The organism is Corynebacterium sp. HMSC059E07 (assembly GCF_001814395.1).
Classification (GTDB): Bacteria; Actinomycetota; Actinomycetes; order Mycobacteriales; family Mycobacteriaceae; genus Corynebacterium; species Corynebacterium hesseae.
Genome location: NZ_KV816287.1, coordinates 1 through 112459, shown reverse-complemented (window position 1 = coordinate 112459; position 112459 = coordinate 1). Strand labels below are relative to the sequence as shown.

The window sequence follows — 112459 nt, the reverse complement described above, 5'->3', positions numbered from 1 at the left end:
TACATGGGGCTGGTCACGCGTTTGAAGACGAACGTGTTGAGCAAACCCGTGGAGTCCCTGCAGAAGCACATGCGTGCCTTTGTCGAGCGCGCGGTGGTCTTCATCGACTGCCCGGAGTGCCACGGCACGCGCTTGGCGCAGCACGCGCGCGAGTCCTACCTCAACGGCGTCTCCATCGCGGATGTCTGCGCCATGGAGCTTGCCGACGCCTCCGCATGGCTCCGCACCATCAACTCACCGCTTGCCGTGGCCCCGCTGCGTGGGTTGGAGGCCGCCCTGGATTTGGGGCTGGGCTACCTGACGCTGGCGCGCCCGACGGGAACGCTGAGCGGTGGCGAGGCACAGCGCACGCGCATGGTGCGGCACATCGGCTCGGCGCTGACAGACGTCACCTACGTCTTTGATGAGCGGACCGCTGGCCTACACCCGCATGACGTCACGCGGATGAATGAGCTTCTCCTGCAGCTGCGCGATAAGGGCAACACGGTGCTCGTGGTGGAGCACAACCCGGCGACGATGGCGATTGCGGATTGCGTCGTCGAGCTTGGCCCCGGCGCCGGAGTGGCGGGCGGCGAAATCCTTTCCGTCGGTGCCGCACCGTCCGTCAGCGGGAAGGTGTCGTTGAAGGATGAGGTGCGCGAGCCCACCGGCGCGCTGGAGATCCGCGGGGCGCGCCATAACAATCTCAAGGACGTCGACGTGGATATTCCACTGGGCGTGCTCACGGTCATTTCGGGCGTTGCGGGATCCGGAAAGTCATCGCTGATGGAATGCCTGCCGGACGACGACCGCATCCTCGTTGTCGACCAGTCTTCGTTGTCTGGCTCGCGGCGCTCAAACCCGGCCACCTACACCGGTGCGATGGACGCGCTGCGCAAGGCCTTCGCCAAGGCCAACGATGGGGCCACGCCGGGAATGTTCTCTTTCAACTCGGAGGGCGCGTGCCCGGCCTGTTCCGGCGCTGGCGTGGTGACCGTGGAGTTTGGTGCGATGGACAGCGCGGATGTGCCCTGCGAGGTGTGCGAGGGCCGCCGCTTTGCTGCCGACGTTTTGGGCTACGAGCTGGCGGGCAAGAACATCGCGGAGGTACTCGCGCTTCCCGCGGTTGAAGCCGTGGAGTTTTGCCGCGAGGCCAAAGTTACTGCCGCCAAGCGCGTGTGTGAGCAGCTCGTTGCCGTGGGGCTGGGCTATCTGACGCTGGGGCAGCCGCTCTCGACGCTCTCCGGCGGCGAGCGCCAGCGGCTGAAGCTGGCGGTACGTCTGTGTGACCGGAAGGCCACTGCGGACATCATCGTGCTCGATGAGCCGACGGTGGGCCTGCATCAGAAAGATATTGACACTTTGCTGCGCCTCTTTGACGCGCTTGTCGACGACCACCTCACCCTCATCTGCGTCGAACACCACCGCGCCGTCCTAGCGCACGCCGATCACATCATTGATCTCGGTCCCGGCGCGGGCTCAGCCGGCGGCGAGGTTGTGGCGGCTTGCTCGCCGCGCGAGTTCCTCGACAAGGACACGCTGACCGCCCGCTACCTAGCGCAGGCGCTGTAAAGACTGGCGTCTTTCACCGGCTGCCCCTTGCCCGTGCTGGCTGCTGGATATCAGTGCAGGTGGGGGGAGGGGCGTGATGCTACTTAAAGAAACTTCGCAAAAGGCCCGCTGTGCGACGGCCCACGGCGGGCTCATCCAGTGGGGAGAGCAGCCTTGTCGCGTCCAGCCAATAGGGGTGGTGGTTTGCCGTCCTACCCCAAGGCTGGGAGCTGGCAGAAGCGGACTAGGCGCCGACGGTCGCGTGGGTGCGACGAGAACGCAGGGCAACGACGCGCTCCGACTCGCTCATGCCGCCCCACACGCCGTAGGGCTCGCCGGAGGCGAGAGCGTGTTCGCGGCACATCTCGATGACCGGGCAGGTGCTGCAAATAGCCTTGGCGCGGTTCTCGCGCTGGGCGCGGGCGCGTCCGCGCTCGCCGTCCGGGTGATAGAACACGTCAGAGTTTTCCCCACGGCATGCGCCATGAAGCTGCCAATCCCAAAAGTCCGTATTCGGCCCGGGGAGCAGGAAGGACTGAGACACGTTCGATTCTCCTTTGTCAAAGATAGAGTGCCCAGGCGCGGTGCGTGCTGTGGGCGCGCGGACCAACGCGGGATGAACTCCCGCGAGCGCCAGGGCGAGGTGAGACGAGATTGAAGTGTGTCCCCCTTGGGTAAACAGCGCGTTACGCAATGCTGACATGCAGGTATAACTGGCTAAGACTCCTCAACTGGAGCCCCTGTGACCTGCGCTTAAGGCTAAGATGAACGGTGTATGAATTTTTTTGAGTGGGGTCAAAGCTGGGGATGAGACCCGTCGTTTTGGGGTTTCGCCAAAAGGTTATGCCATGATGTTCATACAGAATATGAAGTAATGCATTAAGCAGAAGAGCAAAAGCAGAACGGCAAGGATGGCAGTGGCTACTCAGGCTACAGACGCGAGCGGATCCTCAACGGCGGCGAAGCGCGACAGCGATAAGGAATTAGCGGACCTCGTTCCGCTGGCCGTCGACGGTAGCCGCCGCGCCCTCCAGCGCATCATGCGGATCATTCACCCGCAGGTCCTGCGCTATTGCCGCGCGCGCATCGGCGGCCACCGCCAGCCCACGGCGGAGGACGTGGCGCAGGAGATCTGTTTGGCGGTGGCGACGTCTATTGGCACGTACAAAGATAAGGGCCGCCCGTTTATGGCCTACGTCTATGGCATTGCTGCTCACAAGGTGACCGATGCCCACCGCGCCCTGAGCCGCGACCACACTCACCCCACGGAAGACCTTCCGGAGGATGCTGCTCAGGACGCTACCCCCGAAGAATCCGCCCTTGCCGTGGACGGTAGTAACAGAGTGCGGGCCATGCTCGATACGTTAAGTGACAAGGCCCGGGACATTATCATCTTGCGTGTGTTCGTGGGGCTGTCGGCAGAGGAGACCGCGGAAATTGTGGAGTCCACCCCTGGCGCAGTCCGCGTGGCGCAGCATCGTGCACTCGCGCAATTGCGCAAATCCCTCGATTCGCACGAGACGCAGTGAACCAACAATGTGAACCAGCAGAGTGAACCAGTAATTGGGCTAGCCCAGAGCTAGCAGTGAGCCATCGGCACTTGGCACCGACAAACTAATAATTCTCTAATAAGGAAGGGAGGTCATCATGGCAAAGAAGGACGAGCCTCAGCAGGGTGTCGCTGAGCAGCTGCAGCCCTTGGTTGATGATGATGCATTCCTCACCACTCTCTCCGAAGGAACAGATCCCTCCGATGGCGGTGATGAACTGGCGGGGCTTCTGCTGGAGCTGCGCGGGGACGTCGAAAAGCAGATGCCTCCGGCCCCTCTCATTGAGGGCGCAGAGGAAGAGCCGGAGATCATTTCCCTCGGCGCGGCACGCCGCCGTCGAAGCAAGCCTTTCATGCACGGACTCATCGGGGCGGCCGCAGCTACGCTGCTCATCGCAGGTACCGGCGCTGTGGTCGTCAACGCCGGCCCGGGATCTCCGCTTTACGGCGTGAACCAGTCGCTCTTCGGCGCGGACGAGCACGATGTGTCCGTAGTGGAGCTTGCCGGAACGCTCGATGAGATGGAGAAGCGTTCCGCCCAAGGCGACATGGATGGCACCCGCCAGTTGCTTGAAGAAGCCCGGAAGATGGTGGACCAGGCTAAGCGGGAACGTGAGGCAGAGGCCCCTCGTACCACGAAGCAGCAGCCCAGCGCCACGGTGACGCAGACGCACACCGTGGAGAAGCCTGCCCCGGTGGAGGAGCAGCAGCCGCCGGAGCCGGAAACCGTAACGCAGACAGAGACTGCGGTTTCCACCGTCGTGGTGACCCGCACGGTTTCGGCGGGCAACCCGCTGAGCCCGCCGGAGCAGAACCAGCCGGAGCCAGGCCAGCAGGGCGGCGATCAGGCAACGCCTCCGCAAGGCGACAACTCCGACGGAGCTTCGGATGGCGCCACGGATAATGGCCAGCTCCCGCCGGCGCAATTCCAGCAATAAAACCACAAGGAACCTCTTCCCCCGCAACAGGAGGGAAGAGGTTCTTTCCGTTTAACGCGCGGTAGTTCTACCGCGCTGACCGCAGCTAGTAGCGCGAGTCCATGCCGTCGAGATAACCCACCGCATAATCCCAAGGGACGTAGCGCATCGGGTCCGGCTCCGCGCCCGGCTCGTGCACGGGGGCTAGCTGGCCTGCCAGCGTGGCCTGCATGTTGGAGGCCATGATGTCCCACTCGTAGAAGTGGTTCTCCTCGCAGTCCTCGCAGAAAAAGAAGATGCCATCGATGCCGCGCGGGCTTAAAACGCGCGCAAACTCTTGGACCATGGCCAGATCGTGGATGACGGCGAGACGGTCCTCCTCGGACAGCGGCTCGACGTGATCATCCTCCTCGAGGAAGGAAGCTGGGTCGTTCGGGTCGTCCGCGAAAGGATCGCGGGGCATGTTGGCGAAAAAGTTCACGCCTGCGAGCCTATTGACTCCGTGCGCGCATGGCAATTCCCTATAGATACCTATTCCTCTACCCACGGCTACCACTACGGGGCGTCCACGCACTACAGTGAGGGCTACCGCATAAAACTATCTGGTCAGTTTAGGAGAGCCCCACCCTCATGAGCCACGTCCACACCGGCGGAGACAACCCCGACAAGATTGCACTCTACGGCCTTACCTTTGATGATGTCCTGCTGCTTCCGGCAGAATCCAACGTCGTTCCCTCCGAGGTGGATACCTCGGCGCAGTTTACCCGCAACATTCGCCTCGGCGTGCCCCTGGCTTCCGCCGCGATGGACACCGTGACCGAGGCCCGCATGGCCATCGGCATGGCGCGCCAGGGCGGCATCGGCGTCCTGCACCGCAACCTGTCAGTTGAGGATCAGGCCCAGCAGGTAGAGATTGTCAAGCGCTCCGAGTCCGGCATGGTGACCGACCCGGTCACGGCTTCCCCGGACATGACCATCGATGAAGTCGATACGCTGTGCGCGCGGTTCCGGATTTCGGGCCTGCCGGTCGTCGATAAGCAGGGCACTCTCGTGGGTATCTGCACCAACCGTGACATGCGCTTCGAGCCGGATTTCTCCCGCAAGGTCTCCGAGATTATGACGCCGATGCCGCTCGTCGTGGCCAAGGAGGGCGTCAGCAAGGAGGAGGCGCTGGAGCTGCTGTCCGCCAACAAGGTGGAGAAGCTGCCCATCGTCAATGATGAGAACAAGCTCGTCGGCCTCATCACCGTCAAGGACTTTGTCAAGACTGAGCAGTTCCCCAACGCCTCCAAGGATGCTTCCGGGCGCCTGCTCGTGGCGGCGGGTATCGGTACCGGTGAGGAGTCCTACCAGCGCGCAGGCCAGCTTGTCGACGCCGGCGTGGACGTCCTCGTCGTCGACTCCGCCCACGCCCACAACAACCGCGTGCTGGAGATGGTCTCCCGCGTGCAGAAGGACTTCGGCGACCGCGTTGACGTCGTCGGCGGCAACCTGGCCACTCGTGCTGCGGCGCGCGACATGATTGAGGCTGGTGCCGACGCCATCAAGGTTGGCATTGGCCCGGGCTCCATCTGCACCACGCGTGTGGTGGCGGGCGTGGGTGCCCCGCAGATCACCGCCATCATGGAGGCCGCTGCGGTGGCCGGCCCGGCGGGCGTTCCGGTTATCGGTGACGGCGGTATGCAGTACTCCGGTGACATTGCCAAGGCGCTGGCTGCCGGCGCCGATACCGTCATGCTGGGCTCGATGCTGGCCGGCACCACGGAGGCGCCGGGCGATATCGTCGTGGTCCAGGGCAAGCAGTACAAGCGCTACCGCGGCATGGGCTCCATGGGCGCCATGCAGGGCCGCGGTCTGACGGGGGAGAAGCGCTCCTACTCCAAGGACCGCTACTTCCAAGCTGACGTTAAGAGCGAGGACAAGCTGGTGCCGGAAGGCGTGGAGGGCCGCGTGCCATTCCGCGGTGACATCGATGCCATCGTGCACCAGATTGTCGGCGGCTTGCGCGCCTCCATGGGCTACACCGGCTCCGCCACCCTGGCCGAGCTCAAGACCAAGCAGTTTGTCCAGATCACCGCTGCGGGCCTCAAGGAGTCTCACCCGCACCACCTTCAGCAGATCGTCGAAGCTCCGAACTACCGCTAAGGACTAATCATGCGCGATTACGTAGAAATCGGCGTGGGCCGCGAGGCTCGCCGCACCTATGACCTGAACCAGATCTCCCTGGTGCCGACTCGCCGCACCCGTTCCTCCAAGGACGTGGACACCTCGTGGCACATCGATGCCTATACCTTCGAGGTCCCGTTTGTCTCGGCGCCGACCGATGCGCTGGCCACCCCCGAGTTTGTTATCGAGATGGGCAAGCAGGGCGGCCTGGGCGTTATTAACGCGGAAGGCCTGTGGGGCCGCCACGAGGATTTGGAGGGCGCAATTGCCCGCGTGACGGAGAACTTCGGTGACCTGTCGACGCTGCAGGAGCTGCATGCAGCGCCCCTGAACGAGGAGCTGCTGGCCGAGCGCATCGCGCAGGTGCGCGATTCCGGCGTGACCGTGGCCGTGCGTGTCTCCCCGCAGCGTGCCCGTGAGCTGGCACCCGTGGTTATTAAGGCCGGCGCGGAGTTGCTGTTCATCCACGGCACCCTGATTTCCGCCGAGCACGTGCAGACTGGTGGCGAGCCGCTCAACTTGAAGGAGTTCATCGGTTCGCTGGATACCCCGGTGATTGCCGGCGGCGTGGCGGATTACACCACGGCCCTGCACCTCATGCGCGCGGGCGCGGCTGGCATCATCGTCGGCTCCGGTGTGAACACCAACCCGGAGACCGTCGGCATTGATATCCCCATGGCGACGACCATCGCGGATGTTGCGGCCGCACGCCGCGATTACCTGGATGAGACTGGGGGCCGCTACGTGCACGTGCTTGCCGACGGCGACATCTTCACCTCTGCAGACATCGCCAAGGCCATTGCTTGTGGTGCCGATGGTGTCGTTCTGGGTCCGGTCCTGGCCCGCGCGGCGGAGGCCGGCGGCAAGGGCTGGTACTGGCCGTCCACGGCCGGCCACCCGCGTTTCCCGCGCGGCATCATCGAGCCGGTTGGCGTGGCTGGCGCCCTCCTCGGTACCGACGCTTCCGGCGCTGACGCTTCTGGCACCGCCGAGGACGCTTCAGCGACCTCCCTTGAAGTCGTGCTCCACGGCCCGTCCAACGAGCCGCTGGGTGAGTTGAACTTGGTCGGTGGGCTCAAGCGCGCTATGGCCAAGTGCGGCTACACGGACCTGAAGTCCTTCCAGAAGGTGGGCTTGGCCGTTCGCTAGCCCGCCCGTTGTAACGCTGCTCCGCTCAACAAAGCTCGGGGCGGAGTTTATGTCACCGCTCCAGTGGCCGTGGCGCTGGCCTCAGTGGCCGTAGCGTTAGAGTCGCTGGCGCGCGATTTCGGGCGCCACGGCAGCTGGGGCTTCTTTAGGCGGCGTGGGCGCAGCGCTACCTTGCGGAAAACCACGCGCCCGCGCGCCGGCACCATGGTTTGCAACACCGAGGCCACCACGACCAGCCCGATGGCCGCGAGCTTGAGCTGAGATACGTTCTGGGAGAGCAAGAGCCAGCCAAAGAGCGCGGCGAAGACGGGCTCCAGGGCGATCAGGATGGAAAAGACGTTGGGGGCGAGCCTGCGCAGCGCAATGAACTCCAACGAATAGGGGATGAGCGAGGCCAGCACGCCCGTGCCTAGGGCGAGCATTAGGAGGTTTGGGTCGCTGGCCAAAGCCACCGCGCCGCGCCCGCCGACGGGCAGGAGCACGAGGCCACCGATGAGGAAAGCCACGGCCAAACCGTCTTGTCCGCTAAAGAGCGCACCGGCCTTCTTGCTAGCCAGGATATAGGCGGCCCACATCGCACCCGCGCACAGCAAGAAGAACACGCCTCGCAGGTCGAGAGGGTCTCCGTTGAAGGAGTCCAACCCCAGCAGGCCCATGCCGATGAGAGCGAGGACGACGCAGGTGGCGTCGCGAAGCGAGCGGGAGAGACACGCCGCCAGCAGCAGCGGGCCGAGGAACTCGATGGTGACCGCCGGGCCCAGCGCGACGAGCTCGATGCCGGCATAGAAAAAGCCATTCATGAGGCCCAGCGTGAGGCCGAAAATGGTGGCGGAGATCCACTTCCTCGCGGCTCCACTCGCGCACGCGCGGGCGCGCGATGAGGAGCAGAATCACAGCGGCGAAGAGCAAGCGTAGCGAGGCGGTGCCCCAGGGGCCTCCAATGGGGAAAATCTGGATGGCGAGGCTGGCTCCGAGCTGGAGGGAAATACACGAGCCGATGACGCACAGAACGGCAAACGGATTGGTCATGCAGTCCATTGTGGGGTGGGAAGAACTGTTAGTCTATCTACAGTTTTTAACACGTACCCGTTAGGGATTCTGTCATGTTGGACCTGCACCGCCTCCGCATTCTCTACGAGCTGCACCGCCTCGGCACCGTCACTGCGGTGGCGGAATCGCTGCGCTATACGCACTCGGCCATCTCCCAGCAGTTGGCGCAGTGTGAGAAGGACGTCGGCGTGGCGCTCTATGAAAAGGTCGGCCGGCGCGTGCGTTTGACGGAACAGGGAGAAATCCTGGCCTCCTACGCGGAGCGAATGCTCGCGTTGGCGGATGAGGCGGAGTCGCAGGTCATTGCGTCAACCAACGCGGTGCGGGGCACGATTAAGGTCACGACCTTTCAAACCATCATGTCCTCGCTGGTCCCGCGGGCGCTGACGGAGTTGGCCAGGGAGTACCCGGACCTGCGCGTGCAGATCATTCAGCGTGAAGCCGATGGCGCGATGGAGCTGCTGGCGCGCCGGGAGGTGGACCTCATCTTGGGTGAGGAGTACGAGTCGGACATGCCCGCCACGGATGAGCACACCCACCGGGAGCTGCTTCTCGACGACCCCCTCCGCCTCATCACCCCACTCACCGGGCCCTGGAGCGAGTTGCGCTTAGAGGATTTTGCAGCGCATGACGAGGAAATCCCCTTTGCCATGGACCCGGAGGAGTTTTTATTGGGGCGGTTCGTCCACCGGCTGTGCCGCCGGCATGGCTTTAACCCCAGCGTGCTCTATGAAACCCCGGACCCCTTTCTACATGCGCACCTGGTGCGCACCGGACACGCGGTGGCGGTGATCTCGGACCTTTTCCTCTACGAAATTGAGGGCATGCGCGTGGTTTCCTTGCCTGGTAATCCCACCCGCACGCTCTACACCGCGGTGCGCGCCGGGCGCGAGGGACACCCCGCCTTGCGGGCGTTTCGGGCGGCGTTGAGCAAGGCGGCTGCCACCGCTAAAGATTTTGGGCCACTCCCTGCGGTCTAGGGTGTGGGTTCTTGCGTTAAACTGATGACCGTGACTAACCCAAATACAACCCCGCGTCCTGTCCTCGTGGTGGATTTTGGCGCCCAGTACGCGCAGCTCATCGCCCGGCGCGTGCGTGAGGCCAACATCTACTCCGAGGTTGTCCCCAATTCCGCCTCCGTGGAGGACATCAAGGCCAAGAACCCGGCCGCGCTGATCCTCTCCGGTGGCCCGTCCTCCGTATACGCGGACGGCGCCCCCGCACTGAAGCCGGAGCTGCTCGAGCTCGGCATCCCGGTCTTTGGTATCTGCTACGGCTTCCAGTCCATGACCCAAGCCCTGGGCGGCACCGTGGCCTCCACGGGTGCCCGCGAGTACGGCCGCACGGACATGACCGTGTCCGGCGGTGTGCTCCACAAGGGCCTCGAGGACACGCACAAGGTGTGGATGTCCCACGGCGATTCGGTTTCTGAAGCCCCAGAGGGCTTTGAAGTCACCGCCTCTTCCGAGGGCGCTCCCGTGGCCGCCTTCGAGTGCCTGTCCAAGAAGATGGCTGGCGTGCAGTACCACCCGGAAGTTCTTCACTCGCCGCACGGCCAAGAGGTGCTCACGCGCTTCCTGACGGAGGTAGCAGGCCTGGAGCAGAACTGGACCGCGGAGAACATCGCGGAGCAGCTCATCAACGATGTGCGCGAGCAGATCGGCGAGGAAGGTCGTGCAATCTGTGGCCTGTCCGGTGGCGTGGATTCCGCCGTGGCAGCAGCGCTGGTGCAGCGCGCCATCGGTGACCGTTTGACCTGTGTCTTCGTCGACCACGGTCTGCTGCGCGCGGGTGAGCGTGAACAGGTGGAGAACGACTTCGTGGCGTCGACTGGCGCCAAGCTCATCACCGTCGACGAGCGCGAGGCCTTCCTCAACAAGCTGGCCGGTGTGACCGAGCCGGAGGCCAAGCGCAAGGCCATCGGTGCGGAGTTCATCCGCTCCTTCGAGCGAGCCGTCGACCAGGCGCTGGACGGCCAGGACGCCGCCTTCCTGGTGCAGGGCACGCTGTACCCGGACGTCGTGGAGTCCGGTGGCGGTGACGGTACCGCGAACATTAAGTCTCACCACAACGTGGGCGGCCTGCCTGACGACGTCGAGTTCGAGCTCGTCGAGCCGCTGCGCCTGCTCTTCAAGGATGAGGTGCGCGCGGTTGGCCGTGAGTTGGGCCTGCCGGAGGAGATCGTGGCGCGCCAGCCTTTCCCGGGTCCGGGCCTGGGCATCCGCATCATTGGTGAGGTCACCGAGGAGCGCCTCGAGACGCTGCGCCAGGCGGACCTCATCGCGCGTACCGAGCTGACCAACGCTGGCCTGGATGGCGAGATTTGGCAGTGCCCGGTGGTGCTGCTTGCCGACGTCCGCTCCGTCGGCGTCCAGGGCGACGGCCGTACCTACGGCCACCCGATTGTCCTGCGCCCGGTGTCCTCTGAGGACGCTATGACCGCGGACTGGACGCGCCTGCCCTATGACGTGCTGGAGAAGATTTCCACCCGCATCACCAACGAAGTCAAGGAAGTTAACCGAGTAGTGCTCGACGTGACGTCGAAGCCGCCGGGAACCATCGAGTGGGAGTAAAGCGAAGCAAACTCCCCGACGCTGCGTAGCACGGCCGTGCCTTGAATTAACAGGGCGCGGCCGCGCTCCCGTTTTCGGTCCCTGGTACCAAGCCCGCGTGGCTTGTCGTCGGCACCGTCTTTGTCGCCACGAGCTCCGACCGAGGCACGGAGTAGAGCGTTTGTGTTGCCTCGTTGCTGTACAGCTCCGCGAATCGGGCGAGAGCTCTCGCATACCTCTTTAACGCGCGCGCGAGTAGCCGCACGCCGAGCGAAAAATCTCAGCGGGCGGCTGGTGAAAGCGGCTGTTTGTTGCTAAGGCGTCGCAGGCCGGTGAGCCGGCGTCCTACGACCCATCGATCCGGTTGATCCGGCGACCGGTTGGACTTCGACCTGGGGACTTGGGCGACGATTCACGGGCTGGTTGAACTCATTAACTCGGTGGCGGGTCCGGAGGTTCGCCGGAGTTATGCGGCGGCGCCCCGGGTCCAGAGCCGTATGGCGGGCCGGATGTTGGCGGATCTGAGGATGCGCGAGCAGTGCCTGGTGCTCGCCCCGGAGCGGAGCGCGGCGGGTGGGCCGGGCTTTCGATGGGAATCGGTGGGCCGGCCCACGGCGGCAGGTAGTGCACGCGGCCATCGATGCGGTCGAGGCGCCCGCGGCCGGTGGGTTTTTCCGGATCATCGTCATTGACCGCGTTGTGATACGCACACAGTGGCACCATATTGGCCATGTTTGTCGGCCCGCCATCTTGGAAGCGGGTGAGGTGATGAATCTGGGAGTCGTCGGCAGGCGCGTTGCACCCGGGCCAGGCACATGTCGGGTGCTCCGCAGACAGTGCGAGGCGCTGCTTGGTGTTGGCGAAACGGCTCGCCATGTACAGGTTCGCGGGGCCGTGGTGGGGGTGGACGAGGGTGATGAGGCCGACGTCGGCAAGCTTTTCGCGCACGAACTCCGCACCGGTCATCGTCGCCCCATTCGTCAGCTGCAGTTCGATCTCCTCGCCATCGCCATCCACGATGCGGTCCAGCTCATCCAAGCGCACGATGACGTTGGACTGCAGCTTCTGGCCCGAGCCGCCCCCGCCGCGGAACACGGTATGCGCCGCAGTGAGCAAGTCCTTGTCAGTGGTCTTAAGCACGGCCAGCAACTTGGAAATATTGAGCGAGGAATCCGTAATGCTCAGCGTGTGGTTGCGGCCCGCACGCCGCGTTACTCGCACGCCCGGCGCTGGGTCCTTGGGCGGGCGCCACTCTTTGAGCTTCGCCTTCGCCACCATGGGGATTTTCTCCCGCGGGGTGGCAGCCAGCAGTTGGCGCAACTCCCACGCCTTGCGGGCCTTGAGCTTGGAACAGTAGCGCTCGATATCGAGGAGCGTGAACACGTCGTGGCCCGTGCGGCGCGCTTTGCGCTGCCGGGAGCGGAACATCGTGTCCCCGAAATACACCGCGTGCAGCCCCAGGAGCTTCTCCGCGAAATCCGGCCGCGCACCCATCTCAATTAGCTGCGCGCGCGTGACACCGGCGCATTGCTCGACCACGTCGAGCCCGCGCGCTAGTGCTTGAATGTAACCCCCCAGTTGCATAGCCCACAGCCTAAACCAGTGTGGGGAACCTCGCTACTTGAGCGCAGAAATCGCAGCGCAGAGCTTATCGACGTCCCCCTCTTCCGTCGACCACGCCGTACAAAAACGCACCACGCGCAGGCCTTCGTGTTCTTCGAAGAACTGGCACACGAAGTCCTGCGCGAGCTTCTCTTCCTGTTCGCGTGTCAACAGCGCAAATTGCTGGTTGGTGGGGGAGTCGAAGAGCATGTCGATGCCTGTGGTGCGGAATGCCTCGGCGATGCGCTGGGCTTGGGCATTGGCGCGGGCGCAGATCTGCTCGTAGAGGGTCGTTGCAGCCGTTCCGGCGACCGCATCGGCGGAGGCACGAGGGGTGCTGAAGAGGGAGGCAAATTGCGCGCCGAGCAGCCAGCCCTTGGCCAGGAGGCCGCCGTTTTGCTTCATCGCATTGCGAAAGCGCGGCGCACCCGCGGGGAAGACGATGGCTTCGCCGAAGAGGGCGCCGCATTTGGTGCCGCCGATGGTGAAGACGTCGACAAGCGCGGCAAGGTCCGGCAGGGTGATATCCGAAGCGGAGAGGCCATAGCCGAGGCGGGCGCCGTCGACAAACAGGCCCAACTCGTACTCGTCGCAGACCTCGCGCAGGGCCACGAGTTCGGCGCGGGAGTAGGCGGTGCCGAACTCGGTAGGCTGTGTGATGTAGACCAGTGCGGGCTCCGGCATGTGCTCTTCCACCCCGGAGGCGCGGTATTCCTCCATGCACGCGCGAACCTGCGCGGCGGTGATCTTTCCCAGCTGGTTCGGCAGCGTGATGACCTTGTGCCCGGTGTGCTCGATGGCGCCCGTCTCGTGGGTGGCGATGTGCCCGCTATCCGCCGCGATAACGCCCTCCCAGGGGCGCAGTTGGTGCGCGATGATGGTGGCGTTGGCCTGCGTGCCACCGACCATGAAATGCACCTCGGCGTTCGGCGCCTGGCAGGCAGTGCGGATGCGCTCAGCGGCCGTGGCGCACAGTTCGTCGGCGCCATAGCCGGCATAAGCCCCGCCCGCCCCCGCGATGGCATCAAGGACGCGGGGGTGGGCTAAGCGATGGTAGTCGTTGCCGAAGTGAATCATGGGTGGCCAGTTTAGCCGGTGACGGTGACTTCGCCGATGCCTGCGTCGATGTGAATGTTCAGCAGCGCGTCAGGGTCCTGGCGTTCGGTGCAGTTGCTCTCACCCAGGCCGTCATCACAGGTCAGCGCGACGGGGATGTCCTTCGGGAGAATGACCTCGACGGCGCCGATGCCGGCGTCGACGGTGACGTCGTGCTTGGTTGTGAGGTCGTGGAGCTGGCTGAAGTCCACCGTCGATTCGCCGATGCCCAGGTCGTAGTAGTCCTCGAGCTCATCTTCATGGGTGGGCGCGATGTCTTGCTCACCGACGTTGAAGCGGGCGCTGAAGCCGGACTCGTCGGCCTCGGAGACGAAGGTGACTCCAAGGAAGGTAACCGTCAAGGCGGCGCCCACGGCACCGAGAGCAATTGCGCCCTCAACCCACTGCGAGCCGCGCTTCTTTTTCGGTTCTTCCCGCGGGCCCGGCTCCGGCAGGTTCCAGGCATCGGGCACTACGCCGAGTGGATCCCAGGACGGTGGGGTCCTGCGGCCTGATGGGAAAGGGTGGCCGTCCGCCGGGGTATAAGAATTGAGGTTGACCGGCTCTTCGCGCACCGGCTGTTCGGCGGCCAGCAGCCCGCTAGGTGGTAGCGGCTCGCGTTGGTGAAGGGCGTACCACGCCAGCGCCAGCAGGCCGAAGGTCAGCGTAGCGGGCGGAAGGCCGGCGAGGAATTGCCCGCTGAGGAACAGTGGGCCGGAGCTAAACGTCAGAAGGACGCCGACAATCAGGATCCAGCCGAGCTCTTGCTCCTCCTTGACGCCATCCTTGCCCAAGGCCGCATCGAGCGGGCAGTAGGGCGATCCGTAGCGCGGCATGAGCGCCCACGCGGCGAGGTAGGCGGCGATGCCCCCGCCGAAAGCGAGTGCTGCGACCACGAAGGCCACGCGCACAATCGTAGGATCGAGCTGGTAGCGCACCGCGATGCCTTCGCAGACACCGGCGAGCTGGGCGTCGCCGCCCTGCTTCTTGGGAAGGCGGACGGGGCGGGTTGTCCACATCTGGTTGAAAGTGCTGTTCTTCGTCATACTTTTATGGTGCCGCGCGGGGCTTCGCGGCGGTATCGGTAATCGCCCTGATTTTTAGACCTCAGGGTTGTCCCCGATGTGCCGGAGGGGTGGTGCGTGGGACTATGTCTAGTATGACTTCGCCCTATGTCCCCGCCGAGAACGCGGCGCCTTATCCCGTGATGTCACGCCCCCAATCTGGCCGCGTGGTGGCCGGCGTGGCAGCGGGGTTGGCGCAGAATCTGGGGGTTTCGGCGCTCTCCGTGCGCATCGCCTTGACCGCGTTGACCCTGCTGGGCGGGGTGGGGGCGATGGCCTATGCCGGGCTGTGGATCTTCACGCCCGCGCTTGACGACGCCCCCTCCACCCGCCGCAGCCCCCTCTCCCTCATGCTGGTGTTCCTGGCGTTGGTGGGTAGTGCGGTGGGTGTGTTGGGGGTTTCGGGGGCGTCGCTAAGCGTGGCGGTGCCGTTGGCAGTGGTGGCCGTCGGCGCGGTGCTGGCGTGGTTGGCGTATGACCGCGGGCTGAACACGCCGGTGGGCCTGGTTGCCGTGGCGGCCGGTGCTGTTCTGGTCATCGGTGGCGTCGTGGTGGCGGCGGTGACGTGGGAGAGCGGATCGGGTTCGGCGATCCTGGCCACGGCGCTGACGCTGGTGGGCTTTGGTGCGCTGGTGGTGCCGCTGGTGCTGAAGCTCTGGCGTTCGCTATCGCAGGAGCAGGCGGCCAAGGCAGTGTCGGAGGAGCGCGCCGAGATTGCCGCCCGCCTGCACGATTCGGTGCTGCAGACGCTGGCGCTGATTCAGAAGCGGGCGGGGGATTCGCGCGAGGTGACGCGTTTGGCGCGCGCCCAAGAACGCGAGCTGCGCGCCTGGCTTTTCGACGCCCCCTCCGCCGCCCCCACCACCTGCTTCGGTGCCCTCGAAGCGGCGTGCGGGGAGGTGGAGGACCTCTTCGACATGCGGGTATCCGCTGTGACGGTGGGTGAGGACACGGAGCTGACGGAGCCCGCGAAGTTGCTTATTCAGGCGGCGCGCGAGGCTATGGTCAATGCCGGCAAGCACGCGGGCGTGGACGCGGTGGATGTCTACGCGGAGTTGTTGGCGGGCGAGCTGAGTATCTTCGTGCGCGACCGCGGGGTGGGTTTCGACGTGGATGCTATTCCCGCTGATAGGCACGGGATTCGTGACAGTATTCGCGCGCGCGTAGAGGGAACTGGTGGGCGCGTGCGGATTTCCTCGACCCCGGGGGAGGGCACCGAGGTAGAGCTGGCGGTAGCGTTATGAGCATGGTGAAGGTCTTTTTGGTTGATGATCATTCCGTCTTCCGCGCGGGCGTGCGCGCCGAGCTGGCGGCGGCCCCGGAGATTGAGATCGTGGGCGATGCGGGCACCGTCGCGGAGGCGTTGGAGGGCATTGCGCGTACCTCCCCGGACGTGGTGCTTCTCGATGTCCACATGCCCGACGGCGGTGGCCTCGCCGTTATTAACGCGACGGCTAACCAGCCGTCGAGACCGGTGTTTTTGGCGCTGAGCGTGTCGGATGCGGCGGAGGATGTGATTGCGCTGATTCGGGCGGGCGCGCGCGGCTACGTGACGAAGAATATTTCCGGCCCGGACCTGGCCGAGGCGGTGGTGCAGGTGCATAGCGGGGACGCATACTTTTCGCCGCGCCTGGCGGGCTTTGTCCTTGACGCTTTTGCCTCCGGATCGCCCGCACCGGAGCCGGAGGAGGGGCAAGACCCGGCGGTGGATGCGCTCACGCGCCGCGAGTTGGAGGTCTTGAGGCTGCTCGCGCGCGGCTATACGTACCGCGAGATTGGCAAGCAGCTGTTCATCTCGGTTAAGACGGTGGAAACGCACGCCTCCAATATTTTGCGCAAGACCCAGCAGTCCAACCGCCACCAGCTCACGCGCTGGGCCACCTCGCGCGACTTGGCTTAAGTCGCAGCCTAGGCAGGGGGAGCGTAGGCGAGCTTGCGGGAGCCGTCGACGTGGGGAAAGAGCAGGAAGGCCGCGCCCGCGACGAGCGCCCACACCAGCGCGCTGCCCCAGGCAGGTAGTGCGAGGAGCGGGGAGAGCATAACCATCAACCACAGCACCATGAGGGGAATAAGCTGCGCGGCGTTGGGCAGCATGGTGACGTTGTGGCGCTGGGCATAATCGCGCAGGTCCGCGCGGTAGGGGTGCAGGAATACGAGCGCGCAGGCGGCGATGAGGAGAAGCAGGCTGAGCCCCATGGCGAGCCCGAAGTGGATGCGGCTGGTGCCTGCCGCCACGGCGGCACCAGCCAGCAGCGAGGCGCCGAGGCGTACCCACGGCGGAGTGGGGATTGGGGTGGTGTGCGCGCGGAGGGGATTCATGGCGCCTAACGCTACCAGCGCAATTGCGCGTGTCCGGGGAGAGGTTCATAATAGGAGCCATGAATCAAACAGGTGTTCGCGTAGCGGGCGGCTCACGGGCCGACCAGATTGCGGTTCTACGCGCCCAGATTCAACGCCTGGAAACCCCGGATGATTCGGTGCAGGTGCAGCCGGACGCGGAACTTCTTGGCGTCCCTGAAAAGTTATCTGAGCTGCTCCCGGGTGGTGGTCTGCCGCGTAAACGGGCAACCGCCTGCGCGGAATGCGCCGCGCTCGTGGTGGAGCTGATAACTCATGTTAGCGCGGTGGGCGGACACATCGGGGTAGTGGGCTGGCCGGATCTATCACTCGCACAAGTGGCCGAGGATGGTGATGTCTCCCGGGTCATCACGGTGCCCGACCCGGGCGCGGAGCCCTGGGCGGTAACTAGCGTGCTGTGTGAGGGGCTGGACCTCGTCGTGCACAAGGGGACAGGTGCGCTGAGCCCCACCCGGGCGCGCCCCGTGCTGGCGAAGGTGCGGGCAGGGCAGGCGGCCCTGCTCACCGTGGGGACCCGGCTGCCGGGCACGGCCGTGGAGATCGGCGCGGAGGTCGTCGCAGTGCGTGGCTTGGGCCGGGGCAGCGGGCGGATTCGGGGGGTTGATATAGGGGTGCGGGTGGCGTCGGCAAGCATGCGCCCGCGGCGTGGAGTGCTCACGTGCGGGCAGCGACCAGACACGCGCCCGCACTTGGAGGCAGTGTGAGGGTCGCGGCGCTGTGGTTCCCGGATTGGCCCATCCAGGCGCTGCAGGATGCCGAGAGGGCGGCGTGTGTCATCGCCGCCCAGCACCGCGTGGCGGTGTGCAACGCGGCGGCGCGCCGGGCGGGGGTGCGCCGCGGGATGCGCGTGCGCCAAGCCCAAGCCGTCCTGCCGGAGCTGCGCGTGGAGGAGGCCAACCCGGACCGGGACGGGGTGGTGTTCGCGGAGATTGCCGCGGGCATGGACGCGGTGGCTTCGTCGGTGGAGGTGCTGCGCCCTGGGCTGGTCATCGTGGACGCGGGCGCGGCCGGGCGTTTCCACGGCAGTGAGGCGAAGGCGGTGGAGATGCTTGTCGACGCCACCTCCAGATCCCACCTCGACGCCACTGTCGGCGTCGCGGACGAGATTGCCACCGCGCTGATTGCCGCCCGCCACCGCAACCTGGGCGCGGTAGTCCCGGCAGGCGGCTCGCGCGACTTTCTGGCTCAGCAGCCGGTGGGGGTATTGGCCGCGGAGGTGGCGCTGGGGTGCGCGGCGGACGTGGTGCATTCCTTAGAGCAGTTGGGCGTGCGCACGTTAGGGGAGCTGGCGAGCCTGCCGCTGCGCCAAGTCACCACCCGTTTCGGCGAGGCCGGGCGGCGGTGCCACGCGGTGGCCGCGGCCGCACCGGATCGGCGCGTGGCGCCGGAATTCGCGCGCCCTGACCTGGGCGTGGAGCAGGGCTTCGAGGAGCCCTTGGAGCGCGTGGATGCCGCGGCCTTCGCCGCGCGTCAGCTGGCGGCTCGCCTCCACGCGGCTCTCGAGGAGGCCGGCATGGTGTGCCTGCGCCTGCGCGTTGCCGCGGAGTTTGAGGGCGGTGAGCGCCTGGAGCGGATCTGGCGTACCCAGGAAGCGCTCAGCGAGGCCGCCACGGCGGATCGTGTGCGCTGGCAGCTCGACGGCTGGCTGAGTACTGCGCGGGCTGGGAGTGCGCCGGGTGAGGGAGGGGGCATCGCCAAGCTGGCGTTGGAACCGGTGGAGGTCGCCCCGCCGGGGGACGGGCTTTTGTGGGGCGCGGATGAATCCACCGAGCAGGCCAAGCGTGTCATCGCGCGCGTGCAATCCCAGCTGGGGGTGGACCGCGTGCTGCAGCCCCGCCCGGCGGCCGGGCGCGGGGTGGCCGAGCGCATCGAGTACGTCCCTTATGGCGAGCAGCGCGACCCGCAGCCGGAGGGCACGTGGCCGGGGCGCATCCCGGCGCCGCTTCCGGCGAGCCTGGCGCACCCGGCTGCGAGGATTCGGCTTATCGACGTCTCCTCGAAGGACATCATCGTCACCGCCGAGGCCCTCCTTTCCGGGGAGCCAGCAGGCCTGGGGTGGGGCCAGCACCGCTACCGGGTGACTGGGTGGGCCGGCCCGTGGCCCGTGGATACCGGGTGGTGGGAGGCGGGTGCGGCGCAACGCTGCGCGCGCCTGCAAGTCGTCGGGGAAAACGACAAAGGCCAGCGCGCCTGGCTCCTCGTGTGGGCAGGCGGGCGCTGGTCGGTGGAGGCAACCTATGCCTGAACGGCTTAATTTAAGATGTCGATGACCAGGCGCGTCGGCCCCCTGAGCACCTGGACCGAGTATGGGTGGCGCTCATCAAGCCCGATAACGAACTGCGAGCGGGCTTCGAAGGTGCCGCCGTTGACCACCTGGGTCACCAGCCCGCCGGCGCCCTTTACAGTGCCGATGTTCGGGTCTTCCATGTCGAGCTGGAAGGGATAAGCGGTGCCGTCGATGCTGACGTCGAGCGCGGTGGAACCTTTGTAAGCAATCGGGTTGCCGGAGCCCTGCTGGGCGGGGGCATCGGTGTAATCGATGAACCAGCCCGGTGAACCGTCCCCGACAAACTCGAAGACCACGCGGTCAAAACCTTCGTGCTTGCCCACGCGGACATCGGTCACCACCAGCTCCGAGGGGGCCGGTGGGCGGAGGGTTTTCATCTCCATGTTGGCGTCGCCTAGCGGGGTCAGCCCAGCCGGTGCGGCGGGGGAGGGGGCAGTGGGAGTAACGGTAGCCGTGGAGGTGGAGGCGCCGGACAGGGTGGCGTCGAGAGTCTTCGTGGGGCCGTCGGGGCTGCCGTCCGGGGAGGAAGACGGAGCGCATCCCTGAAGCGCGAGCGCACCCGAGACAACGAGTGCGGCCACTGGGGCGGCTGTGCGCAAGAGACTGTGTTTCGGCATGGTTTCGAGCGTAGTGGCACTACGGGGAATTATATGCATCGAGCTAGGCATCGTAACCACATTGTTGTGAAGAAAGTGATGCCAGTTAAGATGGCGCCATGACCTTCTGCTCCGACGTCCAGGTCGAGCCCCTGGCCGGTACCGCAAAACAAGAATCTGTGTACGTCCTTTTTGAGTGGCCCACGGCGTGGTCTCGCGACGTGCTTGACGGACGTACCTTTGACCCCGGCTTGACTGCGAAGCTCAAGGCCAAGCTCAAAGGCGTGGCGGGCCTGCAACTCATTCGCCGCCCCGGGCGCGCCGGGCATGAACGGGGGGCGGGGCACTTCCGCTGTTTCGTCGTGTGGGCACGCGAGGGGTTGGTACAGGATTATGTCCTCAACGGCCCGGAGGACATCCTCGATTTGGATCTGGAGCACCCCACTGGCACGTGCCTGCCGCTGGTGCTCGTGTGCACCCACGCCAAGCGCGATGCCTGCTGTGCAATCAAGGGCCGCCCGCTTGCCGCCTCCCTGGCGTGCGAATTTGAGGAGACCGTGTGGGAAACCTCTCACACCAAGGGGCACCGTTTCGCGCCGTCAGTGCTGTTGATGCCCTGGGGATATTCCTTTGGCCGCCTCAACGTGGAGGCCGGCCGTGAACTCGTGGGCAAGGCGCTGCACGGCGAGTATTTCTACCCCGCCAACCGTGGTTCCGGCCTCACCACGCCCCGGGGCCAGGTAGCGGAGCTCGCGGTGGCACGCCAGCTTCTCGACGCCTCCGAGACCCTCCACTACGGCGATCTCACCGTCGACGCGACAGATACCGCAGCGGCAGGTACTGCCGCTGTGCGACACCGCGACGGCCGCGCATGGGACGTGGAGCTGGAAGAAAAAGAGGCCTCCGGTGTTGTCTCCTCCTGCGGAGACAAACCGAAGACCTCTCGAATCTACGTCGCGCGTCGCGTCGAAAAGCGCAGCGTATAGATAGGGGTTGGCGCGGTTAGCGGCGCATAATCTTGGCCGAAAGCCAGTTGCCGAAGAACTGCGCTGCCTGCACCAGCACGATGATGATGAGGGTAGCCACCACGGTGACCTCCCACTCGAAGGCGCGGTAACCGTAGACGATGGCGAAGTCACCCAGACCGCCGCCGCCGACGTAGCCGGCCATCGCGGACATATCGACGATGCCGATGAACAGGAAGGTGTAGCCCAGCACCAGCGGGCCCAGTGCCTCCGGAATGATGACCGTGGTGATGATCTTCCACGGCGAAGCGCCCATCGCGCGGGCCGCCTCAATCACGCCCGGATCCAGCGCTACGAGGTTCTGCTCCACGATGCGTGCCACCGCGAAGGTAGCCGCAATGACCATGACGAACGTGGCCGGTTCACGGCCGATGGAGCTTCCCAGCACCGCCACCGTCAGCGGCTGGACAAAGGCCAGCAGGATGATGAACGGGATCGGGCGAATGAAGTTCACCAGAATGTTGATGACGAAGTGAATGGGCTTGTTCTGCAGGATGCCGCCCGGGCGCGTGGTGTAGAGCAGGATGCCCAGCACGAGGCCGATGATGCCCGCAAGCACCAGGGTCGTGGCGACCATGATGAGGGTGTCCTTGATGGCGTCGACAAGCGTACTGCCCAGTCGGTCCCAATTGGCCTGCGCGAGGTAGGTGACGTTCATCGTTGGATCTCCTCAATCTCGGTGGTGCGTTGCATGTGTGCGTAGAAGTCTTCGATGGCTGCGTCCGGGCCGTTGAGGCGGACGGTTATCTTGCCAAAGGAGTGCTTTTGCAAGGTGGTGATACCGCCGTGGACCACGGCGATGGACACGCCCTCGTCCGCGAGTTTGCCCGCGGCATCGAAGAAGCCGGACTTCTCCGTCAGGTTGATGGTGAACAGGCGGCCCTCGTGGGCCAAGAGGTCATCGGCCTCGACGACGTCCGGGGTGTTGCGCAGCGAGGTGGCCACGAATTTCTCCGCCACCTTGGTTCGGGGATTGGAGAAGACCTCATAGACGCTGCCGGACTCAATAACGTGGCCGCCTTCCATGACGGCGACCTTGTCTGCGATGGAGCGCACGACGTCCATCTCGTGGGTAATGACCACGATGGTAATGCCGAGATCGCGGTTGACCTTGCGCAGCAGGTCAAGAACCTCATGGGTGGTGGTGGGGTCGAGCGCTGAGGTGGCTTCATCCGCCAGCAGCAGGGAAGGGTTATTCGCCAGGGCGCGGGCGATACCGACACGCTGCTTCTGGCCGCCGGAGAGCTGCTCCGGGTAGTTATCGCCCTTGTCCGCCAGGCCGACGAATTCCAGCAGTTCCTGGACGCGCTGCTTACGCTCTTGCTTCTCGACGCCCTGCAGCTTCAGCGGGTACTCAATGTTGCCCGCCGCGGTGCGGGAGGACATGAGGTTGAACTGCTGGAAGATCATGCCGATGTTGCGGCGGATGCCGCGTAGCTTGGACTCGGGCAGGGGGACGACATCGGTGCCGTCGAGAAGCAGCTGCCCTGAGGTCGGCTTATCGAGGCCGTTGATCATGCGCACCAGCGTGGACTTGCCCGCGCCGGAGAAGCCGATGATGCCGATGATCTCGCCGGGCTCGACGGTCAGGGAGACATTATCGAGTGCGGTGGTGGTGGTTTTCTTGTTTTTAAAGACTTTGGTGATGTTGCGGAATTCAATCCGGGTGCCCTGGCGGGCGCCAGTGTGTTCAGTCACGTGAATGTCCTTGTGGAAGTTTGCGGGAAGGTTGGGCGAGGGGCGGAGAAACTAAACGGCCAAATCCCCCGGCCACGCAATGTCGCGTGAACGCGGGGGACAAATGGAACCAGAATAGGTTCTAGACCTGCTCCTCGAGGCGGTCCAGAATCTCCTGGAGCTCCTCCTGGGAGCGGTCCACGGCCACGGCGGTGTCGCCGGAGGACTTCAGGACCGCGTCGGTGACCTTCTGGTCCTTCCACAGCTTGGCCAGCTCGTGGAGGGTTTCGTTATCGGCGTCGTCGGCACGCACGGCCCAGACGTTGATGTAAGGCTCGGCCTCGGTGGAGTCCGGGTCATCCTGAGCAACGGCGGACTGCGGGTCAATGCCGGCGCGCTCGAGGAAGGAGTTGTTGATAACGGCAGGCTTGCCCTCACCGTAGGCGGCCGGGGTCTGGGCGGCGTCCACCGGGGTGACCTTGACTTTGGACTTCTTCTCATCGATGTCCAGCGGGGTCGGGGTCAGCGGGCTGCCCTCCTTGAGGGTGACCAGGCCTTCCTGGACCAACAGGCCGATGGCGCGGCCCTGGTTGGTGGAGTCGTTCGGGATGGCGACTTCCTGGCCCTCGACGTCACCGAGGTCCTTGTGGTCCTTCCAGTAGATGGCCAGCGGGTAGATCTCGGTAGCTGCCAGCGGGACGAGGTCGGTGCCGTTGCCCTTGTTGTATTCAGCCAGGAACTTCAGGTGCTGGAACTTGTTGGTCGTCAGCTTGCCCTGGTCCAGAGCCTGGTTCGGGGTGTTGTAGTCGGCGAAGTTTTCCAGCTTGACATCGAAGCCGGCCTCCTTGGCCAGGTCCTGGAATACGGCCCACTCTTCCATGTTGGCGTCGGTGGTGCCGATGGTGATGGTGGAGTCCTTGGTAATGGCCTCACCGGAGTTCTCGGACTCGGCGGAGTCCGAGGAGCAAGCAACCAGGCCAGTTGCAGCGATGACGGCTGCCGAGGTGGCAGCAAGTACGCGACGGATGCTCATAGTGGGTTCCTAGTGTCCCTTCTTGGTTTGTGCGGCAAGTCGTATCACCGCAGGAGTATGCACTGCACGAAAAACTAGCAACGATTGAACCGCTTTGTCTATCCGAGTATTTGTTCAATGAAAACCTTGACTGGAATACATGTTCGAATATAGTGTGTGGGGCTATGAGATTCAATGGGGGTGAGGCACTGCCGTGGTCCCGGGTGGAGAGGATTCTCTCTGGCCGCCCAGGGCCCGTCCCGGTGCCGGTGGACCACCTTCCGGGGGCGGCAGAGGAGCCGAAGGCTGGGCATTCCGCCGTGCCCTTCGCGGAGCTGCATGCGGTGAGCTCATATAGCTTCCTTCATGGCGCCTCCGAGCCGGAGGAGCTCGTGGCGCGCGCCGTCGAGCTGGGCCTGCGGGGGATTGCGCTGGTAGATAGGGATGGATTCTATGGCCTCATGAAATTTGCGGAGGCTGCTGCCAAGGTGGGTCTGCCCGCCGTCTTTGGTGCGGAGCTTAGTCTCGCCCCGGCCCCGCTGACGGTCTTGGCGCGCACCCCGGAGGGCTATCGGCGCCTATCTCGGCTCATCGCCCGCGCCCACATGGAGGCGGGGGAGAAGGGGGCCGTGTCTTATCCTCCCCTGGTGGAGATTGCCGCGCAGCTACAGGATGAATGCCTGTTCTTGGTGGGCTGGGAGTGGGCGGAGCATTTCGATCTTCTGGTCGATGGAATAAAAATAGACAGCATGGTTCTGGAGTATGCCTGTACCCAGCTTCCGGAGGACGCGGACCACCACCTACTGCTGGATTCCTTGCCGGTTCCGCGCGCCATCGCTTCTACCCGCCCAGCTGCCGCCACGCGGCAACACGCGCGGCTGGCCGGCGCGAAAGAAGCCTTGTCTAGACGCCTCGCGCTTGTCGACGCCTCCCCCAACTCCCACCCCATGGGCTCGTCCTGGCTGCGCTCCGGGGAACAGATGGCGCGCTTGCTGCCTGAGCGCCCCGAGCTCATCGCGGAAACCGTCCGCGTCCTTGAGGAATGCAGCTTCACCTGGGAGGCGCTGGCCCCAAACCTGCCTGATTTCGACGTGCCGGAAGGCCATACCGAGATGTCTTGGCTAGAACACCTCACCTTCGAGCGCGCGGCAGCGCGCTATGCCACGCGCCCCGAGGAGCTTCGGGAGCGGGCGTGGGAGCAGATGCGGTATGAGCTGGGCGTCGTTAAGCAGCTAGGCTTTCCCGGTTACTTCCTCATCGTGTGTGATCTCGTGGACTTTTGTAAACGGGAGAACATCCTGTGCCAGGGGCGCGGCTCGGCGGCGAATTCGGCGGTGTGCTTCGCGCTGGGGATTACGAATGCGGAGCCGATTTCCGCGGGCCTGCTCTTTGAGCGCTTCCTCTCCCCGGACCGCGATGGCCCGCCGGATATCGACATCGATATTGAATCGGGGCGGCGCGAGGAGGTCATTCAGTACGTCTACGCCAAGCACGGCCGCGAGCGCGCCGCGCAGGTGGCGAACGTGATTACGTATCGGCGCAAAGGTGCGCTGCGGGATGCTGCCCGCGCGTTGGGCTACCCGCAGGGTTCGGCCGATGCCTGGTCGAAGGGGATCGCGCCCGCGCCTTCGGACGTCGAATCCTTGGCCGAGCAGTTTATAGGGCAGCCGCGCCACCTGGGCATTCACTCCGGCGGCATGGTGCTGTGCGACCGGCCAATTGCGGATGTCGTGCCCGTGGAATGGGCGCGCATGGAAAACCGCTCGGTGCTGCAGTGGGATAAGGATGATTGTGCCGCGGCCGGGCTGGTGAAGTTCGACCTGCTGGGCCTGGGCATGCTCGAAGCCCTGCACCACATGATGGACTTGGTGGAGGAAAGCACCGGCAGGGTGGTCAACCTGTGGGAGCTGGACCTGGCTGACCCGGAAGTCTATGACATGCTCTGCCGCGCGGATGCGGTGGGCGTGTTCCAGGTGGAATCGCGCGCGCAGCTGAGCACGCTGCCGAGGCTCAAGCCGCGGGTCTTCTTCGACCTCGTCGTGGAGGTGGCACTCATCCGGCCGGGTCCCATTCAGGGTGGGTCGGTGCACCCTTATCTGCGCCGCCGCGATGGCAAGGAGCCGGTGACCTATGACCACCCGGTGCTGGAGAAGTCCCTGGGCAAGACGCTGGGGATTCCGCTCTTTCAGGAGCAGCTCATGCAGATTGCGGTCGATGCCGCTGGGTTCAGCGGCGCGGAGGCTGATGACTTGCGGCGCGCGATGGGCTCGAAGCGCTCGCCAGCCAAGATGGCGGCGCTCAAGCAGCGCTTTTATGAGGGCTTGGAGGAGACCAACGGGATAGTCGGGGAAGTGGCGGACAAGCTGTGGGCCAAGATCGTGGCCTTCGCCGCCTACGGCTTCCCGGAGTCCCACTCGCAGTCTTTCGCCTCCTTGGTGTACTTTTCGGCGTGGTTCAAGCGCTATTATCCGGCGCAGTTTTGCGTGGGCTTGTTGCGCGCGCAGCCGATGGGTTTCTACTCGCCGCAGTCGCTCATCCAGGACGCCCGCCGCCACGGGGTGGAGGTGCTGCCGGTTAGCGTTAACGAGTCGGGCCGCGAGGCGCGCGTGGTGGTGGGTGCGGACGGCCAGGCGCGCATTCGCTTGGGGCTTAACCTCATCAAAGGTTTGGGCGATAAGGCCGCCGATCGCATTGAGGCGGCCGCGCCGTTTGCCGACGTCCCCGATCTCTCTCGCCGCGCCGACCTTACCGTCGATCACGTGGAGGCCCTCGCGGTGGCGGGGGCCTTGGATGTCTTTGGGGTGGACCGCCGCCAGGCACTGTGGCAGGCGGGCGTGGCCGCAACGGAACGGGCGGGGATGCTGCCGGGGCTGTCTGCGATTGAGGCGCCGTCCTTGCCGGGCATGAGCGCTTTCGAGCTCATGGCCGCAGACGTGGCGAGCACCGGCGTGACCCACGACCAGCAGCCGATGGAGCAGGTCCGCGGGGAGTTGCAGGCCCGCGGCATCCTATCGGCGGCGGATTTGCCGGGCGTGGAGGACGGCACTCGCGTGCGCATCGCCGGGGTGGTCACGCACCGCCAGCGTCCGCAGACTGCGGCCGGTGTGGTCTTCTTCGGCCTGGAGGATGAGACCGGGTTGATGAACGTGATGGTCTCGCCCGGCCTGTGGGCCCGGGATAAAGTCACCGCGCGGACAGCGTCCGCGCTCATCGTGCGTGGCATCGTGCAGAATGCCTCCGGGGCGGTCACGGTTGCTGCGGACCAGCTGGAGCCGCTGGCCTTCGGCGAGGCCCTTTCGCGCGGCTCGCGGGATTTCCGCTAAGAGGTTTATTCCTTTGAGATGAGCTCGTCGCGGTTCATCTTTCCCGCCAGGGAACGGGCCACCGAGAACGGCACCCACACCATGAGCAGCAGGATGATCTTGAGGTAGAGCTGGGACACGAACACGCCGTCCATGATGGGCATGGTTCGGGCACCCCAGGCGATAAGGCCAGTCACTGGCAGCAAGATGACGAGTGCTGCGAGGGAGAATTTGAGGCCGTCGTCGCGGGCTTCGACGTGCTGCTGCATCTGGTACTCATCAAGTTCCGTTCCGGGTAGGTCTGCCGCGTTGATGGTGGTGCGCAGGCGAGCGGTCATCAACGCGCACAGCAAAGTTCCAAGGGCGGCCACCATGAGTGAGGTAAAGGCGCTCCAGAACTGCAGGGGTATGGAAGCGATGATGAGGCAGGAGGAGAGATCGGCCAGGGTGATGTAGCGCTTGCGGGTCTTAACGGAATCGGGAATGGTGACGGCGGACATGAGCGAGTTAGTCCTTTCGGTAGATTTCGGAGGACATGGGAGTGAATTCGGTCCGGGAGAACACGGCTTCCACGGGCAAGTCAAAGACCTCGCAGATATTGAAGGCGAGATCCAGGCTGGGGGAGTGGTCGCCGCGCTCGAGGGCGCCGATGGTTTGGGGGTTGACCCCGATGGCGGCGGCAAGCTGTGCGCGCGTCATGTCCCGTTCAGCGCGGAGCACGCGGACCCGGTTAAATAGTGGGCGGGTTGGCTTTTTCTTTGGGGACATGCACCACAGTGTTGTATAAACCCAACAACTTGTCAAGGGTTCGTGTTAGTGTGTTGGCATGAACCCCGTATCCCCGTCACTCACGAAAGCCCGCTACATCACGAATTTGAGCTGGGACATTATCCTCGCCGCCCTGGCGGCCGCGGCGGCATATTTCTGGTGGGATTGGCTCTATTGGGTCGCCGGCGCGCTTCTCGTGTGGGCACTCTACGAACTGTGGCTCATCCCCGCGCAGGTCAAAAACTTAGGCTGGCAGGAAACCGCCGACGAACTACTGGTCACCCGCGGAAAAATCTGGCACACCTTCACCGTCGTGCCCTACGGCCGCATCCAGTTCGTCGACGTCACCGCCGGCCCCGTCGAGCGGGCGATGGGGCTGAAGAAGGTGAAGCTGCACACGGCGTCGCCCAGCAGCGACGCCACCATCCCCGGCCTCCTTGCTGCCGACGCCGACGCCCTGCGCGAGCGTCTCGCCGTCAAGGCCCGCGAGAGGATGAGTGGGCTGTGAAGGACCGCGCGCTTATCGACGCCGACGGCTACACCCGCGTCCACCGCTTTACCCCGCTGTTGCGTTTTTGGTCGCTGATTCTGGCCTTGGTGGCCGTTCTCGCGGTGAACGTCAACGCCTCCATGGTGTCGGATGTCCTGTCCTACGTGCAGGGTGGGCACTTGGGGGAGGTCGGCCGCGGCACCCTGCTGGGCATCGGTGCCTTCGTGCTGGTGTGCACGGTGATTTGGCTCGTCTCCGGAATTTGGTGGCGCAAGCTCGGCTACAAGCTCACCGAGGATGAAATCGCGCTGCGCCACGGCGTCATCTCAACGTCCTTCCGTTCCGCGCGCTACGAGCGCATCCAGGCGGTGGATGTCGTGGAATCCATCATCGCGCGCCTATTGGGCTTGGCCGCAGTCCGTGTGGAGACCGCGGGCGGCACCTCCTCCGTCATCAAAATCGAGTACCTGACCAAGGCGACAGCGGAGGAGCTGCGCGCGGAGCTGCTGCGGCGCACAAATAAGGGGCCTGCCAGTGAACCGGAGCCGGAAACTCCCGCCGCCTTGATCCCGGAGATTCCCATTCTGCGCACGATTGCCGCTGAGGCTTTGCGCCTGCCCACGTTGGTTACCGCACTCGTCATCGGCGGCCTGCTCTTCCTCCCCGGGATGTGGACCGCGCTGCTGCCCATCATCGTGGGCTTCATGGGGCGGGTGTGGAGTCTGGTGGATTCCTCGTGGACGTTCACCGCGCTTCACGACGCCCCCGCCAACGCCCTCAACGTCTCCTACGGTCTTGCCGACCGCCGCCGCCAAACCATCCGCATCAGCCGCATCCACGGCGTGCGGGTGAGCCAGCCTTTTCTGTGGAGGCGCTTCGGCTGGTACGAGGTGCACGTCTCGGTGGCCGGGTATGGCGCGAAGGGCGGCGGCAAGCAGTCTGGTTCCACGCGCATCCTGCCGGTGGGCACCCGGGAGCAGGCGCTGGAGTTGCTAGCCCTCATCTCCGATCTAGACCGCGCGCAGATTGAGGACTATGCGCGCCCTGAAGGGCACACCCAGCCCACTTATACCTCCCCGCGCCGGGCGACGTGGATCAGCCCCATCGACCGCAAGCAGCAGTCGGTGACGCTGGTGGAATCGCCTCAGCCCGTGACCATCGTGCACCGCGGCCGCATCAACCGCCGCGTCATGGTGATTGGCACCCCGCACATCCAGGAGCTCACTCTCAAGGTGGGGCCGTTGGGTCACCTCGCGGGTGTGCGCACCGTGCGCTTCGACCTTGTGGCGGGCCCAGTCAAGATGGCCGGCCAGGACCTCACGCCTGCCGACGCCTCCGAACTCCTCACCCGTTTGCGCTCCCGCCGCCTCCCCGCCCTCGAGTCTGCGCCTGCTCCTAGCGGCGGCGACGAAGCTTAAGCAGTACCGGTCCGCGGGTGCTGCTGGGGCCGGCACACGCCGAGGCCGCCGAACAAGACCCGCATCCGCCCGCGGGGCAGGAGCCGAGCGGCTCCATATCGAGCACTCCGCTGGCAGTGAGGTGATCCAGAATCACATCGACCGTGCCGGGCTCCAGCCCGGTCTGCGCCGCGATGGCTACGCGCGAGCGCACACCGGATTCGATGGCTTGCTGCACGGCGTGAATGGGCGAGGCGGGCACTAGATAAACGCCCTCAGTATCTGGAAGGCGCTCACTGCCAGCACCCACGCGGTGGCCAGCTGAATGCCGAAGCCAAAGAGCGTCCAGCGCCAGCCAATTTCGCGGCGCTGCGCGGCAATCGTGGCCACGCACGGAGTGTAGGTCAGCAGGAAGAGCATGTAGGCCCACACCGCGGCGAGGGGATGGCCACCGGAGGCGCGGTCGAAATCTTGACGCACGTGGTCACTGAGCGCGCTGTGGGATTGTTCCTCGGCGGAGGCGTCGGTGACGTCGTCGACGGCGTAGGTCTGCGCCCACGTCGAAATCAGCGCCTCCTTGGCCACGAAACCCGTGACCAGCGGGCCGGCCAGGGACCACGAGTCGAAACCAGCCGGAGCAAAGGCCGGGGCAATGGTGCGCGAGACCGCGCCGTAGGCGGAATCCTCCGGTGCTGGTGGCTCGCCCAAGGTAGTCTCGTGCACCGCGGCCCCAACGGGGATGGCCATGAGCAGCCACACCACGACCACGGTGGTCACGATGATGCCACCGGCGGTCTGCAGGAAGCCCTTCAACCGCGTCCACATCACGCTCAGCGCTAGGCGCGCGGTGGGCAGCTGGTACGTTGGCAAGTCAATAACCAGCGCTTCCTCAGGCACCGCGCGCCACAGCGTCTTGCGCAGCGCCAAGCCAACGAGCACGAGCAGCGCGATGGAAATGACGTACATGATGAACACCACGCTGCCGGCGTGCTCTGGGAAGAACGTGGCCGAGAGCATGACGAAGACCACCAAGCGCGCCGAGCACGAGGTAAACGGGATGAGCAGCGCGGTCATAATGCGATGCCGCGGGCTGCCCAGCACGCGCGTGGCCGAAATCGCCGGCACGTTGCAGCCAAAGCCCACGACAATCGGGATAAAAGCCTTACCTGGCAGGCCGATGGCCCGCATAAGACGATCTGTGACCACCGCCGCACGCGCCATGTAGCCGGAATCCTCCAACACCGCCAAACACAAAAACATCAGCGCCATGAGCGGGGCGAAGGTGAGGACCATGCCGACGCCGCCGATGAGGCCGTCGACAAGCAAGCCCGTAACGAGGGGGTGACCTAAGCCGATGGCTTCAAGCCCCGCCCGCGCCCAATCGCTCAAGGGGCCGGAGACCAACGCCTCCAGACCATCCTGGAGGGGAGCGGCCACCGTGGTGGTGATCTGGAAGACCAGCCACATCACGGCCAAGAACAGCAGTGGCCCCACGACTGGGTGGAGGGCCGCCGCATCGAGGCGGTGGGAGAGTGGCGTGGCATGCTCGACCTCGCTCACCGAGGCCTTCGCCGCCGCATCCAGCTCCGCGAAGCGGCCCTCCAGGCCGGTGTCCTCGCGCAGCTGCACCGGGTGGTGCGCCAAAGACTCCACGACGACCTCGCGCAGCTTCTCGACGCCCTCTCGCTTACGCCCATCAACCTCCACCACCGGGATGGAGGTGGCCTCGGTGAGTGCAGCAGCGTCAACCACTTGACCCTGGTTGAGCGCCACGTCGGTCTTCGTCAGCGCGATGATGAGGCGATAGGGCTGCTCCGCCAACTGGAGGGCCACGTTGAGGCCGCGCGCGACGGCGCTGGCATCGACGACCACGACGACGGCGTCGGGGCGCTCATCATCGGGGCAATCGATGAGCATGGCGCGGGTGAGCGCCTCATCGGGGCTGAGCGGATCGAGCGAGTAGGTGCCGGGGAAGTCGATGAGATCGGCGGTGGATTCACCCAGCTTCCACGCACCGCGGCTGACCTCAACGGTGGTTCCCGGCCAATTGCCGGTCTGCGCCTTCGCGCCGGTCAGGGCATTAAAGAGTGTGGACTTGCCGGAATTCGGGGAGCCGACGAGCGCGATGATGGGTGCTCCGGCAGGGGCTAGCGCGCCGCCCGGATCGCCGTGGCAGCTGGGTTTCGTGGTGGCCATGGTTTAGACCTCGATGGCTTGCAGTGTTGCCTTGTCGATGGCGTAGCGGCAGCTGCCCACCGAGACAACGCGGGCGCCGCCGGCCACGCGCGGGCCCATGGTCAGCGTGGCGCCGGGGCGGATGCCCAGCTCGCCGAGGCGCACCGCTAAAGCGGCGTCGCAGGTGCAGGAAATGCACTCGTTTCCCAAGGTGATGGTGCATCCCATGGGGATGGCGTCGGCGGTTTGCCGTGGGCACCCAGACAACTTCACGGTGAGCTCTCTTCCTCTAAAGCATTACCGTTATAGGTTAACCTAAGTAAATATAGGTCTGTCTAGTTTTCGCCGCTTTCGGTTAGGTGATCCTCACCACGCGGCGCTCGGGGCGCCGCGTTTCCTACATGTTGCCTGAATTAGTTGGTCCAGCTGCTCACCTGGCGCAGCTTTTGGCGGTTCTTCAGCCGCGACTGGCCCAGCTTGCGGGACATGCGGTCCAGAATCTGGATGGCCTCCGTGATGTGAGGGCCTTTGTTGAGCATGACGCACTCCGCGCGCAGCGCATAGCCCGCGTCCGTGATTTCCGCGCGGGAGGGAAGCCCCGTCTTGGCCAGGGTCTCCAGAACCTGCGTGGCCATGATGACTGGGATGTGGGCCGCCTCCGCGACCTTCATGATGCGCCCCGGCACCTGGACCATCTGCTCAAAACCCAACTCCACGGCCAAGTCGCCGCGCGCAATCATGATGCCGAACTTGGCATGCCGCATGCCTTCCAGCAGCACGCTTCCCAGCTGCTCATAGGCGGGAACCGTCTCAATCTTGAGCACGATGCCGAGGTCACGCACCCGCTGCGCCATCTCCTCGGACTCCTGCTTGGCGGCAATCGTCTCGAGAGTGTCGTAGAGGAAAGCCACATCAGCCGGCGTGCGGATGAAAGAGACCGCCGCGATATCGCAGTGCGTGGCCACAAAACGCAGCGCCTCGATGTCTTCCTCGGTGAGGCTGGGCAGCGGGACGTCGGTATCCGGAAGATTGATTCCCTTATAGGCGGCCAGGTTGGTGCCGGTAGGCCCGGCGTGCTCCACGGTGACGACGGCCTCGCGCGCCGCACCATTATCCCGCACCTCGCGGACGCGGCCGGCGATGGCGCCATCATCGAAAATCACCCGGTGCCCCACCTCCAGCGCACCGACCACCTCCGGCAGTGTGCACCCAATAGTGGTGACCTCACCCTCCACAATCCGCGCCGGCTCCGCAGACGTGCTGAGCACCAACTCCTCGCCGCGGTGCAGGCGAATCTTCTGCTCGAGAGCCGGCACCCCATGCACCCGAGTGATCTCCCCGCCGTGGTTGAGCACCGTCCCCTCGACTAGATAGCAGTTGCGCTCACCGTGCAGCACGGCCACGCCTGCCTCTACGCTCTCCACGGTGAACACACGCGAGCGCCCGCGCGCTTCCGTGAAGCGCACCTCGCTGCCGGGGTGCAGGCGCGCCAACCACTCGCCATCCACCTCCAGCGCTACCGCCGGGCGGGCCGCGCTTGGCGACGCCTCCCCCGCCACCCCGTGGGCGCGGGTAGAGGAGGGGGCGTCGTGAAGCACGAGCGTTGCCGGGCTCAGCAGCTCACCTGCCGCGGTGCGCTCGCCGCGCACGCGAATGACCTGCGGACCCGGCTCGATGCTGCCGGTGCGGACCTTGGGGCCAGCAATATCGCAGGAAATCAGGATCTCGCGCCTCACCTCCTCGGCGGCGCGGTGGACGTGTGCCACCATTTTCTGCCAGGCATCCTGGCCATCGTGGGCGCAGTTGATGCGGGCTAGTTCCATGCCCGCGCGGGCGAAACCGAGGACCAGCTCATAGTCATCTGCGGCCTCGGTGGGAAGGGTCACCATGATGCGCGCGTGGGTGTCCTCCTGAGTGGGGCCGAGGAGGGCTTCGGTGTTGGCGTCGAGGATATCGTCCGCGTCCGCATAGGCCGTGGCAATCGGCTGCACGGGGTAGGTCGGTGCGTGGCCATCGAAGGCGTCGAGCACGTTGCGCGCGGCGTGGAGGCGCTCGAGCACTGCGGGCTCCGGGTGGCTGAGGCTCGTGGCGCCCAACGCGGTGAGGCCTTCCTGGATTTCGACGGCGTCCTGGGAGCGCAATTCCATGTAGCGCACGAGGTTGACCGCGCCGGGGCGGTGGACGGGATCCACGCGCGCGATCTGCGCGGCGTGCGCGGCAGACGAAGCTTCGACGCGGGTAGTGAGGGAATCAAGAAGTGGGCGCAGGCTAGGCAAGGTGTCTCCTTTGTTGTGAAAGTCCACCCACATTGTGCCGCGAGTTGTTAGACCGCGCCACGGAAGCGTTAGAGCTATCCGTGGATGGTCAGCCCCCAGTGATTAATGGCGCTGCCGATCTCCATGGCGCCTACGCGGGTCTTGTTGTTATCGCTGACGTTCGAGTTGACCCCGAGTGCCCACATACCGGAATTGTTGGCAGCAAAGACGGCTCCACCCGAATCGCCACGATCGGTGATACTACGAAAATAGAAAAGTCCACCATTTCCGAAGTCTTCAAACTCTCCGCACGAGTACCCGGTCGTTGCGCCGAGCCGACAAATCATCATGTTTCTTTGCTGAGCTTCCTGTGGAGTGATCCACCCTTGCATTGGCAGATCAAGTGGGAGGGAGGAGGTATAGCGGGCGTCTCCGAGGAGTTCAATGAGGCCGATGTCAGTGCCGTAGATGCCTCCGTGGGCGTCCTCTTGGAGGTAAGACTCGACCATTTCTCCTACATACGCCCAATTATTCTGGGCATCCTGAACGTAAAACTGGTCACCCAGTTTGCCGCAGTGTCCCGCGGTGATAATGAATAAACGCTCTCCCCGGGAAGCGAGAAAACCTGTCGAGCACATGCTATTTCTCGTCTCGTTAAAAATCCTTCCGCCGGGGACGATTTCACCTGGCTGTTTTAACCATTCCCAGTCAACAGAGTTGTGATAATAAATGCCTCTGTTGTCATCGCGGCCGCGCTGTCCGGAAGAATCGTTGCCTGGGTCGATCGCGGCCCGCTGAACTGGTGGCTCTGCCAAGGTTTGTTGCTGGCTGGTCGTTACGGTGCTAGTAGAAATTGAGCCGCTGTTCGTCGCGGATGTCGAAACAGGAGCTGCAAGAATCTCAGATATTTCTGCGCCAGCGGAGTTTTCCTTGGTGCTTTCCGAGTTCGCTGTGGGCCCGGCATCTGTGTCAGAACAGCTGGAAATCAGCACGGCGGCACTGAGGACCGCGAGCAGACGGCACCGGCGGCTAAGAGAAGGGGCGGTGGTGAAGAGAGACATACAGAAACTTTCGGTAGCGAGGGCAGGAAACAAGCAGGCTGTTCACAGCTAATGGCAGTGTAGGTCAGGCCCAATGTTCCTCGCGACTGAATTTGTCTACACCGCGCCACGGAAGCCGAGCTGGCGCCAGGCCTCGTACACGGCCGTCGAGGCCGCGTTAGACAGGTTCATCGAGCGCCTAGCCGGCATCATGGGGATGCGCACGCGCTCCGTTACGCGCGGGTGGAAGGCGTGTTCCTCAGGCAGGCCGGTTGGCTCGGTGCCGAAGAGGAGGACGTCCCCCTCCTGGTAGTCGATGTCCGTGAACCACTTATCTGTGTGGGTGGTGAAGGCGAAGACCCGCGCACCGGGCAGGGCCTCCATGCAGGCGTCGAAGTCTTTGTGGATTTTGAGATCCGCCAGGTCGTGGTAGTCCAGGCCCGCGCGCTTGAGGTGTTTGTCCTCGAAGTTGAAGCCGAGGGGCTCGATGAGGTGCAGGCTCGCGCCCGTGACGGCGGCGGTACGGATGGCGTTGCCGGTGTTGGTGGGGATCACGGGGTTGTCGAAGACAATGTGCAAGCTGCTCATAGGCATCAGTCTAGGATGGTGGGCATGAGCGCTACCAAACTAGATGGCAACTTGTACCGCGACGAGATTTTTGAGGACCTGGCCCAGCGCGTGGCCGCCCTCAAGGAGAAGGGAATTACCCCGGGACTGGCCACGGTCCTGGTGGGCGATGATCCGGGTTCGCATTCCTACGTGAAGATGAAGCACCGCGATTGCGAGAAGCTCGGAATCAATTCGATTCGCAAGGACCTGCCTGGCGACGTTACCCAGGAAGAACTCGAGCGCGTCATCGAAGAGCTCAACAATGACGATGCTTGCACCGGCTACATCGTGCAGCTGCCGCTGCCGAAGCACCTGGATGAAAACCGCGTGCTCGAGCTCATCGACCCAGCCAAGGACGCCGATGGCCTGCACCCGATCAACCTGGGCAAGCTGGTGCTCAACGAGGACGCCCCGCTGCCGTGCACGCCGAACGGTTGCATCCACCTGCTGCGCCGCTTCGGCGTGGAGCTCGATGGTGCCAAGGTCGTGGTCATCGGCCGCGGCGTGACCGTGGGCCGCCCGATTGGTCTGATGCTGACCCGCCGCAGCGAGAATTCCACGGTGACGCTGTGCCACACCGGCACCAAGGACTTGGCCGCGGAGACCCGTGAGGCCGATGTCATCATCGCGGCCGCTGGCAAGGCACACATGCTCACCGCCGATATGATTAAGGAAGGTGCCGCGGTTCTCGACGTCGGCGTGTCCCGCGTCGACGGCAAACTCGCCGGCGACGTGGCTGAGGACGTCTGGGAGAAGGCCGGCTACGTTTCCCCGAACCCGGGCGGCGTGGGCCCGCTGACGCGCGCGTTCCTGGTGAGCAACATCGTCGAGCGTGCCGAAAAGCTCGCCGCTCAGTAGCGCGTGAAGTCGAGCGCTCGAGTAGTGAGTATGTCTGAGCAACCAGCACAGCCGCGCGGGAAAACTGCGCCGCCGGTGTCTTTATCGAACCCGCACGATGCGCACCTGAAGCCCTCGGCGCTGCCGCCGGCTCTTCAGTGGTTGGCCATCGGCTTGTTCGTGGCGGCGGTTGTGGTGTCGGGCTTCTATGCCGTGTTCGAGCACTGGCGCCGCGCCACGCTGCTGCTGGGCGGGGCGCTGGTGTGGCTGACGGTGGTTCGTCTGACCTGCGATTCCTCGCGGGTTGGCGTGCTCGCGGTGCGCTCCCGGCGCTTCGATGCCTGCTTTACAGGCATCTTGGGCGCGGCGATGGTGTTCATGGCCTTTTCCATCGACGCGCTTGGATCGTAACGCGTTTGGCTCCCGGAAAGAGCCAAACGGCTTCTTAAATGTAATACTCGTCGCCCACGTACGCAGGGCCCACGTCTAAGCCATTTGGCGCCGAGAGCAGCAGGAAGTTGCGCAGGATACGGTTCATCTGCCGGGTCTCCGTCAGAAAAGCATCGTGTCCCACGGGGGAGACAATCTTGGCCATCGCCAGCAGCTGGTTGACGTTGCGGGAGATGTGCTCCTGCTGGTGATAGGGGTAGAGGATATCCGTGTCCACGCCCACCACCATCGTCGGCACCTGGGAGGCCGCCAACGCCTTGATGAGCCCGCCGCGCCCGCGGCCGACGTCATGCCGGTTCAGCGCCTCCGTGAGCACCACGTAGGAACCCGCATCGAAGCGCTCGGTGAGTTTCGCCCCCTGGTAATCCAGGTAGGAGTTCACCGCGAAACGCTGGTTGAGCTGGCGGTGCGGGCCCAAGGGATTCTCGCCTTGCTGTGCGGTAGCGCCGAAGCGCTCGTCGATCTCCTGCTCGCCGCGATACGTTAAATGCGCAATGCGGCGCGCCGCCGCCAAACCATCCCGCGGAGTCTTGTCCGTGAGGTAGTAATTTCCGCCATGCCAAAACGGGTCGCGCTCGATCGCGGAAATCTGCGCGGATTGGATGCCAATCTGCCAGCCCGAAGCCCTGGCCGACACCGCAATCACGCACACCGCGGACACGCTTTCCGGGTGCAGCAAGCTCCACTCCAGAGTCCGCGCCCCGCCCATCGAGCCGCCGAGCACCGCGTGCACGCGGGAAATGCCCAGTTGCGTCAAGCAGTCGTATTCGGCCTCCACCAAGTCCCGAATCGACAGCGCAGGGAAGCGCCCGCCCCACGGCTTTCCATCCGGGTGCAGCGACTTCGGCCCCGTCGAGCCATTGCAGCCGCCCAGCGCATTAGTCGCGATAACGCACCAGCGCGTGGTGTCCAGGGCCTTGCCTGGGCCCACCAGGTCGGCCCACCAGTCCGCCACGTTGGAATCCCCGGTCAGCGCGTGCTCGACCACCAAGACATTGTTGACGCCGTCCGGGTCGCCGGCGAAAGCGCCCCAGCGTTGGTAGGCCACGTGGGCGTCGGCAAGCACGGCGCCTGCTTCGGTGGTGAAGTCACCGATGGGGACGACGGCGAGCTCGCCTTCGGGCGCGAGCTCCGGGATGGCGCTAACCAATGGCCGCGAACCCACGCTCGAGGTCGGCGATGATGTCGTTGACATCCTCGATGCCCACCGACAGGCGCACCGTGGCCTGCGTAATGCCCGCGGCCTTAAGCGCTGCCTCGTCGGACTGCGAGTGTGTCGTGGTCGCCGGGTGCACCACCAATGAGCGAGTATCGCCGATGTTGGCCAGGTTTGAGTGAAGCTTCAGCGCATCGATGAACGCCCAGGCCTCCTCGCGGCCGCCGTCGATGTCGAAGGAGAGCACGGAGCCGGTGTAGTCATAGCCCAGCTTCTCCTTGGTGGTCTTGTAAGGCGAGGACTCCAGGCCGGCGTAGTTGACCTTCGTGACCTTGGCATGGGACTCCAGGTACTCGGCCACGGCCTGGGCGTTGGCATTGTGCTTTACGACGCGCAACTGCAACGTCTCAATGCCATTCAGCGTCAGCCAGGCGTTGAAGGGGGAGATGGCGGCACCCGTATCGCGCAGCAGGCCTGCGCGCGCCTTGACGGCGAAGGCCGGCGCGCCCAGGTCGGCGTACTTGAGGCCGTGGTAGGCCTCGTCCGGGGTGACGAAGTAGGGGAAGACGGGCTCGCCGTCGCGCTCGACGGTCCAGTCGAAGGAGCCACCGTCGATGATGGCACCACCGATGGCGGAGCCGTTGCCGCTGTAGAACTTGGTGGTGGAGACCACGACGATGTCTGCGCCCAGCTCCAGCGGGCGGGCCAGCGCGCCGGTGGCGATGGTGTTGTCCACGATGAGCGGGACCTGGTTCTTGTGGGCTACCTCGGCGATGGCGGGGATGTCGAGGACATCGGCGACTGGGTTGCCGAAGGTCTCGCCGTAAAAAGCCTTCGTGTTCGGCTGGACGGCGTCCTGCCAGGATGCCGGGTCGTCGGGGTTCTCCACGAGGATGACATCGATGCCGAGGCGCTTCAAGGTCACGGTAAAGAGGGTGGAGGTGCCGCCGTAGAGGCGCGGGGAGGTAACAATGTGGTCGCCGGCGGAGGCCAGGTTCAAAATGGCCGCGGTTTCGGCGGCCTGGCCGGAGGCGAAAGCCACGGCGGCGACGCCGCCCTCGAGGGAAGCGAGGCGCTCCTCCAGCGCGTCCTGCGTGGGGTTGGTCAGGCGGGTATAAATCGGGCCGGCATCCGAGAGATTGAAGCGGTTGGCGGCGTGCTCGGCATCGTTGAAGACATACGAGGTGGTTTGGTAAATCGGCACGTTGCGTGCGTTGGTGGAGCCGTCCAGGTTCTGGCCGGCGTGGAGGGCGCGGGTGGCAAAGGACCACTCGTTTACTGCGGAATTATCGTATTTGGTGCTCATGTCAGGAAAGGCTAGACCAAGCGGTTCAGTGCCGTTAGTGGTTTTCTAGAAACCGCAGGCAAGCCCGAGAATAAAAATAGACCGAGCGGTTGGTTCGGCTTAAATTTCGATGCTTTCACCAACCCGCAGGCGCCGATAGCCGCTCACCCCGGCGCGTTGGAGCATGCCGTCGGTGATCTGCTTGCCGGCGTCGGAAAGCACGGCGTCATGGATGGGAACCGTAAGCCGCGCACCGATGCGCATGGCGTAATCCGCGGCATCCGCCCCGCGCACCCACGGGCCGGCGATGGGGAGCAGGAGCACGTCTACCGTGAGTCCTTCCGAGACAACCCACTGGTCGCCGGGGTGCAGCACGCCGCCGAAGAAATAACCCAGGTTCTCCGGGCGCGGGATATTGGGGTGGATCTCCTCGTGGAGGCCGCCCACCGCGTGAATCTCAAGGCCCAGAACTGTAAACGTCTCTCCAGCATGCACGATGGTGCCGGAGCCGAGGGCGTCGATAGCCTCCCGCGTTCCCCACACCGGCAGGCCGCTCCCGCGCACGGCATCGACGTCGAGGTGGTCACCGTGTGCGTGCGTGAGCAGCACCGCTTCGGCGCCTTCGAGGCAGCTCAGGTCAGAGAGGGGACCGGGGTCGATAACGATGCGACCCTGGGGAGCCTCGACGGCCACGGCGGATTGTCCATGCAGAGATAGCTTCATGATTCCCACGCTAGCCAAAAGTAAAGGAATACAGCGAGAGCCCTTCGCTTACTTCCAGCTCGATTGTTTCGGTGTGATTGTCAGGTTCCCGGACGAGATCCACCGTGCCGTCCTCGGTGATGTCAAAGGTGCGGACCGAACCATCGGCGCGATGCACGCGAACCGTTCCTTGCCCTGAAGCCACGAGCTGTACCCAGGCGGCGCGGTAGTTCAGTCGCAGGCGCGCGTGAGGTCCGGCGGTGATGGGCTGGGCGGCCAGCGTCCACGTCCCGCCCAGCGAATATTGACCTAACGGCGGCTCGTTCATGGTGAACTGGTGCGTGCCGACGCGGTAGTCGGCGTTGGCGAAATACTGTGCGCGTGCGGTGCCGAGGTACGTCTCCGGCGAGCGCGGCGCGCTGTTCGCATCGGCGGTCTCGATTGGTTCGGGTAGCTCTATGCTGGGGTCGCGCTCGAGGAGAAGCTCACGAATGAGGCGCTCGGTCTCGGCGTAGTCGCCCTCGCCATGGTGGGATTGGCGCAGCATGCCGTGCTTGTCGACGACATAGTGCGCCGGCCAGTACCGATTCCCAAAGTTCTTCCACGTGGCGAAGTCATTGTCTTGCGCCACCGGGTATTCGATTCCTTGCTCGCGGGCCGCGCGGCGCACGTTGGCAGCCTCGTGCTCGAAAGCGTATTCCGGCGCGTGGATGCCGACGATGTCGAGGCCGTAGTCCTTGTAGTGCGCATAGAGCTTGGTCAGGTGCGTGTTGTTGCGCTGGCAGTTGATGCAGGCATAGGCCCAGAAATCGATGAGGGTGACCTTGCCAGAGGTACGCGGATCGACCGGCGCATCCGTGTTGAACCAGCCGGTCAACCCCGCGAACGCGGGCACTGGGGTTCCTTCGGCTGTGCGGGCGGCCTGTTCAACTGGGGTGGCGTCGGCGTTGATGCTGGGGAGCTTCTGCTGCAGCCAGGCGGGCGCGCCGAGTGAAATCGCACCAGCCATGGCGATAACTACCACTCCCGCGGTGATACGCACCCCGCGCTGGTGAGAGCGGAAGGCATCGACGCGTTTTTCCATCTCGTTGCCACCCAAAGCGAAAGCCAGCAGGGGGATGGCCACGCCGAGGGCGAAGGAGAGGCAGAGGGCGAGGATGTGGGCGTCGACAGTCCCAGTGGCGCCCGCCACGGAGATGGCGGCGAGTACAGGGCCGGCGCAGGGGACGAAGACAACGCCCATGGCCAAGCCGACGACGAACCCGCCTTTGCCGCGGGCCTTGGATTGCAAGCTGCCAGCTTTCGGGAGTTTCTGGAAAGGCCACTCAAGGATTTCTTGCACGCGGGGAAACACCATTCCCAGGCCCACGAGAACGAGCAGCACGATTCCCACCTTCCACAGGATGTCGGCGGGCAGTCCTAGGGAATTGAGCAGCGTTGTCGCAAACAGCGTGACGAGGCTGAAACTTGTGACGAGTCCGCCTACGACCTGCCATGGCCGCCACCGTGAGCCGCCGCTAACGGCGAGGACCAGCGGCAAGACCGGCAAGATGCAGGGCGAGATGCCCGTGATAAGGCCACCGGTAAACCCGATGAACAGCGTTGATAGCATGCTGTACTCCTTCGCTTGGTGTGCGGTGTGGGTATGCAACTAGTTCGGAGCACGAGTGAAAAACGGATTGGTTTTAAATCCATCCAATCCGCATCGCGGGGCGGCTCCGAATAGTCAGATACAGGGCCCGGAAAAGCCGAGCCCCGATTGCTTGAAGAAGGAGCACCGAAATGAAGAAGCTTGTTACTGTCGCCGCTGCACTTGCTGTTGCCGCCAGCGGGTTGGTTGCCTGCAACGACAAGAAGGAAGACATGGACATGATGCCCAGCTCGGAGATGATGGCCCCGAGCGAGGAAATGACTAAGTAAAACTGCCATGTCCACCCCGCTGCTGGAGGTAAGCTCAACACCCGTGCCTGCGATGTCCCCCAATGAACACGAGCGGCTGAACCGCCTTTTGGTTCAGACCGCTTCCGCAGACAAGCATGCCTTCAGCGCGCTTTACGACGCCCTCGCGCCCACCGTGTACAGCGTTTGCCTGAGCGTTCTGCGCAATCCCGCCTTAGCAGAGGAAGTTGCTCAAGATGTCTTCGTTGAGGTCTGGACCTCCGCTGCGAAGTTTGACCCGCAGCGAGGAAACGCGCGGTCGTGGGTGGGCAGGTTGGCGCATGGGAGGGCCGTCGATAAGCTGCGCAGCCATGTGGCCGCAGTACAGCGCGATGACCGCGACTCGAAGCTTGAGCACGCCACTTTTGCTGAGCCGATCGAAGACGAAGCCCTGAACAATGTGGAGGCTCACCTCCTGCGCCGGGCAGTCGACGAGATTGGGGAGCCGCATTCCACCGCGGTGGCGCTCGCTTTTTTCGATGGTTTGACGCATGCTGAGCTGGCAGAATCAACGGGAGTACCGCTGGGTACGGCGAAGACGCGTGTGCGCGATGGCATAAAGAAGCTAAAAGCGGTTCTCGGAAAGGAGGGAAGATGAGCAACACGCATGAGTTTTCTGATGAGACTTTCGATGACTTCCTCGATTCCCTCCCCGAGGTCGAGCCACCGGCGCGAATGAAAGATGCCGTCTTTGCGGAAATTAACGGTGGCGAAGCTGCCGAGGTCATCGAGCTTCCGCGCCGCCGTTGGCGGACCTTCGTGGCGGTGCCGGCTGCCGCGGCGGTCCTCGTAGTAGGCATGGTTGCCGTGCCGCCCTTGTTGCAGTCCGATGACTCGCAGAATCAGACGAGCGATAGCGCGCGGGTAGAAGCTGAATCGCCCGGCGAGAAGTCGATGCACGCCATCATGGGGGCAGAGGATCTCATGCAGGGCAACGCCGATGCATCGGGCGCACAGCTGGATATCGTGTCTTCGGCGTCGATGGCGAAATCCGGCGCGATGGTGGATGGCCAGCCGCAGCTCGCCGATGGCATGGGCGCCCAGGTATGGGCAGTCAGCGCCGATGGCGGCATGGCTTCGGCGGGGGTCATCGGCCAGGACCCACACGATGGGGTATGGATGCCCTTCGACGGCGCGGCAGTCAAAGTCATGGTCACCGAGGAACCCGCAGGCGGCAGCGAGCAACCGACAGGCCGCACCCTCGCCACCGTTACTTTGGCCAGCGCTAGCTAGCCTTGTATGCGATAGGGCAGCTACGCGCCAGGCCAGCTACGTGTCAGCTAGTTAAAGCCTGCTTGACCAGCTCCAGCGCGGCGGCGAGTTCGACGTCGCTCAAATGCCCAAAGCCCAAGACCACGCCTTCCTCGGCGGGCGCGCCGCCCCAATAATCGCGCAGCGGGGTCAGCGTGAGGCCCAGATTGGCCGCGCGCTGGACGACGCCCTCTTCACACAACAACACCGCATGGAGCCCGCCGTGGATGGGCAGAAGAGTTGCGGGGGCGTCTTCCAGCGCGGCTTGGACGAGGTCGCGGCGGCGCTTGTAGGCACGGCGCATTCGGCCGGTATGCCGCCGCAGCGCCCCGCTGGCCAGGTAGTTCGCCAGCGCCGCCTGGGGGATAGCGCCGACGGGCTGGCCGAAGACCTCCCGTACCTGATCCACCGCCGAGCGCAAGCTCGGCGGCACGACCAGATAGCCGCAGGCAATCGACGGCGAAATCACCGAGGAAAACGTGCCCAGCAACACCGTGTGTTCCGGGGCGAGCGCGGTGAGCGCGGGCAAGGGCTGGCCGACGTAGCGCAGCTCGGAATCGAAATCATCCTCGATGATGAGCACGTCGTTGCCGCGCGCCCACTCGACGAGCTCCGCGCGCCGGGCAGCCGGCAGCGAACCGCCATAGGGGTGCTGGTGGGAGGGGGTGACGATGAGAACGTCGAGGTCAACGGTGGGGACGGTGACGCCGTGGGCGTCGGTGGGGACGTCGACAAGCGTGTGTCCCAAGGCCTGGGGGATGCGGCGCAGGCTGGGGTAGCCGGGGGATTCCACGCCCACGCGCAAATGGCCGCCCAGCGCGCGCAGCAGCACCGACAGCCCGTCGCGGGCGCCGGCGGTGATGACGACATAAGCCGGGTCGACGGTCAGCCCGCGCATGTGGCGCAGGTGCGCGGCCACCTCGCGGGGGAGATCTCCGGAAGGATCCACCGCGGCCTTGCGCCACGCCGCCCTCCATTCGGGGGTGATGATTCCGGCCGTATCGGGCAAACCGGGGGTCAACTCCACGCGCGGTGGGGCAGGGGAGGGCCGTGGCGCAGGATGAGGCTGCGGGGCGCGCCCGTGGGGCAGGTGCGGGTTGATGACGGTGCCCGATCCAACCGCCGCGGTCAGGTAGCCCTCGGCGGTCAATTGCTCATAGGCGGTAACCACGCTGCCTCGGGAAATGCCCAAATCGCGGGCTAGTGAGCGCGTCGACGGAACCTGCTCGCCGGGCAGCAGAATGCCCGCCGCGACTTGGGCGCGGAGGGCTTCGGCGATCTGCACCGGCAGCGCGCGCGTATCAGATGGGTCGAGGCGGAAAGACACGGCCCCATCATAAGTGGTCTAATTCAACACTCGGGAAATGGCTCTTGTCTTGGACCAATTTTCTGCGCCACTATGTGAGCCATGACTGAACAGAAGAATGAACAGGGACGCGCCACGACGCGCGTCAAGCGTGGACTGGCTGACATGCTCAAGGGCGGCGTCATCATGGACGTCGTTACCCCGGAGCAGGCACGAATTGCTGAAGACGCGGGCGCTTCCGCCGTCATGGCGCTCGAGCGCGTGCCGGCCGATATCCGCGCCCAGGGCGGCGTGGCCCGCATGTCCGATCCGGACCTCATCGAGGGCATCGTCAACGCCGTGTCCATCCCGGTGATGGCGAAGGCCCGCATCGGTCACTTCGTGGAGGCGCAGATCCTCGGCGAGCTGGGCGTGGACTTCATCGACGAGTCCGAGGTGCTCAGCCCAGCCGATTACGTCAACCACATCAACAAGTGGGATTTCGACGTGCCCTTCGTCTGCGGTGCTACCAACCTGGGCGAGGCCCTGCGCCGCATCACCGAGGGCGCGGCCATGATCCGCTCCAAGGGCGAGGCCGGCACTGGCGACGTCTCCGAGGCCGTCAAGCACCTGCGCACCATCAAGGGCGAAATCGCACGCCTCCAGAACCTCGACCGCGACGAGCTCTACGTCGCCGCCAAGGAGCTGCAGGCCCCGTATGACCTGGTTGCTGAGGTGGCGGAGACCGGCAAGCTGCCGGTCGTGCTGTTCGTTGCTGGTGGTGTGGCTACGCCTGCCGACGCCGCCCTCGTCCGCCAAATGGGCGCCGAAGGCGTCTTTGTCGGCTCCGGCATCTTCAAGTCCGGCGAGCCCGCGAAGCGCGCGGAGGCCATCGTGAAGGCGGCGACCCTCTACGATCAGCCGGCCGAGCTGGCTAAGATCAGCCGCGGCCTGGGCGAGGCCATGGTGGGCATCAACGTCAACGACATCCCCGCCCCGCACCGCCTGGCCGAGCGCGGTTGGTAAACGCGGTGCGCGCGATGAACACAGCGACGCGACCGCTCGTCGGAGTGCTCGCGCTGCAAGGTGGAGTGGAAGAGCACATCGCTGTGCTGGAGAGTCTCGGCGCTGCAACGCGCCGGGTGCGTCTGCCGCAGGATCTCGACGGGCTGGACGGAATCATTTTGCCGGGCGGCGAGTCGAGCACCATCGATAAACTGGCGCGCTCTTTTGGCGTCGCTGAGCCGCTGCGCCGCGCCGTCGAAAATGGGCTGCCGGTCTTGGCCACCTGCGCGGGGCTCATCTACAGCGCCCGCGAGCTGGAAAACCCCGCCCCGGGCCAGCAGGCGCTGGGGCTTATCGACGTCTCCGTGCGGCGCAACGCCTTCGGCAACCAGCGCTTCTCTGAGGAGCGCACCGTGCCGGTCGCGATGGAGGGCCAGAGATCCGGCGTAAATGCCTCAGAGGTCGGCGAGCCTCTAGCCATCGAGGCGAGCTTCATCCGCGCGCCCATCGTTACCCGCGCGGGCGAGGGCGTCGAGGTCATCGCCACCGTGCCCCTCCCTGCACCTGACATTGAGGTCAGCGGTGAGGGGAGTGGTACTGGGGCACGAACTCGTCCTGCCGCGGGGCGCGAGGTGATTGTGGGCGTGCGCCAAGGATGCGTCACGGCGTTGAGCTTCCATCCGGAAGAAAACGGCGACTCGCGCCTCCACGCCGCGTGGCTCGCTTGCTTCGTTCGCTAACTAATTCTGCCCGGAAGCTCTTTCCTTAAATAACTATCGCCCAATAGTGATCTGGGCTACATTGAGATGTGCCAGCTGAACACATCACGCCCAGAAAGGCACTTTGCCGTGAGCACACCCGCCCCTGAACAAGTCCGCGAAGATATCCGCTTCCTCGGCCGGGTGCTCGGGCGGGTCATCGCGCAGCAGGAAGGCGAGGACGTCTTCGAGCTCGTCGAATCGACCCGCCGCATGGCCTTCGACGTGGCGCACGGCGATGCAAAGCCCGAAGACCTCGTCGCCATCTTCCGCGATCTCGACATCACCAAGGTCAACCTCGTGGCACGCGCATTCAGCTATTTCGCGCTCATCGCCAACCTCGTAGAGGATCTGGATGACGAGTCCGTTGAAGCGCCCGTCTCCCTGCGCAAGACATTCGCCAAGCTCAAGGAAGAAGGCGTCACGCCAACCGACGCCTCTTCCGTCATCCGCGGCGCGCACGTCGCCCCCGTTCTCACCGCGCACCCCACCGAAACCCGCCGCCGCACCGTCTTTGATACGCAAACCCGCATCAAGACTCTCCTCAAGGAATCACACCGCGGTGGCGACATGGCGGCAATCGAGAAGGAAATGTATCTGCGCATGACGCTGCTGTGGCAGACCGCGCTGATTCGCATCGCCCGCCCCACCCTCGAAGACGAGATTGACGTCGGCCTGCGCTATTACAAGCTGTCGCTGCTCGACCAGGTCCCTGCACTCAACCGTGCCATCCGCCACGCCATGCGCGAGACTTTTGGCCAGCAGCTGCCCGATTCCCCCGTTGTCCGTCCCGGTTCCTGGATTGGCGGCGACCATGACGGCAACCCGTACGTCGACGAGCACACCCTGACCTATGCCACCCGCAAGGCCGCGGCGACGGTGCTCCAGTACTATGCCGACGAGCTCGGCGAGCTGGAGCGCGAGCTCTCCCTGTCAGACCGCTATTCCTCCAGCTCCAAAGAGCTGGGCGCGCTTGCCGACGCCTCCCACAACGACGAAGAATCCCGCGTCGACGAACCCTACCGCCGGGCGATCTTCGGCATCCGTAAGAAGGTGTTGGCGAGGTTGGAGGGGGAGACGTCGCCAAGCGCCTATGCGTCGCCGGAGGAACTCAAACGTGACCTGGACGTGATCGACCGCTCGCTGCGCCAGTTCAATGACGACATCATCGCCGATGACCGCTTGGCTCGGCTGCGCTCAGCGGTGACGACGTTCGGATTCCACCTTTCGACGCTGGACATGCGCCAGAATTCGGAGTCCTTCGAGAACGTCCTCACCGAGATCTTCGCCGCGGCCACCATCACCCCGGACTACCGCGCGCTGGGGGAGGAGGAGAAGGTCGCGCTGCTCGTGCGCGAGCTGCAGACCAATCGGCCGCTGCTTTTCCCCGGTGCTGAGAAGGAATTCACCGAGGATACCGCGAAGGAACTGGGCATCTTCCGTGCGGCGGCACGCGCTGTGCGGGACTTTGGGCCGGAGTCGGTGTCGCACTGCATCATCTCCATGACGGGAACGGTCTCCGACATTCTGGAGCCGATGGTCCTGCTCAAGGAGGTGGGCCTGAGCGAGGTCGATGTGGTGCCGCTGTTTGAGACCATCGAGGATCTGAAGGCCGGCGCCGGCATCCTGGAGAAGCTGTGGCAGGTGCCCGTCTACCGTGAACATCTGAGCTCGCGCGGGGATATCCAAGAAGTCATGTTGGGGTACTCGGATTCCAACAAGGACGGCGGGTATTTGCAGGCGAACTGGGCGCTATACGACGCCGAACTGGCCCTCGTTGAGCTCTGCGCGCGCCACGGCGTGGAGTTGCGGCTGGCGCATGGCCGCGGTGGTGCGGTAGGCCGCGGTGGTGGTCCGACGTATGACGCGATTTTGGCGCAGCCGAAGGGGGCGGTGTCGGGTTCGGTGCGCATTACCGAGCAGGGGGAGGTGATTTCTGCGAAGTACGGTGCGCCGGAGACTGCGCGCCGCCACTTGGAGGCGTTTGTTTCCGGAGCGCTGGAGGCATCGTTGTTGGATACCGAGCCCATTACGGATCCGGAGCGCGCCTACGAGATCATGCGCGAGCTGGCGGCGTTGAGTGGCGTGGCCTACCGCCAGCTTGTCGACGACCCCGGGTTCATCACCTACTTCACCCAGTCCACCCCGCTGCACGAGATTGGCGAGCTTAACCTGGGGTCGCGCCCGACCTCGCGCAAGCAGACCACCGCGATTACGGATTTGCGTGCGATTCCCTGGGTGCTGTCGTGGTCGCAGTCCCGCACCAACATTCCGGGCTGGTTCGGCGTGGGCAGCGCGGTGACGGCGTGGGTTCAGCAACCCTCCGGAGGATCGACAGCCTCCGGAGGTACAGCAAGAGCGGTAAATGCCACAGCGGATGTAGCAGTGACCGAGAAGGCTGGAGCAGATACCGGAGCTGGAGAAGAAAAGCGCTGGGAGGAGCTGCGCGAGCTGTACCGCACGTGGCCCTTCTTCCGCTCTGTCTTCGCCAACATGGCGCAGGTCATGGCCAAGGCGGAGATGCAGCTGGCGCGTCTGTACGCCAACTTGGTCGACGACAAGGACACCGCAGACCGCATCTTCGGCCTGATATCCGAGGAATTTGAGCGCACCCGCGAGGTCTACCTCAAGGTCACCGGTAACGCGGATCTGGTGAGCGAGAATCAGCGCCAAGCACGTTCACTCAAGCGGCGCTATCCTTACCTGCTTCCGCTCAACGCCGTCCAGTTGGAGTTGCTGCGCCGCTACCGCCGCGGCGACGACCAGTTCCTGGTATCCAAGACCATCCAGGTCACGATGAACGGGCTAGCCACCGCGCTGCGCAACGCCGGCTAAACCGCCCGCCCGCCCGCCCGGCCAACCGGCACGGCCAAAATTCCTGCAGGACAGGCTTGAGCGGATGATCAGTTCCATGAGGTAAGTCGGCACGCCGAAGGCCCCGCGAGGAAGTGATTTCCTGCGGGGTTCGGGACAATCATGCACCTTGCCCGGCTATACGTTGCCAAGATGAGTGCTGCCAAGGTGGGCGCGGTGGCTAGTTGAAGGCTGGCTAGTTGAAGGCGCTGGTGAAGACCGGCGCGGCGTCGTATGGCGGGATCCATGCCACCCGCCCGCCGACGCGATCCATGCGGCCGCGCGAGGGCGGGGCATCGGGGTCGTCGTCGTTGACCCCGTTGTGGTACGGACACAGCGGCACCAGGTTGAGGATGTTGGTGGGCCCGCCGCGGGCCCAAGCCTTAATGTGGTGGATTTGGCACTTCTCAAAGGGAACCTTGCAGCCCTCCCAGGCGCAGCAGGGATTCTCCGCGGCCAAGGCAAGACGCTGCTTGGCGGTGGCGAAGCGCTGGAAGCGGAAGACATCGAGCGGACCGTGTTCGCGGCTGACCGCCACGATGATCCCCTTGTCCAGCAAAGCGCGCTCCACCAGCTGCGATCCGGTCATCGTCGAACCACTGGTCGTCCGGACGATGAACTCCTCGCCGTCCTTCTCCGTATTGCCCTTGAGCAGCTCGGCATAGTCATCGAGCTGCAGGACCGCCATGGTGGCAAGCTCAGTCTTGATGCCACCGCCCTCCAGGTTCTCCAGGAAACTCTCGCCGGGGCGTTCCTGGTCGATGCCTTCGAAGACGCCGGTCAGCTGCAGCGAGTCCGCGGTGACCGTGAGCGTGGCAAGGCCGTTGCCATGCTGGGTGAGCTTGGCGCGCTCGGCATACGTGCGGGGCTTACGCATCTGACGCAGGCGCTTGCGAGCTACCTTTTCCACCAGCTCCGCGCTGGTCTGGCACAGCTCCACGCGCAAATCCCATGCTTTGTTGTGGTCCCGAACTTTGGCCACGAAGTGCTCGATAAGCTGCAAGGTCACCAGCCCGTGTCCCCGCCGGCGCGCGGCTTCCACGGCCGTGCGCTGCTTCTTCGTCGATGAGGTGTGCCCGAAGTAGGTGTGGTGGAGGGAGAGGAACACGGTGGCGTCGGCAGGCGCGGCGCCGAGGGCCACCAAGTCAGATTCAGACAGGCCCGCGCACTCGGCCACCAGGTCAATGGCGCGGCCGAGGGCGGCGAAGTACGTCTGCAATCTCATACCCCGCAGCCTAAAAGCGCTCCATCCCGCCGCCAAGCCCCCAACTCGCCATTTGACGAAATCTGTGGATAACTAGTCGGGACTAGGCGCCGGCCAGGCCGCGGCGCTTGAGCAGCGGCGCGACGTCCTTGTCGCGGCCGCGGAATTCGCGGTAGGCCTCCGTGAAGTCGCGGGATGCGCCCTTCGACAGGATCACGTCGCGGAACTTTTGGCCAGCCGCGCGCAGGTCGGTCTGCTCCTTGAACCACTCGAAACCATCGGCATCGAGTGCCTCGGCCCAGAGATAGGAGTAGTAGCCCGCGGAGTAGCCACCGGCAAAGATGTGGTTGAAGTACGTCGAGCGGTAGCGCGGGGCGATGAGCTCGTTGTCCAGCCCGGCCGCGCGTAGGGCCTCGGCTTCAAACTCGGCGACGGCCTCCGGGGTGGCCTCTAGCTTGGCGGCGTCGGCAGCACTCAGGGAATGCCACGCGAGATCGATGATCGATGCCCCCAGATACTCCGAGGTAGCGAAACCCTGGCCGAACTCGGAGGCGGCGGAGATGGCGGCGAGAAGCTCGTCCGGGATTGGTTCGCCGGTCTCCACGTGGCGGGCGTATTCCTTGACCAGTCTCTCATCGAGCGCCCAGTTCTCGTTGATCTGCGAGGGGAACTCCACCCAGTCGCGCGGCACGTTGGTGCCGGCGAAGGTGGGGTAGCGGACGTCGGAAAGCAGGCCGTGCAGGGCGTGGCCGAATTCGTGGAAGACGGTGCGGACCTCGTCCATGCTGAGCAGCGGTTGGGAGCCGTCGGCGGGCTTGGTGATGCCCATGACGTTGACGATGACCGGCTTGCGGTCCAGCAGCCGGGACTGGCCCACGAACTCGCTCATCCACGCGCCGCCGCGCTTGGTGGGGCGCCCGAAGTAGTCGGTAAGGAGAAGGCCGATTCCCTTATCCTCGTGCGAGTCGATATCTACGTGCGGGACGTCTCCGTCCCGCACCTCCCAGACGCGGACCCCCTCCGCGTAGCCTTCGAGGTCATCGCGCGGGGTGACGGTGATGCCATAAAGGCGCTCGGCGGCGGCGAAGACGCCCTTCTCCAGGACCTGGTCCAGCGGGAAGTACTTGCGCAGTTCTTCCTCATCGAGGGAGAAGTCGCGGGCGCGGACCTTGGATTCCCAGTAGGGCCAGTCGGCGGCGCTGAAGCCCTGGCCGTTGAGCGTTGCTTCTTCCGCGAGGAGTTTCTGTTCGCCTTCGGCATTGGCCGCGGCGGCGGGGGCGAGGTCGAAGAGCATGGTGCGGGCGGCGTCGGCAGTCGCGGCGGTTTCTTCGGCGATGACGTAGTCGGCATGCGTGGCAAAGCCCAGCAGCTCGGCGCGCTCGGCGCGCAGCTGGACGGCCTCGATGAGCCCCGGGATGTTGTTCTCGGAGCCCCTGCTTGCCGACGCCCCATACAACTTCCCCCTCGCATCCTCCCGCGCCAGACGGCTCAGCTCGGACTGCACGGTCGGCAGCTCCAGCGGGATGACATAGCCCTCGCGGCCTAACGCCTCGGCGTCGGCCTTGGCGGAGGCGATGCGCTCGGCGGGCAGACCCTCGAGTTCTTCCTCGGTGAAGGAGACTGCGCGCTCGCGGGTAGACGCCATGAGGTTGCGGCCGAATTCTTCAGAGAGCGCGGAGAGGCGCTGGTTGATTTCGGACAGGCGGGCCTTGTCGGCTGCGTCGAGGTCGGCGCCCTTGCGGGCAAAGGTGCGCAGGAGGTGGTCGTGGAGGCGCTGGCCTTCGGCGTCGTCGGCAGGCGGCGTGGCCTCCTTGATGCGTGCGTAGAGCACCTCGTTCTGGTAGATCGCGTCATAGTGCGCGGACAGGCGCGGGTAGATGTCGGCGGCGATCTCCTCCATCTCCTCGGTGACGTCGGTGCCGGAGAGGTTGCCAAAGACCGCCATGACGCGGTCGAGGTCCTGGCCGGAGCGCTCGAGCGCCTCCACCGTGTTTTCCCACGTCGGGGCGGCGGGGTTGTCGGTGATGGAGGTGATTTCGGCGTCGTGAAGCGCGAGTGCCTCGTCGAAGGCGGGGCGGTAGTGCTCGACCTTGATCTCCGCAAACGGCGGGAGCTGGTAGGGCAGCGTGGAGGGAGTTAGCAGTGGGTTAGTCATAAGAAACTACCGTACCTAATAAGCTCCGCCCTATGTGATCGCTTTCACTAAACTATCCGACCGGGACCGGCGTGCGTTCCTTGCGCTGGGTTGTGGCACGGTTCACCAGAATGACATCGAGAACCAGGAAAGCTGCCAAGGTGATTCCTAAGAGCGGCAGGAAGACTCCGACGGTGGCGGCGAATAGCGCGCCCAGTCCTGTGGCGGCCCAGGAGAAGTGGGCAGTCGGGAGGAAGCGCGGGCGGCGTTTCCACCACATGTAGTAGCCCAGCACCACCAGCGCGGCGGTGGCGAGGCCCAGTGCGAGCAGCGCGATCTGCAGTGGAAGGCCAAACATGATCCCCATGTGCAGGTAGGTTCCCCAGCTGCTGAGTTTGCTAAACAGCGGCAGGCTGGAGAAAGGCTGGCGGTCGATGACCTCGCCGGTGGTGCCATCTACCGAAATTGCATCGGAGGTGGTGCGCCATTCTACCCAGCGTTCGCTGACCTGCCAGGCGGAGTGGGCGTCCTCTGGCGGGTACAGGCGCAGCGGTCCGGTCAGTCCCTCGGCGCGGCCGGTGGCGAGGACACGCTCGGCGTCGGCAGCCACGCTCGCGCTTGCCGACGCCCCATGCCCCTCGTGGCCTTCATGCCCGGTGTGCTCATGCGTTTCAGCGGTGGTGCCGTGCAGGGCGGTGTTGATGGGAGTGGCTTTCCAGTGCATGCGCTCGACGAGGGAATCGACGTTCCCTCCGGCCAGACCGGACCAGGTGATGCCGGTGGCAGACAAGCCGAGAAGGCCGATGAATATCCAAGCCCCGACGGTGGAATGCAGGCGGGTGGCCTTCCAGCGGGCAGAGCGCTTAGGCTGCTGCTGTGCGGCGTTCGCGGTTGCTTTGTTCTTCGGGCGGCGGCGAATCCACCACATGTAGAGGCCTCCACAGGCCATGACCCACAACCACGAAGCGGCTAGCTCCGAGTAGAGCTCACCGACCTTGCCCAGGTGGAAGCTTTCGTGCAGGGAGGAAATCCAGCGGCGCAGCGGCATCTCGCCTAGGCCCGAGTAGGTGGGGTAGTCCCTGATGACCTTGGCGGTTGCGGGGTCGATGAAGACGGTGCGCTGCAGGCTCTCGTCGATGCTTTCATCGGAGACCAGCACGCGCGTGGAATCCGTCGGTGTCGTGGCCGGCCAGACCTGCGTGACCGGCATGTCGGGGTGTTCCTGCTGCGCGGCCTGGATTTGTTCCTCCAAGCTCAGCGGATTCTCCACGGTAGGCACCGTCAATACGTCGTGGTAGACCACTTTCTCCAGGGAGGGCGCCACGGCATAAAGACAGCCGGTCAATGCCGCGATGAGGATGAAGGGGCCGACGAACATGCCGCCATAAAAGTGGATGCGTTGAATGAAGGATCGCAGAGCCGTCCGACTCATAAGTAGTGCTCTTTCGGGGTCTATTGATTAGGGCCTCTGCTGAACGTTCGCGGGGCGTTCAGGAGGGGCGATGGACAGGTGCTGATATCAACTGCACTAGTAGTCGGAGGCGAGGGTTTCTCGGTTCCCAGGTATTGAAAAACTTTTTAACTAACTGGGGTCCTCGGCATGAAAAGGGCGAGAAATTCGCGAGATAAGGCGCGAGAAGCAAGAAACAGTCAAGAAAAAGTCTTCGCAGCTCAACGGGTAAAAATAGCGTCGCGGAGTGCTGTTTTAGGCCTGTTTGTGGTTAATGAAGCAAGAAAAGACCGCCTCGAACTCCGGGGAGGAGACGAAGCGGTCTTTTGTTAAGCGCCTAGCGCAGAATTACTTCTTCAGGCCATCAATGATGTCGTTGAAGGCAGCGACCGGGCGCATGGTCTGGTTGAGCTTCTCCTCGTTCGGGGCGTAGTAGCCGCCGAGGTCGACGGGGGCGCCCTGGACGTCGAGAAGCGCCTGCTCAATCTCGCCTGCCTTGGCCTCGAGGGCCTCAGCAACCGGCTTGAAGGCCTCGGCCAGCTCGGCGTCGTCAGTCTGCGCAGCCAGCTCCTTGGCCCAGTTGAGGGTCAGGAAGAAGTGGGAGCCGCGGTTGTCGTTCTCGCCCACCTTGCGGGACGGGGACTTGCCCTCATCCAGCAGGGTCTCGGTGGCCTTGTCCAACGCAGCGGCCAGCACACCAGCCTTGGCGTTGCCGTTGGTGTTGTGCTCGTGGCGGAAGGACTCAGCCAGGGCCAGGAACTCACCGAGGGAGTCCCAGCGCAGGTGGTTCTCCTCCTGAACCTGCTGGACGTGCTTCGGGGCGGAGCCGCCGGCACCGGTCTCGAACAGGCCGCCGCCAGCCATGAGCGGAACCACAGACAGCATCTTCGCGGAGGTGCCCAGCTCCAGGATGGGGAAGAGGTCGGTGTTGTAGTCACGCAGGACGTTACCGGTGACGGAGATGGTGTCCTCGCCCTTGCGGATGCGCTCGACGGAGGTCTTGGTCGCGGTGACCGGGTCCTCGATGGAGATGTCCAGGCCCTCGGTGTCGTGATCCTGGAGGTACTTCTTGACCAGCTCGATGAGGTTGGCATCGTGACCGCGCTCCGGGTCGAGCCAGAAGATGGCCTTCATGCCGGACAGGCGAGCGCGGTTGACGGCCAGCTTGACCCAGTCCTGGATCGGGGCGTCCTTGGTCTGGCAGGCGCGCCAGATATCGCCAGCTTCCACGTCGTGGGAGATGAGGGCCTCGCCCTTGGAGTTGCGGACCTCGACGGTGCCCGCAGCCGGGACCTTGAAGGTCTTGTTGTGGGAGCCGTACTCCTCGGCCTTCTGTGCCATGAGGCCGACGTTCGGGACGGTACCCATGGTGGTCGGGTCGTAAGCGCCGTTGGCCTTGCAATCCTCGATCACGGCCTGGTAGACGCCGGCGTAGGAGGAATCCGGGATGACGGCGAGGGTGTCCTGCTCCTCGTCGTTCTTGTTCCACATGTGGCCGGAGGTGCGGATCATGGCCGGCATGGAGGCGTCAATAATGACGTCAGACGGAACGTGCAGGTTGGTAATGCCCTTGTGGGAGTTGACCATGGCGAGGTCAGGACCGTCGGCAAGCGCGGCGTCGAAGGCAGCCTTGATCTCAGCACCGTTCTCGAGCTTGTCCAGCCCCTCGTAGATAGCGCCCAGGCCGTTCTCGCCATTGAGGCCAGCGGCCTCGAGCTCCTTGCCGTACTTCTCAAAGACGTCAGCGAAGAAAGCGCGCACCACGTGGCCGAAGATGATGGGGTCAGAGACCTTCATCATGGTGGCCTTGAGGTGAGCGGAGAAGAGAACGCCCTCTTCCTTGGCGCGGGCAACCTGCGCCTTGAGGAACTCATCGAGTGCCTTGGCGGACATGAAGGTGCCGTCGATGACCTCGCCCTTGAGGACCGGCAGCTTCTCCAGCAGGGTCTGCTCGCCCTCGGCGGTCTTCAGGACGATGGAGAGGGTGTCCTCCTCCGGCATGATGACGGACTTCTCGTTGTGGCGGAAGTCGTTAGCGTCCATGGTGGCCACGTTGGTCTTGGAATCAGCGGACCAAGCGCCCATCTTGTGCGGGTTCTTCTTAGCGAAGTTCTTGACCGCAATCGGGGCGCGGCGGTCGGAGTTGCCCTCACGCAGAACCGGGTTGACGGCGGAGCCCTTGACGGCGTCGTACTTCTCCTGAGCCTCTTCGTACTCCGGGAGATCAAAGCCGGCTGCCTGCAGCTCAGCGATGGCCTTCTTCAGCTGCACCAGGGAAGCGGAGATGTTCGGCAGCTTAATGATGTTGGCTTCCGGGGTCTTGGCCAGCTGGCCAAGCTCAGCCAGGGCGTCGGAAACCTTCTTGTCACCAAGGCGCTCCGGGAACTGGGCCAGGATGCGGCCGGCCAGGGAAATGTCGCGGGTTTCTACCTCGATGCCCGCGGTGGAAGCGAAGGCCTCCACGACCGGCTTGAAGGAGTAGGTCGCCAGCAGCGGCGCCTCGTCGGTACGGGTCCAGATAATCTTTGCCATGGTTCTCCTAAAGAAGTTGAAAACTGTTCAACCTCACAGGATACCTGTCTTATTTTCTCGCGGTGCCGGTCCCCCTGTGACTCGCGCCACCAGCGGAGCGGGGCTGTGTGATCGCTAGGGCCTTCTCGTCTGCGCGCGGGAAAGGGACTAAGGTACGCGCACGTGAATCTCCCGCACTCCGCTCCCCGCATCCAACGCCGTCCCGTCCCGCGCCAAACGGAAATCTCCTCAACCCGCCGCACCATCGTCATGATCGCCATGGCGCTGGGTGCCTTCGCCATCGGCACCACGGAGTTCACCTCGATGGGCCTGCTACCGCTCATCGCGGATGATTTCGGGATTACGGAAGACACGGCGTCGGTAGTCATCTCCGTCTATGCACTCGGCGTTGTCGTGGGCGCGCCGGTCATCGCTGCACTCACGGGCAAGCTCCCACGCCGCCGCCTCATTATCCTGCTTATTGGTTTCTTGCTCGTGGGCAACCTGCTCACGGCCTTGGCCCCGAACTACGGAGTTCTGCTGGTGGCGCGCTTCATCGCTGGCCTGCCGCACGGCGCGTACTTCTCCGTAGCTAACCTGGCGGCGGTCTCGATGGCACCTCCTGGCCGCCAAGGTTTTGCCATGTCGATGGTGGGCATGGGTCTGTCCATCGCCACCGTGATCGGCGTGCCCGCGGCCCAGGCCCTAGGCCAGGGATTGGGCTGGCACGCGGCGTATTTCCTGGTCGTGGCCATTGCGGGGCTCACGATGATCCTGCTCTTTTTCCTCTTCCCACACATGACGCGCATGCCACAAACGGACATGTTTACTGAGCTCGGTGCTTTGAAGAACAGCCAGGTTCTGCTCACCGTGTTCCTCGGCACCGTTGGCTTCGGCGGCATGTTCGCCGTCTATACCTACATCACGTGGACCATGACGGACGTCGCCGGCATGGACCCGAGCCACACGTGGATTGTGCTCATGGCCTATGGCATCGGCATGACGACAGGCAACGTCGCCGGTGGCTGGTTGGCGGACCGTAACCTGGAATTCGGCATCATTTTTGCCCTTATCTGCATGGTTAGTGTGTCGGTGACCTTCTACTTCGTGGCGCACAGCGCGTGGGCGGGCACGATTGTCTTTGGCGTCTTGGCCTTCTTCGGCTCCATCCTTGTGCCGTCGTTGCAGCTGCGCTTGGTCAACGTGGCGGGGGATGCGCAGACCCTCGCGGCGGCATTGAACCAGTCCGCCCTCAACATCGCCAATGCGGCGGGCGCGGCCATCGGCGGCGCAGTCGTGGGCGCGGGCTACTCCTATAACTCCACCGCGCTGGCCGGTGCGGGCCTGGCGGTGGCAGGCTGTCTCACCTGGGTTGTCACAATGTGGGACAAGCGCCGTCTAGCCCCTTCCGTGAAGATTATTGAACAGAGTTAGACTGTCCGGCATGAGTTTCACCATCGCCTCCGTCAACGTCAACGGCATCCGCGCGGCTTGCAAACAGCGCAATGAGAACAACCCAGGCATGAACGCGTGGCTGGAGACCACACCGGCCGACGTCGTCCTCATGCAGGAGGTGCGCGCCAACCCCGAGCAGACCCAGAAGGCCTTGGCCCCGGCTCTGGAGGCCGGATGGAACCTGGTACAGGCCGAATCTGCCGCCAAGGGCCGCGCGGGCGTGGGTATCCTATCGAAGCACGCGCTTGGCGACGTCTCCGTGGGCTTCGGCTCCTTCGCCGAATCCGGCCGCTTCATCGCAGCCACCGTGGAAGGCGTGCGGGTGGCTTCCCTGTATTTGCCTTCCGGTGATACCGATTCCCCGAAGCAAGATGAGAAGTACTTGTTCTTGGATGAGTTCTCTGAAGTTTTGGATGAGATGGCCGCGACCTACCCGGAGGCCGTCATCGGCGGTGACTGGAACATCTGCCACCGCGCCCAGGACCTGAAGAACAATAAGGCCAACGAGAAAAAGTCCGGCCACCTGCCGGAGGAGCGCGCCTTCATGGACCGCGTCTTCGGTTCTTTCCCGGATGAGCAGCCGCAGGACAAGAAGGGGCTGGGGGACTGGCTCGGCGTGGTGGACTACGAAACCAAGACCGCTTGGGAGGCGGCCAAGGATCCGCAGTGGTTTGACGTCGCCAGGCGCCTGCACCCGGCGGCGGATGGCCCCTACACGTGGTGGACCTACCGTGGCCAGGCTTTCAACAACGATGCCGGATGGCGCATTGACTACCAGGCGGCCACGAAGGCCATGCTGGAGCGCGCGCAGCGCACCTGGGTGGAGAAGGCGCCGACGGTGGAGGAGCGCTGGTCTGATCACTCTCCGCTTCTGGTCGAGTACAAGTAGCCCACTCCAAGTAGTGGTACGATAATCCCGTCTTAACGTCCTTTTCTATTTCGCAGGAGATGCTCATGACCCGCGCAATCATCTACTTTGTCCTCGGCGCTATTCTGCTTGCCCTGGGTATCTGGTGGTGGACCATCGTCGGACCGTCCTTTGCCTTCCTTGGCCCGATCGTCCTCCAGGGCGTTGGCGGCGCGTTCATGGTGGCCGGTTTCGCCGTCATGATGGACGTTATTAGCCCGACCTCCCGCAAGATTTAACCGACGCAGCGCCGCCCCAGCGGAGGCGGCAGAGTAGAGTGGTCAACCATGACTGACTCCACTTCTGCATCGAACTCCGCTTCCCGAGTCCTCTCTGGCATTCAGCCCACGGCGGACTCTTACCACCTGGGTAACTACCTCGGAGCGCTCAAGCAGTGGATTGACCTGCAAGACTCGCACGAGGCTTTCTACTTCATCCCGGACCTGCACGCCATCACGGTGGAGCAGAACCCGGAGGAGCTGCGCCACCGCACTGTGGCGGGTGCTGCGCAGCTGATCGCGTTGGGCATCGACCCGGCGAAATCTACCCTCTTCGTCCAATCCCACGTCCCCGCGCACGCGGAGTTGACGTGGGTTTTGCAGTGCCTGACCGGCTTCGGTGAGGCCTCCCGCATGACCCAGTTCAAGGACAAGTCTCAAAAGCAGGGCCAGGACCGCACCTCGGTGGGCTTGTTTACCTACCCCGTTTTGATGGCCGCGGATATCCTTCTCTATTCCCCGCACTACGTGCCGGTGGGGGAGGACCAGCGCCAGCACCTCGAGCTCACCCGCAACCTGGCGGAGCGTTTCAACAACAAGTACGGTGAGGTCTTCCGCGTGCCGGAGGCCTTCATTCCGGAAGGCTCGGCCAAGATTTATGACCTGCAAGAGCCGACGTCCAAGATGTCGAAGTCGGGGGCCAACCCGAAGGGCATCGTGAACCTGCTCGATGCTCCCAAGACCTCCGCCAAGCGCATCAAGTCCGCGGTGACCGATGACCTCGGCGTGGTGGCCTTTGACCGTGAGAAGCAGCCGGGCGTGTCCAACCTACTGGCCATCCAGTCCGCGCTGACGGGGGAGAGCATCCCGGATCTCGTGGACAAGTATGCCGGTCAGGGCTATGGCCACCTCAAGGTCGATACGGCCGAGGCGCTCGAGGCCTTCACCACTCCGCTCAAGGCTCGCTACGACGAGCTCATGGAAGACCGCGGCGAGCTCGAGCGCATCTTGGCCCAGGGCGCCGAGCGCGCTACGGAGATCGCCACCCCCCTCGTGGACAAGGTCTACGAGGCGGTGGGGTTCCTCCCCGCGCGTCGCGGCTGAGTTGGCTAGCATGATGAAGACTGTGTAGAGGTTTCTGTAATTAACTTTTAAGGGGAACGCCAGTGGCGCCAACGACTCGACCTGATGAGAAGAAGACCGATGACTACGGCATTGAGCGAGCTCACGCCGATGAACCGGGCGCGGTAGACAAAGTCCGTGAGAAGTCCGGCTTCATCGACCACATTATGAAGATGCTGGACCGCTACGGTAGCCAAGGCGGCAACCAGTTCGCGGCCGGAATTACGTATTTCTCGGTTCTAGCTCTCTTTCCCATCTTCATGCTCACCGTGGCCGCCGCCGCGACCGTGCTGGCGAACCGCCCCGACCTCATGCAGCAGCTGGAGGAGCAGATCACCAACGCCGTATCGGGCGATCTGGGTAATTCGATCACGGAGCTCCTGCACACCGCGATTGAGCAGCGCGGCGCAATGTACGGCATCGGTGGCCTGACCACCCTGTGGTCCGGGCTGGGGTGGATGAATAATCTGCGCATTGGTATTTCAGCGATGTGGATGCAGGATCCGACTGATGCCCCGGGCAATTTTGTCACCAAGAAGCTCAGCGACCTGCTGGGCCTCATTGGCCTGCTCGTGGCCATGATCATCGCCTTCGGCGTGACGGCAGCGGGTTCGTCCGGGCTGACCCAGAAGATCTTCGAGTGGGTCGGCATCGAGTCCTTCCCTGGCATGGGAGCGGTGCTTGTTATCGCCGGAATCGTGATTGGTCTTATCGCCAACTTCCTGGTCTTTTGGTGGATGGTGGCCTTCCTGCCGCGCACGAAGGTGCCCACCAAGTCGGGCTTGATGGGCGCGGCCATTGGCGCGGTGCTTTTTGAAGCCATCAAGCAGCTGTCCACCGTCATCATGTCCTCCGCGGCGGGCAACCCAGCCGGTGCCGTGTTCGGCCCTGTGATTGTCCTCATGGTGGTCATGTACCTGGTCTGGCGCGTCGTGCTCTACGTTTCCGCGTGGACGGCCACCACCGAGGAATCCCTTGAGCTGATGGTCCCGCCGGTTCCGGATCAGGCGGTTATCCGCGTCCGCAATGAGATCCGCCGGGGCCCGAACCCGGGCGTGGCCTTGGGTGCCGGTGCCGCACTCGGCGCGGCGGCCGCAGGCGCATGGGCCTTGCTGCGCCGAAAGTAGGCCGATGCTTCCAGTATCTTTCGCTCCGAACCTGTATGAACACTTCACCCTGGATTCGCGCGCGACCTCACGCGAGCTGGGCGTGCAACTGGCGGCTGCCGACGCCCGCCTCGAAGGCCTCGGCTACCTCCCCGAGGATGCGGAGCGCGAGGAGCTCGCCGTTGCCGCCCGCATCCTTTGCGAGCCTTCTTCCCGGGCAAGCTATGACCAAAAGGTAGAATCAGGCGCCCGGCTTACTTGGGCGCAACTGGAGGACTACGCGAATACCGGCCGCTGGGACGAAAGCCACCACGCTCTCGCGCCCGCGCACGATGCCCCGCGTGCAACCCCCGGCACCCGCGTGGTTTTGGCCGTCATCGACTACGTCATTGCGGCGATTGGTGTGTCCCTCTTACTTAGCGTCGGGGTGTACAACTCCGCTTTCAATGAGGTCTGGCTCACCAGTTTCTCGGGAATCATCACGGTGGCCTATTACATCTGCTTCGAGGTCCTCGTAGGAGCAACGCCGGCGAAGCTGATAGCTGGATACACGGTGCGCGATGTCACCACCCGCGAGAAGCTCACCTGGCAGCAGAGCATTAAGCGCAACTGGTGGCGCGTGGCCTCCCTCGTGCCGCTTGTCGGCCCGCTCATTGCCTTCTTCGGAGCCCTCTACGTGGTGACCACGATTGGTCCGAAGAACGCGCTTCGCGGCCAGCACGACATCATGGCTAACGCCGAAGTAGTGAAAAAGTAGCCACCGCCACCACGAGGAGGGCGACGAGGCCCGCCACCAGCCACCCGATCCAGCCCTGTGAGTCCGCGAAGGAGGACGTCGCCGCCGGGGCCTCAGCGGTGGCGGTGGCAGAAGGCGTGGTAGGCGCTGTGCTGGGCTCCTGCGACTCCGAAGGCTTGTGCCCTCCAGCCGCGAAATCATCGAGCTGCCCCACGCCGTCGCCGGGCTGGACGTCGGAGGCTTCGTCGAGAAGCATCTGCGCCTGCTCCCAGGCGCGGAAACCATGCTCAACCGTCGTATCGAGGAGAACCGCCTGGAGGCGGCGCCCATCGCGGTTGATCGCGCCGACGAAAGTGTGGTGAGCGTCCTCGGTATAGCCGGTCTTGCCGCCGATACCATCCGGATCATTGAGGAAGAGCCCATTGTCGTTCCAGAGCTCATAACCGGGCATCTCGCCCCAGCCGGGAAACTCCACGTGCTCAGTATCGACGATGCGCGCGAAGGTGTCGTTGGCAAAAGCCGCTCGGTAAATCAGCGAGATATCCGCCGCGGACGTCGACATACCCGCCGCGTCCAGCCCGGAGTAGCTGGCCGCCACCGTCGAGCGCGTGCCAATCTCCTTCGCCTTCGCATTGACCTTTGCCAATGCTTCATCGTCCCCGCCAACAGCCTGCGCGAGAGCGTGTGCGGCATCGTTGCCGGAAGCCATGAGAAGGCCTTGCAGAAGCTGCTCCACGGTATAGACACCGCCGGGGCCGAGGCCGACGGCGGAGCCTTCGACGGAGGCGTCGTCAAGCGTGGCGGTGATGCGTTGATCAAGGGGAAGCTCCTCGATGACCACGAGCGCCAGCAGCGCTTTGATGATGGAGGCCGGGCGGTAGCGCCCGTTGGGGTCCTTCATGGCGATGATTTCGCCGGTGTCCAGGTCACTGACCATCCACGCCGAGGCAACGACGTCCTTATTGACCCGAAAGCCCGACGGTGCGGTGACACCGCAGGCCGCGCCCTCAACCGCGGGCAGGGGAGTGGGCGCTGCCTGACCGGGAGCCAACCGCTCCGAGGTGGTCGTCGGTTCCTCTGGAACGAGGGAATGCGGGCAGGAGTCGGTATCCGGCGCGGTGGTGCGCGTGGGCGATGATGACTCTTCCTCTTCTGCAAACGCTGGCGGCGTGGCGGCCAGAGCGATGGCGGTGAGGAGCGCGGGGACATGTTTCATAGCGTGCTTAATCCTAGACCCCGTCCTAGGATGAACCTCATGCATGACGCACCTCTGATTAGCCCTGAAAACAAAGATTCCGGCGCCGAGATTTTCGCTCGTCTGCCCAAAGTGACGCTGTTGGCGCCGCTGCCCACGGATGCATCCACCCCGGACGAGCTCCGCGCGGCCACGCACGCTGCTGTGCAGGCGCTTGCCGACGACCACGTGGTCTACGCCGAGCTCCGCCTGCGCCCCAGTGCTTTCCCCTTCGGCGCCGCCAAGGCCCTCGCCGCCGTGCAGGAAGGACTGGACGTTCCTGGAATCGATGCGCGGATCATCGTGGAGGGCGATGCCAATAGCTGGGATGCCGGCGAGGCCGTTGCCGGTGCAGCGCTGACTGAGCTGTCCGCAGCGGAGAAGCTGCGTGAAGATTTCATTCCCTGGGAGCGGGACGTGGCTTCGTACGAGGATGCCGTGGAAGCCGTGCACGCCGGTGCGACGCGTCTGGTTCACGCAACAGATCTCGTCGATGATTTCGGTGCCGACCTTGACGGCGTTCGCCCGGGCAAGGCCTCTGCGTGGGTGCGGGATCGCCGCATCGCGCTGGCCTTTGCGCCGTTGGAAGAAATGCCCGCAGAGGAGCTGGCCGATCACCCTCTGCCGCTGCTGCAGCAGCTCGGCTTTACCTGCACGGTGGCGGGCGAGAAGCTCAGCGATGTCTTCCTCGCCCTGAGCGAGACCTTCGGCTATGGCCTCGAGGAGTTCTTTGACCTCACCATCAAGGCCATTGAGAATTCCTTTGCTAGCGAAGAAGACCGCCAGCGCCTCATCGAGCAGGAAATCCTGCCCGCCTATGAGGAACTGGCGGATCCGGAATTCGCGGAAGACGCTTCAGAAATGAGCGATTCCGATGCGGAAGAAGACAGCGAGTCTTCCAAGTAGAAGCTAGAAGCGGGAGAAACGCTTCGTCAGCATTTCCTCCAGGCCCTTCCAGGACTCCGCGTGCTCGGTGTAGGGCTTGGAGGGGACGTAGCCCGCGTGCTCGGTGGAGCCGAGCATGTAGCCCAGGTAGTCCTGGAAGCGCGGGTTCTGCAGCATATAAGAGTTGATGGAGTCATCCCCGGCCCAGTCGGCAGCGTCGGCACAGACCTCGTAGCAGCGGCTCATCTGATCCGTATCGACTGCCTCCGGACCCTTTTCAATGTCGCGCACGATGCCATTGAAGGTGTACTGGTTATCCGGGTGGACAGTGACCTCGAGTTCGCCCGCGTTCGCCGCGGCAACGACCTCCTCCCAAGTGGAAACCTTTGCTAGGTCATGGTCGTCGTTCTCCATGATCCAGCGCACGAGCACCTTGGAGCTGGGGAAGGTAAAGATCTCGCCCCACTTGCCCAAGAACACCGGCTTGCCGTTGAGGTAGGTGCGCAGGGTGTAGACCGTTCGCTGGTTGGCGGTGATCTTAATCGGGTCGATGCCTGCGGCTGCCCACGGGGAATTGTCGTAGGGATCGGCGGATTTCGCTGCCGCCTCGCGTTCTTCTTCGGCCTTCTTGCGTGCTTCTTCCGCGGCTTCGCTGGCGGCAGAGATGCGGGTAGCGGCATCCGCGGTTGCCTCCTGGCTGAAATCGGAGGAAGGGATGACCTTGACTACTTTGTCGAGGTCCTCGATGACCTCACGCCAGTTGCTATGAATAACGCGGCCTACGCCGGACCATTCGCCCATACCCTGGTCACCGGCATAGTGATCGGCTCCGCGGGCGGGGTTGCGCAAGATGGAATGCGAAGCGAAGAAAATAACGGTGTGCTCCGCGGCCCCGACCTCTGCCAGCGCGTGTGCAATTTCTAGGCAGCGTGCGACGGTGGACACGTTCTCGTGGCTGGGGCGGCCAGCCAAGTGCTTTGGCATGCCGATGAGGTCGTATACGTGCTTCTTCTCCGGAACGACGCGGTCCGCCGCCTGGGAATTGAAAGCCTCCCACTTTGGGTGATCGAGCAGGTCGTGCTTCGAACCGGATTCGAGGAAGCACAGCATCTCGGCTTCGGTGTTAAAGAGCAAGACGGACTCGTCATCACCGAGGAAGGCCTGCCACTCGGAACCATTCTGGCGCCACTTCGGCGCCCAGAGGGTATAAAAATCACCCTCAGAAAGGGAGAGCTGGATGGGTACAATCGCGCGGGTGTTCATGGGCAAACAGTCTACCCTGTAGGCCTCCAGAACCCTTTGAAAGCCATCCCCATGTTGTTAGTACGCAGCGGATTGGTTTGCACAGGGCTGCCCGCTTCCACCATTTGTCCGCCGCCGGAGTACATGGCCACGTGCCCATCCCACACGATGAGGTCACCGGGCTGCAGTTCGTCTGCGCTTACCTGACGGCCCACGGTCTGGCTTTCTGCGGTGCGCGGCAGCTCCACCCCCGCTTGGCGCCAAGCCCATTGCGTCAACCCAGAGCAATCAAAGCTGCCATTGCCGGTACCGCCCCACCCATAGGGAGTCCCCACCTGGGACAGAGCGGCCTGTGCCGCAGCCTGCCCTTGCGTGGTTCCTTCGCTTGCGGTGGAGGACGCGGTGAGTGCGTGGCGCACCACGCCTTCCTCCTGCGGGCTGCGCACCGAGGGGCGAACAGCACGCTGGCCAATGGGGATGAGGGGAGCTGCTGCTTGCAGGAGCTCCCCAGCCAGCTGCTTGACGCGAAGCATCGCTTTGCCAACGTATTCCATGGCCAGGGCTTGCAATGCTGAACGCGCCGCAGCCTGTGTTGCAGGATTCGGGATAAGCAACCCGAGAGCGATAGGCAGTCCGCGCTGGAGCAGCTCGAAGCCCAGACCGATGAGGTCCCTGACCGTCGCCGCGATGAGCCTGCGGGCAGCATCCAAAGCTGAGCGGGCGGTGGAGAGATCCTCAGTGGCTTGGCGCGCAGTGTCTAACAACGCCCGTGGATCCCCATGCGCGATTTCCGCTAGCGGCCCTGCAGCAGTGAGATCGGGCACAGTGGGCAGGGAGACGTCGGGAAGCTGCGCCGGCTGAATCCGGGCAATGTGGGCGAGTGCTGACTCCAACATCACAGACCCCCGCACGCGTTCGCGAGAGCACCATCGGCGTCTTCCGCTTCGCGGGCCATGCGGAAGCTGGAGTCCGCCACGGCACCGGCATCCGCCCTGACCTGGGCAAGGCGGGCGGAAAGGTTCTCCATGGCGGTGTTAAAGGTTCCAGTGAAACCGCCCAGAACGGTATCGACCGGTAGCTCAGGAGGGGGAGTGGAGGAGGCCTGGGAGATGGCGGCAAGCTCGTGCGCCAGCCTGCGGGTGTGTTCGGTGTCGATATTAAACGTATGGAAGCTAGTCATGGCTTATTAGACTGTGCCGCCCGCTGATCGGTTCCCGGCCGATTCTTATACAGTGAAGGGCATGGATATCCACGTAGTAGACCACCCCCTCGCCGCCTCCCGGCTCACACTCATGCGCGATGCCCGCAGCGATAATGCCGCCTTCCGTGCAGCCCTGCGGGATCTTGGCACCATGCTTGTCTATGAGGCAGCGCGCGACCTGCCCGTCGAGCATTTTGATTGCGTTACTCCCGTTGCCACGGCGGAGGGCACCCGCCTGCAGGACCCGCCAATTATCGTGCCCATCATCCGTGCTGGGCTGGGCATGATTGACCCGGCGCTGTCGATGATCCCTGATGCCCAAGTTGGCTTCATCGGCATGGCGCGCGATGAAGAAACCCATGAGCCGGTGCCTTACCTGGAGGCCCTGCCGGAGGATCTCAGCGGGCGTAGCGTCTTTGTCGTCGATCCGATGCTCGCCACGGGCGGTTCCCTCCTGCATTCCCTGAAGCTCCTCGCGGATCGCGGCGCCACCGATATCACCGCGATCTGCATGGTGTCCGCGCAGCCGGGCGTCGATGCGCTGGCCAACTCGGGGCTGCCGGTTCGCTTGGTTACCGCGGCGATTGATCCGGCCCTCAACGAGGACGCCTACATTGTGCCGGGGCTTGGCGACGCCGGCGACCGCCTCTACGGTCCCCGCAATATCGACCTGTAGCGAAGGTAGACCGCTCAGTATATCCGGCGTGTGACCTGCCCGGCTAACTGAACCGCATGGTCTAGTTGTAGACTCTTCCCAACAGGACACCACGGAGGAGGAAGCAGTGATCTCGGACTACGTCAGTGAGTGGTTCAGCAACCACCGCGCGGAGGTCATCGCGTGGCGCCGCCATATTCACCGCCACCCGGAGACCTCCAATAAGGAAGTGGAAACCACGCGCTTCCTGTCTCGCACCCTGCGTGAGTACGGTCTGGAGCCGCAGCTTTTCCCCGAAACCGGCCTCATGGTGGACATCGGGCCCGATACGGAACTTGGGCGCCTGGCCTTCCGCGCCGACATCGACGCGCTCCCGGTCACGGAGGTCACGGGCCTTGAGTACACCTCCGAGGTCCCCGGCGTCATGCATGCCTGCGGGCATGACATGCACACCACCATTGCACTAGCCACGGCCTGTGCCTTGGCGGATCTCAACCGTGAGCACCCGCTGGACTTCGGCGTTCGCGTCATCTTCCAACCTGCCGAAGAGGTTTGGGTAGGCGGCGCCACCGACGTCATCGAGTGGGGTGCGCTCGAAGGCGTGAACTCCATCTTTGCCGTCCACGTCGAGCCGAAGCTGCGCGTCGGGCGCATTGGCGTCCGCGCCGGGGCGATCACCTCCGCGACTGACGTCGTGGAAATCAACGTCTCCGGCCCGGGTGGGCACACGTCGCGCCCGCACTTGTCGGCGGACGTCGTCTATGCGTTGGGCAAGCTGCTGACGGACCTGCCGGGTTTGCTCTCGCGCCGCGTCGATCCACGCACCGGCACCGTCTTGGTCTTTGGTCAGGTGAATTCCGGCTATGCACCGAACGCGATTCCCGAGACCGGCTCGGTGTCTGGCACCATGCGCACGGCGGATATCGGGATCTGGCGCGAGATGCAAACGCTGTTCTCTGAGCTTGTGGAGCAGGTCCTGGCGCCCCTGGGCGTGGAACATGAGCTGGTCTATCACCGTGGGGTTCCGCCGGTGCTGAACGACGACGTCTCCACCGCCCTCCTCGCCAGCGCTGCCCAGGCCATCGACCCGCAAGCCGTGGTCCAAGCGCCGCAGTCCTCGGGCGGCGAGGACTTCTCCTGGTACTTGGAGAAGGTCCCCGGTTCCATGGCCCGCCTGGGTTGTTGGTCCGGCGAAGGCGAGCAGCACGATCTGCATATGGGTGATTTGGCCCCCGATGAGAGGGCTATCGGCGTGGGCGTCAAACTCTTCGGCTCCGTGGCGGAACAGTTTGCCAACGTGGAGGATTAGTTTTCTAACTACTACACTGTGACAAGGATTTCCCAGAGTTCTTATAGGCAGATTTTTAAAAAAGGAGCGACAGTGTCACAGGAAGCCCCCCGCATCGTAATTATCGGCGGCGGCCCCGCAGGCTACGAGGCTGCGACTGCCGGCGCCAAGTACGGCGCGCACATTACGTTGGTTGAGGAACAGGGCCCCGGTGGCTCCTCCGTTCTTTTGGACTGCGTCCCGTCGAAGTCCTTTATTGCCGGCGCCAACATTCGCACCGACTTCCGCCGCGCGGATGATATGGGCCTGAACCACCAGCTCGGCTCGCTGAAGCTGAGCCTGGAGGCGCTTAACGGCCGCGTGCAGGCGCTGGCCGGCAACCAGTCCCGCGACGTGCGCGCGGGCCTGGAGAAGATCGGCGTCAAGGTCATCGATGGCCGCGCCGCATTCTCCGAGGACCAGCACGGCGTGAAGGGTGCCGCGCACAAGGTTGATGTCACCCACACTGATGGCACCACCGAGACCCTCGACGCGGACCTGGTCCTCGTTGCCACCGGTGCCACCCCGCGCATCTTGCCGGGCGCTCAGCCGGACGGCGAGCGCATCCTGACCTGGCAGCAGGTTTATGACCTCAAGGAGGAGCCGGAGCACCTCATCGTCGTCGGCTCCGGCGTGACCGGTGCCGAGTTCGTTTCCGCCTTCGCGGAGATGGGCGTGCGTGTGACCATGGTGGCTTCTCGCGACCGCATTCTGCCGCATGATGACGCCGATGCTGCCGACGTCCTCGAGACCGTCCTGGCTGAGCGCGGCGTGGAGCTGGAAAAGAACTGCCGCGTCGAAACGGTCTCCCGCACCGAGGACGGCAACGTGGTGGTCAAGACCCAGGATGGTCGCGAGATCCACGGCTCCCACGTCATCATGTCCATCGGTTCCATCCCAAATACGAAGAACCTGGGCCTCGAGCACGTTGGCGTGGCTACCACGAAGTCCGGACACATCGAGGTTGACCGAGTTTCCCGCACCAACGTTGCTGGCATCTACGCGGCGGGTGACTGCTCCGACCTCTTCCCGCTGGCCTCTGTTGCCGCGATGCAGGGACGCATCGCCATGTACCACTCCCTGGGTGAGGGCGTGTCCCCGCTGCGCTTGAAGACGGTCGCCACGGCCGTGTTTACCCGCCCGGAGATCGCTGCCGTGGGCTTTACCCAGGCGGAGATTGAGGCGGGCGAGGTTGCCGCGCGCACCATCACGATGCCGCTGAACACCAACCCGCGCGCCAAGATGCGCTCTCTGCAGCACGGTTTTGTCAAGCTCTTCTGCCGCGCCACCTCCGGCCGCGTTATCGGCGGCGTTATCGTCGCCCCGACCGCTTCCGAGCTCATCCTGCCCATCGCCGTGGCGGTAACCAACCAGCTCACCGTGAACCAGCTGGCGGATTCCTTCGCGGTCTACCCGTCGCTGTCCGGCACCATCACCGAGGCAGCCCGCCGCCTCGTTGCCCACGACGACCTCGAGTAGGCAGGCTCCAGCTCTGTTCTAGCTTCGGTTCGGTTTTATAAGCTCAGTGTGCTCACCGCATGCTGGGCTTCTTCCATGGTGAACCGCTCGCCGTAGTCGCTGGGGAGCTGCATAGGGGTTGGACATGAGAGAACCTCCTGCGTAGGTGAGAGACGAGAGCCCGGCGTGGTGCCGAACGAGTCTTATCTTGGCAAGCGGCCTGGACATTGCCGCAGGAAGTTCGAAAGCTTGGGCGGACTGTGGAAACTACGAGGTCGCGTAGGCCGAAACCGGAGTGGCATTGAGGTCGAGGCTGACGGAGCGCCCCGCCTGTGGGAAGGCGCGCTGCGGACAGGCCGGGCGTGGGCAGGCGGCGCAACCGGGGCCGATGGGGGTTGCCTCGGAAGGGGAGAGGTTGAGCGCATCGGCGTAAACCACGCGATCCGCCTGCGCGATATCGCAGCCCAGCCCCACGACGAATTCCTTGCGCGGTGTACCCCAGGCCTGAGCTTGGCCTTGGACGAAGCGCGCGATCCACAGGTAGGTGTGGTCATCGGGCATCGAGGCCACCTGGCGCGTGATGCGGTTTGGTGTTTCAAAAGCACGGTGGACCACCCACAACGGGCACGAGCCGCCGCTGCGTGCAAAGTGGAAAGCGGTGGAGGACTGGCGCTTGGAAATATTGCCCGCGCGGTCGGTTCGGATGAAGGAGAAAGGGACACCTTGGTGGTGGGGCCGCTGAAGCGTCGACAAGCGCTGCGCGGTGGTCTCGAAACCAGTGCCAAAGGATGCCGCGATCACATCAATGTCGTAGCGCGTCTCCTCCGCGGTGGTGAGGAGCTGCGTATAGGGCATGGTGACGGCCGCCGCGAAGTATTGGGCCAGACCATAGGTGCCGATGGAGCGCGCTTCGGCGCTGGGGAGCTCGGCCACGAGTTCCGCGCAGTGCTCCGGATAGGCCAGAAGACAGTACTGGAGCGCCATCTCGAAGACGAGCTGGGCTTCCGTGAGTCCTGCGCGCAGGTGTAGCTCGCGGTCGTGGAAGGTCCGTCGGCGCGGGGAGGCCGAGGAGAATCGTGTCGTAACACCGAACTCGTCCTGCAGGACTGAGGCCAAGCGCCCACGGCGCAGGACGCGGTCACCGAGGGAATCGGACAGCTCCTCGGCGGCGACGTCCAGGCTGTGAATGTAGTTGTGGGCGTCGTAGAAGAAGTCGCGGACCGCTTCGAAAGGACCGGTTTCCGAGGGGGTGTGCGCGGCGGCGGCGACAAGCCGGGGGAGTAGCTCGGGGAAGCGCCCGCTTAAGTCGGTGAGTGTGGTGTCGGAGGCCTCGGGGAAGAGCTGACGCAGCTCGGCGAGCGCGCGCAGGTCGCGGTCTCCCGCGAAGTAGGTGGCGTCAACGCCAAAGCGTTGCGTCAGCTGCATGAGGACGGTGACGGTGAGGGGGCGCTGGTCATTCTCCAACTGGTTGAGGTAGCTGGTGGACATCCCCAGTTGTTGTGCCATGGCCGCTTGGGTGAGTTTGCGTTCTTTACGTAGTGCGTGGATTCTTGCCCCCGCGTAGTGCTTGCTCATTGTGTACGTCCTCCCAAAAAGCCGCCCCAACAGGTAATTACACAAGGTTTGCAAACAACGCAAAACCCTGCAACAGATAAACACAGTTTACACATGTGGCAGGCCACACGGGCGGGGGATAGTGTGATGGCTATCGCAGCCGTTGTTGTCTAGGAGGAAAACCCCGTTGATTAACCACGAAGTACGTACCCACAAGTCCGCTGAGAACTTCCCCATCGAAGAGCACCTGGCGTACAAGATTGCCAAGGTCGCAGCAGATCCCGTTGAGGTTCCGGCCGAGACCACCGAGATGATCATCAATCGCATCATCGATAACGCCTCCGTGGCCGTGGCCTCTGCCACCCGCCGCCCGGTGACCTCCGCCCGAGTCATCGCTCAGGCCCACCCGGCTCAAAAAGGCGGAGCCACCATCTTTGGTGTTGACGGCACCTACTCCGCCGAGTGGGCAGCCCTGGCCAATGGCACTGCCGTGCGCGAGCTGGACTACCACGACACCTTCCTCGCCGCCGAATACTCCCACCCGGGCGATAACATCCCGCCAATCCTGGCCGTGGCACAGCACAAGGGGCTGACCGGCAAGGAGCTCATCCGCGGTATCGCCACCGGCTACGAAATCCAGGTCAACCTGGTCAAGGGCATTTGCCTTCACGAGTGGAAGATCGACCACGTGGCGCACCTCGGCCCCTCCGTCGCCGCGGGCATCGGCACCATGCTCGGCCTCGACGTCGACACCATCTACCAGGCCATCGGCCAGGCGCTACACACCACCACCGCCACCCGCCAGTCCCGCAAGGGCCTCATCTCCTCCTGGAAGGCCTATGCACCGGCGTTTGCCGGCAAGATGGGCATCGAAGCAGTAGACCGCTCCATGCGCGGCGAGGGTGCCCCGGCCCCGATTTGGGAAGGCGAGGACGGCTTCATCGCCTGGATGCTCCACTCTCCGGAGCGCACCTACACCGTCCCTCTCCCGGCTGAGGGCGAGGAAAAGCGCGCCATCCTGGACACCTACACCAAGGAGCACTCCGCGGAGTACCAGGCACAGGCCCCGATTGATATGGCCTTTGCCCTCAAGAAGACCTTGGCTGAGAAGGGCCTGAAGGTGGAGGACATCGAGTCCATCGTCCTGCACACCTCGCACCACACTCACTACGTCATCGGCACCGGCGCCAACGACCCGCAGAAGATGGACCCGAACTCCTCCCGCGAGACTCTGGATCACTCCATCATGTACATCTTCGCCGTGGCCCTGCAGGACGGCGAGTGGGACTACGAGACCTCCTACTCCGACGAGCGCAAGCACCGCCAGGACACCATCGACCTGTGGCACAAGATTTCCACCGTCGAGGACCCCGAGTGGACCCGCCGCTACCACTCCAACGACCTGGAGGAGAAGGCCTTCGGCGGCAAGGCTGTCATTACCTTCAAGGACGGCACCGTGATTGAGGATGAGCGCGTGGTGGCCGACGCCCACCCGCTCGGCGCCCGCCCCTTCGGCCGCGAGGAGTACATCAACAAGTTCAAGAAGCTGGCTGCCGGCAAGGTATCGGAGGAGGAGCAGGAGCGCTTCCTCGCTGCCGCCCAGAACCTGGAAAACCTCACTGACCTGAGCGAGCTCAACGTTCGCCTCACCGACGAGGCTATCGCCACCGCACCCGAGACCCCGAAGGGACTGTTCTAAATGGCTGGCCTATTTGGCTCCACTATCAGCAATGCAGACAAGCGCAAGAGCTTCCGCGAGGCGCTGAACGCACCGGGAATTACCACGCTGCCGGGCGCCTTCAACCCGTTGACCGCGCGGCTCATCCAGGACATCGGCGGCTTCGGCGGCGTCTACGTCTCCGGCGCGGTGCTGGCTAATGATCTGGGTCTGCCGGACATTGGTCTCACCACCCTCACTGAGGTGGCGCAGCGCGCCGGACACATCGCCCGCGCCACGGACCTGCCTGTGCTTGTCGACGCCGACACGGGCTTCGGCGAACCCATGTCCGCCGCCCGCACCGTCGCCGCGCTGGAGGACGCCGGCCTGGCCGGCTGCCACTTGGAGGACCAGGTCAACCCGAAGCGCTGCGGTCACCTCGACGGCAAGGAAGTGGTGCCGACGGATCTCATGGTTCGCCGCATCACCGCCGCCGTCAACGAGCGCCGCGATGAGAACTTCATCATCTGTGCCCGCACCGATGCCGCCGGCATCCACGGCATCGATGAAGCCATCGAGCGCGCCAAGGCCTACGCCGACGCCGGCGCGGACCTCATCTTTACCGAGGCCCTGTACTCGCCGGAGGACTTCGAGAAGTTCCGCGCCGCCGTGGATACCCCGCTGCTGGCCAACATGACGGAGTTCGGCAAGACCGAGCTGCTGTCCGCCAAGCGCATCGAGGAGCTGGGCTATAACGCCGTCATCTGGCCGGTATCCACCCTGCGCGTGGCCATGGGCGCTACCGAAGAATTCCTCCGCGACATGCAGGAAACCGGCCTGCAATCCGAGGAATGGCTCGACCGCATGCAGCACCGCTCCCGCCTGTATGAGCTGGTGCGCTACGACGAGTACAACGCCTTCGACCAGAGCGTGTTCACCTACTCCAAGGACAGCTACAAGCCCACCTTCGACTAGGGCACACGGCCTGAAACTCACACTAGAACCCAATAAAAGGAGAAAACACCATGTCTGAAACCCCAGAAATCCGCAAGGGCCTGTACGGCGTCGTCGTCGATGAGACCGCCGTGTCCAAGGTTGTCCCGGAGACCAATTCCTTGACCTACCGCGGCTACCCGGTCCAGGAGCTGGCACGCTACTGCTCCTTCGAGGAGGTTGCTTACCTGCTGTGGAACGGCGAGCTGCCGTCCCAGGATGAACTGGTCCGTTTCTCCGCTCGTGAGAAGGCGCTGCGACACCTGGACCGCCACCTCATTGACCTGATCACCTCCATGCCGAAGTCCTGCCACCCGATGGACGTTTTGCGCACCGCAGTCTCCTTCATCGGTTCCCAGGACCCGGAGGAGTACACCAAGGATTCCGAGCACATCCGCCGCACCGCGCTGGAGCTCATGGCGAAGCTGCCGACCATCGTCGCCCTCGATATCCGCCGTCGCCGCGGTGAGGGCTACATCGAGCCTTCCCGCAAGAAGGGCTTTGCGGAGAACTTCCTGTGGATGGTCTTCGGTGAGGAGGAAGGCTCGCCGGCCCTGTCGCGCTCCGATATTGAGGCCTTTGATAAGTCCCTCATCCTCTATGCTGAGCACTCCTTCAACGCTTCCACCTTCGCTGCCCGCGTGGTGACCTCCACGATGTCGGATACCTACTCCGCCGTCACCGCCGCCATCGGCGCTCTGAAGGGCCCGCTGCACGGTGGTGCTAACGAGGCCGTGATGAAGAACTTCCTGGAGGTCGGTGACCCGGCCAAGGCAGAGGAGTGGACGCTCAACAAGCTCAAGAACAAGGAGCTCGTCATGGGCTTCGGTCACCGCGTGTACAAGAACGGTGACTCCCGTGTTCCGACCATGGAGGCTGCCTTCCGCGAGCTGGCCAAGGACCACGGCCAGGAGCAGTGGGTGGAGATGTACGAGAAGATGGCCAAGACCATGTACGAGAACACCTCCATCAAGATCCAGCCAAACCTGGACTTCCCGGCTGGCCCTGCGTACCACATCCTGGGTTTCGACATTGAGTTCTTCACTCCGATCTTCGTGATGGCCCGCATCACCGGCTGGACCGCACACATCGTGGAGCAGAACGAGAACAACTCCCTGATCCGCCCGCTGTCTGCCTACAACGGCAAGGAGCAGCGCTCCGTTCCGCCGAAGCAGATCTAATTAGCGGTTGCGCTTGACGCTGGGCGCTGCACGTGGCGAAGGCATGTCATGCCGACGCCACATGCAGCGCCTAATGCTATTGCGCCTGCGGCAACAAGAAGTGCATTCCAATCGATGGCAAAGGTGAGGCCATCTCCCATTGCGTAGACCATTCCGGCAAGCGGGAGGATTCCAGCGAGACAGCCAGTAATGATCGCGGCACATGCCAGTGTGGCCGTAGTGAGTACAACGATTCTTAGGTGCCAGGAAGAATCGAGGCCTAGTACTTTGAAGGTGGTCTCGATTGCTTCGGTAGCGCGAGCAAGTTGCCGCGAGAAAACAAAGGTTACGGCTAACGCGCTGAGCAGCGCGGCTGCCAAGCTGATATAGAATGCCCGCGGTGTCGAAGAGGTTTGAACCAGCGGGAGTAGCACGAGATCGTGGGGAATATGGGCTTGTGCAGCGCTATCAAGAAAGCGCTTTTCTTGGTCTTCCTGGAGACCCGTAAAGACCCATTGTGTCCTACCTGCCGGTGCATCTAGTTTCTGCGCCGTGGATGTGAGGATAATTCCTCCAGCTAGCTTTTCCCAGTGAGGTCCGAAGGCCATACTCAGCGCTGGAAGAGATGAGTGGCCTGAATTCTTGCTCGTGTTGATTGAAACGTGGTCTTGGTTGATGAATCTGTGATCACGGACTAATGCTCCAGTCTTAAGGACTTCTTTTTCTGAGGCAGTAAGCTCTCGATCTAAGAGTTGCTCTACGTCATGAACGGATTCGACGCTCAGTACGCCAAAGGTCCCCGACATCTCCGTGGGCATGTCCAGTGTGGCTTGGACATAAGAAACACGAACTGGGGCGGGCACATCCAACGCAGTGGCTACGTGCTGAACGGATTCAGCACGCGTGGAAAGCCCGTCATCTGTCTTCTCTAAAATGTGTGCCTGGTTTGGGGCGATCGTTGACATCAAGCTGTCATTCTCACTGGCTGTGAAGCTGGCTGACATCGAACTGCTAAACACTGCGGTTCCCATGCACAGGACCAACAACGTCAGACCCGTGCCAATAAGCTGCCGGTGCTTCTCTGCAAGTCTCAGGGCCACGCCTGCTGGAGTGTAGGGCCGGCTGGTTCGCGGACAGCGTGCGAGAAGAAGAGAAAAGACGATGCACAATGCCACGGTTGGCAATGGCGCCCAAGTTTCGAACACGTCTGGCCCCAGCAGTGCTGAAGCGACCGTAAAGAGTGCGGCCACAAGGACAATAGCTATAGCACTCCAACGCAAGAATGATGCCGATAGGGCCGGCAGCGGGATATCTTTCCAGAACGGATGCGGCTGGGTCGACGGCGCGGTGGTAATACCGCCAATCAGGAGTGCTGCAAGCGAGCTAGCGAGAAGAAGCACTAACCATTTCCACGGAATGAGGACTCCAGGATCAGGCAACCCTGCAAGTCCCGAAATGAATGGGCGCACGCATTGCGCCAGGCCTGCACCTACAACGAGGCCTAAGACGGAGTACATCAGGGCTGAACGAAGCAGGGTGGATGTGCTGGACTTCCACAACAGGAAGGGCGAGATTCCTAGCTCGAAGAACCGCCGGTTCAACGGGTGAAGAACTAGGTACGTGACTCGCCACAAAAAGAGGATCAAAGCACACGGTATGACAATGGCGAACAGGCCGAAGAAGAAAGAATAGCTATCGGCGAACCCTGAAGGCGGCGTGGCGAGCAGGCTTTCGCGGGTGAGGAGTGAGGTCGAAAAGGCGTCGTCAAGCGCGGCGCGATCAACGAGGTTTGTAGTTTCGAGCTGACTGCTAATGAAGTCGGTGAGCTCGGCAGGAGTCGTTCCTTCGGAACCGAACACAATCGGCCGGACCGAAGCGGAGGTCATGGAATAAGCGTCGGCGTCGATGGTGTTCCATGTTCCCGATGCGCCGTACACCGCTTTCTCCTGGCTGTGGAAGGAATTCGATACAACGCCAACGATGCGGAGCGGTAGCGTGCCGTTGAATGCGGTTGTGTGTTCTCCGACGTTGAAGTTCACGTCCTCGGTAACTACTACCTCGCCAGGAGCGCTGGGCCAATGGCCCTGAACCAATGCCAACCCAAAATCGGGAGCTTGCTCTTCCCAGTGAGACTCCTTGTAGACAAGGGAAGCTGATGGATTGCTATCGACATAGAGATCGTAAGTCTCGAGTTGGGTAGTAAAGCCCCTCTCTGGGGAATCAAGTTGCGGCAGCGTCTGTTCAACCACGCCCGCCCGCGTGTACACAGGCACGTCCACCCGCACGGCGTTGTTTCCCAATTCTGACTGCGCCTTCTGCTGCGGGGACAACGTCATGAAGAGATCAGCCGAGACAGCAAATGCGAATAATCCTAAGCACACTGCGATTGCCGCTGCGCCGAAACGATACCGTTTCGAAGAATGCACGACTTTCGTGATTAGTTCATTGAGCATTCGGGGCTGCTTTCCCAAGCTGGCCGTCGATCAGCGTGTAGGCCGTGCCGCAATAGTCCAACATGATGGGATCGTGACTGGTCGCTATCACGGTTGTGCCAGTTGATGCCAGCTTCTTGAAGAGTCGAAAAATGCCGTGCGAGTTTTCAGAATCGAGCGCAGCAGACGGCTCATCAGCCAAGAGAATTCGCCGTTTCCCAGACAGTGCTCGGGCGATTCCTACTCTTTGGCATTGGCCGCGCGACATCTCTGCGGGAAATCGTTGAGCGAGTTCTGCAAGTCCTACCTGGGTTAAGGCCTCGCAAGCCTTGTCGTGTGCCGTCGTCTCGTCGAATCCCGCTGCGGCAAGCACAAGCATGACATTTTCGAGCGCTGTGAGTTCATTCATCAACAGGTCGTCTTGATGGACGAAGCCGATTGTGTTGCGGCGCAAGGCGAGTAGTTTCTTGGGAGCAGCGGTGGATACACAGGTATCGAAGACCGAGATTGAGCCTTCATCGATAGGTAGAAGACCTGCAACCGCGCGCAGGAGAGTTGTTTTACCGGAGCCGCTCTTTCCTGAAATGCCGAGAAACTCGCCTTCACCAGCTTCTAGGCTTGCGCCTTTGAGAACATGCGTGCGCTGGGCGCCTTCGCCTAAATACTTGTGGACGTTAGAAATGGTGACTGAGTTCATAAGCTCTTTTCTGTCTTCACCGTGCGGTCTTTGGAAGTGAAGGATGAAGTTGGTTCTTATGAACCTGATTGAAGGATAGAAACGGAGGGTAGAACATGTCAATAGGTTTATATTTTTTTAAAAGCGAAGTAACTCTTCTCCTATTTGGCCGCTGCATGTTTAAAGGGGGGGGAAGGGGAGCTGTTCATGAAGGGGTGAGTCTTCTAGGGGTGTGCCTAGGAGTCTGGCGAGAACCTATTCGAAATCTGTTGACCGATATGTCGATTTCCGCGCGCGTTGTCGCCTCGGACACTATCCTTAAGTTCGTATTGTGCTTATCTGAAAGGATCACTCCCAGTGTCTGATACCGCCCACAAGTCCTTCTCTAAGATCTTGGTGGCCAACCGCGGTGAGATTGCCGTGCGCGCCTTCCGCGCTGCCTTTGAGGTCGGCTCCAAGACCGTTGCAATTTATCCAAAGGAAGACCGCAACTCCTTCCATCGCGCCTTTGCCAATGAGGCAGTGCGCATCGGTACCGAGGGCCAGCCGGTCAAGGCATACCTCGACATCGATGAGGTCATTCGCGCCGCCAAGAAGTCCGGCGCGGATGCCATTTACCCTGGTTACGGCTTCCTATCGGAGCGTGCCGATTTGGCGCGTGCCTGCCGTGACAACGGTATTAAGTTCATCGGTCCCACCCCGGAGACCTTGGACCTGACCGGTGACAAGGCCGCCGCGGTTGCCGCTGCCCAGGAGGCGGGGCTGCCGACTCTGAAGGACTCGAAGCCCTCGACGGACGTCGACAAGCTGGCGGAATACGCCAAGGACTTTAACTTCCCCGTCTTCGTGAAGGCAGTGGCCGGCGGTGGCGGCCGCGGTATGCGCTTCATCGAGAACGAGGCGGAGCTGAAGACCAAGTGTGCTGAGGCCTCCCGCGAGGCTGAGGCAGCCTTCGGCGATGGCAACGTTTACCTCGAGACCGCGGTGATTCGTCCGCAGCACATCGAGGTGCAGATTCTGGCTGACTCCCACGGCAACGTCTTGCACCTGTTTGAGCGTGACTGCTCCGTGCAGCGCCGTCACCAGAAGGTCGTCGAGATCGCCCCGGCACCCACGCTGGACCCAGAGCTGCGTGACCGCATCTGTGCGGACGCCGTGAAGTTCTGCAAGCACATCAACTACGAAGGCGCCGGCACCGTCGAGTTCCTCGTCGATGAGAAGGGCAACCACGTCTTCATCGAGATGAACCCCCGCGTGCAGGTCGAGCACACCGTGACCGAGGAGGTCACGGGCGTGGACATCGTGAAGTCCCAGATGCAGATTGCGGCGGGCTTCTCCCTCGAGGAGTTGGGCCTGAAGCAGGAGGACATCCACATCACCGGCGCGGCGCTCCAGTGCCGCATCACCACCGAGGATCCCTCCAATGGCTTCCGCCCGGATACCGGCACGCTGACCCAGTACCGCTCGCCGGGCGGCGCAGGCGTGCGTCTCGACGGCGCAACGGCCGTCGGCGCTGAGGTCTCCCCGAACTTCGACTCCCTGCTGGTGAAGATGACCTGCCGTGGAGTCAACTTTGAGCAGGCCGTGGCACGTGCACAGCGCGCGCTCAACGAGTTCACCGTGGCCGGCGTGGCCACCAACATCGGCTTCCTGCGCGCCCTGCTGCGCGAGCCGGACTTCGTCAACACCCGCGTGGACACCAGCTTCATTCCGGAGCACCCGGACCTGCTCAAGGCTCCGCCGGCCGTGGATGAGTCTGGCCGTATCATCGACTACATCGCTGATGTGACCGTCAACAAGCCGAACGGCGAGCGCCCGACCACCCTGCGCCCCTTCGACAAGCTGCCGGACCTGGACTTTAACTCTGAGCTGCCCCGCGGTTCCCGCGATGAACTGTTGGAGCTGGGCCCGAAGAAGTGGGCGGAGAAGATCCGCAAGCAGGACGCTCTGGCCGTCACTGATACCACCTTCCGTGACGCCCACCAGTCCCTGCTGGCCACCCGCGTGCGCGGTACCGCGTTGGTCACCGCCGCTGAAGCCGTCGCCCGCATGACCCCGGAGCTGTACTCGGTGGAGGCATGGGGCGGTGCGACCTACGACGTCGCCATGCGCTTCCTCAAGGAAGACCCGTGGGTGCGCCTGGATCTGCTGCGTGAGGCCATGCCGAACCAGAACATCCAGATGCTGCTGCGCGGCCGCAACACCGTGGGCTACTCGCCGTACTCCAACGATGTGTGCACCGGTTTCGTGCAGGAGGCCGCCAAGTCTGGTGTGGACGTCTTCCGCATCTTCGATGCGCTGAACGACGTCACCCAGATGCGCCCGGCAATCGACGCCGTCCTGGAGACCAACACCACCGTGGCCGAGGTCGCTATGGCCTACTCGGGCGACATGTGCTCCCCGGATGAGAAGCTCTACACGCTGGACTACTACCTCAAGCTGGCCGAGGAGATCGTGAACACCGGCGCTCACGTCCTGGCCATCAAGGACATGGCGGGCCTGTTGCGTCCGGAGTCCGCATCGAAGCTGGTTATGGCTCTGCGCAAGGAGTTCGACCTGCCGGTTCACGTGCACACGCACGACACCGCTGGCGGTCAGTTGGCCACCTACTACGCGGCAGCGCTTTCTGGTGCCGACATCGTCGACGGTGCTTCCGCGCCGCTGGCGGGCACTACCTCCCAGCCTTCGCTGTCCGCCATCATCGCGGCATTCTCGAACTCCTCTCGTGATACCGGCATCTCCCTCAAGGCCGTCTCCGACCTTGAGCCGTACTGGGAGGCCGTCCGCCAGCTCTACCAGCCCTTCGAGAAGGGTATTCCTGGACCGACCGGCCGCGTCTACCGCCACGAGATTCCAGGTGGCCAGCTGTCCAACCTTCGCGCGCAGGCTACCGCTCTGGGCTTGGAGGATCGCTTCGAGATCATCGAGGACACCTACGCTGCGGTGAATGAGATGCTCGGCCGCCCGACCAAGGTGACCCCGTCCTCCAAGGTGGTCGGTGACCTCGCCCTGCACCTTGTGGGCGCTGGCGTAGACCCGGTTGACTTTGAGGCCGACCCGACCAAGTACGACATCCCGGATTCCGTCATCGCCTTCCTGCGCGGTGAGCTCGGTACGCCTCCGGGTGGTTGGCCGCCGCTGCGCGATAAGGTCCTGGAGGGCCGCGCGCCTGGCGACGTCACCGTCAAGCCCGTGCCGGAGGATGAGAAGAAGCACCTGGCTTCGGATGATTCCACCGAGCGCCGCGCTTCCCTCAACCGCCTGCTCTTCCCGAAGCAGTTCGAGGAGTTCAACGAGTTCCGCCGCACCTACGGCAACACCGAGGCGCTGACGGACACGGTCTTCTTCTACGGTCTGGAAGAAGGTAAGGACTACATTGTTCACCACTTCCCGGAGGGCTCCAACGACCGCGCGGATCTTAAGCCCATCACCGTGCGTCTTGACGCGATGGGTGAGCCGGACGAGAAGGGCATCCGCAACGTCGTGCTCAACGTCAACGGCCAGATCCGCCCGCTCAAGGTGCGCGACAACAACGTCGAGTCCACCGTCGCCACCGTGGAGAAGGCCGATCCGTCCAACGAGGGCCACGTGGCCGCACCGTTCGCCGGCGTGGTGAACCCGACCGCCAAGCCTGGCGACGAGGTCAAGGCCGGCGACCAGATCGCCGTCATCGAGGCCATGAAGATGGAAGCCTCTATTTCCGCCACCAAGGATGGCACCATCGAGCGCGTCGCCATTGGCGCCGCCACCAAGGTGGAGGGCGGCGACCTCATCGCCGTTATCAACTAAAAGTCGACTTAGGTCATGGATGGGTGAGCAGCGTCATTCTTGGCGCTGCTCACCGGTGGTTTTCAGCGGTGGGGTGGGATTTTTCCGCACTGCATTGGCCTAAGTCAGGAGGGCGTGCCTCGTAAAAGGCATCTGGCAGAAGGCATCTTTGGGTCCAAGAACGCCATCTGCAATGAGTAAAAGGCGTTTTTAGCCGTGAAAACGCCTTTTGGCAGATGCCTTTTACCAGACGCCTTTTGGCAGATGTCTCCAGCATGTCGATGGAGGCATGCAGATGCTGTGCGTTGCGAGGGGTGCGAAGAAGGTAATCCGTTTCGCGAAGATACGTGCAGCGTTCTACGGAAACGGTCGTTGTCACCCGACTTGGGTCATGGGTGGGTGAGCAACGTCGCTCTTGGCGCTGTCGTCGGCGCGCCGCCGAAGGCGTCGAGTATAGTCGACACTTTTACAAGAAACCGAGGAAGTGTCGAGTATAGTCGACACCTTTTGTCGGTTTGCGTACTAGAAGCGCTTGAGCATCACGTGAGCATCCGGGCGGCCGGGCACGTCGATGTCGACGAAGCCTTCGGATTCATACAGCTTGCGGGCGCCAGTGTTCTCCGGCTCAATCCACAGCGATACGGCGGGAGCCTGCTGCGCCTCGGCGAGGTCGCAGGCGTTGCGCAGGAGGCGTCGCCCAGCGCCTAGGCCCCTGTAGCGAGACTCCACAGCAATGAAGAGCTCGGGGATTTCCTCCGGATCTAGGTCGGTGGCCCACTGAGACTCATCAAAAGGATCGGCCTCGGGGTTGCCGGTGTAGGCGGCACCCTTCGCTTCAGTGGTGTAGTAGCGCAGCCACGCACCACCGACGGGGACGCGATGGCTGGAGACTGCGATGACGCCGCCGTCGACATGGGGCGACCATTCGTCGATGTACAGCCCCACGTCAGGCGTGTGGAAATCCCCGATATGGGCGTCCTCGTCACCGAGGACATCGGCGAGGAAAAGGAGACGGGAGAGGTAGGTACGGTCGTGCTCCTTGGCCAACCGTACACCGAACTCAGAATCGTTAACGCTCATGCCTTTCGAGGCTACTTGATCTCTGAATCTAGCTACTCACTGAGTGGTTCGAGTGGAGTTGGTGGCGCTATCCTGATGCGCCACTGTTGCATCCCCTCAGAGCGACAAGTCAGCACCCCGGTAAGTTGTACTCAGCGAGTCAGTGACCCGGAGCAGAGCTCCACCGGGGTATCACGTACAAAGAGTATGTAACGTTGCTGACTGAAGCAAGGTTATTGCAGTGCTCCCTGGCCGTAAGGAAGCATCGGCAAATTACTTGATCTCCAGAATCGGCTCGCCCTTGTTGATCTGCGTGCCGGTGGACACCTTGAGGTCGGTCACGGTGCCGGACTTGTGGGCCTTGACGGGGTTCTCCATTTTCATGGCTTCAAGGACGACGACGACCTCGCCCTCTTCGACTTCCTGGCCTTCTTCGACGGCGACCTTGATGGCGCTGCCCTGCATCGGTGCGGTCACGGCGTCACCGGACACGTTGGCTGCTGCGCCTTTACCGCGGCGCTTCTTCGACTTCTTGCGCTTGTTGCCGCCACCCAAGAGCAAGTTGCCCGGCAGGGCAACCTCGATGCGGCGGCCGCCAACCTCGACGACGAACTTCTGGGGTGCTTCCTGGTCCTCATCCTCAGGTGCTTCGGCGGTGTCGGTGTATTCGGGCAGCTCGTTGACCCACTCTTCCTCGATCCACTTGGTGTAGACCGTGAAGTTGCCGTCCTCGGCGGTGAAGGCAGGATCGGTGAGGATTGCCTGGTGGAAGGGGATAACCGTGGGCAGGCCTTCGATGCGGTACTCGGACAGCGCGCGGCGTGCGCGCGCGATGGCGGTCTCGCGGTCCGGGCCCCAGACGATGAGCTTGGCCAGCATGGAATCGAACTGTCCGCCGATGACGGAACCTTCGCGCACGCCGGAATCCATACGCACGCCCGGGCCGGAAGGCTCGGAGTAGGAGACGATGGTTCCAGGAGCCGGCATGAAGCCCGCAGCGGCGTCCTCGCCGTTGATGCGGAACTCGAAGGCGTGGCCGTGCGGGGTCGGGTCCTCGGCGATGGAAAGCTCGCGGCCCTCGGCGATGCGGAACTGCTCGCGAACGAGGTCGTAGCCGGTGGTTTCTTCGGTAACGGGGTGCTCCACCTGGAGGCGCGTGTTGACCTCGAGGAAGGAGATGAGTCCATCCGCACCTACGAGGTACTCCACCGTACCAGCGCCGTAGTATCCGGCCTCGCGGCAGATGCGCTTGGCGGATTCATGGATGGAGGCGCGCTGCTCATCGGTGAGGAAGGGGGCAGGGGCCTCTTCGACGAGCTTCTGGAAGCGGCGCTGTAGGGAGCAGTCGCGGGTGCCCATGACGACGACGTTGCCGTGCTGGTCAGCCAGGACCTGCGCCTCGACGTGGCGGGCCTTATCCAGGTAGCGCTCAACGAAGCACTCGCCGCGGCCGAAGGCTGCGGTGGCCTCGCGGGTGGCGGACTCGTAGAGGTCCTTGATCTCCTCGCGGGTGTGAGCGACCTTCATGCCGCGGCCACCGCCGCCGAAGGCAGCCTTGATGGCAACGGGCAGGCCGTGCTCGTCGGCGAAGGCCTCGACCTCTTCGGCGCTGGCGACGGGATCCTTGGTACCCGGTGCCATGGGCGCGTCGGCACGCTCGGCAATGTGGCGGGCGGTGACCTTGTCACCCAAGTCCGCAATCGATTGCGGCGAGGGGCCGATCCAGATCAGGCCGGCGTCGATGACGGCCTGGGCAAAGTCGGCGTTCTCGGAGAGGAAGCCATAGCCGGGGTGGATAGCGTCGGCGCCGGATTTGGAGGCGGCGTCGAGAATCTTGTTGATATCGAGGTAAGACTCAGCGGAGTTTTGGCCGCCGAGTGCGAAGGCTTCGTCGGCAAGCGTGACGAATGGGGCGTCAGCATCGGGCTCGGCATAAACCGCTACGGATGCGATGCCGGCATCGCGAGCCGCACGGATGACGCGGACCGCAATCTCACCGCGGTTGGCCACGAGGACCTTGGTGATGTTCTTGGTTTCAACTGCCACGGCAGGAACCCTCCTCCAATTTTTCTGATAGGACTGCGTACTATTCTTGCACACCAAAACATGAGGATACCGTCACGTCTTGGTTTCGTGTCAAAAAATAAACCCGCACCAGCGAGGATGCGGGCTTATTTCGGCGTGTTGCTAGCGCTCAACGGGCATGCGAACCATGTTGCCCCACTCTGCCCACGAGCCATCGTAGACGCGCGGGGTGTCGAAGCCGAGCAGGTACTTCAGCACAAACCAGGTGTGCGCGGCCTGAGCGCCGACATGCGAGTAAAGGACGGTTTCCGTTGCGGGCTCTAGCTCACCATAGTTGACCTTGAGCTCGCTGAGTGTACGGAAGCAGCCGTTGGGGTAGACCGCGCGATCCCATTCCAAGTTGATGGCCCCGGGAATATGGCCGTGCGTCAAGGTGGTGCCGTAGGCAGACTCGCCGGTTCCGTTCTTGAAGGCGGCTTCGCCGCAGAACTCGTCTGGGCTGCGGGTGTCGACAACGGTGGCGGTGGATCCGCGCAGCTCATCGACGAAGATGCGAGAGGATTCTTCGCGGGAAACCTCCGGATAAGAGGAAACGGATGGTTCGGGAACCATGAAGGAAGTATCGCGTTCTTCGGACATCCAGGCGTCCCTGCCGCCGTCGAGAAGCCGCACGTCTTCGTGGCCGTACAGTTCAAAGATCCACAGGGCGAACGCGGCCCACCAGTTGGACTTGTCTCCGTACAGGATGACGGTGTCATCGCGCTCGACGCCCTTCGAGCGAAGGAGGGCGGTGAAGTCTTCGGCGCTGATGATGTCCCTCGTTGTGCTATCGAGCAGTTCCGTCTGGACGTTGATACGGATAGCGGTGGGGATGTGGCCGATATCGTAGAGGAGTGAATCCTCATCGACCTCGATCACGTGGAGGCCGTTAATGCCCAGTCGCGCGGATAGCCACGGTGCGGACACGAGACGCTCGGGGTGCGCGTATTCCTGGAAAGGGGGATTCGGGTCGAATTCGGCCACGGTCCACCTGCCTTTCTCGTTAAGGGGGAACGTTCGCTTCAACTCTAGCGTGCTTGGCCGAAAAGTGGTCACGGGGGAGAGCCTTTTGTGGTGTTGGATACATTTCTTGGGCGGGTTGTGCCGCTTCGCACTTACTGGTTATAACAAGTATGCAGGTCAGGGGCTGAAAAGTGCGCTAAGCTCGCTTTTTAACCTTCTGTTGGGCCGATTTTGTAGGGGAGCGCGCGGGCCAAACCTGGGTTATTTTAAGTAGTGACACTCATCAACCCCCTAGCGAAAGGGAATTACTGTGCACAAGGCAATCGTCGTCTTCGAGGTTGAGGGCGGATCAGACAAGCAGATCAACGGACACCGTAAGGACACCATGCCAATCGTCGACTGCATCAAGGATGCAGGCTGGCATGCAGAGGTCGTGTTCTACCGCCCTGAGTGGTCCGAGAAGCTCTTCGAGTATGTATCCGAGAATTTTGATGCCTACATCTCCCGCGTGAACCCGGGCAACATCCCGGGCGGTGAAAAGGGCTACTTTGACCTGCTCTCCAAGCTGTCCGACGCTGGTTTGGTCGGCATGTCCACCCCGTACGAGATGATGGCCTACGGCGCTAAGGATGCCCTGGTCAAGCTCAACGACACCGACCTGGTCCCGTCCGATACCGCCGCCTACTACGACGTCGAGTCCTTCCACAACACCTTCCCGACCTCCCTGTCCTACGGCGAGCGCGTGCTTAAGCAGAACCGTGGCTCCACCGGCTCCGGCATCTGGCGCGTGCGCCTTGCCGACGAGAAGCTGGCCGAGTCCGTCGAGCCGGGCACGGCTCTGTCGCTCGACACCAAGATCAAGTGCACCGAGGCTGTGGACAACCACTCCGAGGAGCGCGAGCTGGGCGAGTTCATGGACTTCTGCGATCAGTACATCGTGGGTGACAACGGCATGCTCGTGGACATGCGCTTCATGCCGCGCATCGTTGAGGGTGAGATTCGTATTCTTCTCGTGGGCCCGGACCCGGTCTTCGTGGTGCACAAGAAGCCGGCCGAGGGCGGCGATGCCTTCTCCGCCACCCTGTTCTCCGGCGCCAAGTACACCTACCAAAAGCCGGAGGAGTGGCAGGAGCTCGTCGATATGTTCGCTGACGTTCGCCCGGTCATCGCAGAGAAGCTCGGCGGTGACAACATCCCGCTGATCTGGACCGCGGACTTCATGCTGGCTGACGGCGAAAACGGCGAAGATACTTACGTCCTTGGTGAGATCAACTGCTCCTGCGTGGGCTTCACCTCTGAGCTGGACATGGGCATTCAGGAGAAGGTGGCTGCTGAGGCCATCAAGCGCGTGGAGGCCAAGCACGCTTAAGCGATTTATTTCGCACTAATCCTGTTGAGTTTCCCCTGCCGTGGCGGGGGAAACTGTCGTTTTCTGGGGTGCATTTGCCTAACTCGCGCTGCCGGTGAGCAAGATCTCAGGTACGTTCGGTGGGGTAAAAAATTTATGACAGTATCGTGCTGTAGCGCACTGCGAAAATCAATGATTCTCCGAAAGGTCTAAAAACTATGACGAACCCCAACCAGTTTGGTGAGAACGGCGACAAGAACGATAACAACGCTGGCGACTACAACGCTCACGGTTCCCACGGCGACAACGCTGGGAACAACAGCTTCGGTAGCTTTGGCGGCTACGGTAGCTCTCAGTCCGGCAGCGATAATTCTGCTTCTGGGTGGAACAGCCAGGGACAGAACTCCAACTTCGGCTGGGGCGGCCAGGCCGGCTACGGCGATTACTCCGAGAGCTCCGCTGAGACCTCCTCGTTCGGAAGTGCGTCTTCCCAGAATTCGCAGCCGGAGTCTGAAGGTGAGGCCAAGGACAGCACTTTTGGCTCCAGCTTTGCTGCGTCTGAGTCCGCCTCTGGTTCTGCCAACACGGAGTCATCTGACAACAAGTCTGAAAGCCATGACACCCGCGCTAACCATGACTCTTTTGGCGCCTCCTACGCTTCCTACAACTCCGATAGCAGTGCTGGCGCCGAGCACTCCGCTGAGGCGACGAACTCGAATCAGGGCTACGGCAACCACGGTTACGGCAACAGCGGCTTTGGCAGCGAAGGCTTTGGCGGCAGTGCGCAGGCAGAATCCAACCAGAGCCAGGGTTTTGGGCAGCAGTCTGGTGATGGCTTCGGCGCCCAGGCTTCTCACTCCAACTCCACGTCCGGTTTTGGTAGCTACCAGCAGCAGAACCAGGGCTTTGGTGGACAGGAGCAGCAAGGGTTCGGCTCCCAAAGCCAGCAGGGCTTTGGTACGCAGGAACAGCAGGGCTTCGGTCAGCAGAACTCGCCCTTTGCTGCCTCTCCACAGAACAATCAGTACCCGCAGCAGGCCGCACAGAACGGTGGTTCTTCTAAGAGCACGGGCTTCTTCAAGGCGCTGTTTGACTTCTCCTTCAGCAGCTTTGTCACCCTGAAGTTCTCCTCCTTCATCTACATTCTGCTCGTCATTTTGGCAGGACTCTCCTGGGCAGGATTGATCCTCTTCTCTTTCGTGGCTTTTGCTGACAGCTTTGTCAGCGGAATCTTGGCGTTCCTGGGCGCTGTCATTTTTGGCGGAATCGCGTTCTTTTTCTATGTCATCCAGTTCCGCTTGATCTTGGAGTTCTTCGTGGCAAACATCCGCACCGCGCAGAACACCGGTGATCTTGTTGCTAAGGCAGACGGCGACAAGGCTTAATCGCATACCAATCCCTGCGCTGCTTTAGGGCAGACAGACTAATCCCGCCGGCCTCATTATTTGAGGTCCGCGGGATTTTTGTATTTAAAGCCCTATGCCCGTCGGAGAGGCCCGTTAGCCGCCACGGATGGTTCCAGTCATATGGTTCGGGTCAGAAGGTTCGTGTGCCCCTAAACAAACCATCTGTGGGCACCTAGATGGTTCACCTGCCCCCAGCTAAACCTTTTGAGTAGAACCAGTTGACTAGAACCATGTGGCGGACCGGGGTAGGCGGGATAGCGCGCAACGGCGCTACTGGCTGCTTAGTCCAGCAGCGTGGCGACGGACTCGGGGTCGGCGTCGGAAAGCATTTGACGGATGCGGTCATACTCCGCGTCCTCACCGATGGCCTTTGCAGCATGGCCCAGTGCGGCAATCGCGCGCAGCACGCCTTGGTTAGGCTCATGGGAGAAGGGGACAGGGCCCCAGCCCTTCCATCCATTGCCGCGCAGGCGGTCGAGGCTGCGGTGGTAGCCGGTACGCGCATAAGCGTAGGCGGTGATGAAAGCGGTGGGTTCAGCGCCCTTGTGCTTGTCTAGTTCCTGCTCCGCCAGCAGTGCCCACAGCAGCGGGGAATCCGGGTGGGCGACAATTCCTGCGGTGAGATCGGAGGTGCTGTCAGCACCCGGATCGGCCGGCAGCTTGATGGGCGGGGGAGCGAGCATATCTTTCATTTCCATGCCGTCCCACTCTAGCCATGTGGCAGCGAGGGGGCGAACCTAGAAAGGTTCGCCCGCAGCTGGATGGATTCACCCGCAACTAGAAGGGCTCGCCCCGAATTAGGGCTGGGCCCAGAAGTCGGAAACGTTGAGTCCAAAGGAATACAGAGCGCGGCGCAGCACCGGCAGCGAAAGGCCGATGACGGAGGAAGGATCGCCCTCAATGCGGTCGATGAACCAACCGCCGAGGGCCTCCAGGGTAAAGGCGCCGGCGCATTCCAGCGGCTCGCCGGTGCGAGCATAGGCCTCGATATCGGCGGCAGTAGCTTCCGCAAAGTGCACCGTCGTGCGCGAGGCCTCCACGAAGCGCTCCTCGCCGCGCAGCACGCAGTGGCCGGTGATGAGCTCCGCGGCGCGGCCGGCCTGCGCGTGCCAGCGCTCCACGGTGGCCTCGGGGGTGTGGGGTTTGCCTTGGAGGGAGCCGTCGAGAAGCAGCATGGAATCCCCGCCCACCACGACGTCCTCGGGATAGTCCGGGGCAATGGCCTCTGCCTTGGCCGTGGCGAGTGCGCAGACGATCTCGGCGGGCTCAGCACCCGCCAGGCGCTCCTCGATGGCCCGCTCATCCACGTGGGCCGGGGCAATGACGGGTTCCACGCCCGCACCCCGCAGGATGGACAGGCGGGACGGGGACTGAGAAGCCAGAACCAGGCGCATGTGCTTAGTAGTAGCGGACGTTGCGGAAGGCGGACGGGTTAAACACGTCGCCCGGCTGGCCCCACAGGTCGCGCTCGGAGCGGGTATCGGCGGCCTTGGCACGCGCCTCGGAGTCGAGCTGGCTGAGCACCGTGGTCAGGGCCGCCACCTCAGCGTCGGTGGGGTTGCCGTTGAGAACGGTAAACAGGGAAGCGGTCATGGGGAAACCTCTACAAAACGATATTGCCGTGTTTCTTCGGCAGGGTCGGAATAATCTTGCGATCCAGCAGGCGCAGTCCCTCAATGAGGAAACCGCGCGTGGCTGCCGGGGTAATAACGGAATCGACGAGACCACGCTCAGCGGCTTGGTACGGGGTGAGGTAGGCTGCGGCCTCGTCCTCACTCAGCTCCAGCTCAGCGGCCAGTTCAGGGGCATCGGCCACGGCGATCTCGGCCGTCGGCCACGCATAGGACAGGTCCGCACCGAGCTCCTTGGAGCCGAAAGCGATGTAGCCGGTGCCGTGCGCGCGGCGCACAATGACGCTGATCTTGCCCACGCTTGCCGCAGCATAAGCATGCACGAGCTTGGCCAGTGCTGCCTTCTCCACATCCAGTGCCGGGGAGTCGACGAACTCGACGATGGGGGTGTTGAAGGCATCGCACAGGCGAATGAAACGCGCGGCCTTGGCGGCGGCTGCGGCCTCGAGAGAGTCGCGGTTGGCGATGATGCCCACCGTGCGTCCCTCCACGCGGCCGAAGCCGGTGAAGACCCCGCGCACCCGGGCGCCGAGCTCGAAAACATCCTCACAGGTAGCGGTGACCACGTCGGCGAGATCCACGGCGCCGTCATCGCCCACGAGGGTATCGAGCGCGTGGTCGGCCTCGCTGATGTTGTCTTCCACCGAACCCGCAACGATGGTGGCCTCGGTGCGGGGCGCGGCGGCACGGTTATTGGAGGGCAGATAGGAGAGCACGCGCTTGGCGACGCTCACCTCGTGCTCCCCGTCCGCCTGCACGTCGCCGTCGGGGGCGATGACGACATCGGACAGAGCGGCCACGAGCGAGGCCTCCTTGGACTCCGCGTAAACCGCCGTGATCTGCGGGATGAGGCCGGAGGCGGTGGTGGCGCGGGCGAGGATGCGGGCCTGCATGGCGGAGGAGACGATGCCCTCCTGGGCGCGGGGCTTATCGCTGGCAACGAGCGCGACGATGGGCACGCCGGTCTTAATGGCCAGGTCATAGAGCTTGGTGACCTTTTCGCCATAGACCTCGCCCATGGTGCCGTCGAACAGCGAGGCGTCCTGCGCATAGGCGCAGACCTTGCGGCCATCGACGGTGCCGAAGCCGGTGACGACACCATCGGTGTAGGGGCGGATGTGCTCGCGGCCGAACTCGGTGGAGCGGTGGCGAGCAAGGGCGTCGGTCTCCACGAAGGAGCCGGCGTCAAAGAGCGCCTCGATGGCGCTGCGGGCTGCCGGGACTTCTCCCTGCGGCGCCCGGGACTCGGTGAGCTTGGCGCTCAGGTCCTCGATCTTGCCAGCGGTCGTCTTCAAGTCAGTCATGGAACACTAGTGTAATACAGTGCTTCTGCTGCACTAATCTGTGCTCGATCCGAGCACGGCCTAGAGCGGGATGTTTCCGTGCTTGCGCGATGGGCGCGCGACATTCTTGTCTGTGAAGAAGCGCAGGTTTTTAGCGATTGCACTGCGGGTTTCGGAGGGGAGAATGACGGCGTCGATAAGCCCGCGCTCTGCTGCCTTATACGGGTTGAGCATGTGATCTTCGTATTCGCGCTCGAAGGATTTGGTCAGTTCCGTCACGTCGAGGCCCTTCTCATGGGCGGCCTTAATCTCCTTGCGGTAGATAAAACCGACGGCACCTGCTGCACCCATGACCGCGATCTGGGCGGTGGGCCATGCCAGGTTGATGTCCGCGCCCAGCCCCTTGGAGCCCATTACGCAATAGGCGCCGCCGTAAGCCTTGCGCAGGGTGACGGTGATCTTGGGAACGGTGGCTTCGGCATAGGCGTAGAGCAGCTTGGCGCCGCGGCGCAGGATGCCGTCGTGCTCTTGGTCGGCGCCGGGGAGGAAGCCGGGGACGTCGACAAGCATGATGATGGGGATGTTGAAGGCATCGCAGGTGCGCACGAAGCGGGCGGCCTTCTCGGAAGAATCGATGTCGAGGCAGCCGGCAAAGACCTGGGGTTGGTTGGCAACGAAACCTACGGTGCGGCCCTCGATGCGTCCGAAGGCGGTGACCACGTTATCGGCGCGGTCGGCCTGGATCTCCAGGAAGTCACCGTCATCGGTGAGGGCCTCGATGACCTCCTTGACGTCATAGGGCTGGTTCGGGGAATCCGGGATGATCTCATCCAGCATGAGGTCGTCGGCGGTTTCTTCGCCCAGGTCTTCGTAGGGCTCAACCGGGGTCAGCTGGCGGTTATTGGAGGGAAGGTAGGTCAGCAAATCGTGAACCCAATCCAGGGCTTCTTCGTCGCTGGCGGCGGTGTAGTGCGAGGTTCCTGCTTTGTGCATGTGGACGCCCGCGCCGCCGAGTTCTTCTTGGCTGACTTCTTCGCCGGTGACGGTCTTGATGACGTCTGGTCCGGTGACGAACATCTTGGACTTCTTGTCCACCATCACCACGAAATCAGTCAGGGCAGGGGAGTAGGCGTTGCCGCCGGCGCACGCGCCCATGATGACGGAGATCTGCGGGACGACGCCGGAGGCCTTGACGTTCTGGTAAAAGGTCTTAGCAATCCAATCCAGGGACACGGCGCCGTCCTGGATGCGGGCGCCAGCACCCTCGTATAGGCCGATGAGCGGGCGGCCGGTGGTGATGGAAAGCTCCATGATCTTGATCATCTTCTCGCCGTAGACCTCACCGAGTGCACCGCCGAAAACGGTTCCGTCCTGGGAGAAAATGCAAACCTCGCGGCCGTCGATGGTGCCCCAGCCGGTGACGATGCCATCGGTGAGCGGGCGCTTCTTGCCCATGCCGAAGTCCGTGGTGCGGTGCACGGCGAGCATATCGGTCTCGACGAAGGAGCCCTCGTCGAGGAGATAGTCCAAGCGCTCACGTGCGGTGAGGCGGCCTTGGGCGTGGACCTTTTCGTGGGCTTTCTCGCCCATGGGCTGCGCCGCTGCTTCGCGACGCCTCTTCAGTTCAGCGATCTTGCCTGCGGTGGTGTCGGCGCTCAGGGAGTCAAGCTCCGACAAATGTGAGGAAATAGTCATGTTTGGCAGTGTAGAGAAGTTTTGTATGGGAATGTATAGCGGCGCAAGGGTGATTTCGCTCACATTTTACGTTCGGGCAGGTGAGAGGCGGTGAAAAAGATGAGGGAATCCTCGCAAACGGCGTGTTGGGTGCATGGCTGACAGTGTAGTGGCTGCGAAATGTGCCGTTTGAAGGGTGGCCGCATGAGAAAACCCCGCCCGGTGGGGCGGGGTTTGGTGAAGGATTTTATGCAAGCCATCCGAAGCTGTCGAGGAAAAGTTCCACCTCGGCAAGGTCGCCTTCCCGGGGGAAGTCGCCCGTGAGGGCAGCGAAGCTTTCCTCGATGTCGGTATGGGTTGCCGGAATGAGATCGTGCTTGAGTAGATCTTCTGCCACCTGCGCTGCAATGGGCGCAGCGGTAATGGTGTCAAGACCGGTGCCGGTGGCGGTCTTGAATGTGTTAGCAATGGCGGAAATAAAGCCGGAAATAGTATTCATTCGTGCTCGCCCCTTTTTGCCTCTCGTAGTAAAGGTACGGGGTACCGTACCGTTGGGATTCACCAACTATATCGTGTAAACGCCCAAAACGCTACATAGATTTCAAGTTAAGTTAACTTTTTGTTTACCTTGGCCCGTGTGTGGCCAGGACCACTTATGCACTTTTTCGGCGGGGGGAGAATTAATAAAGACAAAAAGGCAGCCCCGCCGTGTAGGGCGACGGGGCTGTCGGTGCTGTCGGTGGGAGGGGTTAGGGGGCTTAGTGCCCGCCAGCGATTCCGGCAAAAGGCTCCCAGCCGAAGTAGTGGGCGATGGAGTCCTTTGCAATCCATGTGATAGCGATAAGGATTATGAAGCCGAGAACAGCGTATACCGTCCAGCCAAGCATCTTCATTTGGGGTGAGGCTGCGGTGTCATCAACGACGACGCCTTCGGCGTTGCGGATGGGGTCGCCCGTCATGCAGCGCATGCCCAAAGCGAAGAGGAGTGGGATGCCGGCGCCGAAGGCGAGAGCTAGTGCGGCCACGCGAATGAGGGCGGTGACGATTTCCATTGCGGTCATGATTGGAATCCTTAGTTGTCCTTGTTGGCGGTGTGGGACTTGACCACATCATTGACGGCGTTTGCGGCGCCAGGGGCGTTGCCGGTCGAAACGCCGGCGGCGACCTTTTCGCGGTGAGACATCGAAGAGTCGACGGACTCGGAGTCCTCGTCCCAGTCGTCGTTGACGTTATTAGCGTCAACCGGGTTGCGGCGAGCGCGCAGGAGGATGAGGGCGACCATTCCCAGCAGGATGATCAGGTCAACGATGGCACCCACCATGGTGTTGGTGGCTGCACCAACGCCGTTGGCAATCCACCACGTAACGAAGCCGACGAAGGCGGCGCACGGAAGAGTGATGAGCCACGCGGCCACCATGCGCATGGCGACGCCCCAGCGAACCTTCGCACCCTTGCGGCCCAGGCCGGTACCCAGGATGGAACCGGTGGACACGTGGGTGGTGGACAGTGCCATACCGCCGGTGGCGGAGGTCAGGATGATGGCGGCGGAGGTGGCCTCAGCGGCCATGCCCTGCGGGGACTCAATCTCAACCAGCCCCTTGCCCAGGGTGCGGATGACGCGCCAGCCGCCCGACATGGTGCCAGCGGCAATCGCGACGGCACAGGCCACGATGACCCAGGTTGGGATGCGGGAATCGGAGTTGGCCTCGCCAGCGGCAACGAGGGCAAGGAAGATAACGCCCATCGTCTTCTGCGCGTCACCGGTGCCGTGGGCCAGGGATACGAGGCAGGCGGTCACGATCTGGCCGTGGCGGAAGTGTTCGTTCTTGACCTTGCTCGGGATGGTGTTGGTCACCCAGTACACCAGGGCGGTACCGCAGGCGGAAACCAGAGCGGCGATGAGTGGGGAGGCAATAGCCGGGATGATGATCTTGCCGGCGATGGAGGACCATGCCACGCCGCCGGTGCCCAGGGCTGCGAAGGCAGCGCCGATGAGGCCACCAAAGAGGGCGTGGGAGGATGAAGACGGCATGCCAAGGAGCCAGGTAAATAGGTTCCAGGTGATGCCGCCGATGAGGCCGGTGAAGACGACCATGAGCAGGGCGTCGCCGTCGGCGGGGACGGAGACATCGTATTGGTCAAGGTTGACGATTCCCTTGGCCACGGTGGCGGCGACATTGACGGAGAGGAATGCGCCGATGAGGTTGAGGAGGGCGGAAATGGCGACCGCGGTGAACGGCTTCAGGGCGCCGGTAGCAATCGACGTTGCCATAGCGTTGGCTGTGTCGTGGAAACCGTTAGTGAAGTCGAAGGCCAGTGCCGTGATGACCACGATGGCCAAGATGATAAGAGTCGCTGACACGAGCGTGATCCCTTTCAGGACTAGGGCAATAATCTACAAAGAGGGGTCAGCGTGTCGGGGCCAAAGGGGTGGCGCGACGACTGCGAGCTAACCGCGGTTGACGATAGTCCCGAAAGGTAATGGTGCCAATTGTGCACTAAAGGCCGGTGACCTCGGCAAACAGGCATTATGTATCTTTAATTGGTCATAAAACGCTAAAAAACCTCAAAAGTTACAGCACAATACATCGACTGTTCATGTTCTGTTTACCGTTTTCGCTAAAAGACCGTTAAGCCTCCACCGGAAGCCAGGCATAACCGAAGGGACCCAGTTCGACTGGTCCCAAGTCCACGGCTTTTTCGGTGAAGTTGTGCAAGCACAATAATTCACCGCGCTGGAATCCCAGAACGCCCGCGTGGCCGGTCTCCACCGCCTCGAAAGGCGCGGTGCCGAGTTCTGGGTGCGCCTTGCGTTGCTGGATGAGGCTGCGAACGCGGTGGAGGATCGAGGAGTCGTCGGCAAGCTGCTCCTCCACCGAAATACCAATCCCGCCAACGATGGGGCGGCGCGTCTGAGCGGATGTACTGAAACCTGCGTCCTCGCCCGGCTCCCACTGCATAGGGGTGCGGACAGCATCGCGGTCGGGCAGCTCGGGGGCATCGTTCATGCCAATCTCATCGCCGTAATACAGGAAGGGCGCGCCCGGCAGCGTCATGAGGAGGGAATAGAAGAGCTCAATCTTGCGGTAGTCGTTGCCCAACAGCGGGGCGAGCCGCCGCGCGATACCCACGTGAGCGCGCATCTGATCATCCGGCAGAAAGTGCTCGTACATGATGGCGCGCTGATCCTCGCCAACCATCTCGAGCGTCAGCTCGTCGTGATTGCGCAGGAAGGTGCCCCACTGGCAGCCCTGGGGCAGCTCCGGAAGCTCCGCCATGATTTCGTAGACCGGTGTGGCATCACCCAGTGCAAGGGCCTGGTAGAGCCGCGGCATGACGGGGAAGTTGAACACCATGTGGAAGCGATTGCCCGTGCCGTAGAACTCCATGGTGTCTTGCGGCGGCTGGTTGGCCTCCGCGATCATGATGGTCTCGGGATAGTTCTCGTCGATGAAAGCGCGGATTCTTTCCACAAACTCGACTGTTTCCGGCAGGGACTCGCCACCCAGACCATCGCGCTCGTAGAGGTATGCAATGGCATCGAGGCGGAAGCCGTCCACGCCCTTGTCCAGCCAGAAGGAGAGGATCTTGAACACTTCCTCGTGGACCTTCGGGTTGTCATAGTTCAGGTCCGGCTGGTGCGAGTAGAAGCGGTGGAAGTAGTACTGCTTGCGCTCCGGATCCCACGCCCAATTCGAGGTTTCCGTATCGGTGAAGATGATGCGGATCTCTGGGTAGCGCAGGGGATCATCGCCCCACACGTAGTAGTCACCGTACGGCCCTTCCGGATCGGTGCGCGAGGCCTGGAACCATGGGTGATCAGTGGAGGTGTGGTTGAAAGCCAGGTCCGTCATCAGCCTCATGCCGCGCGCGTGGAGCTCGGTTACGAGCTCCTCGAAGTCCTCCATCGTGCCGTAATCCGGGTGGATGGAGTAATAATCGGCGATGTCATAGCCATCATCGCGCAGCGGGGAGGCATAAAACGGGGAGAGCCAGAGGCAGTCCACGCCGAGCCACTTGAGGTAATCCAACTTCTCAATAACGCCGCGCAGCGTGCCGACGCCTTCGCCGCGGGTGTCCTTGTACGAGCCCACGAGGGCCTGGTAGAAAATGGCGTTATCGTGCCAGGTCATCGGAGATCCTTCCGTTTAGCCCGCCACAGCAGAAACTCCGCCAGGCACAGCGCGCCCGCGAGGAGCCCCGGCCAGATTGCGGGGGAGGGGTGAAAAAGATTGAGGACTGCCTGCACCAGCGCCAGGAAAGCAAAGAAACCAACGAATCCCAGCGCGGTGTCCCACAGCAGAGCGCGGCGCATTAGGCCTTAACACCGCCGGCGGTGAGGCCGGCAACGATGCGGTGCTGGAAGATGAGCACCATGATGATCAGCGGAATCGTCACCAGTGCGCCCGCGGCCATGGTGGCGGCGTAGGGGTACTCGAAGGCCGAGGGGCCCGAGAAGCGTGCGATGGCCACGGTCACCGGCTCAGTAGCGGTGGTGGATAGCTGCTTGGCCAACATGAATTCGTTCCACGTTGTGATGAAGGCGATGATGGCGGTGGTAAACAGCGCCGGCGCGGCCAGGGGCAGGAGCACGAGGCGGAAGGCCTGGCCGCGGGAAGCACCGTCCACGCGGGCGGCCTCCTCCAACTCCCAGGGAAGCTGGCGGAAGAAGCTCAGCAGCGTATAGACCGTCAGCGGTAGCGCGAAGGAGATGTTCGGGATGATCATCGCGCGGTAGGAGCCGATCCATTCGAGGTTTCCAAAGAGCTGGAACAGCGGGGTCACCAACGCGATGGCCGGGAACATCGAGGCAGCAAGAATGATGCCGGTGACAATACCTTTGCCCGGGAAGTCATAGCGTGCCAAGGCGTAGGCGGTAAACACACCGATAAGGACCGCCACCGCGGTCGTGACCAAGGAAATGATCAAAGAGTTCCCCAGCGCATTGAGGAAGTCATTGCCCTTGTCCGTGGCTAGGGCGTCCCGGAAGTTATCCAGGGTCACGTGCGTGGGCCACGGAGTGGCGTCGAAAGTATGGGACTTGTGCCGCAGGGCGGTGACGACCATCCAGTAGAAGGGCGCGAGCCCCCAGAACATGATGAAGAGGATGCCAAGGTAGTGTCCGATCTTTTTCATGACTTCTTCTCCTTCTTCTGGCGAGCAGTACCGGAGACATCAGCGCCGAGGAAGCGAACGAGGATGAACGCGACGGTAAAGATGAGCAGGAAGATGAGTGTGGACAGCGCGGAGGCAGAGTTGAAGTGGCCTTGGCGCATGTCCTCGACCACCAACTGGGAAATGGTGGCCGTCGGGGAGTTGGAGGAAGCGGAGATCATGATGACCGGCAGGTCGTACATGCGCAGCGCGTCCAGCGTGCGGAAGAGGATGGCCACCATGAGCGCCGGGCGCACCAGCGGCAGGGTAATGGTGAAGAAGGTTTGGATGCGCGAGGCACCGTCCACGCGGGCCGCGTCATAGACATCGCGCGGGATCATCTGCAGGCCGGCCAGGATGAGCAGCGCCATGAACGGGGCGGTCTTCCACACATCGGCGATGATGACCGCGAGGCGGGCATAGAACGGGTCCGTGGTCCACGCGATGTTCGAGCCGATGAGCGCGTTGATGATGCCGTCCGGCGCGAACATGAACTGCCACAGCTTCGCAGTCACCGCGGTGGGAATGGCCCAAGGCACCAGCACAGCCGCGCGCACGAGGCCGCGCCCGCGGTACTCGCCGTTCATCACCAGCGCCATGAACATGCCCAAGATCGTCTCCAGTGCCACCGTGACCACGGTGAAGAAGAGCGTGATTTTGAGCGCCGGCCAGAAATCAGTGGCGATGACGCCGTCCGGGCATGTGGTGGCCTGGCCGGTGGCAGACATGCATTTATTGGTGAGCCAGTACAGGTAGTTTTCGAGGCCTGCGAATGAGCCTTCCTCGAATACACCCGTAGTCGGGTTAAGCCGCTTGTTGCCCTGGAAGGACAACATCACAGCGCGCACGATGGGATAGCCGATGACCACGGCCAGCGCTATCAGCGCCGGTGCGATGAGCGCAGCGACGCGCAGATACTGTCTGCGGGGCTGCGCGGTAGCCGGTGCTCCAGCCATGCGGTGCCTGCCTTTCTGATTTATGGGGGAGGGGGTTATCGGGGGTTGGGGAAAATCATAGCGGGTGGCTGAGACATCCTCTGTGCACGAGACCCAGATCAAAGAAAGAGGCGCGGGCAAGTCTCGTGGACTTACTCGCGCCCCATTCACGCTGGGAGCATTAACCCTGCGCGGCTGCCTCGATGGCTGCCTTCATGTCCTTCGTTGCGTCGTCGACGGACTTGCCCGCGGTCAATGCCGCGTAAGCGTTATCCTGCACGGCCTTGGAGATGGCGGTGTAGAACGGGGAGACCGGACGCGGCGCGGCGTTCTCCAGGGATTTCTTCAGGGCCGGAAGGTACGGGAACTCCTCCACCAGGGACTCATCGTCGTAGATGGAAGCCAGTACCGGCGGGAAGGAAGCCTCGGCGAAGGACTTCTGGTTCTCCTCGTTGATGATGAACTTCATGAAGTCCAGGGCCGTAGCCTTGTGCTCGGAGTTGATGTTGATGCCGTTGTTGTAGCCGCCGAGCGTGGAGACACCGACGCCGTCCTTGCCCACCAGCGGCTGGACCTCGAACTTGACGCCCTTTTCCTCAGCGTTGGTGTACATGTACGGCCAGTTGATGGCGAATGCGGTCTTGCCCTCGGTGAAGGCCAAGTTGGTCTCCTCCTCCGTCGTGGCGGTGGAGTCCTTGGAGATGGTGCCGTCTTCGTAGGCGTCGACAAGCGCCTGCAGGCCTTCCTTGGACTTGTCCGAGTCAACGGTCACGTTGCCCTCGTCATCCAAGATGGAGCCGCCCCAGCCCTCGATGAAGCCGGCGGTGTTGACGGTGAGGCCCTCGTACTGCTTGAGCTGGGTGGTCAGGCAGGACGCATCGTCCTTGATGGCCTCGCAGGCAGACGCGATGTCCTCGAACTTCTCCGGAGCCTTGTCCGCCAACTCGGTGTTGCGGAAGAGTAGCTGGCCGTTGGTGTTCTGCGGCAGCGCGTAGAGGGTGTCGTTGTAGGTCGCGGATTCCACGGTGGGCTCCAGCAGGCCAGAGGTGTCAACCTCCAGGTCACCGGTCAGCGGTGCTAGCCACTGGTTAGCGGCGAAGTCCGCGGTCCAGACCACGTCGAGCGCCATGACGTCGTAGTCGGAGTTGCCCGCCTGCAGGGACTGCACGAGGGTTTCGCGCTGAGCGTCGGCCTCGCCGGCGAGCTCCTTGAGCTCGACCTTCTCGTCCGGGTGCTCGGCGTTCCATGCCTCGATGATGGGGGTGATCTTGTCGGTGTCGTTCTTGCCCATGGCAAAGGTGATGGGCCCGCGGCCGCCACCATCGGTGGAGGAGGCATCGGAGCCAGCGCTTGACGACGACCCCTCGTCGCCCGACGAGCAACCTGCCAAGGTCAACGCGAGGGCAGCGGTGGTGACGACTACGCCGCGGCGGACAGAACGCAGCGAGCTAGGGAGAAACGGTTTCTTCATGGAGTATTCACCTTTCGGAAAACTTCTGATGACTTCAAAATAGGGGATCATCCCCACAAGGCACGTGGTTTTGGCTTTTAATTCACTTCAAACGGGGGTGAAGCTACCCCTGTTAGTGCTACTGCCTAAGCCTCAATGCGCTGGCCGGTTTCCGGATCGAAGTGGTGGGCCTCGCGGGGGTTGAAGGTGAGGACGACGGTGTCGCCGCGCTGCGGAACGTTATCGCTCGCGCGGGCAACGAAGCGCTGCTCGCCCACCATGACGTAGACGAAGGATTCCGAGCCCAGCTCCTCCACGAACTCCACCGTTCCTTGGAAGCCCATCGGCCCCTTATTAATGAATAGTTTTTCTGGGCGAACGCCGACGCGGCCGCCGTTGTAGTCAAAGATATTCATCGCGGGTGAGCCGATGAAGCCGGCGACGAACTCGTTAGCGGGGGCGTCGTAAAGCTCGCGCGGTGGGGCGACCTGCTGCAGTTCGCCGTCTTTGAGCACGGCGACGCGGTCTCCCATGGTCATGGCCTCGACCTGGTCGTGGGTGACGTAGACGGTGGTGGTGCCGAGGCGTTGCTGGAGGCTGGCCAGCTCCGCGCGGGTTTGTACGCGCAGCTTGGCATCGAGGTTGGACAGGGGTTCATCCATGAGGAAGGCCTTCGGCTCGCGCACGATGGCGCGGCCCATGGCCACGCGCTGGCGCTGACCACCGGACAGGTCCTTGGGCTTGCGCTGCAGGTACTCCGTGAGCCCGAGGGTCTTGGCGGCTTCCTCGACCTTGGCTTTGATGTCTGCCTTGGGCATCTTGGCCAGCTTGAGGGAAAATCCCATGTTCTGGGCCACGGTGAGGTGCGGGTAAAGCGCATAATTCTGGAAGACCATGGCGATATCGCGCTCGCCGGGCTCCAGCCCCGTGACGTCTTTGCCGTCGATGAGGATGCGGCCGCTGGAGACCGGCTCGAGTCCCGCGAGGGCGCGCAGGGTGGTGGACTTACCGCAGCCGGACGGTCCGACGAGGACCAGGAATTCGCCATCCGCAATCTCGAGATTGAGGTCTTTGACCGTGGGGTTCTCGGCGCGGGGATAGGTGATGCCGACGTTCTCAAAAGTGACCTTTGCCATGGACACACACTAGCACCCAGCGGCACGTGGATTAGGCTGGAATTCGCTATGAAGAAGTTCGCCCCGTTCCTCGCAGTGCTCTTGGTTGGTTGCTCTAGTACGGAATCTGCAGAGACTTTCACACCGCTAACAACTGTTTCCAGTGGGACCGCTGACGCGTCTTCGACGCAGTCCACTTCGCCTTCCGCGGCCCAGCGCGATACCGTGTTCCGCGCTATTTTCGCCGACACCGTGGACTCATCTAAGGTCCGCTCACAACTGGTGGACAACGGCAAGGTTGATCGCGCCACCATGCGCGCCAGCATGAAACGGATGGGGTTGGACCTCTCGGATTCGGAAGCGCAAGAATACGGCGAGTGGGTGTGTAAGTGGGTCGCCCCGGAGATCCGCTACGTGCTGGTGACTGAAGGGAAACCAGATAGCCTCGGTGCGAAAGAGCTCGCGGACTACGACAAGCTGGTTGAGGATACCGTGTCCTTCCTAGCGGAGTCTCGGCAGATCTCCGTTACTCCTGAACAGGTAGCCCATGCTTTGCCGCAAGCGGTCTTGACCACCTGTCTCGACGAGGCCACCGCCCGCACAATCTTGGCCAATCCGGATTACTTTTAGTTACTTCTAGAAGGCCACTGCCCGGCGGGTAACCTAGGGTGCATGACTGCACTTGATATGGACCGCATCCGCGAGGCGTTGAGTGACGACTTCGCTGTCATCGATTACACCGAGTCCACTGGCTCCACCAATACCGATCTCATGCAGGCGGAGAAGGTGGCTGATGGCACCGTACTGCTTGCCGACGAACAGGTGGCCGGCAAAGGCCGCTTGGGCCGCCAGTGGGTGAGCCCGGCGGGGGCGCAGCTTATCCTTTCCGCACTGATCCTCCCGGAGTCGCTAGAGCACCTTGGCACCCTGCCCCTGGCTGCCGGTTTGGCCGTGACCGACTCGGTCGATGGTGCGGTGCTCAAGTGGCCGAATGATGTGCACATCGATGGCAAGAAGCTGTGCGGCATCCTCGCGGAAGCCGGTCCTGTGGGGGAGGCCTTCAAGTCCGCTCCGAAGACTGAAGTCTCGAAGGCGGAGGTGAACAAGGCCGAAATCAACAAGGCCGAAATCAACAAGGCTGAAGTTAATAAGGCCGAGATCAACAAAGCGGAAATCAACAAGGCTGAGGTCGCGCCCAAGACTCAAGCAGCTAACCCTCCTTCAGCACGCGTGGTCGTGGGCATGGGCATCAATGTCACCCTGACCCGCGAGGAACTGCCCATCGAGGCCGCGACTTCGCTTGCGCTCGAAGGCCTTGATACCGACCGCACTGAGCTGGCCATCACCGTTCTGAAGAACCTGCGCCGGCGCATCACCCAGTGGGAGCAGCAGGACCCACAGCTCATGGTTGATTACCGCAAGGTGTGTTCTTCCATTGGCCAAGAGGTTCGCCTCGAAGCCCCGACGGGCGACGTCATCGGCACCGTCGAGGGCGTGGCTGACGACGGCCGTATCAACGTCGGCGGCGAGTACTACTCCGCCGGTGATGTCATCCACCTGCGCCCGGCTGATAAATAAGTCGGCGCGCGTCTTTTCCACGGCTCCTCCTAGCGGAGCCAAGTGGCGAGGTACTCAACCAGGGCACAACTAGGGCACTCATCCAGGGCACTCAGTTACGGTGCTTTCCACATGGCGTCTGTCAAAAGGCATTTATCAAATGGCATTAGTCAAAAGGCGTCTTTGCCCCTGAAAACGCCATCTACAGACCCGCAAAAGGTGTCTTTGGCCCCAAAGGCGCCTTTTGACTAATGCCTTCTGTGAGATGCCATTTGCGGTGTCCCTTGCCACAATAACCCAGAGCCAGCCGTGGGCAGGGAAGGAATGGAGTGTACGTGGACGGGAGGTACCATGAGCCCCATGAACCTCATGCAGATGGGCCGCGGCGAAGTTGTTCGCGCGGACATGACCGCCCCGTTTCGCACGCTGCTCTTTCCTTTTCTAGAGCTCGTCGTGATTACTGGGGTGTGCTGGATCGCCATCGGCTGGTGTGACTACAACGGCATTGACCTAGCGCTTCGCAATGGCCTGGTAGCTATATGGGCCTTGCTTGCCGTCTGGCGCTTTGTCCTGCCCCTCATCAAAGCCCGCCGCAAGCGCTTCATCGTGACCAACCTGCGCGTCATCGCTCGCGAAGGCAAACGCGTTGATTCGATCCCGCTCACCGATATTCGCGGTGCGCGCCGCCGCCGCGGTGGGATCTCGCTGGCACTTCACGGCTATGACAAGCCGATGTATTTTCCCTCCATCCCCAAAGCAAAGCGCGTCGAAGACATCCTCAACGAGCAACCGGTCTGGGGCTAGCCCTTAATCTCCGTCGTATGCAGCTGCTGGTCCAGGTCCTCCGGCGCCAAGTTGGCGGAGCGGAACTCGTGGGTCAGCGGCAAACGCAGATCGAGGTCCGTTCCGGGGCAGAGCTCAATCGTGGCCTCATCCACCGTGTAGTCCAGCACGTGCCCTCCGGAGGTACGCGCAGCGTCGATGAAGTGCACGTGGCATCCGGGAACGGAGATTCCCTTCTCAAAGACCGGCGTGCGGAAACCGCCGATGACGCCCTCGACGTCGTCAAAGCGCAGCTCCTTGTCACCGCCCACCGCCTGCGCCATCGGCGGGTAGGGCTTGCTCTGCTTGACCACCGTGCGGGTCACCACGTTGCTGAACCGCCCAGAGATGCGCACCGCGTACATGAAGTTGGCGGAAGGCTCCACCTCATCGATGAATGCCGAAAGCTCCTCGCGCCTCAGACCCTTGGGTGCGGCCACCTTAATACGGGGGACGAAGTTCGTCGCCACCGCAAACGGCGTGCCCTGGTCCAAGTCAGCCACCGTCGCGGTGCCATCGCCGCGCAGCTGATAGCACACCCCGTCGAGGATAATCATCTCGCCGTCCAGCGCATCGAAGGTTCCGATACCGAAGTTGCCCTTGCCCAAGAGCTCACCGATGGTCATTTCGCCGTCGTAAATGCCATCCAACAGGGCGGTCATGAGGGAGTTCTGAAAGATGGTATGCCGGACGATCATGGCCCCAAGGCTAGTATTGGAAGAGTGAGTGAACAACACAAACCCCTCGTTACTGTATATGGAGACGGCCAGCTTGCGCGCATGATGCAGCCGGCCGCCGCCGAGCTCGACATCCACCTGCGCGTGCTAGCCTCCGCGCCGGATAAGTCCGCCGCCCAGGTGATTTCGGACGTCGTTCTCGGTGACTATCACGATCTCGACGTGCTCACCGCCGCCGCAGAAGGCGCGGATGCAATCACCTTCGAGCACGAGCACGTTCCCACCGAGCACGTGCAGGCGCTCATCGCCGACGGCCGCAACGTCCAGCCCCAGCCTTCCGCCCTCCTCTACGCGCAGGACAAGCTGCTCATGCGCCAGAAAATGGCCGAGCTGGGCGCCCCAGTGCCGCGCTTTGCCGCCATCGAATCGGTGGAGGATGCGCGGGACTTCGCCGCGCTTGTCGACGGTTCCGTGTGCCTCAAAGCCCGCCGCGGCGGCTACGACGGCCATGGCGTGTGGTTCCCGTCCGCGGAGGAGCTGGAGCCGCTCGTCGCTAAGCTGCTTGCGGCCGATACCCCGCTCATGGCCGAAGAAAAGGTCAACCTCACCCGCGAGCTGTCCGTGCTCGTCGCCCGCCGTCCCTCCGGCGAGGTGAAGGTCTGGCCGGTCACCGAGTCCGTGCAACGGGACGGCATCTGCGCCGAGGCTTTTGCCCCCGCCCCGAACCTTTCGCCGGAGTTGACCGAGCGCGCCATGCAGGTGGGCATCAAGGTGGCCACCGAACTTGGCGTTACCGGCGTGCTGGCGGTGGAGCTCTTTGCCTTCGCCACGCAGCAAGACGCCGGATCCATCATTGCTTCCGCCTCCGGCGCGCCGGGCGCGGTTGTTGAGGAAGATATCGCCGTCAACGAGCTGGCCATGCGCCCGCACAACACCGGCCACTGGACTCAGGATGGCTGCGTGACCTCGCAGTTCGAGCAGCACCTGCGCGCCGTGCTGGACCTGCCGCTGGGCTCTACCGCAGCCCTGGCTCCGGTCACGGTGATGGCTAATGTGCTGGGCGCCGAAGAAGATCCGCAGATGCCCATGCCGCAGCGCGTTCGCGAAGTGATGGAGCGTTACCCAGAGGCGAAGATCCACCTCTATGGAAAGGACCACAAGCCGGGCCGCAAGATTGGCCACGTCAACGTTGTCGGTGAGGATGTGGCGGAAACCCGCCGCATCGCCCACGATGCCGCCCACTTCCTCGTCCACGCGCAGTGGGCTTAATCCCGCAGCGAGCTTGAAACCTATTTAATAAGGAGAGTTTTATGGAACCACTCGTCGGCCTGATTATGGGCTCTGATTCCGATTGGCCCACCGTCAAGCCCGCCGCAGAGGTGCTCGCCGAGTTCGGTGTGCCCTTCGAGGTAGGCGTTGTCAGCGCGCACCGCACCCCGGAAAAGATGCTGGCTTATGCCAAGTCCGCGCACGAGCGCGGCCTCAAGGCCATCATTGCCTGCGCCGGTGGTGCGGCTCACCTGCCGGGCATGGTGGCCGCGGCCACGCCGCTGCCGGTCATCGGCATTCCGCGTGCGCTGAAGGACCTCGATGGTCTCGATTCACTGCTCTCCATCGTGCAGATGCCGGGCGGCGTGCCGGTAGCCACCGTCTCCATCGGCGGAGCGAAGAATGCCGGCTTGCTTGCCGTGCGCATCCTCTCCGCGGGTGACCCGGCACTGGTGGACAAGATGGTGGCCTACCAAGAGAACATGGCCGCCGAGGTGGAGAAGAAGGACGAGAACCTGCGCTCCCAGCTCTTCGGTGAGTAATTAGCTGGGAAGCTTGCTTTTGAGATCGGGGTAGGAGGCCTGCGCACCTTCTCCGGTGACGGCGTAAGCCCCAACTCGAGCGGCATAGGTGGCGGCCTCCACGAGTTCGTCGCCGTGGAGCAACCGGGCGCACAGCGCGCCGGCGAAGGCATCGCCCGCGCCCGTCGTGTCGACGGCGGTGACCTGCGGGGAGGGGACGTTGACAAGCTCAGCCCCTTCGGCCACGAGCGCTCCCCGCGCGCCCAGCGTGAGGACCACCGAGGCAAAGCCGGCCTCCGTCAGGCGCCGCGCCAGCTCCTCCGGCGCGCCCTCGCCGCTAAGGCCCAGCTGCTCCAGGATGAGCCCGGCCTCGTGCTCGTTGGCCAGCAGCGGATCGGCACGCAGGAGCGCTTCCTTTTCAACCTCGATGACCGGTGCGAGGTTGACCACGACGCGCCCCGTCGCCAGCTCTATGGCCTTGGCAAAACCTTCCGCCGGAACCTCGCCTTGGAGCAGAATGAGTTCCGATTCGGTGATGGGGGAGGAGTGGGTGGTGACGAAGGGAGCGTCGACAAGCGCATTGGCCCCCGGCACCACGATGATGGTGTTTTCTCCCTGCTTATCCACGGTGATGACCGCCAAGCCCGTCACCTCCTCGCTGTCTTCGACGTGCGTGAGGTCCACGCCGCTGGCCTGCAAGTAGTGCATCGCGGGCGCGGCGTAGGCATCGCTGCCCACCGCGCCGACGAAGCTGACCTGAGCACCCAGACGGGCGGCAGCGACCGCCTGGTTCGCTCCTTTACCGCCCGCGGTGATGGTGCCGCCGCTACCTAAGAGGGTTTCGCCCGGTTGCGGGTGCCGCGCGGTGTGGACCACGAGGTCAGCGTTGATGGAACCGACTACGCACATGCTCATGCTGACTAGTATGCACGCTAAGCTAGCGGGCATGCAGTTTCCGCTTCTGGTGTTGGGCGCGCGCGTGGAGGGTGGCGAGCCCGGCTCGTTGCTGCGCAGCCGCTTGGACCGCGCGGTGGTGCTGGCGCGCGTGCTGCCGGAGGAGCCGATCATCGTGTCCGGTTACAGGGAGGCGGAGCCGATGGCGCGCTACCTCATCGAGCGGGGCGTGGACCCGGAGCGGATCCGCTTGGAGCCGCTGGCTACCAGCACTAACGAAAACCTTGAGCGCGCCCACGCGCTGTGCCCGGACTATGACTATTTCCGCGTCGTAACCAATGACTTCCACGTGCTGCGCACCCGCCTGTGGGCCTGGCACCTGGGGATTCGGGTTCGCATGCATGGTGTTGGCACCCCGCGGAAAGACCGCCCATGGAATTACCTGCGCGAGGTGGTGGCGACTCCGCATTCGCTGCTGCGCATTGTGTGGCGGCGGGTCGTCGCTCAGTGGCCTATGGACTAGGCACCGAAGAACATGAGCACGATGGCGATGAGCCAAATGACAAACCAATGGCGCTTTTGCGGCGTGGTTGGGTTGGCCTTCTGCTGTAGTGACTTGATGAAATACCAGGCGCCGGGCAAGGCGAAGCCGATGCCCATTGCCACATCGCCGTCAGTAATTCCGGTGAAGCCTACGAGGAGCGAGAACAGACTCAAAAGCCCCTTGAAAAAGGAGAAGCTGTGGATCGTGCCTTCCATTGGCTGTTGCGCAGGGGCATGGTCAGGCAGGGGAGCTGGGGTGTAGGCGCGCTCCGGCTCGGCAAAGGGCTCTGCGATAGGTTCAGCAAAGGGCTCCACACTCGGATCCTCATACGAGTCAACGAAAGGGTTCGCCGAAGGCTTCGCGTCTGACTCGCGCGCGGGTTCCGCGAAAGGATTCGACCCACGGCCGGGGAGAGGCTTGTCCGGCTCCTCAAAAGGGTTGGAGTCAAAGGGATTGCTCATGTGGCTTAGCCTATGTCACCAGTGAACCAAAGCCCGAATTAGAGCTTGGCCAACGCCTTCGTGATTCCTTCCTTGAGCGTTGCCTGCGATTGCTTCATTGGATGCGCAATCGCCCGCAGGCCCATGTACGCAATCTGATCCGCAGCCCGGTTCAGCGGGTCGCCCGCATGCCCCAACACGCGGCGGATGGTCACCTCGCAGACTCCTTCCACGTCATGCCACGCCTGCTGGAAGCGCGAGCGCGAGCCCGAGGAAAGCCCGCGCCACACCCCGCGCGAGCGCATCGCCTTCGAGCCCTTCTTCCGAATCTGCTCCACCGCTTCCAGAGCAGCTACTGAGTCCGACTCGATGATCGCCTTGGTTGCACCGACCTTGAGCAGGTATTTCAGCGCCAAGGTGAGGGATTCGAGCTCGAGCTCATCGGTGCTGGCCGTCGTCTCGCGCGTGCGCAACCGGTAGTCGCCGTTGCTGGCCACGAAGCACATGGAGCCCTTGAACACCGTGTCCGAGGAAGCGTCCGTGGCGATGCGCACGGTGGCACCCTCGGGCCAGGAGGAGGCCGTCGAGAAGTTCGGCCACCAGTGCGCCTTCGGTGTGTCCACCTTTACTACTTGCTTCTTGCGCGGGGCCTCGCCTTCCTTCTTGGCGCGGCGCGCGGTGATTCCGGCCTGCTTGCGCCGCACGGAGCTGGCGCTTTTCGACGCCCTATTCTCCTCCGCAAAACTCCCCGTCACGGCATAGCCACGCTTTTCCAGCGCGACCCGCAACCCCGCCTGCCGGCGCCCGGTGACGATCCACCTGCGTCCTCGGAGCCCCTTGGTGGCCTTTTCGAATTCGCGGACGGCCACCTCAACGATGTCGCCCTTTTTAATCTGGCCCTTGCGCACGAAGCGCGTCTTCTTGGTGTTGACGGCGATGACCCAGCCGTCGACAGTTCCGTTTTCGGCGGAATCCCAGCGCTCATCCCACAGCGCAATAGCCACATGCACGGGTGCTGAGATCATGTCTTTGGTGATCTTGCGCGTGCCGTAGGTGCGCGATTGCGTGCCCGTCAGGGCGGAGAGCTCGAGTGGTTCCATCCCCTTTAGTAAACCATTTCATTGCTGTGCTGTAACGCTCGGGCGTCTAGTGCAACATACTCAGTGAGCCCATTAGCATTCTGGAGTTTTATTAGTGTCTGTCCTTACCTTGCCTGGTTCGCGTAAGCGGGAGTTTTCCCGCCTGTTTCGCGAGCATTACCCGGCGGTGCTGGCGTATCTGCGCCGCCGCGTCCCACCGAGCCACGCCGAAGAGCTGGCTGCCGACGTCTTCGAGCGGGCCTGGTCCGGGTTCGACTCCTTGCGCGGCACGCCGCTGCCGTGGCTTTATGGCATCGCCCGCAACGTGATGCGCGAGTTCTACCGCACCCGCCGGGAGACGGAGAACCTCGATGATCATGAGCTGGAATCCTATGCCGGCTATGACGCCGTCGATGCCAACCTCGACATCACTCGCGCGCTGATGCAGCTTCCGCACGCGGAGCGCGAGATTCTCACGCTCCACGCCTGGGAGGGACTCGACCACCCCGATATCGCCGAGGTCCTCGGCATTTCCCGCAATAACGTGCGCGTTCGCCTGCACCGCGCGCGTACCCACCTTTCCGAACTCACAGGAGAAACCGATGCCTAGCTCTCTCGATATGCTCCGCGCCGCCAACCCCGTTCCTGACACAGCGCTTGACGACGCCTCCCTCGCCCGCTCCGAAGAGACCCTCGCAAAGATAACGAAGGGCCGGCCCACGTGGACAATAGCGGCGGCTTCCGTCGCGGTGCTTGCGCTCATCGGTGGTGCCTTCCCGCTGCTCAATAATTCGGAACCCGTGGCCTCGGCCGCGGAGATTCTGACCCAGGCCGGCGAGGCAGCCGCAACCCAGCCCGATGCCGTGGATAAGGGCGTGACCGCGAAGGAATACATGAAGCGCGTCGATACGCTCGGCGATGCCACGGCAATCACCGAGTACGCGGTGGATGCCGGGGGAGCCGTGGAGGTCTCCTCGCAGGGCGAAGTGCCGGGTTTTGACCCGCAGCCTTCCATTAACCCGGAGGACCTCGTCATCGCGTCCGACCGCGCCGGGCTGGAGAAGCTGGCGGATTCCTTCCCGAACCGCGCGCTGGGCGCGCTGGAGCTGCTGCTCCAGCCGGGCTTGAGCAGCGAGCAGCAAAAGATTGCCTATGACATGCTGGCGGAAGCCGACGGCAACGAGGTCGGCACCGTCGAGGGCGAAGGCGAGGACCAGCTGGTGACCGTGATTCGCGATTCCGACCGCGTCTCCTTCTCCGTCCTGCCCGCCACCGGCCAGCTGGTGCGCGTAGTCGGCCTGGTAGGCCCGGACGTGGAAACCACGATCGATGCCACCGCCATCTTGGACTGCGTGTCCGTGACGGGTCTGGAGGGCCCGGACCGCATCTCACTAGCGTGCGCGGATAATAACTACCTGGTCAACGAGTTGGACTGGCAGCGCTGGGGAGACGATTCCGCGGAGGCAGACGGCGTGGCCGTCGAGAATGACTGTGACCCCAATTGCGCGGAGGGCACGTTCAATGAGGATCGGGTGAAGGTGGTCGTCGACAAGCGCGTGGCGTGCGGCTACCACGCCGAGGTCTACTCCCGCGTGCGCGTGCAGTACCCGGATGGACGTGAGGAAGAGCAGCAGATTGGCTGCGCGCCCTAGGTGAGTTCTTAGGTAAGTTGGCGCAGGGCGAACTGGCCGTACATATCACCCAAAGCCTCGGCGGTGTAGTCACCGTCGGGGCTGAACCATTGGGCGACGCCGATGCCCATATCAATGAGCGCCCAGCAGGCGATTTTGAGGTTTTCGGCGTGGAAGTCGCCCTCGTTGACCACGGCCATCCAGCGGGCGACATAATCGCGGCGCAGTTGCAGGACGACGGATTTGTGGGGCTCTTCGAGGTTGGTGAGCTCGTTGTTGACCACGCGGACGCGCCGGGCGTGGGTGGCGTGGTAAATGACGTGGGCTTTCATGGTGGCGACGAGCTTGTCGCGGGGGTCTTTCAGCCCGGCGAGGCAAGCGGCGTTGGCGCGAAGGAGGTCCTCCATGGCGGTGATGGTGACTTCGGCGAGGAGCTCCTGTTTGGAGGAGAAGTGGTTGTACAGGCTGGAGGCGCGCATGCCGACGGCTTTGGCGATGTCCTCCATGCCGGTGGCGTGGTAGCCGCGCTGGTCAAAGAGGTCGAGTGCGGCGGCGGCGATTTGGTCGCGGCGTCTCTGGTTGGCCATGGTGGGTGTCCTCCTCATTGAGCTAATGGCGGTTAGTATACCTGCGGGGGCAGTGTTCAGAAGACTGAAATGGTAGCGGTGTGGTG

104 protein-coding genes and 1 pseudogene (1 of these 105 cut by a window edge) are annotated in these 112459 nt (G+C 63.3%); 47 read left to right on the top strand and 58 right to left on the bottom strand.

Annotation, left to right across the window (positions count from 1 at the left end; translation table 11 throughout):
• Window positions 1-1551, top strand: a pseudogene (locus HMPREF2967_RS04315) (excinuclease ABC subunit UvrA) (it extends 722 nt beyond the left edge of the window).
• 223 nt (window positions 1552-1774) lie between these two features.
• Here HMPREF2967_RS04315 and HMPREF2967_RS04310 read toward each other — a convergent pair.
• Window positions 1775-2074, bottom strand: a complete 300-nt coding sequence (locus tag HMPREF2967_RS04310) for a WhiB family transcriptional regulator (RefSeq protein ID WP_070564990.1) — start codon at window positions 2072-2074, stop codon at window positions 1775-1777.
• A 367-nt stretch (window positions 2075-2441) separates the two neighbouring features.
• Between HMPREF2967_RS04310 and HMPREF2967_RS04305 the strand changes: the two genes are divergently transcribed.
• On the top strand, window positions 2442-3059 hold the full coding sequence (locus tag HMPREF2967_RS04305; protein WP_070521539.1) for a sigma-70 family RNA polymerase sigma factor: 618 nt from the start codon (window positions 2442-2444) through the stop codon (window positions 3057-3059).
• A gap of 118 nt (window positions 3060-3177) precedes the next feature.
• Complete coding sequence (locus HMPREF2967_RS04300; RefSeq protein WP_070685160.1) at window positions 3178-4017, top strand: hypothetical protein; 840 nt, start codon at window positions 3178-3180, stop codon at window positions 4015-4017.
• 85 nt (window positions 4018-4102) lie between these two features.
• On the opposite strand, the gene HMPREF2967_RS04295 is transcribed toward HMPREF2967_RS04300, so the two are convergent.
• On the bottom strand, window positions 4103-4477 hold the full coding sequence (locus HMPREF2967_RS04295) for a DUF5319 domain-containing protein (protein WP_070521533.1): 375 nt from the start codon (window positions 4475-4477) through the stop codon (window positions 4103-4105).
• A 149-nt stretch (window positions 4478-4626) separates the two neighbouring features.
• Here HMPREF2967_RS04295 and guaB point away from each other — a divergent pair, with 149 nt between their 5' ends.
• Entirely contained in the window at window positions 4627-6141 is a 1515-nt protein-coding gene (gene guaB, locus HMPREF2967_RS04290; RefSeq protein WP_070685159.1) for an IMP dehydrogenase, read from the top strand.
• A 9-nt stretch (window positions 6142-6150) separates the two neighbouring features.
• On the top strand, window positions 6151-7311 hold the full coding sequence (locus tag HMPREF2967_RS04285) for a GuaB3 family IMP dehydrogenase-related protein (protein ID WP_070685158.1): 1161 nt from the start codon (window positions 6151-6153) through the stop codon (window positions 7309-7311).
• A 47-nt stretch (window positions 7312-7358) separates the two neighbouring features.
• Here HMPREF2967_RS04285 and HMPREF2967_RS04280 read toward each other — a convergent pair whose 3' ends face one another.
• Window positions 7359-8111: an EamA family transporter gene (locus HMPREF2967_RS04280; protein WP_227486141.1), complete on the bottom strand. Its 753-nt coding sequence runs from the start codon at window positions 8109-8111 to the stop codon at window positions 7359-7361.
• A 303-nt stretch (window positions 8112-8414) separates the two neighbouring features.
• Between HMPREF2967_RS04280 and HMPREF2967_RS04275 the strand changes: the two genes are divergently transcribed.
• A complete protein-coding gene (locus HMPREF2967_RS04275) occupies window positions 8415-9341 on the top strand; it encodes a LysR family transcriptional regulator (protein WP_070685157.1) in 927 nt (308 codons plus the stop codon).
• A gap of 24 nt (window positions 9342-9365) precedes the next feature.
• Window positions 9366-10934 (top strand): glutamine-hydrolyzing GMP synthase, encoded by a 1569-nt coding sequence (guaA, locus tag HMPREF2967_RS04270; RefSeq protein ID WP_070685155.1) that lies wholly within the window; start codon window positions 9366-9368, stop codon window positions 10932-10934.
• A 411-nt stretch (window positions 10935-11345) separates the two neighbouring features.
• On the opposite strand, the gene HMPREF2967_RS04265 is transcribed toward guaA, so the two are convergent.
• The 3 genes from HMPREF2967_RS04265 to HMPREF2967_RS04255 are packed head-to-tail and all read right to left on the bottom strand — an operon-like array spanning window position 11346 to window position 14656.
• Entirely contained in the window at window positions 11346-12497 is a 1152-nt protein-coding gene (locus tag HMPREF2967_RS04265; protein WP_070685153.1) for an HNH endonuclease signature motif containing protein, read from the bottom strand.
• A 33-nt stretch (window positions 12498-12530) separates the two neighbouring features.
• Complete coding sequence (locus HMPREF2967_RS04260; protein ID WP_070685152.1) at window positions 12531-13592, bottom strand: threonine aldolase family protein; 1062 nt, start codon at window positions 13590-13592, stop codon at window positions 12531-12533.
• Between the two features lie 11 nt (window positions 13593-13603).
• Window positions 13604-14656 (bottom strand): PspC domain-containing protein, encoded by a 1053-nt coding sequence (locus HMPREF2967_RS04255; RefSeq protein ID WP_070521508.1) that lies wholly within the window; start codon window positions 14654-14656, stop codon window positions 13604-13606.
• 113 nt (window positions 14657-14769) lie between these two features.
• Here HMPREF2967_RS04255 and HMPREF2967_RS04250 point away from each other — a divergent pair, with 113 nt between their 5' ends.
• Together HMPREF2967_RS04250 and HMPREF2967_RS04245 are read left to right on the top strand one after the other, a co-directional pair.
• Window positions 14770-15918, top strand: coding sequence for an ATP-binding protein (locus tag HMPREF2967_RS04250; RefSeq protein ID WP_193629341.1), 1149 nt, complete (start codon window positions 14770-14772; stop codon window positions 15916-15918).
• 2 nt (window positions 15919-15920) lie between these two features.
• Window positions 15921-16574 (top strand): response regulator, encoded by a 654-nt coding sequence (locus HMPREF2967_RS04245; protein ID WP_070564970.1) that lies wholly within the window; start codon window positions 15921-15923, stop codon window positions 16572-16574.
• Window positions 16575-16582: 8 nt separating this feature from the next.
• Here the strand turns inward: HMPREF2967_RS04245 and HMPREF2967_RS04240 are convergent, their stop codons facing one another.
• Complete coding sequence (locus HMPREF2967_RS04240) at window positions 16583-16993, bottom strand: hypothetical protein (RefSeq protein WP_070530729.1); 411 nt, start codon at window positions 16991-16993, stop codon at window positions 16583-16585.
• A gap of 59 nt (window positions 16994-17052) precedes the next feature.
• Here HMPREF2967_RS04240 and HMPREF2967_RS04235 point away from each other — a divergent pair, with 59 nt between their 5' ends.
• Both HMPREF2967_RS04235 and HMPREF2967_RS04230 read left to right on the top strand, forming a co-directional pair.
• Entirely contained in the window at window positions 17053-17736 is a 684-nt protein-coding gene (locus HMPREF2967_RS04235) for a hypothetical protein (RefSeq protein WP_070685147.1), read from the top strand.
• The gene (locus HMPREF2967_RS04230) at window positions 17733-19277 is read left to right on the top strand and encodes a DNA polymerase Y family protein (protein WP_070685145.1); all 1545 of its coding nucleotides are present in this window, start codon (window positions 17733-17735) and stop codon (window positions 19275-19277) included. Before HMPREF2967_RS04235 ends, HMPREF2967_RS04230 begins: the two co-directional genes overlap by 4 nt.
• 5 nt (window positions 19278-19282) lie before the next feature.
• Here the strand turns inward: HMPREF2967_RS04230 and HMPREF2967_RS04225 are convergent, their stop codons facing one another.
• A complete protein-coding gene (locus HMPREF2967_RS04225; RefSeq protein WP_083306812.1) occupies window positions 19283-19936 on the bottom strand; it encodes an AMIN-like domain-containing (lipo)protein in 654 nt (217 codons plus the stop codon).
• 98 nt (window positions 19937-20034) lie between these two features.
• On the opposite strand from HMPREF2967_RS04225, the gene HMPREF2967_RS04220 reads away from it, so the two are divergent.
• Window positions 20035-20901, top strand: coding sequence for a sucrase ferredoxin (locus HMPREF2967_RS04220; RefSeq protein ID WP_070521490.1), 867 nt, complete (start codon window positions 20035-20037; stop codon window positions 20899-20901).
• 16 nt (window positions 20902-20917) lie between these two features.
• Here HMPREF2967_RS04220 and HMPREF2967_RS04215 read toward each other — a convergent pair whose 3' ends face one another.
• From HMPREF2967_RS04215 to HMPREF2967_RS04205, 3 genes are all read right to left on the bottom strand, one after another.
• On the bottom strand, window positions 20918-21598 hold the full coding sequence (locus HMPREF2967_RS04215) for a methionine ABC transporter permease (protein WP_070521487.1): 681 nt from the start codon (window positions 21596-21598) through the stop codon (window positions 20918-20920).
• Window positions 21595-22638, bottom strand: coding sequence for a methionine ABC transporter ATP-binding protein (locus HMPREF2967_RS04210; RefSeq protein ID WP_070564952.1), 1044 nt, complete (start codon window positions 22636-22638; stop codon window positions 21595-21597). Before HMPREF2967_RS04210 ends, HMPREF2967_RS04215 begins: the two co-directional genes overlap by 4 nt.
• Window positions 22639-22759: 121 nt before the next feature.
• Window positions 22760-23650 (bottom strand): MetQ/NlpA family ABC transporter substrate-binding protein, encoded by an 891-nt coding sequence (locus HMPREF2967_RS04205; RefSeq protein ID WP_070530712.1) that lies wholly within the window; start codon window positions 23648-23650, stop codon window positions 22760-22762.
• 164 nt (window positions 23651-23814) lie between these two features.
• Between HMPREF2967_RS04205 and HMPREF2967_RS04200 the strand changes: the two genes are divergently transcribed.
• The gene (locus tag HMPREF2967_RS04200; RefSeq protein WP_070685143.1) at window positions 23815-26952 is read left to right on the top strand and encodes an error-prone DNA polymerase; all 3138 of its coding nucleotides are present in this window, start codon (window positions 23815-23817) and stop codon (window positions 26950-26952) included.
• A gap of 5 nt (window positions 26953-26957) precedes the next feature.
• Here HMPREF2967_RS04200 and HMPREF2967_RS04195 read toward each other — a convergent pair whose 3' ends face one another.
• Together HMPREF2967_RS04195 and HMPREF2967_RS04190 are read right to left on the bottom strand one after the other, a co-directional pair.
• Entirely contained in the window at window positions 26958-27431 is a 474-nt protein-coding gene (locus HMPREF2967_RS04195) for a hypothetical protein (RefSeq protein ID WP_070683984.1), read from the bottom strand.
• A 7-nt stretch (window positions 27432-27438) separates the two neighbouring features.
• Window positions 27439-27699: a helix-turn-helix transcriptional regulator gene (locus HMPREF2967_RS04190; RefSeq protein ID WP_070527976.1), complete on the bottom strand. Its 261-nt coding sequence runs from the start codon at window positions 27697-27699 to the stop codon at window positions 27439-27441.
• 58 nt (window positions 27700-27757) lie between these two features.
• On the opposite strand from HMPREF2967_RS04190, the gene HMPREF2967_RS04185 reads away from it, so the two are divergent.
• Together HMPREF2967_RS04185 and HMPREF2967_RS04180 are read left to right on the top strand one after the other, a co-directional pair.
• On the top strand, window positions 27758-28207 hold the full coding sequence (locus tag HMPREF2967_RS04185) for a PH domain-containing protein (protein ID WP_070683987.1): 450 nt from the start codon (window positions 27758-27760) through the stop codon (window positions 28205-28207).
• Window positions 28204-29607 carry a PH domain-containing protein gene (locus HMPREF2967_RS04180; protein WP_070685141.1) on the top strand — a complete coding sequence of 468 codons (1404 nt, stop codon included), beginning with the start codon at window positions 28204-28206 and terminating at the stop codon, window positions 29605-29607. Before HMPREF2967_RS04185 ends, HMPREF2967_RS04180 begins: the two co-directional genes overlap by 4 nt.
• Here HMPREF2967_RS04180 and HMPREF2967_RS04175 read toward each other — a convergent pair.
• The 6 genes from HMPREF2967_RS04175 to HMPREF2967_RS04150 all read right to left on the bottom strand — a co-directional run bounded on the left by HMPREF2967_RS04175 (window position 29585) and on the right by HMPREF2967_RS04150 (window position 35644).
• Window positions 29585-29896: a FeoC-like transcriptional regulator gene (locus tag HMPREF2967_RS04175; protein WP_232770652.1), complete on the bottom strand. Its 312-nt coding sequence runs from the start codon at window positions 29894-29896 to the stop codon at window positions 29585-29587. The two genes, HMPREF2967_RS04180 and HMPREF2967_RS04175, sit on opposite strands and share 23 nt — an antisense overlap.
• The gene (gene feoB / locus HMPREF2967_RS04170; RefSeq protein WP_070685136.1) at window positions 29848-31782 is read right to left on the bottom strand and encodes a ferrous iron transport protein B; all 1935 of its coding nucleotides are present in this window, start codon (window positions 31780-31782) and stop codon (window positions 29848-29850) included. Before feoB ends, HMPREF2967_RS04175 begins: the two co-directional genes overlap by 49 nt.
• A gap of 3 nt (window positions 31783-31785) precedes the next feature.
• Window positions 31786-32034 carry a FeoA family protein gene (locus tag HMPREF2967_RS04165; protein ID WP_070521454.1) on the bottom strand — a complete coding sequence of 83 codons (249 nt, stop codon included), beginning with the start codon at window positions 32032-32034 and terminating at the stop codon, window positions 31786-31788.
• Between the two features lie 140 nt (window positions 32035-32174).
• A complete protein-coding gene (locus tag HMPREF2967_RS04160) occupies window positions 32175-34070 on the bottom strand; it encodes a pyruvate kinase (protein ID WP_070685134.1) in 1896 nt (631 codons plus the stop codon).
• A 41-nt stretch (window positions 34071-34111) separates the two neighbouring features.
• The gene (locus HMPREF2967_RS13080; protein ID WP_141752585.1) at window positions 34112-35077 is read right to left on the bottom strand and encodes a S1 family peptidase; all 966 of its coding nucleotides are present in this window, start codon (window positions 35075-35077) and stop codon (window positions 34112-34114) included.
• A 96-nt stretch (window positions 35078-35173) separates the two neighbouring features.
• Window positions 35174-35644: a tRNA (cytidine(34)-2'-O)-methyltransferase gene (locus tag HMPREF2967_RS04150; protein WP_070521448.1), complete on the bottom strand. Its 471-nt coding sequence runs from the start codon at window positions 35642-35644 to the stop codon at window positions 35174-35176.
• A 24-nt stretch (window positions 35645-35668) separates the two neighbouring features.
• On the opposite strand from HMPREF2967_RS04150, the gene HMPREF2967_RS04145 reads away from it, so the two are divergent.
• Together HMPREF2967_RS04145 and HMPREF2967_RS04140 are read left to right on the top strand one after the other, a co-directional pair.
• Window positions 35669-36523: a bifunctional methylenetetrahydrofolate dehydrogenase/methenyltetrahydrofolate cyclohydrolase gene (locus tag HMPREF2967_RS04145; protein ID WP_070527991.1), complete on the top strand. Its 855-nt coding sequence runs from the start codon at window positions 35669-35671 to the stop codon at window positions 36521-36523.
• 75 nt (window positions 36524-36598) lie between these two features.
• Window positions 36599-36913, top strand: coding sequence for a DUF3017 domain-containing protein (locus HMPREF2967_RS04140; protein ID WP_046648384.1), 315 nt, complete (start codon window positions 36599-36601; stop codon window positions 36911-36913).
• Between the two features lie 34 nt (window positions 36914-36947).
• Here HMPREF2967_RS04140 and HMPREF2967_RS04135 read toward each other — a convergent pair whose 3' ends face one another.
• The 4 genes from HMPREF2967_RS04135 to HMPREF2967_RS04120 form a co-directional block, all read right to left on the bottom strand.
• Window positions 36948-38147 (bottom strand): homoserine O-acetyltransferase MetX, encoded by a 1200-nt coding sequence (locus HMPREF2967_RS04135; RefSeq protein ID WP_232770650.1) that lies wholly within the window; start codon window positions 38145-38147, stop codon window positions 36948-36950.
• A complete protein-coding gene (locus tag HMPREF2967_RS04130) occupies window positions 38095-39414 on the bottom strand; it encodes an O-acetylhomoserine/O-acetylserine sulfhydrylase (protein ID WP_070685133.1) in 1320 nt (439 codons plus the stop codon). The genes HMPREF2967_RS04135 and HMPREF2967_RS04130 overlap by 53 nt, the downstream gene beginning before the upstream one ends.
• A 99-nt stretch (window positions 39415-39513) precedes the next feature.
• Complete coding sequence (locus HMPREF2967_RS04125; RefSeq protein WP_070521612.1) at window positions 39514-40116, bottom strand: MBL fold metallo-hydrolase; 603 nt, start codon at window positions 40114-40116, stop codon at window positions 39514-39516.
• Between the two features lie 10 nt (window positions 40117-40126).
• Entirely contained in the window at window positions 40127-41707 is a 1581-nt protein-coding gene (locus HMPREF2967_RS04120) for a cytochrome c biogenesis protein CcdA (protein ID WP_070685131.1), read from the bottom strand.
• A gap of 170 nt (window positions 41708-41877) precedes the next feature.
• Between HMPREF2967_RS04120 and HMPREF2967_RS13220 the strand changes: the two genes are divergently transcribed.
• Genes HMPREF2967_RS13220 through HMPREF2967_RS04110 form a run of 3 tightly spaced genes read left to right on the top strand, consistent with a single transcriptional unit; the run spans window position 41878 to window position 43266 of the window.
• On the top strand, window positions 41878-42015 hold the full coding sequence (locus tag HMPREF2967_RS13220; protein WP_167595548.1) for a hypothetical protein: 138 nt from the start codon (window positions 41878-41880) through the stop codon (window positions 42013-42015).
• Between the two features lie 7 nt (window positions 42016-42022).
• On the top strand, window positions 42023-42631 hold the full coding sequence (locus HMPREF2967_RS04115; protein WP_070564946.1) for a sigma-70 family RNA polymerase sigma factor: 609 nt from the start codon (window positions 42023-42025) through the stop codon (window positions 42629-42631).
• Complete coding sequence (locus HMPREF2967_RS04110; RefSeq protein ID WP_070564944.1) at window positions 42628-43266, top strand: anti-sigma factor; 639 nt, start codon at window positions 42628-42630, stop codon at window positions 43264-43266. The genes HMPREF2967_RS04115 and HMPREF2967_RS04110 overlap by 4 nt, the downstream gene beginning before the upstream one ends.
• Before the next feature lie 43 nt (window positions 43267-43309).
• Here HMPREF2967_RS04110 and HMPREF2967_RS04105 read toward each other — a convergent pair whose 3' ends face one another.
• Complete coding sequence (locus HMPREF2967_RS04105; RefSeq protein WP_070685129.1) at window positions 43310-44611, bottom strand: MocR-like pyridoxine biosynthesis transcription factor PdxR; 1302 nt, start codon at window positions 44609-44611, stop codon at window positions 43310-43312.
• An 81-nt stretch (window positions 44612-44692) separates the two neighbouring features.
• On the opposite strand from HMPREF2967_RS04105, the gene pdxS reads away from it, so the two are divergent.
• The 3 genes from pdxS (at window position 44693) to ppc (ending at window position 49167) form a co-directional block, all read left to right on the top strand.
• Window positions 44693-45595 carry a pyridoxal 5'-phosphate synthase lyase subunit PdxS gene (pdxS, locus tag HMPREF2967_RS04100; protein WP_070521426.1) on the top strand — a complete coding sequence of 301 codons (903 nt, stop codon included), beginning with the start codon at window positions 44693-44695 and terminating at the stop codon, window positions 45593-45595.
• A 14-nt stretch (window positions 45596-45609) separates the two neighbouring features.
• Window positions 45610-46314: a pyridoxal 5'-phosphate synthase glutaminase subunit PdxT gene (gene pdxT, locus HMPREF2967_RS04095; RefSeq protein ID WP_070521607.1), complete on the top strand. Its 705-nt coding sequence runs from the start codon at window positions 45610-45612 to the stop codon at window positions 46312-46314.
• Window positions 46315-46422: 108 nt separating this feature from the next.
• Window positions 46423-49167: a phosphoenolpyruvate carboxylase gene (gene ppc / locus HMPREF2967_RS04090; RefSeq protein ID WP_070685127.1), complete on the top strand. Its 2745-nt coding sequence runs from the start codon at window positions 46423-46425 to the stop codon at window positions 49165-49167.
• Between the two features lie 214 nt (window positions 49168-49381).
• Here the strand turns inward: ppc and HMPREF2967_RS04085 are convergent, their stop codons facing one another.
• From HMPREF2967_RS04085 to HMPREF2967_RS04070, 4 genes are all read right to left on the bottom strand, one after another.
• The gene (locus HMPREF2967_RS04085; protein ID WP_083306811.1) at window positions 49382-50410 is read right to left on the bottom strand and encodes an HNH endonuclease signature motif containing protein; all 1029 of its coding nucleotides are present in this window, start codon (window positions 50408-50410) and stop codon (window positions 49382-49384) included.
• Between the two features lie 82 nt (window positions 50411-50492).
• The gene (locus HMPREF2967_RS04080; RefSeq protein ID WP_070685125.1) at window positions 50493-52544 is read right to left on the bottom strand and encodes a M3 family metallopeptidase; all 2052 of its coding nucleotides are present in this window, start codon (window positions 52542-52544) and stop codon (window positions 50493-50495) included.
• 52 nt (window positions 52545-52596) lie between these two features.
• On the bottom strand, window positions 52597-53955 hold the full coding sequence (locus tag HMPREF2967_RS04075) for a PepSY-associated TM helix domain-containing protein (protein ID WP_070521418.1): 1359 nt from the start codon (window positions 53953-53955) through the stop codon (window positions 52597-52599).
• A 366-nt stretch (window positions 53956-54321) separates the two neighbouring features.
• Window positions 54322-56505 carry an NADP-dependent isocitrate dehydrogenase gene (locus HMPREF2967_RS04070; protein WP_070685123.1) on the bottom strand — a complete coding sequence of 728 codons (2184 nt, stop codon included), beginning with the start codon at window positions 56503-56505 and terminating at the stop codon, window positions 54322-54324.
• Between the two features lie 162 nt (window positions 56506-56667).
• On the opposite strand from HMPREF2967_RS04070, the gene HMPREF2967_RS04065 reads away from it, so the two are divergent.
• From HMPREF2967_RS04065 to HMPREF2967_RS04040, 6 genes are all read left to right on the top strand, one after another.
• Window positions 56668-57918, top strand: a complete 1251-nt coding sequence (locus HMPREF2967_RS04065; RefSeq protein WP_070530659.1) for an MFS transporter — start codon at window positions 56668-56670, stop codon at window positions 57916-57918.
• A gap of 10 nt (window positions 57919-57928) precedes the next feature.
• Window positions 57929-58828, top strand: a complete 900-nt coding sequence (locus HMPREF2967_RS04060) for an exodeoxyribonuclease III (protein ID WP_070685121.1) — start codon at window positions 57929-57931, stop codon at window positions 58826-58828.
• A 65-nt stretch (window positions 58829-58893) separates the two neighbouring features.
• Window positions 58894-59085 (top strand): hypothetical protein, encoded by a 192-nt coding sequence (locus HMPREF2967_RS04055; protein ID WP_049157254.1) that lies wholly within the window; start codon window positions 58894-58896, stop codon window positions 59083-59085.
• 48 nt (window positions 59086-59133) lie between these two features.
• Entirely contained in the window at window positions 59134-60168 is a 1035-nt protein-coding gene (gene trpS, locus HMPREF2967_RS04050) for a tryptophan--tRNA ligase (protein WP_070530655.1), read from the top strand.
• A 62-nt stretch (window positions 60169-60230) separates the two neighbouring features.
• Entirely contained in the window at window positions 60231-61313 is a 1083-nt protein-coding gene (locus tag HMPREF2967_RS04045; protein WP_070684002.1) for a YhjD/YihY/BrkB family envelope integrity protein, read from the top strand.
• A gap of 4 nt (window positions 61314-61317) precedes the next feature.
• On the top strand, window positions 61318-62049 hold the full coding sequence (locus tag HMPREF2967_RS04040) for an RDD family protein (protein WP_070685119.1): 732 nt from the start codon (window positions 61318-61320) through the stop codon (window positions 62047-62049).
• On the opposite strand, the gene HMPREF2967_RS04035 is transcribed toward HMPREF2967_RS04040, so the two are convergent.
• Window positions 62024-63244, bottom strand: a complete 1221-nt coding sequence (locus tag HMPREF2967_RS04035; protein WP_070685117.1) for a D-alanyl-D-alanine carboxypeptidase family protein — start codon at window positions 63242-63244, stop codon at window positions 62024-62026. The genes HMPREF2967_RS04040 and HMPREF2967_RS04035 overlap by 26 nt on opposite strands.
• A 39-nt stretch (window positions 63245-63283) precedes the next feature.
• Between HMPREF2967_RS04035 and HMPREF2967_RS04030 the strand changes: the two genes are divergently transcribed.
• Window positions 63284-64168, top strand: coding sequence for an amidohydrolase family protein (locus HMPREF2967_RS04030; protein WP_083312581.1), 885 nt, complete (start codon window positions 63284-63286; stop codon window positions 64166-64168).
• Between the two features lie 3 nt (window positions 64169-64171).
• Here HMPREF2967_RS04030 and HMPREF2967_RS04025 read toward each other — a convergent pair whose 3' ends face one another.
• From HMPREF2967_RS04025 to HMPREF2967_RS04015, 3 genes are read right to left on the bottom strand one after another with little or no spacing between them, the layout of a single operon-like run.
• Complete coding sequence (locus tag HMPREF2967_RS04025) at window positions 64172-65410, bottom strand: hypothetical protein (protein ID WP_070530645.1); 1239 nt, start codon at window positions 65408-65410, stop codon at window positions 64172-64174.
• Window positions 65411-65421: 11 nt separating this feature from the next.
• The gene (locus tag HMPREF2967_RS04020; protein WP_070685114.1) at window positions 65422-66285 is read right to left on the bottom strand and encodes a C40 family peptidase; all 864 of its coding nucleotides are present in this window, start codon (window positions 66283-66285) and stop codon (window positions 65422-65424) included.
• Entirely contained in the window at window positions 66285-66569 is a 285-nt protein-coding gene (locus tag HMPREF2967_RS04015) for a hypothetical protein (RefSeq protein WP_070685112.1), read from the bottom strand. The genes HMPREF2967_RS04020 and HMPREF2967_RS04015 overlap by 1 nt, the downstream gene beginning before the upstream one ends.
• 61 nt (window positions 66570-66630) lie before the next feature.
• Between HMPREF2967_RS04015 and upp the strand changes: the two genes are divergently transcribed.
• The 3 genes from upp (at window position 66631) to HMPREF2967_RS04000 (ending at window position 70051) form a co-directional block, all read left to right on the top strand.
• Window positions 66631-67266, top strand: a complete 636-nt coding sequence (gene upp, locus HMPREF2967_RS04010) for a uracil phosphoribosyltransferase (protein ID WP_070530640.1) — start codon at window positions 66631-66633, stop codon at window positions 67264-67266.
• Between the two features lie 106 nt (window positions 67267-67372).
• Entirely contained in the window at window positions 67373-68554 is a 1182-nt protein-coding gene (locus tag HMPREF2967_RS04005) for a M20 family metallopeptidase (RefSeq protein ID WP_070563889.1), read from the top strand.
• Between the two features lie 72 nt (window positions 68555-68626).
• Window positions 68627-70051, top strand: coding sequence for an NAD(P)H-quinone dehydrogenase (locus HMPREF2967_RS04000; RefSeq protein WP_070530636.1), 1425 nt, complete (start codon window positions 68627-68629; stop codon window positions 70049-70051).
• A gap of 35 nt (window positions 70052-70086) precedes the next feature.
• Here the strand turns inward: HMPREF2967_RS04000 and HMPREF2967_RS12995 are convergent, their stop codons facing one another.
• Together HMPREF2967_RS12995 and HMPREF2967_RS03995 are read right to left on the bottom strand one after the other, a co-directional pair.
• The gene (locus HMPREF2967_RS12995) at window positions 70087-70164 is read right to left on the bottom strand and encodes an Ltp family lipoprotein (protein ID WP_227486149.1); all 78 of its coding nucleotides are present in this window, start codon (window positions 70162-70164) and stop codon (window positions 70087-70089) included.
• Window positions 70165-70297: 133 nt separating this feature from the next.
• The gene (locus tag HMPREF2967_RS03995; RefSeq protein WP_070685110.1) at window positions 70298-71605 is read right to left on the bottom strand and encodes a short-chain fatty acyl-CoA regulator family protein; all 1308 of its coding nucleotides are present in this window, start codon (window positions 71603-71605) and stop codon (window positions 70298-70300) included.
• A gap of 166 nt (window positions 71606-71771) precedes the next feature.
• Between HMPREF2967_RS03995 and prpD the strand changes: the two genes are divergently transcribed.
• The 3 genes from prpD to HMPREF2967_RS03980 are packed head-to-tail and all read left to right on the top strand — an operon-like array spanning window position 71772 to window position 75415.
• The gene (gene prpD / locus HMPREF2967_RS03990; protein WP_070685109.1) at window positions 71772-73283 is read left to right on the top strand and encodes a 2-methylcitrate dehydratase PrpD; all 1512 of its coding nucleotides are present in this window, start codon (window positions 71772-71774) and stop codon (window positions 73281-73283) included.
• A complete protein-coding gene (gene prpB, locus HMPREF2967_RS03985) occupies window positions 73284-74216 on the top strand; it encodes a methylisocitrate lyase (protein WP_070530630.1) in 933 nt (310 codons plus the stop codon).
• Between the two features lie 50 nt (window positions 74217-74266).
• The gene (locus HMPREF2967_RS03980) at window positions 74267-75415 is read left to right on the top strand and encodes a bifunctional 2-methylcitrate synthase/citrate synthase (RefSeq protein ID WP_070530628.1); all 1149 of its coding nucleotides are present in this window, start codon (window positions 74267-74269) and stop codon (window positions 75413-75415) included.
• On the opposite strand, the gene HMPREF2967_RS03975 is transcribed toward HMPREF2967_RS03980, so the two are convergent.
• Both HMPREF2967_RS03975 and HMPREF2967_RS03970 read right to left on the bottom strand, forming a co-directional pair.
• Window positions 75412-77847, bottom strand: a complete 2436-nt coding sequence (locus HMPREF2967_RS03975) for a BatD family protein (RefSeq protein WP_070685107.1) — start codon at window positions 77845-77847, stop codon at window positions 75412-75414. The genes HMPREF2967_RS03980 and HMPREF2967_RS03975 overlap by 4 nt on opposite strands.
• Window positions 77837-78523: an ABC transporter ATP-binding protein gene (locus HMPREF2967_RS03970; RefSeq protein ID WP_070597159.1), complete on the bottom strand. Its 687-nt coding sequence runs from the start codon at window positions 78521-78523 to the stop codon at window positions 77837-77839. The genes HMPREF2967_RS03975 and HMPREF2967_RS03970 overlap by 11 nt, the downstream gene beginning before the upstream one ends.
• A 336-nt stretch (window positions 78524-78859) precedes the next feature.
• Here HMPREF2967_RS03970 and HMPREF2967_RS03965 point away from each other — a divergent pair, with 336 nt between their 5' ends.
• Complete coding sequence (locus HMPREF2967_RS03965; protein WP_070597160.1) at window positions 78860-82291, top strand: pyruvate carboxylase; 3432 nt, start codon at window positions 78860-78862, stop codon at window positions 82289-82291.
• Window positions 82292-82792: 501 nt separating this feature from the next.
• Here the strand turns inward: HMPREF2967_RS03965 and HMPREF2967_RS03960 are convergent.
• The 3 genes from HMPREF2967_RS03960 to HMPREF2967_RS03950 form a co-directional block, all read right to left on the bottom strand.
• Window positions 82793-83350, bottom strand: a complete 558-nt coding sequence (locus tag HMPREF2967_RS03960; protein WP_070531085.1) for a GNAT family N-acetyltransferase — start codon at window positions 83348-83350, stop codon at window positions 82793-82795.
• A 252-nt stretch (window positions 83351-83602) separates the two neighbouring features.
• Window positions 83603-85375 carry an ATP-binding protein gene (locus HMPREF2967_RS03955; protein WP_070597161.1) on the bottom strand — a complete coding sequence of 591 codons (1773 nt, stop codon included), beginning with the start codon at window positions 85373-85375 and terminating at the stop codon, window positions 83603-83605.
• A 141-nt stretch (window positions 85376-85516) separates the two neighbouring features.
• Window positions 85517-86377 carry a sulfurtransferase gene (locus tag HMPREF2967_RS03950; RefSeq protein WP_070564911.1) on the bottom strand — a complete coding sequence of 287 codons (861 nt, stop codon included), beginning with the start codon at window positions 86375-86377 and terminating at the stop codon, window positions 85517-85519.
• A gap of 289 nt (window positions 86378-86666) precedes the next feature.
• Here HMPREF2967_RS03950 and HMPREF2967_RS03945 point away from each other — a divergent pair, with 289 nt between their 5' ends.
• Window positions 86667-87725, top strand: a complete 1059-nt coding sequence (locus tag HMPREF2967_RS03945; RefSeq protein WP_070564907.1) for a Cj0069 family protein — start codon at window positions 86667-86669, stop codon at window positions 87723-87725.
• A gap of 197 nt (window positions 87726-87922) precedes the next feature.
• The gene (locus HMPREF2967_RS03940) at window positions 87923-89089 is read left to right on the top strand and encodes a DUF4282 domain-containing protein (protein WP_070564904.1); all 1167 of its coding nucleotides are present in this window, start codon (window positions 87923-87925) and stop codon (window positions 89087-89089) included.
• Window positions 89090-89391: 302 nt separating this feature from the next.
• Here HMPREF2967_RS03940 and HMPREF2967_RS03935 read toward each other — a convergent pair whose 3' ends face one another.
• The 14 genes from HMPREF2967_RS03935 to HMPREF2967_RS03870 all read right to left on the bottom strand — a co-directional run bounded on the left by HMPREF2967_RS03935 (window position 89392) and on the right by HMPREF2967_RS03870 (window position 102373).
• A complete protein-coding gene (locus tag HMPREF2967_RS03935; protein ID WP_012714873.1) occupies window positions 89392-89808 on the bottom strand; it encodes a DUF3151 domain-containing protein in 417 nt (138 codons plus the stop codon).
• 99 nt (window positions 89809-89907) lie between these two features.
• Complete coding sequence (locus HMPREF2967_RS03930; protein ID WP_070564901.1) at window positions 89908-90504, bottom strand: Maf family protein; 597 nt, start codon at window positions 90502-90504, stop codon at window positions 89908-89910.
• Between the two features lie 4 nt (window positions 90505-90508).
• On the bottom strand, window positions 90509-90703 hold the full coding sequence (locus HMPREF2967_RS03925) for an acyl-CoA carboxylase subunit epsilon (protein WP_070528100.1): 195 nt from the start codon (window positions 90701-90703) through the stop codon (window positions 90509-90511).
• A gap of 10 nt (window positions 90704-90713) precedes the next feature.
• Window positions 90714-92045, bottom strand: coding sequence for a carboxyl transferase domain-containing protein (locus HMPREF2967_RS03920; protein WP_070685105.1), 1332 nt, complete (start codon window positions 92043-92045; stop codon window positions 90714-90716).
• 60 nt (window positions 92046-92105) lie between these two features.
• Window positions 92106-93719 carry an acyl-CoA carboxylase subunit beta gene (locus HMPREF2967_RS03915; protein WP_070685103.1) on the bottom strand — a complete coding sequence of 538 codons (1614 nt, stop codon included), beginning with the start codon at window positions 93717-93719 and terminating at the stop codon, window positions 92106-92108.
• 226 nt (window positions 93720-93945) lie between these two features.
• A complete protein-coding gene (locus HMPREF2967_RS03910; protein ID WP_070685101.1) occupies window positions 93946-94197 on the bottom strand; it encodes a hypothetical protein in 252 nt (83 codons plus the stop codon).
• 259 nt (window positions 94198-94456) lie between these two features.
• A complete protein-coding gene (locus HMPREF2967_RS03905; RefSeq protein WP_070685099.1) occupies window positions 94457-94759 on the bottom strand; it encodes a hypothetical protein in 303 nt (100 codons plus the stop codon).
• A gap of 11 nt (window positions 94760-94770) precedes the next feature.
• Window positions 94771-96060: an inorganic phosphate transporter gene (locus HMPREF2967_RS03900; protein ID WP_083312580.1), complete on the bottom strand. Its 1290-nt coding sequence runs from the start codon at window positions 96058-96060 to the stop codon at window positions 94771-94773.
• A gap of 268 nt (window positions 96061-96328) precedes the next feature.
• Window positions 96329-97831, bottom strand: a complete 1503-nt coding sequence (gene treS, locus HMPREF2967_RS03895) for a maltose alpha-D-glucosyltransferase (RefSeq protein ID WP_070685096.1) — start codon at window positions 97829-97831, stop codon at window positions 96329-96331.
• A complete protein-coding gene (locus HMPREF2967_RS03890) occupies window positions 97828-98013 on the bottom strand; it encodes a hypothetical protein (RefSeq protein ID WP_070564885.1) in 186 nt (61 codons plus the stop codon). Before HMPREF2967_RS03890 ends, treS begins: the two co-directional genes overlap by 4 nt.
• Window positions 98013-98834: a carbohydrate ABC transporter permease gene (locus HMPREF2967_RS03885; protein ID WP_070685093.1), complete on the bottom strand. Its 822-nt coding sequence runs from the start codon at window positions 98832-98834 to the stop codon at window positions 98013-98015. Before HMPREF2967_RS03885 ends, HMPREF2967_RS03890 begins: the two co-directional genes overlap by 1 nt.
• Window positions 98831-99808 (bottom strand): carbohydrate ABC transporter permease, encoded by a 978-nt coding sequence (locus tag HMPREF2967_RS03880; protein ID WP_070531051.1) that lies wholly within the window; start codon window positions 99806-99808, stop codon window positions 98831-98833. Before HMPREF2967_RS03880 ends, HMPREF2967_RS03885 begins: the two co-directional genes overlap by 4 nt.
• 160 nt (window positions 99809-99968) lie before the next feature.
• On the bottom strand, window positions 99969-101258 hold the full coding sequence (locus HMPREF2967_RS03875) for an ABC transporter substrate-binding protein (RefSeq protein WP_070685091.1): 1290 nt from the start codon (window positions 101256-101258) through the stop codon (window positions 99969-99971).
• 125 nt (window positions 101259-101383) lie between these two features.
• The gene (locus HMPREF2967_RS03870; protein ID WP_070685089.1) at window positions 101384-102373 is read right to left on the bottom strand and encodes an ABC transporter ATP-binding protein; all 990 of its coding nucleotides are present in this window, start codon (window positions 102371-102373) and stop codon (window positions 101384-101386) included.
• 48 nt (window positions 102374-102421) lie between these two features.
• Between HMPREF2967_RS03870 and HMPREF2967_RS03865 the strand changes: the two genes are divergently transcribed.
• From HMPREF2967_RS03865 to HMPREF2967_RS03855, 3 genes are all read left to right on the top strand, one after another.
• Window positions 102422-102982, top strand: a complete 561-nt coding sequence (locus HMPREF2967_RS03865; RefSeq protein ID WP_070685087.1) for a hypothetical protein — start codon at window positions 102422-102424, stop codon at window positions 102980-102982.
• Window positions 102983-103024: 42 nt separating this feature from the next.
• On the top strand, window positions 103025-103930 hold the full coding sequence (locus tag HMPREF2967_RS03860; protein WP_070685086.1) for a biotin--[acetyl-CoA-carboxylase] ligase: 906 nt from the start codon (window positions 103025-103027) through the stop codon (window positions 103928-103930).
• A gap of 339 nt (window positions 103931-104269) precedes the next feature.
• Entirely contained in the window at window positions 104270-104713 is a 444-nt protein-coding gene (locus tag HMPREF2967_RS03855; RefSeq protein WP_070521601.1) for a hypothetical protein, read from the top strand.
• Here the strand turns inward: HMPREF2967_RS03855 and budA are convergent.
• Window positions 104710-105429, bottom strand: a complete 720-nt coding sequence (budA, locus tag HMPREF2967_RS03850; RefSeq protein WP_070563946.1) for an acetolactate decarboxylase — start codon at window positions 105427-105429, stop codon at window positions 104710-104712. The two genes, HMPREF2967_RS03855 and budA, sit on opposite strands and share 4 nt — an antisense overlap.
• On the opposite strand from budA, the gene HMPREF2967_RS03845 reads away from it, so the two are divergent.
• Both HMPREF2967_RS03845 and purE read left to right on the top strand, forming a co-directional pair.
• On the top strand, window positions 105415-106677 hold the full coding sequence (locus tag HMPREF2967_RS03845) for a 5-(carboxyamino)imidazole ribonucleotide synthase (protein WP_070685084.1): 1263 nt from the start codon (window positions 105415-105417) through the stop codon (window positions 106675-106677). The two genes, budA and HMPREF2967_RS03845, sit on opposite strands and share 15 nt — an antisense overlap.
• A gap of 41 nt (window positions 106678-106718) precedes the next feature.
• Window positions 106719-107219 carry a 5-(carboxyamino)imidazole ribonucleotide mutase gene (gene purE, locus HMPREF2967_RS03840; protein WP_070563952.1) on the top strand — a complete coding sequence of 167 codons (501 nt, stop codon included), beginning with the start codon at window positions 106719-106721 and terminating at the stop codon, window positions 107217-107219.
• On the opposite strand, the gene HMPREF2967_RS03835 is transcribed toward purE, so the two are convergent.
• The gene (locus tag HMPREF2967_RS03835; RefSeq protein WP_070685082.1) at window positions 107220-108113 is read right to left on the bottom strand and encodes a ribokinase; all 894 of its coding nucleotides are present in this window, start codon (window positions 108111-108113) and stop codon (window positions 107220-107222) included. It lies immediately after the preceding gene.
• Between the two features lie 31 nt (window positions 108114-108144).
• Between HMPREF2967_RS03835 and HMPREF2967_RS03830 the strand changes: the two genes are divergently transcribed.
• On the top strand, window positions 108145-108615 hold the full coding sequence (locus HMPREF2967_RS03830; RefSeq protein WP_070685206.1) for a YdcF family protein: 471 nt from the start codon (window positions 108145-108147) through the stop codon (window positions 108613-108615).
• Here HMPREF2967_RS03830 and HMPREF2967_RS03825 read toward each other — a convergent pair.
• Together HMPREF2967_RS03825 and HMPREF2967_RS03820 are read right to left on the bottom strand one after the other, a co-directional pair.
• Window positions 108612-109097, bottom strand: a complete 486-nt coding sequence (locus HMPREF2967_RS03825; protein WP_070685081.1) for a hypothetical protein — start codon at window positions 109095-109097, stop codon at window positions 108612-108614. The two genes, HMPREF2967_RS03830 and HMPREF2967_RS03825, sit on opposite strands and share 4 nt — an antisense overlap.
• A 38-nt stretch (window positions 109098-109135) precedes the next feature.
• On the bottom strand, window positions 109136-110176 hold the full coding sequence (locus tag HMPREF2967_RS03820) for a ribonuclease HI (protein ID WP_070685079.1): 1041 nt from the start codon (window positions 110174-110176) through the stop codon (window positions 109136-109138).
• 94 nt (window positions 110177-110270) lie between these two features.
• Here HMPREF2967_RS03820 and HMPREF2967_RS03815 point away from each other — a divergent pair, with 94 nt between their 5' ends.
• A complete protein-coding gene (locus HMPREF2967_RS03815) occupies window positions 110271-110765 on the top strand; it encodes an RNA polymerase sigma factor (protein WP_070521314.1) in 495 nt (164 codons plus the stop codon).
• Complete coding sequence (locus HMPREF2967_RS03810; protein WP_070521311.1) at window positions 110758-111807, top strand: hypothetical protein; 1050 nt, start codon at window positions 110758-110760, stop codon at window positions 111805-111807. The genes HMPREF2967_RS03815 and HMPREF2967_RS03810 overlap by 8 nt, the downstream gene beginning before the upstream one ends.
• Window positions 111808-111815: 8 nt before the next feature.
• Here HMPREF2967_RS03810 and HMPREF2967_RS03805 read toward each other — a convergent pair whose 3' ends face one another.
• Window positions 111816-112373 carry a TetR/AcrR family transcriptional regulator gene (locus tag HMPREF2967_RS03805; RefSeq protein WP_070521308.1) on the bottom strand — a complete coding sequence of 186 codons (558 nt, stop codon included), beginning with the start codon at window positions 112371-112373 and terminating at the stop codon, window positions 111816-111818.
• Window positions 112374-112459 lie beyond the last annotated feature (86 nt).

Excerpts from the sequence above, each read along its gene's own strand:
- HMPREF2967_RS04305 (WP_070521539.1), top strand. The coding sequence starts at position 2,442 with ATGGCAGTGGCTACTCAGGCTACAGACGCGAGCGGATCCTCAACGGCG.
- HMPREF2967_RS04300 (WP_070685160.1), top strand. The coding sequence starts at position 3,178 with ATGGCAAAGAAGGACGAGCCTCAGCAGGGTGTCGCTGAGCAGCTGCAG.
- guaB (WP_070685159.1), top strand. The coding sequence starts at position 4,627 with ATGAGCCACGTCCACACCGGCGGAGACAACCCCGACAAGATTGCACTC.
- HMPREF2967_RS04285 (WP_070685158.1), top strand. The coding sequence starts at position 6,151 with ATGCGCGATTACGTAGAAATCGGCGTGGGCCGCGAGGCTCGCCGCACC.
- HMPREF2967_RS04280 (WP_227486141.1), bottom strand. The coding sequence starts at position 8,111 with ATGAATGGCTTTTTCTATGCCGGCATCGAGCTCGTCGCGCTGGGCCCG.
- HMPREF2967_RS04275 (WP_070685157.1), top strand. The coding sequence starts at position 8,415 with ATGTTGGACCTGCACCGCCTCCGCATTCTCTACGAGCTGCACCGCCTC.
- guaA (WP_070685155.1), top strand. The coding sequence starts at position 9,366 with ATGACCGTGACTAACCCAAATACAACCCCGCGTCCTGTCCTCGTGGTG.
- HMPREF2967_RS04265 (WP_070685153.1), bottom strand. The coding sequence starts at position 12,497 with ATGCAACTGGGGGGTTACATTCAAGCACTAGCGCGCGGGCTCGACGTG.
- HMPREF2967_RS04260 (WP_070685152.1), bottom strand. The coding sequence starts at position 13,592 with ATGATTCACTTCGGCAACGACTACCATCGCTTAGCCCACCCCCGCGTC.
- HMPREF2967_RS04255 (WP_070521508.1), bottom strand. The coding sequence starts at position 14,656 with ATGACGAAGAACAGCACTTTCAACCAGATGTGGACAACCCGCCCCGTC.
- HMPREF2967_RS04250 (WP_193629341.1), top strand. The coding sequence starts at position 14,770 with ATGACTTCGCCCTATGTCCCCGCCGAGAACGCGGCGCCTTATCCCGTG.
- HMPREF2967_RS04245 (WP_070564970.1), top strand. The coding sequence starts at position 15,921 with ATGGTGAAGGTCTTTTTGGTTGATGATCATTCCGTCTTCCGCGCGGGC.
- HMPREF2967_RS04240 (WP_070530729.1), bottom strand. The coding sequence starts at position 16,993 with ATGAATCCCCTCCGCGCGCACACCACCCCAATCCCCACTCCGCCGTGG.
- HMPREF2967_RS04235 (WP_070685147.1), top strand. The coding sequence starts at position 17,053 with ATGAATCAAACAGGTGTTCGCGTAGCGGGCGGCTCACGGGCCGACCAG.
- HMPREF2967_RS04225 (WP_083306812.1), bottom strand. The coding sequence starts at position 19,936 with ATGCCGAAACACAGTCTCTTGCGCACAGCCGCCCCAGTGGCCGCACTC.
- HMPREF2967_RS04220 (WP_070521490.1), top strand. The coding sequence starts at position 20,035 with ATGACCTTCTGCTCCGACGTCCAGGTCGAGCCCCTGGCCGGTACCGCA.
- HMPREF2967_RS04215 (WP_070521487.1), bottom strand. The coding sequence starts at position 21,598 with ATGAACGTCACCTACCTCGCGCAGGCCAATTGGGACCGACTGGGCAGT.
- HMPREF2967_RS04205 (WP_070530712.1), bottom strand. The coding sequence starts at position 23,650 with ATGAGCATCCGTCGCGTACTTGCTGCCACCTCGGCAGCCGTCATCGCT.
- HMPREF2967_RS04200 (WP_070685143.1), top strand. The coding sequence starts at position 23,815 with ATGAGATTCAATGGGGGTGAGGCACTGCCGTGGTCCCGGGTGGAGAGG.
- HMPREF2967_RS04195 (WP_070683984.1), bottom strand. The coding sequence starts at position 27,431 with ATGTCCGCCGTCACCATTCCCGATTCCGTTAAGACCCGCAAGCGCTAC.
- HMPREF2967_RS04190 (WP_070527976.1), bottom strand. The coding sequence starts at position 27,699 with ATGTCCCCAAAGAAAAAGCCAACCCGCCCACTATTTAACCGGGTCCGC.
- HMPREF2967_RS04185 (WP_070683987.1), top strand. The coding sequence starts at position 27,758 with ATGAACCCCGTATCCCCGTCACTCACGAAAGCCCGCTACATCACGAAT.
- feoB (WP_070685136.1), bottom strand. The coding sequence starts at position 31,782 with ATGGCCACCACGAAACCCAGCTGCCACGGCGATCCGGGCGGCGCGCTA.
- HMPREF2967_RS04160 (WP_070685134.1), bottom strand. The coding sequence starts at position 34,070 with ATGTGGGTGGACTTTCACAACAAAGGAGACACCTTGCCTAGCCTGCGC.
- HMPREF2967_RS13080 (WP_141752585.1), bottom strand. The coding sequence starts at position 35,077 with ATGTCTCTCTTCACCACCGCCCCTTCTCTTAGCCGCCGGTGCCGTCTG.
- HMPREF2967_RS04150 (WP_070521448.1), bottom strand. The coding sequence starts at position 35,644 with ATGAGCAGCTTGCACATTGTCTTCGACAACCCCGTGATCCCCACCAAC.
- HMPREF2967_RS04145 (WP_070527991.1), top strand. The coding sequence starts at position 35,669 with ATGAGCGCTACCAAACTAGATGGCAACTTGTACCGCGACGAGATTTTT.
- HMPREF2967_RS04135 (WP_232770650.1), bottom strand. The coding sequence starts at position 38,147 with ATGTCAACGACATCATCGCCGACCTCGAGCGTGGGTTCGCGGCCATTG.
- HMPREF2967_RS04130 (WP_070685133.1), bottom strand. The coding sequence starts at position 39,414 with ATGAGCACCAAATACGATAATTCCGCAGTAAACGAGTGGTCCTTTGCC.
- HMPREF2967_RS04125 (WP_070521612.1), bottom strand. The coding sequence starts at position 40,116 with ATGAAGCTATCTCTGCATGGACAATCCGCCGTGGCCGTCGAGGCTCCC.
- HMPREF2967_RS04120 (WP_070685131.1), bottom strand. The coding sequence starts at position 41,707 with ATGCTATCAACGCTGTTCATCGGGTTTACCGGTGGCCTTATCACGGGC.
- HMPREF2967_RS13220 (WP_167595548.1), top strand. The coding sequence starts at position 41,878 with ATGAAGAAGCTTGTTACTGTCGCCGCTGCACTTGCTGTTGCCGCCAGC.
- HMPREF2967_RS04115 (WP_070564946.1), top strand. The coding sequence starts at position 42,023 with ATGTCCACCCCGCTGCTGGAGGTAAGCTCAACACCCGTGCCTGCGATG.
- HMPREF2967_RS04110 (WP_070564944.1), top strand. The coding sequence starts at position 42,628 with ATGAGCAACACGCATGAGTTTTCTGATGAGACTTTCGATGACTTCCTC.
- pdxS (WP_070521426.1), top strand. The coding sequence starts at position 44,693 with ATGACTGAACAGAAGAATGAACAGGGACGCGCCACGACGCGCGTCAAG.
- pdxT (WP_070521607.1), top strand. The coding sequence starts at position 45,610 with ATGAACACAGCGACGCGACCGCTCGTCGGAGTGCTCGCGCTGCAAGGT.
- HMPREF2967_RS04085 (WP_083306811.1), bottom strand. The coding sequence starts at position 50,410 with ATGAGATTGCAGACGTACTTCGCCGCCCTCGGCCGCGCCATTGACCTG.
- HMPREF2967_RS04080 (WP_070685125.1), bottom strand. The coding sequence starts at position 52,544 with ATGACTAACCCACTGCTAACTCCCTCCACGCTGCCCTACCAGCTCCCG.
- HMPREF2967_RS04075 (WP_070521418.1), bottom strand. The coding sequence starts at position 53,955 with ATGAGTCGGACGGCTCTGCGATCCTTCATTCAACGCATCCACTTTTAT.
- HMPREF2967_RS04070 (WP_070685123.1), bottom strand. The coding sequence starts at position 56,505 with ATGGCAAAGATTATCTGGACCCGTACCGACGAGGCGCCGCTGCTGGCG.
- HMPREF2967_RS04060 (WP_070685121.1), top strand. The coding sequence starts at position 57,929 with ATGAGTTTCACCATCGCCTCCGTCAACGTCAACGGCATCCGCGCGGCT.
- HMPREF2967_RS04055 (WP_049157254.1), top strand. The coding sequence starts at position 58,894 with ATGACCCGCGCAATCATCTACTTTGTCCTCGGCGCTATTCTGCTTGCC.
- trpS (WP_070530655.1), top strand. The coding sequence starts at position 59,134 with ATGACTGACTCCACTTCTGCATCGAACTCCGCTTCCCGAGTCCTCTCT.
- HMPREF2967_RS04040 (WP_070685119.1), top strand. The coding sequence starts at position 61,318 with ATGCTTCCAGTATCTTTCGCTCCGAACCTGTATGAACACTTCACCCTG.
- HMPREF2967_RS04035 (WP_070685117.1), bottom strand. The coding sequence starts at position 63,244 with ATGAAACATGTCCCCGCGCTCCTCACCGCCATCGCTCTGGCCGCCACG.
- HMPREF2967_RS04030 (WP_083312581.1), top strand. The coding sequence starts at position 63,284 with ATGCATGACGCACCTCTGATTAGCCCTGAAAACAAAGATTCCGGCGCC.
- HMPREF2967_RS04025 (WP_070530645.1), bottom strand. The coding sequence starts at position 65,410 with ATGAACACCCGCGCGATTGTACCCATCCAGCTCTCCCTTTCTGAGGGT.
- HMPREF2967_RS04020 (WP_070685114.1), bottom strand. The coding sequence starts at position 66,285 with ATGTTGGAGTCAGCACTCGCCCACATTGCCCGGATTCAGCCGGCGCAG.
- HMPREF2967_RS04015 (WP_070685112.1), bottom strand. The coding sequence starts at position 66,569 with ATGACTAGCTTCCATACGTTTAATATCGACACCGAACACACCCGCAGG.
- upp (WP_070530640.1), top strand. The coding sequence starts at position 66,631 with ATGGATATCCACGTAGTAGACCACCCCCTCGCCGCCTCCCGGCTCACA.
- HMPREF2967_RS12995 (WP_227486149.1), bottom strand. The coding sequence starts at position 70,164 with ATGCAGCTCCCCAGCGACTACGGCGAGCGGTTCACCATGGAAGAAGCC.
- HMPREF2967_RS03995 (WP_070685110.1), bottom strand. The coding sequence starts at position 71,605 with ATGAGCAAGCACTACGCGGGGGCAAGAATCCACGCACTACGTAAAGAA.
- prpB (WP_070530630.1), top strand. The coding sequence starts at position 73,284 with ATGGCTGGCCTATTTGGCTCCACTATCAGCAATGCAGACAAGCGCAAG.
- HMPREF2967_RS03980 (WP_070530628.1), top strand. The coding sequence starts at position 74,267 with ATGTCTGAAACCCCAGAAATCCGCAAGGGCCTGTACGGCGTCGTCGTC.
- HMPREF2967_RS03975 (WP_070685107.1), bottom strand. The coding sequence starts at position 77,847 with ATGCTCAATGAACTAATCACGAAAGTCGTGCATTCTTCGAAACGGTAT.
- HMPREF2967_RS03970 (WP_070597159.1), bottom strand. The coding sequence starts at position 78,523 with ATGAACTCAGTCACCATTTCTAACGTCCACAAGTATTTAGGCGAAGGC.
- HMPREF2967_RS03960 (WP_070531085.1), bottom strand. The coding sequence starts at position 83,350 with ATGAGCGTTAACGATTCTGAGTTCGGTGTACGGTTGGCCAAGGAGCAC.
- HMPREF2967_RS03940 (WP_070564904.1), top strand. The coding sequence starts at position 87,923 with ATGACGAACCCCAACCAGTTTGGTGAGAACGGCGACAAGAACGATAAC.
- HMPREF2967_RS03935 (WP_012714873.1), bottom strand. The coding sequence starts at position 89,808 with ATGGAAATGAAAGATATGCTCGCTCCCCCGCCCATCAAGCTGCCGGCC.
- HMPREF2967_RS03930 (WP_070564901.1), bottom strand. The coding sequence starts at position 90,504 with ATGCGCCTGGTTCTGGCTTCTCAGTCCCCGTCCCGCCTGTCCATCCTG.
- HMPREF2967_RS03925 (WP_070528100.1), bottom strand. The coding sequence starts at position 90,703 with ATGACCGCTTCCCTGTTTACCGTTCTCAACGGCAACCCCACCGACGCT.
- HMPREF2967_RS03920 (WP_070685105.1), bottom strand. The coding sequence starts at position 92,045 with ATGACTGACTTGAAGACGACCGCTGGCAAGATCGAGGACCTGAGCGCC.
- HMPREF2967_RS03915 (WP_070685103.1), bottom strand. The coding sequence starts at position 93,719 with ATGACTATTTCCTCACATTTGTCGGAGCTTGACTCCCTGAGCGCCGAC.
- HMPREF2967_RS03910 (WP_070685101.1), bottom strand. The coding sequence starts at position 94,197 with ATGAATACTATTTCCGGCTTTATTTCCGCCATTGCTAACACATTCAAG.
- HMPREF2967_RS03905 (WP_070685099.1), bottom strand. The coding sequence starts at position 94,759 with ATGACCGCAATGGAAATCGTCACCGCCCTCATTCGCGTGGCCGCACTA.
- treS (WP_070685096.1), bottom strand. The coding sequence starts at position 97,831 with ATGACCTGGCACGATAACGCCATTTTCTACCAGGCCCTCGTGGGCTCG.
- HMPREF2967_RS03890 (WP_070564885.1), bottom strand. The coding sequence starts at position 98,013 with ATGCGCCGCGCTCTGCTGTGGGACACCGCGCTGGGATTCGTTGGTTTC.
- HMPREF2967_RS03885 (WP_070685093.1), bottom strand. The coding sequence starts at position 98,834 with ATGAAAAAGATCGGACACTACCTTGGCATCCTCTTCATCATGTTCTGG.
- HMPREF2967_RS03880 (WP_070531051.1), bottom strand. The coding sequence starts at position 99,808 with ATGGCTGGAGCACCGGCTACCGCGCAGCCCCGCAGACAGTATCTGCGC.
- HMPREF2967_RS03875 (WP_070685091.1), bottom strand. The coding sequence starts at position 101,258 with ATGAAGAAACCGTTTCTCCCTAGCTCGCTGCGTTCTGTCCGCCGCGGC.
- HMPREF2967_RS03870 (WP_070685089.1), bottom strand. The coding sequence starts at position 102,373 with ATGGCAAAGGTCACTTTTGAGAACGTCGGCATCACCTATCCCCGCGCC.
- HMPREF2967_RS03865 (WP_070685087.1), top strand. The coding sequence starts at position 102,422 with ATGAAGAAGTTCGCCCCGTTCCTCGCAGTGCTCTTGGTTGGTTGCTCT.
- HMPREF2967_RS03860 (WP_070685086.1), top strand. The coding sequence starts at position 103,025 with ATGACTGCACTTGATATGGACCGCATCCGCGAGGCGTTGAGTGACGAC.
- HMPREF2967_RS03855 (WP_070521601.1), top strand. The coding sequence starts at position 104,270 with ATGAACCTCATGCAGATGGGCCGCGGCGAAGTTGTTCGCGCGGACATG.
- HMPREF2967_RS03845 (WP_070685084.1), top strand. The coding sequence starts at position 105,415 with ATGCCGGACGATCATGGCCCCAAGGCTAGTATTGGAAGAGTGAGTGAA.
- budA (WP_070563946.1), bottom strand. The coding sequence starts at position 105,429 with ATGATCGTCCGGCATACCATCTTTCAGAACTCCCTCATGACCGCCCTG.
- purE (WP_070563952.1), top strand. The coding sequence starts at position 106,719 with ATGGAACCACTCGTCGGCCTGATTATGGGCTCTGATTCCGATTGGCCC.
- HMPREF2967_RS03835 (WP_070685082.1), bottom strand. The coding sequence starts at position 108,113 with ATGAGCATGTGCGTAGTCGGTTCCATCAACGCTGACCTCGTGGTCCAC.
- HMPREF2967_RS03830 (WP_070685206.1), top strand. The coding sequence starts at position 108,145 with ATGCAGTTTCCGCTTCTGGTGTTGGGCGCGCGCGTGGAGGGTGGCGAG.
- HMPREF2967_RS03825 (WP_070685081.1), bottom strand. The coding sequence starts at position 109,097 with ATGAGCAATCCCTTTGACTCCAACCCTTTTGAGGAGCCGGACAAGCCT.
- HMPREF2967_RS03820 (WP_070685079.1), bottom strand. The coding sequence starts at position 110,176 with ATGGAACCACTCGAGCTCTCCGCCCTGACGGGCACGCAATCGCGCACC.
- HMPREF2967_RS03810 (WP_070521311.1), top strand. The coding sequence starts at position 110,758 with ATGCCTAGCTCTCTCGATATGCTCCGCGCCGCCAACCCCGTTCCTGAC.
- HMPREF2967_RS03805 (WP_070521308.1), bottom strand. The coding sequence starts at position 112,373 with ATGGCCAACCAGAGACGCCGCGACCAAATCGCCGCCGCCGCACTCGAC.